Origin of the sequence: uncultured Jatrophihabitans sp., from assembly GCF_964251945.1 — a bacterium.
GTDB lineage: Bacteria > Actinomycetota > Actinomycetes > Mycobacteriales > Jatrophihabitantaceae > Jatrophihabitans.
This window is the reverse complement of record NZ_CAXULP010000008.1, coordinates 1-115,343: the sequence shown is the minus strand read 5'-3', so window position 1 is coordinate 115,343 and position 115,343 is coordinate 1. Positions and strand designations below refer to the sequence as shown.

The window sequence follows — 115,343 nt, the reverse complement described above, 5'->3', positions numbered from 1 at the left end:
TCGTGCGGCGCGAACTTCGCCTGCCAGGCCGCGTAGCGCTCGGCGTGCTTCTCGACGTCTGCGGGCGCGTCGGCGATGGCGGCGAGCAGATCGGCGCGAGTCTCGACGACCGGCCCCGGCGCGTCGGCGAGCAGATCGAAGTAGAAGCCGCGTACGACGTCGCCGTAGTGCGCGAGGTCGGGGGTGTAGAACACCATCGGCTTGCCGGTAGACGCGAAGTCGAACATCACGGACGAGTAGTCGGTGACCAGCACGTCAGCGACGAGCATCAGGTCGGCGACGTCCGGATAGCTCGTCACGTCGATCAACCGCGCACCGTGCAAGTCCTCGCCATACCCCAAGGTACGGGAATGCCCGCGCACGAGTAGCACGTGTCCGTCGGGCAAAGCGTCGGCGAAGGCGCTCAGGTCGAGGTAGTCGACCAGCCCGGTGCGGTCGTCACGCCATGTCGGCGCGTAGAGCACCGCTCGCATACCCTCGGGTATGCCGACGATGGCGCGCACGCCCGCCGCCCGCGTCGGATCGGCGAAGACGTCGTTGCGCGGATAGCCGGTCGTCCAGATCGGCCCGCGGAAGGCATAGGCGCTGCGAAAGATCCGTGCGCTGTAGTCGTTCTGCGCCAGCAGCGCGTTCCATCGCAGGCTCTGTCGCACGGCGGCGAATCGCTGGCGCGGCGTGTGCTCGGCGCGATCGAGCGCCAGCCGCTTGAGCATCGTGCCGTGCCAGGTCTGCAGCACCCGCTGCCGACGCCGCCGCCGATGGGTCCAGCGCAGCCAGTCGTTGATGACGTACACCCGGGCCTCGGCGCGCACCCGCCACCACTCCCGGCTGTACTCGACCAGCGGCACTGCGCCGTGGGGCACCGCGACCGACCGGTCGCCAACGCTCCAGTAACGCCGGACGTCCGGCAATTCGCGCGCCAGGACTCGGTCGACCGCCGCTGGGTTGTCCGAGGCTGAGCGGCCGTAGAAGCTCTCGAAATAGACCGCCCGCTCGCGTCGTCGGCGCGGGCGCAGGGCGGCGAGCCGCAGCGCGCGCTGCGTCGCCGGCTCGCGCTCGTCGTCGGTGAGCGGCGCGGCGATGTGCAGCTCGACGCCGCCGTCGACGGCGTGCGCGCTCGCCCGGAACAGCCGGCGCAACACGGCCGGCAGCGGGTCGAGCGCCACTCGCACGCGGCGCGAGTCGTCGAGGCGCAGCCGGTAGCGGCCGGCCGGCAGCGCCAGGTCCGGGACGCCCCAGCGCGTCACCAACAGTGGGAACCGCAGCACCGTGCCGTTGACGTCCGCGCCGGCTACCTCCGCGGCGACTCGCTGGCGCGGGCCGTCCAGGCTGGCATGTCCGACCGGCCGGTCCAGCTCGACCCGCAGCTCGGTCTCGCCGATCTCGAGGGCGCGGACGACGGGCCGCGGCTGCGGCCCGCTGTCGACACCGCCGACACCGTCGACACCGCCGACACCGTCGACACCGCGCGCCGCATCGCCGGCGGCTCCGAGCCGGCGGCGGATCTCGGCGAGCACCCGTTCGGTCGACCGGCCGTCCAGGTGGTCGAAATGGTCGCCGCGGACCCGGCGGGCGTGCGCGCGCGCCTGCCGGGCGGCGTCCGACGTCGGGTCGACCAGCTCGTCGAGCTGCCGCAGTGCGGCCGGCCAGTCTGGGACGTGCCGGCCGCCGGAGAACTCGCGGTACGGCTCGTAGAGGCCCCGCGACTCGAGGTAGCCGGCGATGTCGGGAGCCAGGTAGACCGTCGTGCCGTCGATCAGCGCGAAATCGAAGGCGGCCGAGGAGTAGTCGGTGACCAGGTGGTCGACGCCGGGCAGCGCCGGCGTGAGGTCGGCGAGGGCAGCCGCCTCGAGCAGCCGCACCCGCTTCGACGTCGCCGGGCCGCCGCCATAGTCGGCCCGGCCCAGCGGGTGGTTGCGCACGATCAGCGTGCCGTCGACGCGGTCCAGCCATGCCGCGATCGCCGCCCAGTCGGCGTCCGACGGCGCGCCCGGATCCGGCGCGCCGTCGCGCCAGGTGGGCGCGTACATCACGACCGGGCCGGCGCCGGGCAACGGCCCGAGCGCGTCGACCAGCAGCCGACGCGCGGCCGTCCGCCGAGTGGCGTCGTCGCCGAGCAGCAGGACGTCGTCGCGTGGGTCGCCAGTCACCGCCACCGCGCCGGGCCGGACGCCGAACGCGCTCACCACCCGGTCGGCGACGGGTTCGGAGGCCACCGGGAAGAGGTCGATCTGCCGGCCGACCGCTCGGTAGCCGCGACGCACCACGAGCCGGCCGAGGCGGGAGCCGGCGGCCTGGGCCACGGGGGCGTCGAGGTGCAGGCGCTTGAGCGGGATCCCGTGCCACAGCTGGACGACGAACCCCCCGCGCGCGCCGTAGCGGTTGACGTCGCCCAGGCCGTGCGTCACGACCAGCACCCGCGCGCGGGTCGTCAGCCACCACCCACGCCAGGAGAGCTTCGCGACGGCGTCGAGACCCAGCTCCCGGGCGCGGACGAGTTCGGCGTCGGTAGTGGCGAGCCAGACATGCCGCACCGCCGGCAGCTGCGCCCGCGCGAGCCGCAGCAACGGCAGGGCGCCCTCGCCTGGGCCGATTCCGCAGCCGTAGACCCACAGCCGCGGGCTGCGCGGCACGAGCAGCGTGGCCAGCGCTCCCAGCAGGTAGAGCGGCAGCCGGCGCAACCCAGCCGCGTTGCCGGATTCGAAGGTGAACGACGGCATTCAGCGTCCCCGCGGTGGTGCCAACAGCATCCGACGAGCGTACGGATCGCCAGTCTTGGCCCCGCGGCGACAAGTCCCGCAGCGAGTCGGCCCGCGGTGAGTCGGCCCGCTACGCGGCCAAGACCAACGCCGACGCCGACGCCGACCTTCTACAGTCGGCACGTGCCGGTGCGGGAGGTGCGGGTCGCCGCCGAGCGGCTCGAGCGCTGGCTGGCCGGCTTCGCCGAGCGGCACGGCCCGGTCGAGCGGACGCAGACGGCCGACGCCGTGACCCTGGTCGGGGCGGACGGCGACCGCGCGGTGCTCGAGGCGCCGTTCCCGCCGCTCGACGGCGACCTTGTCGCGCACACGCTGCGCGAGCGGGCCGTCGGAGTGTTGCTGGTCCGCCGCGGCGGCCACGCGGTCGGCCTGTTCGCCGGCGTCGCGCTGATCGCCTCGAAAGTCGGCTCCAGTTACGTCCAGGGCGGCACGAAGGCCGGCGGGTGGTCGCAGCAGCGCTACGCCCGCCGCCGCGCGAACCAGGCCGACGCCGCGTTCGCCGACGCCGCGGACGCCGCCGTGCGGGTGCTCGGCGGCCGACGGCTCGACGCGCTGGTCGCCGGGGGCGACCGCGAGGCCGTGCGGGCCGTGCTGGCCGATCGCCGGCTCGCGAGCCTGCCGGCGCCGTCCAGGCCGTGGCTGCAGGTGAAGGACCCAAAGCTGCGCGTGCTCGCGGCGACAGTTGAGCAGTTCCGTTCCGTCCGCATCGAGCTCGACCCCTGACGGGTGATCGGAACCCTCGACAGCGTCAGTTGACGGGTACCGCGCCGGTCACCTGGTCAGGGCTGGACGTTCGCGCGGGGACCTGCTCGTCGGCGCGGACCAGGGCGATGCCGGCCAGCACCACGACGCCCCCGAGCGCCTGCAGCAGCGACGGCCGCTGGCCGAGCAGCAGCCACGCGATCAGCACCGCGCACAGCACCTCGGCCAGCCCGACGAACGACGCGAGCCGCGGGCCGAGCCGCCGCGCCGCGCCGATGCCGGCCGCGTAGGCCAGCGCGCCGGCCACCACGGCCAGCCCGGCGACCGGCACGAGCCAGCTGACCCGGGCGCCGGCGAGGTCCACGTCGGCCGTGGACGCGGTGAATCTCAGCACGCCGGTCGCCGCGCAGCCGAGCAGCGCCAGCGCGCCGACGGTCATGCCGGCCCAGGCGGTGACGATCGGCGGCACCGGGTCGTCGGCCCGGCCGCTGACCACGAAGTAGACGGCGAGCCCGGCCGCCGCGGCGAGGCCCCAGAGCACGCCCGCCGCGTCCACGCGCTGGTGGCCGGTGAGGTTGAGGACGAGCATCAGCCCGACGATCGCGAGCACCGTGCCGGCCGCGGTCAGCCGCCGGGGCCGCTGGCGGTGCCGCAACCACATCCAGCCCACCACGAGCACCGTCCCCGAATACTCCAGCAGCAGCGCGACGCCGACGGACAGGTGCTTGACGGCGTTGAAGTAGCACAGCTGGCAGCCGGCGACCGCGACCAGTCCGAACGCCAGGATCGACGGCAGCCCGCTGCGCAGCAGCGCCCACCGCCCGCCCAGCGTCACGAGTGCCGGCCCGGTCAGCAGCAGCGCCGCGACGCCCACTCGGACGGTCACCGCGGCGCCGGTCGACCAGCCGGCGGCCAGCAACGACGACGCGAACGTCCCCGACGTGCCGAAGGTCGCCGCCGACAGCACCGCCAGGCCCAGCCCGGACCGCGTCGCCGGCATCGCGCTCTTCCTCCGTCGTAACTAGCAAAACAACCGTATGCTCATGACACCGTAGCGAGCCGGCCGACAGGGGTCAAAGTGCTTTTCGCCCATGACACCGAAATGGCCCTGGCGGCTGCCGCGGCGTTGGTGAACACCGAGACGAACGGCGGCCTGGACACCGTCGCCGAGCTCGCCGCCTTCGTGGCGGAGTGGAGCTGGACCGGATCGCACCGGCGCACCCGGGCAGAGCTGGCGGCCGTGCAGGCGCTGCGTCCACGGTTGCGCGAGCTGTGGGTGGCCGACGAGGACGGCGTGGTGCGGATCGTCAACACGCTGCTGCGCGAGGGCCGCGCGCTTCCCCAACTCATCCGGCACGACGACTGGCCCTACCACCTGCACGCGACGTCGGCCGATCAATCGCTCGCCGACCGGATGGCCGTCGAGGCGGCGATGGCGGTGGTGGACGTCGTGCGGGCCGGCGAGCTCGACCGGCTGCGCACCTGCGCTGCCGACAACTGCGACGACGTGCTGGTCGACCTGTCGAAGAACCGGTCCCGCCGCTTCTGCGACGCGAGCTGCGGCAACCGGATGAACGTCGCCGCCTACCGCGCGCGCCGCGCCGTCGGCACCGCCTGACGCGTCAGGCCTGACGCACCTGACGCATCGGCCCGGCCTGAGCCTGCGCCCGGTGTGACTCGCGCCGCCCCGATCCTCCGCAAAGTTGTCCGCGTGTCGTCGGCCTACCGGCCGACGAAGCGAGGACAAGTCGCGGGTGCGGGCCTACGAGGTGATGTCCTTGCGGTCGAAGCGCACCCACGCGTACCCGAGGAAGACCGCGGTGTAGATCAGCGACAACCCGGACCCGCGGATCATGTCGTCCCATCGGACCGGCGAGCTCAGCACGTCCACCCACGCGGCGTTGAAATGCGAGGGCAGGTAGTGCCGGTACGGGTCGAGCGCGGTGATCTGGTCGAGGATGCTCGAGATCACCGCGAGCATCACCGCGCCGCCGACGGCGCCGAGCGGGTTGTCGACGCTGACGCTGAGCAGGAACGCGAGCGAGGCGTACGTCGCCAACTGGATGCAGACATAGCCGACGATGACCAGCATCCGCCACCATGACTGGCTGAAGTCGAAGGTGCCGCCGACGGGCGAGCGCGCGGGCGCCCAGCCGAAGAACAGGCCGCCGACGACGAACGACCAGATCGGCAGCAGCAGGTTCGCGGCGACGCACATCAGCCCGGCGACGATGATCTTCTGCCGGAGCAGCCGCGAGCGCGGCACCGGCTGGGCGAGCAGATAGCGCAGCGAGGACCAGCTCGCCTCGCTGGCCACCGTGTCGCCGCAGAACAGCGCGACGACCACGACCAGCAGGAAGCCGACAGCCGCGAACTCGGTGAACACGGCGAAGTTGTAGCCGCCGGCGGTGGCCAGGCTGACCAGTTGCGGCGCGCCGCTGCCCGCGCCGCCGCCGACCTGGAACGCGATCGCGATGATCACCGGCAGCACGATCAGCAGCCCGAAGACGATCTGGGTGCGCCGCCGCCGCAGCTGGCGGGCGAACTCGACCCGCAGCCGCAGCGTGCGGCCCGGGTCGAAGTCCGGCGCGCGGCCCGCGTCGAGCTCGGCCAGGCGCGCGTGCACCCCTCGCCGGGTGGCCGCTGTGCGCGACAACTCGCGGTCGCTCATGGCCGCGCTCCCACGCTGTCATGCCCTGTGCGCGCCATGGCGTCCACAGGGCATGACAGCGGTCCCGAAAGGAATCTCACTCGTCGCCTCCAATCAGGCCGAGGAAGACGTCCTCGAGCGCGCGCCGGGCGGGCACGAGTTCCGGGGTGATGCCGGCCGCGGCCAGCACCAGCACGGCCTGTTCCGCGTCGGGCACGGCGAGCTGCACCCCGCTGCCGCCGGCGATCTCGGCGACCGAGCCGGCCGCGACGAGGCGTCCCTTGTGCATGACGACGACGTGCGTGCAGGTCTGCTCCACCTCGGCGAGCAGGTGGCTGGACACCACGACCGTGCGGCCGGTGCGGGCGTAGTCCTGCAGCATCTCGCGCATCTCGGCGATCTGCGGCGGATCGAGGCCGTTGGTCGGCTCGTCGAGCACCAGCACCTCGGGCAGCCCGAGCATCGCCTGCGCGATGCCCAGCCGCTGCTTCATGCCGTGGCTGTAGGTGCGGACGCGCCGGTCCACCGACGCGCCGAGCCCGGCGATGTCCAGCGCGACCTCGAACTCGGCCGCGCCGACCGGCCGGCCGGTCGCCGCCCAGAACAGCCGCAGATTCTCCCGACCGGTGAGGTGCGGCAGGAAGCCGGGGCCTTCGATGAACGCGCCGATCCGGGCCAGCACCGCCGCGCCTGGATACACCGGCTCGCCGAACACGTGCAGCTCGCCGGCCGTCGGCCGGATCAGCCCGACGAGCACCCGCAGGGCGGTCGTCTTGCCCGCGCCGTTGGGGCCGAGCAGCCCGACGACCTGGCCCTTCTCGACGCGGAAGGAGACGTCGTCGACGGCCCGGTAGCCGCCGCGGTACTCCTTGACCAGCCCGTCGATGCTGACCGGCACGTCGGCGAGCTCAGGGCGACGGCGCAGCACCCGGCGACGGCGCAGGATGACGAGCACGACAGCGCCGGCGATCAACAGCGCGAGCACAGCGCCGACGATCAGCCAGGCGAACGGGTGGCCGGCCCCGACCGGCTTGCCCGAGACCGTCGGAACCGAGACCGCCGCGCCGCCGGCGGCGAGCGCGATGGTGTAGTCGCGGGCGTCCTGCGGCACGGCGTAGGCGAAGTCCGTCGAGCTGAGCGTCAGCACCAGGCGGTGCCCGGCCAGCACGTTGCGGACGAACGACGGCAGCCGGACCTGCACGGTGGTCGGCGTCCCCGGCGTCAGACCGGTGAGCCGGATCGGCGAGACCAGCTGGGACGGCAACGTGTCGGCGCCGTCGGAAGCGAGGTCGCGCAGGCCGGCGAACAGCGTCGCGTCCGTCGACGTCTTGGTCGTGACGACGATTGAGACGCTCGACTGCCCGGCGATCGACAGCCGCTTCGACAGCTTGGCCGACACGAAGGTCGCCGTCTGGCCGGGCGCGGACGGCAGCAGCGTCAGCGCCTGGTCGAACCGATTGGACAGCCCGCCCAGGCCAGGAATGCTGGTGATCACCGCGGGCGATCCGCCGCCGGGCGAGGAGATCGTCTGCGGCGGCCCGGCCAGCCGCACCGCCGTGGTGTGCCGCGGCGTGCCGGCGACGCCCGGGTAGCCGTCGGCCTGCAGCGTCTGCTGCGACGCGTCGCCGGTCTCGGCGGACACCGCGCCGGCCTGCTGGTTGAAGCGGAACGGCTGCGTGCGGGTGACGCCACGGCCGAACACCGCGCCGAACCAGTCCACCGCGGCGGCGGTCGTCAGATTGATCGACGTGCCGCCGGCGTCGTGGCCGCCCGGCCGCCACACCACTTTCACCGGCGTGCCGTGCGCGGCCAGGCCGCGCGCGGTGGCGTCGGCCTCGCTCAGCGGGAACAGCGAGTCCTGCTCGCCCTGGGTCAGCAGGGTGGGCGCGTCGATGCTGCCGAGCACGGCAGCCGGGCTCGCTGCGCGCATGATCGCGGTCATCGCCGCGTTGGGCGTGCCGGCCGCGGCGGACGCCTGGTAGGCGGCGCAGACGTCCGGCGCGAAGCGGCCGCAGCTGCTTGTCGACGGGCCTGCCGGCGCAGCCCGTTGCCGGCCGCCGACCAGCTCACGCAGCACGCCGCCGGCGCCGGCGCCGCTCGGGTAGGCGTTGCCGAACAGCTCGCCGGCCCACAGCTTCTTGAACACCCCGGGCGAGCTGGCGCCGAAGTTCGGGAACAGCGCGTGCGAGAGGTCGTTCCAGGTGATGTCCGCAGCGACGGCCCCGACCCGGTGATCGGCCGCGGCGATCAGCAGCGACAGGCCGCCGCCGTACGAGGCGCCGGCCGTGGCGATAAGCGGCCTGCCGTCCTTGCGTTTCACCTGCGGAAGCGTGCTGAGGTAGTCGAGGAGTTTGACGCCGTCGCGCACCTCGTAGTCCGGCGCCGCGAAGTGGATGTCGCCGCCGGACCGGCCGAACCCGCGGGCGCTGTACGCGAGCACGACGTAGCCGTCGCTGGCGTACAGCTTCGCGGTCGAGGCGAGGCCGGACTTGTCGCCGCCGAACCCCTGGCTGAGCAGCACCGCAGGCGCCGGCGTCGTCTCCGGCAGGTACAGCGACGTGTCGAGGTCGACCGGCCGGCCGTCCTCCGGGGTCGCGGCGATCAGCTGGCTGCGGACCCGCACACCGCCGGCGGAGGAGACGACGCCGGCCACCACGCCGGCGACGACGAGCGCCAGCACCACAAGCAGGGCGACCCGCGACCGCCGGGAGCGGAAGCGCGCCCGTACCGAGGCCAGCGTCATTGCGGCCACTGTACGGATCAGCGCCACCCGCCAAGTTGTCCTCGCTTGCTCGGCGTCCGACACGACGAAGCGAGGACAACTTGCGATTGGGTCAGTCGGCAGGAGTGCGCAGGCGATCCTGGAGCGCGGCGTCCTTCGCCCGGGCGGCGTCGGCGAGCCCGGCCTGGAACTCGACCATCCGCTGCGCCAGCCGCGGGTCGGCCACGGCGAGGATGCGCACCGCGAGCAGGCCGGCGTTGCGCGCGCCGCCGATCGACACGGTGGCCACCGGCACGCCGGCCGGCATCTGCACGATCGAGAGCAGCGAGTCCAGGCCGTCGAGGTGCCGCAGCGGCACCGGCACGCCGATCACCGGCAGCGGCGTGAGCGCGGCGACCATGCCGGGCAGGTGGGCCGCTCCCCCGGCGCCGGCGATGATCACCTGCAGACCGCGGCCGGCCGCCTGCCGCGCGTAGTCGGCCATGTCGAGCGGGGTGCGGTGCGCGGAGACGACGCGGACCTCGTGCGCGACGTCGAACTCGGCCAGCGCGTCGGCGGCCGCGGACAGCACGGTCCAGTCCGAATCGCTGCCCATGATCACGCCGACGCTCATGCGCCGGCGGCGTTCGCGTCGCTGTTCAGGTCGCCGTGCATGAGATAGTCGGCGGCGGCCCGGGCGCGGCCGCGCACCGTCGCGAGGTCGACGCCGAGCGCGGTCACGTGGCCGACCTTGCGGCCCGGCCGGAGCTGCTTGCCGTACAGGTGGATCTTGACGTCCGGCCAGCGGGCCATGCTGTGGTGGACGCGCTCGTCGATGCCCTTCGGCACGACGTCGTCCGCGCCGCCCAGCAGGTTGGCCATCACCGTCACCGGCGCCGTCGGCGTCGGCGCGCCGAGCGGGTAGTCGAGGACCGCGCGCAAATGCTGCTCGAACTGCGAGGTGCGCGCGCCCTCGATCGTCCAGTGCGCGCTGTTGTGGGGGCGCATCGCCAGCTCGTTGACGAGCAGGCCGTCCCGCGTCTCGAACAGCTCGACCGCGAGCACGCCGGTGACCCCGAGTTCGGCGGCGATGCGCAGCGCGAGCGCCTGGGCCTGCTCGGCGACGTCCTCGTCCAGGTCGGGCGCCGGCGCCAGCACCTCGACGCAGATCCCGTCGCGCTGCACCGTCTCGACCACCGGCCAGGCCGCGCCCTGGCCGAACGGCGAGCGGGCGATCACCGCGGCCAGCTCGCGCGCGATCGGCGCCTTCTCCTCGGCCAGCAGCCGGACGCCGGCGGCGAGGACGTCTGCCGCGTCGTCGGCTGTGTCGACCACCCACACGCCCTTGCCGTCATAGCCGCCGGTCGCGGCCTTCAGCACCAACGGCCACCCGACCCGCGCGCCGAACCGTTCGAGGTCGGCGCGGGTCGCCACCGGCGCCCAGCGCGGGCCGGGGACGCCCATTGCGCTCAGCCGTTCGCGCATGGCGAGCTTGTCCTGCGCGTACCGCAGCGCGGCCGAGCCGGGGTGCACGGCGACGCCGTCGGCTTCCAGCGCGGCGATGTGCTCGTTGGGGACGTGCTCGTGATCGAAGGTGACGACGTCGCAGCCGCGGGCGAATCGGCGCAGGTCGGCGAGCTCGCGAAAGTCGCCGACCTCGACGTCTGCGGCCACCAGCGCCGCGCCGTCGTCCGGCGAGTCGGCGAGCAGCCGCAGCGATTGGCCCAGGGGAATCGCGGCCTGGTGGGTCATCCGCGCCAGCTGGCCGGCGCCGATCATGCCGACGACGGGCAGCCCGGTGCGTTCGTCCACGCTGCGAAGCCTAGGCCCGGCTGTGCGGCGTCGGGAGCGCGCGCCGTCACCCGGGTATCGTCCGCCGTGTGGTGACCGACCTGCGTGCGCCGTCGCTGCGCGCGCGGCTGCGCGGCTCGTGGCGGATCCTGGCCAAGGAAATCGCCGCGTTCGGCCTGGTCGGCGCGCTCGCGTTCGCCATGGACATCGGCATCTTCACCTGGCTGACGCACGCCGAGCACTGGGGCGCGCTGAAGTCGAAGGCGCTGTCCACCGTCGTGTCCACGACGTTCGCCTATTTCGGCAACCGAAACCTGTCGTTCTCGCATCGCGCGCGCACCAGCATCGGCCGCGAGACGGCCTTCTTCTTCGGCATCAACGCGATCACGCTCGTCTTCTCCGAGCTGGCGATCGCGCTGTTCGTCTACCCGCTGGGTTTCGACCACGCCAGCACCACCGTGCTGGTGGTCAACCTCGCCACCATCGCGATCGGCACGCTGTTCCGCTTCTGGGCCTACAAGCGGTTCGTGTTCCTGCACCCGGACAAGGTGCATGCCGAGGACGTCGACCTCGACGAGGAACTCGCCGAGTAGGCCTCGGCTCAGAGCACGACGCCATCGATCGCGCGGTAGATGCGCTGCTCGCTCACCGGCCGCGCGGTGCCCAGCTGCTGCGCCCACAGGCTCACCCGCAGCTCCTCGATCAGCCGGGCGATGTCGCGGACGTCCTCGGCCCCGGCCCGCGCCGCCGGCAGGGCGCGGATGAGCTCGTCGTAGGCGTCCTGAACGGTGTGCACGCGCAGCATTCGGGCGCGGTCGGTGTCGACGTCGCGCGGCAGCCGTTCCAGCCGCCGGCTGATCGCGGTGACCCACCGCGCGAGGTCGCGCAGGTGGGCCCGGCCGGTGGCTGCGACGAATCGCGCCGGCAGCAAACGGCGGAACTGACCGCGGATGTCCTCGATGGCCTCGCGCTGGGACGGCGGCGGGTCGGCGGGCAGCGCGAGGCGCGCTTCGTGTGCGGCGCCGAGCACCTGCTCGACGAGTCGCAGCACCGCCGTCGTCTCGCCGACGAGCTGCTCGGCGACCAGGCGGCGCGCCGCGTCGAACTCGGCGGCCGTCCACGGCGGGGCGGGCACGAGCGCGTCCACCGCCGCGTCCGCGCAGTCGTCGATCAGGGCGGCCAGCGAGCCGGCCGGGTTGGCGCCGAGGACGAGCCGCGACCGGGTGCCGACCGACCGCTCGACGGCCTTGACCGGCGAAGGCACGGCCAGCCGCAGCAGCCGGCGCGCGCCGAGGCGCATCGTCGACGCCTGCTCGGCGGCGGTCGGGAACACCCGCACCGCGACCGACCCGCCTTCATCGCGGAGGGCGGGATAGCCGCGGACGAGGTGGTCGCCGCTGCGCCGTTCGACGCTGCGCGGCAGCTCGTCGAGATCGGCCGGCCACGTCGTCAGCCCCGACCGCTCGACACTGGCGGCGATTGGGCCGGCGACCGCGCCGGCGTCCGCGCCGGCGTCCGGGCCGGCGACCGCGCCGGCGTCCGGGCCGGCCATCGCGGCGGCCACCGCGGCACGCACCGGCGCCGCGAGGTTCTCCTGCAGCGCGGGCAGGTCCTTGCCGCGCGCGACCTCGCCGCCGGCCGCGTCCTCGACGGCGAAGGTCACCCGCAGGTGGCTCGGCAGCTTGTCCGGGTCGAAGGCGTCCAGCGGGACGAGCACGCCGGTGCGGCGGTGCAGCTCGCGCTGCAGCGCGGCGAGCAGCGGCTCCTGCCCGGGCGTCAGCTCGGCCAGCAGTGCGCGGGCGGTGTCCGGCACCGGCACGAACGCGCGGCGGAGCTCTTTCGGCAGCGAGCGCAGCAAGGCGATCACGAGTTCTTCGCGCAGCGCCGGCACCTGCCAGGCGAAGTCGTCGCCGCCGAGCCGGGCGAGCACGTCGACCGGGATGTGCACGGTGACGCCGTCGTCGTCGGCGCCCGGCTCGAAGCGATAGGTGACCGGCAGCTCCAGGTCGCCGGCCCGCCAGCTCTGCGGCGCTGCGCCGTCGACAGCGGCGTTCTCCTCGTCGCCGCGCAGCAGGTCGTCGCGGGTCAGGGTGAGCAGGTCCGGGGTCTGATGCCGAGCCTTCTTCCACCAGGCGTCGAAGTGCCGCGCGGACACGACGTCCGCGGGCACCCGCCGGTCGAAGAAGTCGTAGACGTCGTCGTCGGTCGCGAGCAGGTCGCGGCGGCGGGCGCGCTCTCCGATCTCCTCGAGCTCGGCGCGCAACTGTTGGTTGTCGCGGACGAAGTGGTGCCGGGTCTGCCAGTCGCCTTCGACGAGGGCATGCCGGAGGAACAGCTCGCGCGATGTCTCGGGGTCGACGGCCGCATAGCCGACGCGGCGACGGGCGACCACCGGCAGGCCGTACAGCGTCACCCGCTCGTAGGCCATCGCGGCGCCGCGCCGGGCGTCCCAGTGGGGCTCACTGTGCGTCCGCTGTACGAGGTGGGCGGCGAGCCGTTCGATCGCCTCAGGCTCGACTCGAGCTGCGACCCGGCCGAACAGTCGACTCGTCTCGACCAGGTCGGCGACGACCACCCACCGCGGCGGCCGCTTGCTCAGCGCCGAGCCGGGCGCGAGGACGAACCGCGAGTTGCGCGCGCCCGCGTATTCGCGGGCGCCGCGCGACTCGCCGTCCCCCTCCCGCAGGCCGATGTGGCTGAGCAGGCCGGCGAGCAGCGCGTTGTGCACGCGCGCGGCGTTGGCCGGCTCGGCCGGCTCGGCCGGCTCGGCTGGCTCGGCCGGCTCGGCCGGCTCGGCCGCGGAGTTCTCCACGATGCCGAGGTCGCGGGCGATCGAGCGCAGCTGCCCGGTGAGGTCCTGCCATTCGCGCACGCGCAGGTAGTGCAGGAACTCCTCGCGGCACATCCGGCGGAACTGGTTGCCCGAACGCTCCTGACGCTGCTCGCGCAGATGCCGCCAGAGGTTGAGGAAGGACACGAAGTCGGAGTGCTCGTCGTCGAAGCGCGCGTGCTTCTGCCGGGCCGCGTCCCGCTGATCGGCCGGCCACTCGCGCGGGTCGGGGATCGACAGCGCGGCGGCGAGCACCAGCACCTCGCGCACGCAGTCCTCCTCGGCGGACTGCAGGATCATCCGGCCGATGCGCGGATCCACCGGCAGCTGCGCGAGCCGGCGGCCGACGTCGGTCAGCGCGCCGCCCGCGTCGAAGGCGCCGAGCTCCTGCAGCAGCACGACGCCGTCGCGCACGCTGCGCCGGTCCGGCGGGTCGAGGAAGGGGAAGTCGGCGACGTCGCCGAGCTGCAGCGCGGCCATCTGCAAGATCACCGCGGCGAGGTTCGTGCGCAGGATCTCCGGATCGGTGTACGGCGGCCGCGCGGCGAAGTCGGCCTGCGAATAGAGCCGGATGCAGACGCCGTCCGCGACCCGTCCGCACCGGCCGGCGCGCTGCGCGGCGGAGGCCTGCGAGATCGGCTCGATCGGCAAGCGCTGCACCTTCGTCCGCCGGCTGTATCGGGAGATCCGCGCGACGCCCGGATCGACGACGTAGCGGACGCCGGGCACGGTCAGCGAGGTCTCGGCCACGTTGGTGGCGAGCACGACGCGGCGACCGGCGTGGGGTTCGAAGACTCGCTGCTGCTCGGCCGTGGACAGCCGCGCGTAGAGCGGCAGCACCTCGACGTCAGCCAGCTCGGGCTCGGCGCGCAGGGCTTCCGCGGTGTCGCGGATCTCGCGTTCGCCGGACAGGAAGACCAGCACGTCGCCGGGCGGCTGCGCGGCGAGCTCGCGCAGCGCGTCGGCGATCGCCTCGGTCTGATCGCGAACCAGCCCTTCCCGAGTTGTCCGCGTGTCGTCGGCCGATGGAGCGTCCGGGCGAGGACGACTTTCCGGAGCGGACGCGTCCTGCGGCAGGTCGGGGACGAGCGGGCGGTCGGGGACGAGCGGGCGGTAGCGGATCTCGACCGGGTAGGTGCGGCCGGACACCTCGACGATCGGCGCAGGTTCGCCGGCCGCGGTGGCGAAGTGCCGGGCGAAGCGCTCCGGCTCGATGGTGGCCGAGGTGACGATCACCTTGAGGTCCGGGCGGCGCGGCAGCAGCTCGCGCAGGTAGCCGAGCAGGAAGTCGATGTTGAGGCTGCGCTCGTGCGCCTCGTCGAGGATGAGGGTGTCATAACGCAGCAGCCGGCGGTCGCGCTGGATCTCGGCGAGCAGGATGCCATCGGTCATCAGCTTGACGAGCGTGCGCTCGCCCGCCTGATCGGTGAAGCGGACGGTGTAGCCGACGGCGTCCCCGAGCGGCACGGACAGCTCGTCGGCGATGCGTTGCGCGACGGTGCGTGCGGCCAGCCGGCGCGGTTGCGTGTGCCCGATCGTGCCGCGCACGCCGCGGCCGAGCTCGAGGCAGATCTTGGGCAGCTGCGTGGTCTTGCCCGAGCCGGTCTCCCCCGCGACGACGACCACCTGGTGCTCGCGGATCGCCGCGGCGATGTCGTCGCGTTTCGCGCTGACCGGCAGATCGGGGTAGACGATCGCGGGGACGGCCGCGCGGCGCCCGTCGACGAGCGCGGTCGCGGTGTCGAGCTGCCGGGCGATCCGGCCGACCTCGACCGGATCCGGGCGGCGGCGGACGGCGTCGAGCCGGCGCCGCAGCCGGGCGGCGTCGCGCAGCGTCACGTCGTCGAGGCGCGCGCGCAGCTCGGCGAGAGACGGCTCGGACACCGCATCGACGATAGGCGGCGGCCGTGTCTTGGCTGGGGCGTCCTGTTTGATCGACTCGGTGCACGACCCGGTTGGCCGGGTCGCAACCCGAGTTGATCACCGGACGGGTGGGCCGGACTCGCTCAGGTCACCGGGAAGATCCGCGCGGCGGCCAGCTCGCCGTCGATGATCACGAGTTCGCCCATCGTGCCGCGGGGTTGACGGCGCTTGTCCGTCGGCGAGCCGGGATTGAACGCACGCTGGCCGGCCAGCTCGACGTCCCAGGGGATGTGCGAGTGGCCGAACACGACGAGCCGGGCGTCTGGGAACAGCCGGCGCAGCCGCGGGCCGCGGCCCTGCGCCGGCCCGCTGTCGTGGACCATGCCGACCGGCAGGCCGCCGAGCTCGAGCCGCAGCGTGTCCGGCGCGCCCCAGGCGGCGACGTCCGGACCGTCGTTGTTGCCGCGCACGGCGTGCACCGGCGCGAACTGCGCGAGCTCGTCCAGCGTCTCGGCCAGGCAGACGTCGCCGGCGTGCAGGATCGCGTCCACGCCGTCGAGCACGGCGGCGACCGCCGGCGGGCAGCGCTTCCAGAACCTCGGCGAGTGGGTGTCGGACAGCACGGCGACCCGCATCCGACCAGTCTGCCGGCGCGAGCCGCAGCGCGTGGCGGCCCCGTGTCCCAGCGCGGCGCTTGGCACCCCGGCCGACCGGCTAGTGGATCTTGGTAGGCGGTCGGACGGGGTGCCAAGGCGTCGCGGCAGCGCGGCGCCGTCAACCGGGGTGGACCCACAGGTCGACGGCCAAGGCCACGCCGAGGATCGCCGCGGTCCAGCGCACGGCGGCGGCGGGCAGCTGGCGGGCGGCGAGCGGGCCCACGAGGCTGCCGAGGAACAGCCCCGCGGCGAGCGGTCCGACCGCGGACCAGACGACCGGCCGGGCGAACACGAACAGCACCGCAGAGGCGAGCGCCCCCGCGCCGACCAGCATGTTCTTCAGCGCGTTGGCGTGTGGCAGCCGAGGGTCGTGGAAGAGCAGCAGCGCCGCCAGCAGCATGATGCCCGAGCCTGCGCCGAAGTAGCCGCCGTAGACGCACAGCACCGCCACCCAGGCCAACAGCGCGGCATCCCCCGAGCTGTGGCGCGCGCCGCGGCGGGCCGTGATCGCCGGCTGCGCCACCAGGACGGCCGAGCCGATCAACACCAGCCACGGCACCACTTTGCCGAACACCCCGGGTGGCGTGGCCACGAGGAGCAGCGACCCGGCCCCGCTGGCGACGGCAGCGACCGGCACAGCCGTCGCCAGGATGGCCGAGTTGCCCTTCAGCTCCCGCCGGGACGTCAGCGCAGAGCTGGGCCAGCACGCCACCCACGCCACGAGGTTCGCCACGTTCGCCGACAACGGTCCGAGCCCGACCGCGAGCAGCGCCGGGTAGGACACCAGCGACGTGATCCCGCCGGCGGTTCCGATCACGCCGGCGACCGCGCCGGCCGCGAGCAGCAGCAGCGACCCGCTGCCGTCGATAGCCACGGTGCAGATCCTGTCAGCGCGCACTGGATCCGACACGCCGAGCTCGATTGACAGATTTAGAACATCAGTTCGACAATGGCCGCATGCTCGATGTCGCCATCCGCAAGGCAGACGGTAGCTCTGCCGTCGACTGGCGGCACGTCGGCGTCCGGGCAGTTCCGCCGTTGCCGGTCGCCGACGGGTTGCGGGCGGTGCTGCCCGACGGATTGCGCCGCGGCAGCACCGTCAGCGTCCGCGGCTCGACGTCGCTGCTGCTCGCCCTGCTTGGCGCGGCCTCCGCCGGTGGCGGCTGGTGCGCGCTCGTCGGCTTTCCGCGGATCAGCGCCGAGGCCGCGCGCGAGTACGGCGTCGAGCTCCGCCGGTTGGCGTTGATCCCGGCGCCCGGCGAGGGTTGGGCCACCGCCGTCGGCGCGCTGCTGGACGCCGTCGACATCGTCGCCGTCCGGCCGCCGCGCGGGCGCGGGCTGAGCCCGGGCGACGTGCGCCGCCTCGCCGCCCGGGCGCGCAGCAAGGACGCCGTGCTCGTCCCCTACCTCGGCGCCGCCGACAATCTCAGCGCCGCCGACAACGGCGCGCAGTGGCCGGGCGCGGACGTGCGGCTGAGCGCCGAGGACGGCGTGTGGTCCGGCCTCGGCCAGGGCGCCGGACGGCTGCGCGCGCGGCAGGTGCGCGTGAGCGCGGCAGGCCGTGGCCAGGCGGCCCGACCGCGGTCGACGACGCTCTGGCTGCCCGCCGACGGCGGCGGCGTCCTGCCGGCAGCGCCCATCGCCTCTCCAGTAATTGAGCCCGTCATCGACCTCGCCGGCTGAAGCACGCGATGAGCACGCACCCGGCGGATAAAAACCGGCGCATCTGCGTGTGGTGTCCGGACTGGCCGGTCACCACCGCGCGCGTCGACGCTGGGTCCGACGCTGGGTTTGACGGAGACGCGCCGATCGCCGTCGTCACCGCCAACCGGGTCCTCGCCTGCTCGCACGCCGCTCGCGAACACGGGGTGCGGCGCGGCATGCGGCGCCGGGAGGCCCAGGGCTGCTGCCCGCAGCTCGTCGTGCTGCCCCGCGACGAAGCCGCTGAGGCGCGGATCTTCGAGCCGGTCGTCGCCGCCCTCGAGGCGATCGCCCCGGGCGTCGAGATCACCCGGCCGGGGCTGGCGGCGATCGGCGTGCGCGGCCCGACGCGGTATTTCGGCGGCGAGACCGGCGTGCTGCATGCGCTGTCGAAGGGGCTGGCCGAGGTCCCGGCGGTGACCCGAACCGGCCGGACACTGCCGAGCGGCGCCGGCGCCGACGTGCTGATCGGCATCGCCGATGGCGCGTTCGCCGCCGAGCAGGCGGCTCGCCGCGGCTTGGTCGTCGAGCCCGGCGGCTCACCCGCCTTCCTGCGCGACCTGCCGGTCAGCGTGCTGGACCCGTCCGGCGTCGCGCCGTTGATCGACCTGCTGCGCCGGCTGGGCGTGCGCACGCTGGGCGCGTTCGCCGCGCTGCCAGCGCGTGACGTGCTGGCCCGCTTCGGACCGGACGGGCTCTGGGCGCACCGGCAGGCCGGCGGGGTGGACGAGCAGCCGGTGTCCGGGCGCCGTCCGCCGGTCGAGTTCACCGTCACCCTCGATCTCGAGCCGGCGGTGGACCGAGTGGACACCGTCGCGTTCTCCGCTCGCGGCGTCGCCGAGCAGTTCATCACCGACCTCGCCGAGCACGGGCTCGCCTGCACGTGCTTCGAGCTGCAGGCCACGTCGGAGAACGGCGAACAGACCGTGCGCCGGTGGCGGCACGCCGGCGTGCTGTCCACGGTGGACGTGCTGGACCGGGTTCGCTGGCAACTCGAGGGGTGGCTGGCGAGCCCGACGGCGAACCGGCCGACCGGCGGGGTGAGCAGGCTGACCCTCGCGCCGATCGAGGTGGTGCCCACCGGCACGCATCAGCAGGCGCTGTGGGGCGGGTCCGGCGCCGAGGACGAGCGGGCCGGCCGGGCGCTCGCCCGGGTGCAGACGCTGCTCGGGCACGGCTCGGTGCTCACGCCGGTGCTGGACGGCGGCCGCGACCCAGGCGCGCGCACCCGGCTGGTGCCCTGGGGCGACGAGCCGACGCCGCTGCGCTCGCCCGAGCAGCCGTGGCCCGGGCAGCTGCCCGCCCCGGCGCCGTCGGTGCTGCTCGACCCGCCGCGGCCGGCCCAGCTGCTCGACGCGGCCCGCCGGCCGGTGCGGGTCACCGACCGCGGCGCGATGTCGGCGCCGCCCGCGCTGTTCGGCATGGGTGGCTCAAGCGGCGACCCGAACGCCGTCACCGCGGTCACGTCCTGGGCCGGTCCGTGGCCGGTGGACGAGCGGTGGTGGAGCGCGGAGTCCGCGCGCCGAGTGGTGCGCTGCCAGATCGTCGACGTCCGCGGCCGCGCCTATCTCGTCACCGGAACGATGGGGACGGGCGCGACCGCCGACGAACCGCCGCGCTGGCAGGTGGACGCCGTCTACGACTGAGCGCGCGGCTTCCCCGCGTCGAAGCGGCGCTGCTGTCCGGCAAACGATCGAATTGCACGTGGCCCGAGCTGCGGGCGACTCAGACCTGAACTCTGGCGACGGCGCGGGCTACCATTCGAATCGCTGAGAACACAGCCGGTCCGGACCCGGAACTGCTTTCGCTGTTCCGTGAGCGACGTCGTCGCTCATTCGCGGACATAGTCCGGGCTCGTGCGCTGCTGACAGTGCGGCGGAGGCTGTGTTGCATGACAAATCGCGAAATCCCGCGGGCGTCGTCGGCCGATGACGACGTCGCTGGGTTGACGGCGGCTGTCGCCGGTCTCGCCGGCCTGGTCGCCGACAGCGGGACGATAGAGCAGCTGCTCACCGAAGTGGCGTCGTTCGCGATGTCGGCCGTGCCGGGCGCCGACGGCGCCGGCGTGACAGTGGTCGAAGCGGGGCGGCACGACACGATCGTCGCGTCAGAGACCTTTGTCCGCGACGTCGACGCCATCCAGTACCGCCTTGGTGAGGGACCGTGTATTTCTGCCGCGGCGACCGGCAGTACCAATAGTTCGGGCGCGCTGGGCGAGGACGCGTCCTGGCCGACGTTCGGGCCGCTGGCAGCCGAGCTCGGCGTCCACAGCGCGTTGTCGCTGCCGTTGGTTTTCAACGGAGACATCCTCGGCGCCATCAATGTGTACGCGCACGCGCGCGACGCCTTCGACGGCTCGTCGCGCGGCATCGGCGAGAAATTCGCCGCGCCAGCAGCGGTGGCGGTCCACAACGCGCTGGTCCTGAACGAGGCGCAGCAGACGGCCCTTCGGCTCGAGACCGCGCTCAAGACCAGGTCGACGATCGATCATGCGATCGGCATCGTGATGTCGAGGACCGGTGTCTCGGCGAGCGACGCGTTCATCCGGCTGCGGATCATGAGCCAGCACGAGCACGTCAAGTTGGCGGTCGTGGCCCAGAACCTGGTTCAGGAGTCGACGCGCAGAGCGCGGGCGCGCGTGCGGGACGCGCACGCCGACGAAGGAGCGTGACCTCGCTGGCTCCGGCCTGATCGGAGCTCGGCATCGCATCTCGGCATCGGATCTCGGCATCGGAGCTCGGGCACGCGTTGCGGCAGCCTCAGGTTAAGGCCGCGGCGGCCGATGCAGCAGGTGTGGTCGCGTCGACGGGTCTCAGCTCCCCCGAGCCTCTCGTGCGCGACGGTTGGGTTTCCAGAGGGGCGCCGCGCCCCGTCCGGTCGGGTTGGTAAGCCGCTCCGAGACGGCACCAGATCGCAAACCCGCACGGCTGCCAGGACGTTTCCCGGCAGCCCGGCGGGCGCGGCGGCGCTTCAGCGCCATCCTCGCAGTCACCCTGGCCCTGACTTCCTGGCTCGCAGTGACGACGCCAGTGCCCGCCGAGGCCGCGATCACCAGCCCGTTCACGCAGGTCTACTCGGTGAACACCAGCGGCAACATCCAGATCCGCGGCAACACCTCGATGACCTGTCAGACGGCAGCGACCAAGTGCGCGGCCGCCCGCACGAACACCAACACCACCCTCGGTGACAACAACAACAACGCCTACTTCGGGACCTACGTCGACGTCGACGCCGACCCCTCGACCTTCGACTCGTCGAGCTCGACGCTCGCCATCCCGAGCGGCGCGTCGGTCCTGTTCGCCGCACTGACCTGGGGCGGGGACACCACGGCCGGCGCGGCGATCACCGTCAACACCGCCGCGTACGGGTCCGGCACACCGGCCGCGGCGCCGACCCCGGCCAGCGCCGGCCAGGTCAAGTTCCGGGCCGCCGGCGCCGCGTCCTATCAGTCCGTGTCATCGACGCGGACCACGTTCCTGTCCGGGACGAGCGGCCCCTACCAGGGTTACGCCGACGTCACCGGCCTGGTGCAGGCCGCGGGCAACGGCTCCTACACCGTCGCCAACGTGCAGGCCGGCACCGGCGCCAACAAGTACGCAGGCTGGGGGCTGACCGTCGCCTACTCGAATCCGACCGACCCGCCGCGCAACCTGGCCGTGTTCGCCGGTTACGGCTCGGTCGCCGGCGGCAACACCGTGGACATCCCGGTTTCCGGGTTCCAGACCCCGCTCAGCGGGGCGGTGAAAACCACCCTGGGCGCGATCTCCTACGAGGGCGACGCCGGCTCGGTGGGCGACCAGATGCAGCTCGGCAACACGACGTCCGACCTGCAGAACGTGCACGACGCGTTGCACCCGGTGGCCAACACCTTCGCCTCCGTCATCAGCGACAACGGCGCGGACACCTCGACCCGAAGTCCGAACTACCTGAACCAGCTCGGCTACGACCAGGCGACGTTCAACGAGAACGGCGTGCTGTCGAACAACGCGACCAGCGCGCACATCGAACTGACCTCCAACACCGGCGGCGAGACGTACTACCCGGGCCTGGTCACCTTCGCCACCGACCTGTACTCGCCGAGCATCACCGCGACCAAGTCCGTCCAGGTGGTGCGCAAGGCGAGCGGCAACATCCAGTCCGGCGTGCCCGAACCCGGCGACACCTTGCGGTACACGATCAGCAGCGCCAACAACGGGGCCGACGACGCGGTGAACACCATCTTCACCGACACCGTGCCGGCCGGCACCAGCTATGTGGCCGGCTCTTTGACGGCCGGCGGGGGCGCGCTGAGCGACGCCGCCGGGGACGACGTCGGCAGCTACAACGCCGGGACGAACGCCGTCCGGGTCAACCTGGGCACCGGCGCGGGCGCCGGCGCCGGCTCGACCGACGGCGGGACCGTGGCGTTAGGCGCGTCGGCCGCCACGGTCACCTTCGACGTCACGGTGAACAGCGACATCACCGACGGCGCGTCGATCAACAACACCGCCCGGATCACCTACACCGGGCGGCTCAACGGCCTCGCGGTGGCCGGCGCGAGCAACACCGCGATCGCCGCCGCGGCGCGCCATCACAGCGCGCTGTCGATCACCAAGACGGCCGATCTCAGCCTGGTGCAGCGCGGCGCGGCCACGAACGTCACCTACACCCTGACCGCGGTCAACTCCGGGCCGTACGACGACCCGGGCGTCACCGTCACGGACACCCTGCCGGCCGGCGCGACAGTGGTCAGCGCGACGCCGAGCGCGGGCACGTGCACGACCGCGGCGGCCCAGGTGACCTGCCCGATCGGCGCGCTCGCCAACGGCCATTCGGCGAGCGTGCAGATCGTCCTCCGGCTCGACTCGGTCAGCGACCCGGCTGCCGACACGGCCGCCGTGGCCGGCCAGAACGTCGACGACAGCTCCGCGGACAACACCGCGACCGTGCGGACCGCCGTCAACACCGCGCCGGTCGCCGCGGACGACTCGGCCACCACGTCCGCAGGCGCCGCGACGATCAACGTCCGGGCTGATGACAGCGACGCCGACGGCGACCCGCTGACGGTGACCCCCGGGTCGAACGCGCCCGCCAAGGGCAGCGTGGTCGTGAATCCCGACCAGACGATCACCTACACCGCCGCCGCTGGGGCCGTCGGCGCGGACGTGTTCAGCTACAACCTGTCCGACGGGCGTGGCGGGACGGCGACGGCGAGCGTGCACGTGACCATCCCCGACGCGCCGCCGCAGGCCCAGCCGGACTCGGCGAGCACACTGCCGCGCACCGCGGTCACGATCCCGGTGCTCGCCAACGACACCGACCCGAACATCCCGGGCAGCGGCCAGGCCCTGTCGGTGAGCGCGGTCAGCCAGCCGAGCGGGAACAAGGGCGCCGTCACGAGCGACGGGACGACCGTGGCCTTCACGCCCTCGGCCGCCTTCGGCAAGGGGACGGCGACCTTCACCTACTCCGTCAGCGACGGGGCCGGCGGGACGGACGTCGGCACGGTCACGGTCACCATCGCGAACGAGGCGCCGGTGGCGGCCGACGACACCGCGTCCACGGCGTACCTGACCCCGGTCACCGGCGACGTGCTCGCCAACGACACCGACGACAACTCAGACCCCCTCACCGTCACCGCGGTGACCGGCGCCAATCACGGGACAGCGACGATCACCGGCACGCGCGCCTCGACCCGCATCCGCTACACGCCGGCGGCGGGCTGGAGCGGCGACGACACCATGACCTACACGATCAGCGACGGGACAACCACCGCGACCGCCCACCTGACAATCACCACCGCTGACGCGGCGCCCACGGCGGGCGACTTCGCCGCGACCGTCAGCGGCGGATCGCCCACGACTGTCGACGTGGTCAGCCACGCCGCAGATCCGAACGGCGACACGCTGACCGTCCAGGGCACGAGCGGGTCCACCCACGGCACGGTCGCCCTCGACGCGAGCGGCGACGTGGTCTACACCCCCGACCCGTCCTACGCCGGACCGGACAGCTTCACCTACACCGTCTCCGACGGCAACGGCGGCGCCTCGACGGGGCACGTGACGCTGACCGTCGCGAACCAGCCGCCGTCCGCGCAGGACGACATCGCGCTCGTGCCGGTGAACCGCAGCGTGGTGATCGATGTGCTCGCCAACGACACCGACGCGAACCTCGACACCTTGACGGTGGCCGGGACGAGCACGCCCGCGCACGGCAGCACGGTCGTGCACGGCGACGGCACGATCACCTACACGCCGACCCACAATTACCTCGGCGACGACTCGTTCACCTACGACATCAGCGACGGCAACGGCGGAACCGACACCGCCACCGTGACGGTGACGGTGGCCAACCAGCCGCCGGTGGCCATCGACCACCCCGCAGTCGCCTCCGGCGCGGCCGGCTCGCCGATCACCATCGACGCGCTCGCCGGTGACTCCGACCCCAACGACGACCCCCTCACCGTCTCCGCGGTGTCCACGCCGGCGCACGGGACCGCGACCGTCGACGCCTACGGCGACATCGTCTACACGCCGTCGGCTGCCTACGCCGGCCCCGACGTGTTCACCTACACCGTCAGCGACGGCCGCGGCGGCCTGTCGACGGCGACCATCACCGTCGACGTCCAGAACCGCGACCCGGTGGCGAATCCCGACTCGGCGATCGCCGCCACGGGCGTACCGACCACGGTCAACGTGCTGGGCAACGACACCGACCCCGACGGCGAGGCCCTGTCGCTGCTGTCGCTCGACCCTGCCAGCGCCCACGGCGGGACCGTCAGCCTGGACGCCTACGGCGTGCGGTACACCTCGGCTGCCGGCTTCACCGGCGCGGACACCTTCAGTTACGTGGTGACCGACCCGCGTGGCGGCGCCGCCACCGGGACGGTGTGGGTCACGGTCGTGGATCAGGCGCCCTTCGCCGTCGGCGACACGGCGAGCACCCCGTACGCGACGCCGGTGACGGTCGACGTGCTGGCCAACGACAGCGACCCGAACGCCGACCTGTTGACAGTGACCGCGGTGTCGGGCGCCGCGCACGGCACGGCGACGATCGTGGCCGGCGGCACGCAGGTGCGCTACGTCCCGGCCGCGGGATGGAGCGGCACGGACTCGCTGAGCTACACGATCAGCGACGGCCACGGCGAAACCGACAGCGCGCAGCTGACCGTCACCGTCGGCACGGGCCCGGTCGCCGGCCAGGATCACGGCACGACCGAGCAGGGCATTGCCACAGTGCTCGACCCGCTGGCCAACGACGTGCCGGGCGCCGGCACCACCTTCGACCCGACCACGCTCGTGCTGGTGGACCCGGCCGATCCGGCAAGCCCGACGACCCACCTGCTCGTCGCCGGCGTCGGCGCCTACGACGTGGCCGCGGACGGGACCGTGACGTTCACGCCCGTCCACGCCTTCACCGGCGCGAGCTCGGTCGGCTACCGGGTCGCCGACCGCCAGGGCAACACCGCCGCCTCGTCGATCACCGTCAGCGTCGCCACGGTCACCCCGACTGCGACGGACGACACCGTCACCGCGGCGCCCGGCACGACGCTGTCCATCGACGTGCTGGGCAACGACCAGCCGGGCGACCCGGCAGTCCCGCTCGACCCCACCAGCGTCCAACTGGTCGACCCGGCCTCGGGGCACACGGCAACCGAGGTGACCATCGCCGGCCAAGGCACGTTCGCCGTCGTGGCCGACGGATTTGTCGACTTCGCACCCGTCCCGGGATTCGCCGGTCGCAGCGTTGTCAGCTACCGGGTGGCGGACGCGAACGGCACGGTGACGACTGCTGTCGTACGCGTCGAGGAATTCGGCGATCCGCAGGCAGTCGCGCGGCCGGACAGCATGCGGTCCGACGGCAAACCGGTCACGCTGCGTCCACTCGCCGACGACCAGCCGAGCCTTGGCGCCCACTGGGTGACGTCGAGCCTCTGCCTCGTCGAGCCGGGCAGTGGCGCGTGTGTCCAGTCACTCGCCGTCGCCGGTGTCGGGACGTGGCGGGTGTCCGCGGGCACCGTTCGCTTCGTGCCGGCGCGCGGCTACCGGGCGACGGCGTCGGTTGCCTATCAGGCCGCGGACAGCTCCGGGGCAACCGTGCGCTCGACGCTGAGCGTCGAGGTGTCCCCGTCGACGTCGACGTCGACGCCGACGCCGACGCCGACGCCGACAGCAACTCCGACACCGACAGCAACTCCGACGCCGACGTCGCGGCATTCCGCCGCAACGACGCCGGTGGGAAGCCAGCCAGGGGCAGCCGCTGCCGGGCTGTCGGCCACCGGTGTCGCGGTCGTCGAACTCACCGGGGTCGGGCTGGCGCTATTGGTCATCGGCTTGGTGCTGCTTTCGGCCGGGCGACGTAGGCGCCGGCCATGAGAAACGCCCTATCGCAGCAGCTCCGGCACCACCTTTGGAGACGATAGTGCGATGGTCGTGATATTGCGTCCTCGCTAATCAACCGACGGGGGCGCATGCTCGTAGTTGCGGGGCTGTTACAAGCTCTGCGAACCAGTGTCGGGCACGATGCTGGCGCACCACCGAACATCTCGCCTTGACCGGCGAGCTATCCCCCGCAGCTCAACGGTCAAGGCGAGTTCTATTTAAAGGGCGCGGACCGAATGCGCGGGCGCGCGGAGCAGTTCGATGAGTTCCTGTTGGGTGCCGACGGCGAGTTTGCCGAACACCGACGACAGATGATTGCGAATCGTGCCCTCGCTGAGGAAAAGCAGTTTCGCGATCGCGGACACCCGGTCGCCGGCCATCAGCAGCGCGACGATCTCCAATTCGCGGCTGGAGAGTCTGCCCAGGTCGACATCAGAACGCAGGGTCGTGGACGCGACGGCATGAGAGGTCAACGCGCCTCGAATTCCGCGCCCCAAGCGGGTGATCACGTCGGCGATGGCCTGCGCGTCTGCTGAGCCCTCCGCGTCCTCGGTGAGCAGCGCGAATGCGCAACTAGGCGCAGGCGTGAGCGGCAGCAGGACGAGTTGGCTCGTCACGACGCCTCGATCAGCGCTGACGACGCCCACTCGCAGGGTGAGCCCCTCTTTGTGCCTCGCGGCCCCACCCAGGGCCGACAACACATCAGGCAGATCTTCCGGGGCGACCAACGCAAGGAACGAGGAGCCGATGATTTCCTGCGGCCGATAGCCGAAAGAGTCGAACACATCGCTGCTGATCCGATCGATCAATAGCGCGGCGTCAGTCGAACCGATCACCGGTGATGGCGACCCGTCGTCCTCCCACGGCACAAAGGCGCGCCCTGCGGCGTCCTCTTTGAGCAGCACCGCGATCGCGACCGCCCGCGCGGCATCCTGCACCGTCCTTATCCAAAAGCGCCGTCGCTCACCAGTTCGCTTGAGAGTCTGCACGCTTTCGTAGCCGGTGATCCGGCCGGCGCCCAGCAAGGACATCGCGTCCGACGCCTCGGCCTCGGTGAATTCCCTCAGCTCGCGGCCGACCACCGCCTCGCCGTTGTCCGCGAGCAATTCATGCGCGCCGGCACTCGCCGCGACGATCTCCTGTGAAGGCACTTTCAGAATCAATACCGGCGCCTCACTGCTGCGCACGACATCGAATACCTCGCGGATATCAAATGCGCCGTTCGTGACCTCCACTGTCCGCTCCTTGCCTCACCGCAAGTGCACTGACCGCGGTGTGCTCGTCGTCCCCGCAATGCTGTGAAGCACGACGTTTCGACGGGCACACCGCGGGCAGCCCCCGCTGGGTCGGCTCCCCCGGGAACCGACCCGCTCGGTATGTGCTCCCCCGCGGAGCGACACCGAGCGGAAGTCGCAGCCGGCGCAGCGCGCTCGACCACGAGAAGTTGTTGTCGAAGAGGTCAGTGCCGGCGTCTCGACTCGACCTGCACCCGTATGTGCTTGTCTCCTGCGGCGGACACATTCACGTCGGTGCGGATCGTGCGCGACAGTGCTGTCAGCGCTGCGATGATCCGGCTGTTCGCTCCCGAGGAGTCGATGCCTGTCCGGACGTCCCGGCCTGAGCGAATGCTCGGCATCCGCGGCGGGATGCGTTCCGGGGGGCTGCTTTGTCAGCCGAGAGTGACCATACTCGCTTATCACCTCACATGGGCGATACCGCCAGACTTTCGGTCTCAACGTCGTAATCACGACAATCGTCGCGCTGCGCCGACGAGCAACCGCGCCGCATGCCGCCGTTTGAACCCGACCTACCCGGAACCCGACCTACTCGACACTGGTGTTACTGCGCGTGTTATTGCGCGTACGCGGAGTCTCGGCTGGTGTGGCAAGGTTGGGGATGAACAGTGCTCGCAGGTTTTGCTGGTCGACCGCCCGATGGGGTTCCCCCCACGGTGGCACCTCGGGTCGAACAGGGCGCAGAACACCGCGTCCGCTTGAGGCACGCAATGACCTCCGACATGAATTTCACCCGGCACGTCCTTAAGACAGCATCGCCCGAGGCATCGAACGTCGACGTCGAACCGGCGGCCAGCACCTCGAGTGACGACCCGAGCCGCGATCTGATGACGAACGGGTCCGCCCTCGTCCACCTGAGCGTGCGCGCGCGAGTGGACGAGGCGTTCGCCTTCGATCGACGGGCGACCAGGCTGCTGTATCTCGCCGAGAACCAACTGGCGCGGACCGAGGCGGAGCTGGCCCAGTTCGTCGACTCGGGCCACGGTTCGCCTTCTCGCGAGGAGTTGGTTCAGGCGGTCGATGAGGCAACTGACGAGCTTGCCGACGCGGCCGCCTTCCGGGCCCGGTGCCGCGACGCGCTGAGCGAGACCCTGGATGGCTTCACCGTCGACGCGCTGTCCTCCAGGGGGCGAGCTGACGGGTCATCGTTGAGCGCGGCCGCCGCCGCCGTGGTCGCCGAGGCCACCGCAATCGCCGCCACCGCCGAGCAGACGCTGGCCGGCGAGATGCACACCGGGATCATCCAAGCCGCGAAAAAGGCCGCAGAGGCCGTCGCTGCCGCGGCCGTGACGGTCGCGCGCGCCGCGGAGGCTTCTCGGCTGGCGCGGGAAGAGGCGGACGCCCGCGCGGCCGCAGACGTCGCTGATCGGGCAGCTGCCACGGCCGTGAGCGTGCAGGACCAGGCGGACGTGCTCGCCGCCGCCACCGCCGCCGCCGCAGCCGTCCGAATCGCAGTCGAACGACTACTGCACGCCGACGCCGCGGCCGACGCGGACATCGGGGCGGCGACGCTCGAAGCCGAACTCGTCGCGGCGACCGCTCGATCGCAGGCTGGCGAGACGGCCGCCGCAGCCCGGATCGTCGCGTCCGCAGTTGCCGCCGACGCGGACGCGGTCGCCGCGGTCACCTCCTCCGCCGCCGCCGCGACGAAGCGAGACGTGCTGGCGGCGGCGACCGTGGTCCGGGCCGAGGCCGACGCGGCTGCGCGCGAGCTGGCGCTGCCCAAGACGGCCGAGCCGGGCGAATCGCCGGCGCCGGTCAGCGACCAGCAGGCGGTGGATGCCCAGCGTGCCGCCAGCCAAGCCGCCGCCACCGCCGCCGCGGCCGCCCAGTCCGCGCGTGGGGCACGCTCCGCCGCCGCGTCGAAGGCAGCTGCCACCGTGGCCCAGGCGGCCGCCCAGACAGCTGACGCGGTGCAGACGCGGGCCGACGAACTCGCCGCCATCGCCGCTGCCCGCTCCGCCGCGGTCGTCGAAGAATCGCTGTCGCCAGCCACCTCGTCCAACGCGCAGAGCGACCGGGCCGACGCGGCGATGCGAGCCCGCGCCGCGACGGCCGCTGATGCTGCGGCTGTCGCCCAAGCCGAGCAGACAGCGGTGGCGGCGGCCCTGGTCGCGCGCACGGTCGAGGCGACCGCCGAAGCCATCGCGGCACGGAACTCCGCCGAAGAGGTCGTGATCGAGAACCACGTCCGCGACACGGCACTCGCCATGCAGGCCACGACAACCGCCACCGCGGTGCAGCTCGCGGCAACCACCCGGGAGCGCGAGGCCGCCGTCGCGCTGGCGACCCGGGCCGCGGCAGTCGCGGTCGAACGAGTGCGGGAAGCCAACCGGCAGCTGGCCCGGGCGAGCCGCCACGACCGCGCGGTTGCGGTGGCGTTGCAGCAGGCCATGCTCAGCGACCTGCCTGGTGTCGCCGGCATGACGATGGCGGCCCGCTACGTCACCGCCAACGAAGAGCACCAGGTGGGCGGCGACTGGTACGACGCGCTGCTCCTGCCGTCCGGAGCGCTCACCGTGATGGTGGGCGACGTCATGGGACATGACATTGCCGCCGCGGCGATGATGGGGCAGCTTCGCAACCTGCTTCGCGCGCTGGTGTGGGAGAACCGTCAGGGTCCGGCGGAGGTCGTCGGCCGCCTCGACTCGCTGCTGCGCGACTTGAAGCTCAAGACCCTGGTCACCCTGATCCTGGTCAATGTGGAGGACGCCACCGACGGGGAGAGCGTCGCCACCGTTCGCTGGACAAACGCCGGGCACCCCGCCCCGATCCTCATCCACGCCGACGGCACGGCACTCGTCCTCGAGGACGACACCGACATCCTGCTCGGGGTGACCCCCGGCGCCGTGCGACATGACCACGAGCACTCGATACCGGCCGGCGCCACGCTCCTGCTCTACACCGACGGCCTCATCGAAACCCGCAGCGAGTCGATCGACCACGGCCGACAACGGCTGCTCGACGTCGCGCGCGCTCATTACCGACTCGAACCCGGCGAGCTTCTCGACGCTGTGCGCGTCGACATGATCGGCGACCACCCGACAGACGACGTCGCGATGCTGGCCGTCCGCTTCGGCGACTGACGCCCGGGCGACCCCTCAGGCTTGCGCGTTCGCGGCCATCCGTCTCTTCAGCCGTCGCTGCATTTTCGCGTCGTACATGGCGCGGTCGGCAAGGTCGATGGCGTGGTGGACGGTGATTTCGGGGCGCAGCGCTGCCCAGCCGGCCGATGCGGGCACGGCGGCGCGCTCGAGGGCTCGGGTGAGGCGCTCGACCTGGGCCGGGGCGTTGGCCGCCTCGCAGTTGGCGATGATCATGCCGAACTCGTCGCCGCCGATTCGGGCGAGAAAGTCGTTCTCGCGGGTGTGGCGGCGCAGCACCGCGGCGGCGCTGCGCAGCAGTTGATCCCCTGCTCGGTGTCCGCCAGGTCCGTCGTTGACTTCTTTGAGGTTGTCCAGGTCGATGACGACGATGACAGTCGGGTCGGCGAAGGTGGCGAAGTCGAGGTCGAGCGCGGTGATGGCGTCATCCCAGCCTCGCCGGTTGTGGACGCCGGTGAGCGCGTCGGTGGTCGCGTAGGTCAGTGCGGCGTGCGAGGTGCGCTCGGCCTCCTTGAGCGCTCGGTCGCTGGCCAGAGCGATGGTGAGCAGTTCGGAGAGGAGATCGAGGGTGGCTGCGAGCTGATCCAGCTCGGGACGAGGGCTGCGATCCAGCCCGCAGATCGCCCCGAACAGACTGCCGTCCGGCTCGATGATGGGCGCGCCGGCGTACGCGCCGATCTGGATGTCGCGGTTCACCCGGGCCGCCGCGTAGGCGGGCACGGCGGCCGAGTCCGGGGCGATGCGGGGCGCCGTCCCGGCGACCATGTGCACGCAGTAGGAGTCCTGCCAGGCATGGTTGTCGCCGATGCTCAGCCCGTAGTCGTTGTCGCCGAGGTAAATGTGGGTCTGGCGGTCGTTCTCGACGCGGGTGATGGACCAGCTCGCCATCGGCATGGTCGTGTTCAGGTAGTTCAGCACCACCTCGGACGTCGCCCGGAAGCCCACCGCCCCGCGGCAGGCGGCCAGCGTGGCGGCGAGTGCGCTGCCCCCTGTGCCGGGGCTGACCACACCGACGATGTCACCGGCCCCAGGCGATGGCACAGCGACCGGTCGCCCGTCCGCCTCGTCGGCGGGGCCCGGCTGTTCGGCGGGGCCCGGCTGTTCGGCGGCCAGCCGCGGCGCTGTGGCGCGGGCCGGGCCGAGATCCTGGATGAAGGCGCGGGCGGCGTCGACGACGGCCGGTCTGTCGTGGGTGTAGACGAAGTCGAAGCGGCGCTGCCCGTCGGGCCCGGTGTCCCCGCAGTCCCGCGCCGCGAACGCCGCCGCGTAGTGCAGATTGAGCACGATGACCACCCATTCCGCGCCCAGCCGGCTGCCGTCCGGCAGCGGCCCGACGTGGTAGGTCGGCTCGTCCTGATACGGCAGGTCCTTCGCAAGGACGATCGTCAGCGCGTTCGCCTCGGCCAGTTGCCGGTAGCGGGCCTGCTTGCCAGCAGTGAAGTAGCGCGTGTTCTGGAACCCGGCGAGCAGCACCGACGCGTGCGACCCGACGCTGGCTTGTTCCTCCAGGTGGGCGCTGATGTGCAAGAGGTGCTCTTTGGCCGCGCGGTGCGTGCTACGCGTGGTGGAGAGGATCTCGAATGGGGTGCGCCCGTCCAGCGGCAGCAGATGCTGGCGCAGGGGTATGGGGTCGCTCACCGACACTGCGGCGGGCAGCGGTCCGGGCCGCCCGTAGTAGTAGCCCTGCCCGTAGGTCGCGCCGAACACCTTGGCCAGCTGCTCCTGCTCCTGGCTCTCGATGCCCTCGGCGAGGATCACCGCTCCGGAGCGCTCGGCGTAGGCGCGGACGCCAGCTGTGACCGCCGAGGCCTGCGCGTCGGGGAGCGCTCGGACCAACGACATGTCCAGCTTGACCACGTCCGGCCGCAGGAACGGCAACAACGCCAGCGATCCTTCTTCGGCGCCGACGTCATCCACCGCGACCCCCCAGGAATCGCGTCTGGCCTGGTCGGTGGCCTGGATGAGCTCGAGCACGTTGCCCTGCAGGTCACGCTCGACGACCTCCAGGATCACCCGGAGGTCCGCCCGCGCCCGCGCCAGAGCCGGCAGGAGGTGCGCCGGGCAGGGCATCGCCAATCCCGCGGACTCGACGTTGATGAGCCACGACAGCGTCTCCGGCAGGCCGGCGTCGGCGGCGATCTGCATTGCCTGCGTTCGGCACAGCCAGTCCAGTTCGCCCACTCGGCCGGCGACCCGCGCCGCGTCCAACAAAGCCAGCGGCGACTCGAGCGCGGTGCCGGCCGGGCCGCGGGTCAACGCCTCGAACCCGGCCACCGACCCGGACGCCAGATCGACCACCGGTTGGAACACCGTGCGGATCGCCTGTTCGTCGATGATCGCGTCGATCGACCACTCGCGGCGAGCGGGCTCAGCGATCTGCTCGAGCGGTGCGGAGGTCATGCCTGACTCATCGGTCGGCACGCCGCGGTATGTATAGACGAAACGTCCAAGCCGTTGGTTACAGAACGTCCACTTCTTCGGCAACCTGTCCTCGCTTCGTCGTGCCCCCACCCGACGAAGCGCGGGCAAGTTGGCGTATTAGAAACTGTGAGCTAATGTCCACAACGTGGGCTGGAACAACCCGGACATGCCGTGGCGCGAACTCGAGCGACGGCTGTCCGGGCGGCCGCCCCGGCTCGAGCCGGCCGGCGACGGCGGCGACTCCCCGGCCTGGTCGCGCAAGCGCGCCGCGTATGAGCCCGCCGAACGCTGGCCCACATCGGCAGCATCCCCGGCAGCATCGCCAGTGCCGACCCCCTACGGCGAGTTGCACGCGCACTCCTCCTTCAGCTTCCTCGACGGCGCGTCCGCGCCGGAGGAACTCGCCGAAGAGGCGGTCGCACTGGGCCTGCAGACCCTGACGCTCACCGATCACGACGGCGTCTACGGCATCGTCCGCTTCGCCGAGGCCGCCGAGAAGCTCGGGCTGGCCACCGGCTTCGGCGCCGAGCTGTCGCTGGACGTCGCGCTGCCGAGCACCCAGGCGCAGCGGTCGGTCGCGGCGCGGGTCGGCGTCCCGGACCCGCCCGGCACGCACCTGATTGCGCTCGCCCGCGATCCCGAGGGCTACGCGCGGCTGTCGCGGGTGATCGGCCGGGCGCACCTGCGCGGCGGCGCGAAGGGCCGGCCGGTCTATCCGGATCTCGACGCCCTCGCCGACGAGGCGGCCGGCCACTGGCTGGTGCTGACCGGCTGCCGCAAGGGCCACGTCCGCCGGGCGCTCGAGCGCGGCGGCACTGGCGGCGAGGCGGCAGCGCAGGCTGCGCTGGCTGGGCTCGTCGACCGGTTCGGCCGCGACAACGTCGCCGTCGAGCTCACCCACGAGCTCGATCCGCTCGCCGACGAGCGGTACGAGGTGCTGGCCGCGCTCGCCGCCGAGCTGGGGCTGCAGCTGGTCGCCACCACCGCGGCGCACTACCACGGGCCGCCGCGCCGCCCGCTCGCCACCGCGCTCGCCGCCGTGCGGGCGCGAACCAGCCTGGACGAGATCGACGGCTGGCTGCCGGCGTGGTCGGGGCAGCATCTGCGCAGCGGCGCGGAGATGGCGGCCCGGTTCGCCCGCTGGCCCTCGGCGGTGTCCAACGCCGCGCGGCTGGCCGCGGAGATCGCCTTCCCGCTGTCGCTGATCGCGCCCGACCTGCCGCCGTTCCCCTGCCCGGACGGCCTGGACGAGATGGCCTACCTGCGCCGGCTGACCTACCAGGGCGCCGCGCGGATGTTCGCCGGCTTGCCGCACGAGGCGCGCGCGCTCGACATGATCGAGCACGAGCTGGAGATCATCGAGGAACTGCACTTCCCGGGTTACTTCCTGGTGGTCTGGGAGATCGCGACGTTCTGCCGGGACAGCGGCATCCTGTGCCAGGGGCGCGGCTCGGCGGCGAATTCGGCGGTCTGTTACGCGCTGCGGATCACCGCCGTGGACGCGGTGTATTACGGCCTGATGTTCGAGCGCTTCCTGGCGCCCGAACGCGGCGAGCCGCCTGACATCGATCTGGACATCGAGTCCGACCGCCGCGAAGAGGTCATCCAGCACGTCTATGAGATGCACGGCCGCGAGCACGCCGCGCAGGTCGCGAACGTCATCAGCTACCGGCCGAAGTCGGCAGTCCGCGACGTCGCCAAAGCGCTCGGCTACTCCGTCGGCCAACAGGACGCCTGGAGCAAGGAGATCGAGCGCGGCTACTACTGGGCCTACACGCCCAGCCACCCTGCGGCAGGCGAGCTGCCCTCCCCCGATCCGGGCGACCGGAGCACCGCCGAAGAGCTCGCCGACGTCCCCGCACGGGTCGTCGAGCTTGCTGCTGAATTGCAGAACGCGCCGCGGCACCTGGGCATCCACTCCGGCGGCATGGTCATGTGCGACCGGCCGGTGATCGAGGTGTGCCCCGTCGAGTGGGGCCGGATGCCGAACCGCACGGTGCTGCAGTGGGACAAGGACGACTGCGCGCAGATCGGGTTGGTGAAGTTCGACCTGCTCGGGCTCGGCATGCTCTCGGCGATCCAGTACTGCTTCACGCTGATCGCCGGCTGCCACGGCGTCACGTACGAGTTGGCGACGATCCCGAAAGAGGCGCCGTGCGTGTACGACATGCTCTGCGCGGCCGACTCGATCGGCGTCTTCCAGGTCGAATCGCGCGCGCAGATGGCGACGTTGCCGCGCTTGAAGCCACGCAAGTTCTACGACCTCGCCTGCGAGGTGGCGCTGATCCGTCCCGGGCCCATCCAGGGCGACTCGGTGCACCCGTTCATCCGCCGCATGAACGGCGAGGAGGCGATCACCTACGCGCACCCCCGGCTCGAGGCGCCGCTCGAGCGGACGCTCGGCATCCCGCTGTTCCAGGAGCAGCTGATGCAGATCGCCGTCGCCGTCGCCGACTTCACCCCGGCCGAGGCCGACCAGCTGCGCCGGGCGATGGGCTCGAAACGATCCCGCGACCGGATCGACGCGATGCGAATCCGGCTCTTCGACGGGATGGCTGCCAACGGCATCACCGGCGAGGCGGCCGAGACGATCTACGACAAGATCCAGGCCTTCGCCGCGTTCGGCTTCGCCGAGTCGCACTCGATCAGCTTCGCGCTGCTGGTCTACGCGTCGTCCTGGTTGAAGCTGCACTACCCGGCGGCGTTCTGCGCGGCGCTGCTCAACGCGCAGCCGATGGGCTTCTACTCGCCGCAGTCGCTGATCCACGACGCGAAACGGCACGGCATCGAGATCCGCAAGCCGTCGCTGGCGGTGTCGTTGGCGGGCGCGTCGCTTGAAAACGGAGACGGCGCGTCGCAGTGCCCGTGCCTGGACGCGCCGCAGCCGGCGGTGCGGCTGGGGCTGGGGTCGGTGCGCACGATCGGCGCCGAGCTCGCCGAGACGATTGTTGCCGTTCGCGAGGCCGACGGCCCCTACACGTCGATGGCCGATCTCGCCCGCCGGGTCGGGTTGACCGCCGACCAGGTCGAGGCGCTCGCCACGGCCGGCGCGTTCGACTGCTTCCAGATCGAGCGGCGCGACGCGCTCTGGGGCGCCGGCGCGGCGGCCACCGCGCGTCCCGGCCAGCTGGACGTCGTCACCTTCGAGGAGTCCGCGCCGCCGCAGCTGCCGGCGATGACCGAGCCGGAGCAGCTGATCGCCGACATGTGGGCGACGCAGATGACGCCGGACAAGTATCCGACGGCGCTGATCCGGCCGCGGCTCGACGGGCTGGGCGTGGTGACCGCGCGCGGGCTGCGCGCGATACAGAACCGCACGCGGGTCACCGTCGGCGGCGTCGTCACTCATCGGCAGCGGCCGGCCACCGCACGCGGCGTCACGTTCCTCAACCTCGAGGACGAGACCGGGATGGTGAACGTCATCGTCGAAGAGGCGGTGTGGCAGCGACACCGGCGGGTGGCGCGCGAGTCGGGCGGGTTGCTGATCCGCGGCATGCTCGAGCACACCAGCGACGGCGTGCTCAACGTGCTGGCCGAACGCATCGACCGGCTGCATCTGGGCCTGCACGTCCGGTCCCGGGACTTCCGGTGAGCTCGGCGTTCCAGACGTGCGGCGATCGTGCTGCTCTCGACGCGCCATGACGCGTCCCCGGCATCACGATCCGGCGGGGTTCCGATGGAAGACGGCCGACGACGGCGAGCCTGCGCTGTTCGGCGTGGACGAGCTGCTGATCCCCGACCTCGGCACCGGCAGGATGTCCGACCTCGAGTTCCTGCACGTCACGGCCAAGCGCGTCCTCAACCACCTGCCGGCCGGCAGCCGCGCCCCAGCCAATTGGACGATCAACGTCTACCGCGGTTGCAGCCACGCGTGTACCTACTGCGCCAGTGGCGACACGCCCGTGCTCATGGCCGACGGCACGAGCCGGCCCATCGCCGACCTCCGGTCCGGCGACGACATCTATGGGACCGGGCCCGAGGTGGGAGAGCCAGCCGGTGGCGGGACCAGCCGCCGGCTCGTGCCCACTGCGGTCCTGGATCACTGGCGCACCGAGCGGCCGGCGTGGCGGCTCGGGCTCGCCGACGGGACAGCCCTGACCGCCAGTCCCGACCACCGGTTCCGCACCGAAGGCGGCGAGTGGCGGCGGGTTTGCGAACTGCGGCCCGGCACGCGCCTGCTGCGCGCGGATCTTGTGCAGACGCGCCGCGCCGAGCCGCCGCGCGTGCACCAGCTCGGAGCTGTCGCAGTCGCGACGGCGACGGACCTGAAGCGGACGATGCCGATGTACGACATCACCACCGGCACCGGCGACTTCCTCGCGAACGGGGTCGTGAGCCACAACTGCTTCGCCCGGCCGACGCACGCCTACCTCGGCTTCGACATCGGCGAGGACTTCGACCGCAAGATCGTCGTCAAGATCAACGCAGTCGAGAAGCTGCGGGCCGAGCTGGCCGACCCGCGCTGGCGCGGCGAGTCCGTCGCCATGGGCACCAACACCGACCCGTATCAGCGGGCCGAGGCGAAATACCGGCTCACCCGCGGCGTGTTGCAGGCGCTGAGCGAGCGGGGCAATCCCTTCTCGATCCTCACCAAGTCGCCGCTGGTGACTCGAGACCTCGACGTGCTGGCCGAGGCGGCCGACCGCGCAGACGTCTCGGTCGCGTTCTCGGTCGGCACGCTGGACGAGCGGATCTGGCGGCTGACAGAGCCGGGCGCGCCGAACCCGCGCCGCCGGATCGAGGCGATGGCGCGCCTGGCCGACGCCGGCATCCGCACCGGCGCCCTCGTCGCGCCGGTGCTGCCCGGCCTGAGCGACAGCGAGCAGCAGTTGCGAGAGGTGGTTGCGGCGGTCGCGGCCGCGGGCGGCACACTGCTCGGCATCGCGCCGCTGCACCTGCGCCCCGGCGTCCGGGAACACTTTCTCGGCTGGCTGCGGGACGCGGATCCGGCGATGCACGCCGACTACGAGCGCCGATACGCGGCGAGCGACCACGCGCCCGATCGCTACCTCGCCCAGCTGTACGCGCGTGCGGGGATCGGCAGGCAGCCCCGCCGAGTGCCTTGATCTTTGTGCGACGGTTGCCAGAATCGGCTGCTCGTGCGGCCCCGCAGTGCGGCCACCGCCAGTGGTTCGGCGCTCGCGTCAGCGCAGGAACTCGCGCAACGAGCGCTGCCGGACCGTCTCATTGGTGTCGATCACGGCGTCAACCGCGAGCGAGGCGAGCAACGAGCGGTCTCCGCCGTCTGCGGCGTCGAGCCGGCCGCCGCGACTGCGACCGGGACCGCCATCGGCACCGCCGCCGAACCCCGTGCCGCCAAACGCCGTGCCGCCGAATGCCGTGCCGCCGAATGCCGTGCCGCCGAATGCCGTGCCGCCGAACGGGGCTTCGCCGGGCGGGACGGCGCCCGCCACCGCCCACTGGTCCAGATGCGCGCCGAGCTCGCGCAACGTCTGCGCGACGGCCGCGACCGGATTGTCTCCCTCGGCGCCTGCGAGGTTCGGCGGGACCTCGCGGCGGCCGCCGCCGACGCCGCTCACCGCGGCGGCCCGTCCGGGCCGTGGCGGAAGGGCTCGCGATCGCGCAGCTCGCGCAGCAGCGCGGCGTTGCGCTCGGCAGTGTGGTCGATGGCGTCCTGCAGCTCGCGCAGGGCGTGCAGATGGTCGGCCATGATCGTGGCCCAGGGCTCCGGAGCGGCCGCGACGATCCGCCGCAACGGCGCGGCCGGCGGCAAGCCGTAGCGAGCGGCGAGCGCGTCGGTCTCGGTGGCCCTGGCGAGCTCATGCAGTTGCAGGTCGTGCACCAGGGCGCGGACCTCGACGTCGGAGTCGCGCAGCCACTCGGTGCGGCCTGCGGAAATGACCAGCTCCTGCGCGCTCAGCTGATAGAGCAGCCGCTGCAGCAGCGAGCGCTCGCTCCACAGCAGCGAGTCAACCGGCGCGAAGGCCGTCGCTGCATCGTCCGGATCGGGCACCACGGCGATGGTGTCACGAAAGGAACGGATCATGTACCCACCATCGGCCAGCGGGCCGGGGAACGTTAGCTCAAACGAGGCATCGATTCGAGGTTCGCTGAACGGCTAACAACGCCGCTTGACCGACAAAAGCTGCGTCAAAGCGCGAAAATCGGGCGGGACCTTTGTCCTCTGTACGATTCGTGTTGTTACGACTTGCATACAGAGGGAAGTCTTGTTAGGAAGTAACTAACGCCAATGTAACTTGGCGTTCGAAGCGGGGGCTTCAGGACAAGTAGATCCGCGCGTTTCGGGCTGGGGAGCCCGGGGCGCGTCCACCCGCCGCGACTTCGGTCGCACCTTGGAGCGCTTCCCATGACTCGTGCTCTCGACACCGCCGCTGCGCCGTCGTCGCCCGACTCCACCAAGCCAACCAAATCCGCCGAGCCTCTGGCCGCCAGCGCGCCGAACGCCGACGAACTCGTCCGCCAGTGCCTGCCGCTGGTCAACCACCTGGTGCGCGACGTCCACAACCGGGTGCCTGCGCACGTGAACCGAGACGACCTCGCCTCGGCCGCGATGTACGCCCTCGCGGCGGCCGCGCGCGGCTTCGACGCCTCCCTGGGTGTGCCATTTGCCAACTACGCCGCGTTGCGGATTCGCGGCGCGCTGACCGACGAACTGCGTTCGATGGACTGGGCGAGTCGGGACAGCCGGCGCCGGGCGCGCGCGGTCGAGACGGCCAACACCGACCTGACTCAGCGGCTCGGCCGCACGCCGACCAGCGGGGAGATCGCCCAGGAGATGGGCGTGTCGACGACCGAGCTGTCCACGATCCGCGCCAACAGCGAACGCGCGAGCGTCATCAGCCTGCACGCGATGGCGCCGGAGGAGAACGAGGCGTCGTTGCCGTCGCGCCTGGAGGGCCCGGAGGCGCTGCTGCTGCGCCGCGAGGAACTCGGGTATCTGCGCGATGCGATCGCGGAGCTGCCCGAGCGCATGCGCCTCGTCGTGCAGGACTACTTCTTCGGCCAGCGCAAGATGGCCGAGATCGCGGCCGACCTCGGCGTCACCGAGTCGCGGGTGTCGCAGCTTCGCTCCCAAGCGCTGGGCATGCTGCGGGTGGCGATGCAGGCGGCCGACGACGAACGGACGCCCTTCACCACGCCGGCCCGCCGCGGCGACACCGGCGCCCGCATGCGCGCGGCCGTTGCCACGCGCTCGACCATGGCCGAGCGGCTGGCCGCCACGACTTTGCTCGGCGAGAGCCGGGGCGAGCTGGGCCGCTCCACTCTCTACGCCGCGACCTGATCAGCCCTCCACCCCGCACCTGACCAGCGCTCTACGCCGCGCCTGACCGCCGGACCACGTCCGCTTGCCGCCGGATGGGGGTGGCAAGACAGCGACACCTCGACTGCGCGCGAAACTCTCATCTTTGCGATCGCCTGTCCGATAGAAGTCGTGAGGGACTGATTCGCCCGACCTCGTGTCGGGCCCCGCGGCGGCAGGAGGTAATCGCAAGATGGATGCGTCGTACCGGCCGCTGCTGGACGCGCTGTCCGCCCATGGCGCCGACGCCCACGCCCTGCAGGAGGCGGCCGAGGAGGCCGACCGCAGCGGCCGCTCGATCCGCGACGTGCTCATCAACGAACTCGTCGTCACCGAGATGGAGCTGGTCGAGGCATCCGCCGACGCGCACGGCATCAACAGCGTCGACCTCGTCGGCTATCCGCTCGACGCGGCCGCGCTGGCGAAAATCCCGCTGTCGCTCGTCATCCGGCACCGGGTGCTCGGCATCGGGATCGCCGGCGACTCGCTGATCGTCGCGGTGTCCGACCCGTCCGACGTCGTCGCCATGGACGACATCCGCGCCGCCACCGGCATGACTATCGTCCCGGTCGTCGCAGCGCGCAGCGAGCTGCGCAAGCTGATCGACCGGATGAAGCGCGAGCAGACCGACCTCGCCGACATCGGGACGAATTTCCACGAGGAGGCGTCGTCGGACTCCGCCGTCGGGTTCGACAGCGGCGCCGACGCGCCGATCGTGCGCTACGTCAACTCGCTTATCGAGCAGGCGATCCAGAACCGCGCGTCTGACCTCCACCTGGAACCGACCGAGCACGACCTGCGGGTGCGCTTCCGCATCGACGGCGTGCTGCACGAGATCGACCGGGTGCCGTCGTCCGTGCAGTCGCCGCTCATCTCCCGCCTGAAGATCATGGCGAGCGTCGACATCACCGAGAAGCGGGTGCCGCAGAACGGCCGCATCACAGTCCGTCTGGACAAGCACAAGGTCGACCTTCGGCTGGCCACGCTGCCCACCGTGTGGGGCGAGAAGATCGTCCTGCGGGTGCTCGACACCGGCGGCATCGACCTCGAGCTGAAGAAGCTCGGCTTCACCGACGCGACCTACGCCCGGTTCTCGAAGTCCTTTACCAAACCACACGGCATGGTATTGGTGACTGGCCCGACCGGCTCCGGCAAGTCGACGACCCTGTACGCGACGCTTGCCGAGATCAGCAAGCCCGAGGTGAACATCATCACCGTCGAGGACCCGGTCGAATACCGGTTGGCCGGCGTCAACCAGGTGCAGGTGAACCACAAGGCGGGTCTGACGTTCGCCGCAGTGCTGCCGGCCATCCTGCGATCCGACCCCGACGTCGTGCTGATCGGCGAGATCCGCGACCGCGCCACGGCGCAGCTGGCGGTCGAGGCGGCGCTCACCGGCCACCTCGTGCTGTCCACCTTGCACACGAACGACGCGCCCAGCGCCGTCACCCGGCTCGTCGAGATGGGCATCGAGCCCTTCCTCGTCGGCTCGTCGATGGATTGCGTGCTCGCCCAGCGCCTTGCCCGCCGGCTGTGCGAGTGGTGCAAAGAGGCCTACGCGCCGACGGACGAGGAGTTGGCCGGCTTCAACTGGCCGGTCGAGAACGTGCCGATGCCGGACAAGCTGTGGCGCCCGGTCGGCTGCCGATCGTGCGGCCAGACGGGGTATCGCGGCCGGCTCGCCGTCAACGAGGTCATGCCCATCTCCGAGGAGATCGAGCGGATGGCCGTGTCGCACGCCTCGGCCACCGACATCCATCGCGTCGCCGTCGCCGAAGGCATGACGACGCTGCGCGAGGACGGGCTGCTCAAGACGGTGGCCGGTCACACCACGGTGGAGGAAGTCTTCCGTGTCACCGTTTGACGCTCCATTGCGACAACTGCGAGACGAGGTAAGTCCATGCCCGCACTGTCCAGCGTGACGTTCGAGCCGGTGACGAACGAGCACCGGCGACACATGGACGAGCTGCTGCGCCTGACGTTCTCGCGCGGCGGCTCGGACCTGCACCTGACGGCCGGCGTCGCGCCGTGCATTCGGGTGCACGGGTCACTGCGCCCGGTCGAGGGCATGGCCAAGCTCAGGCCGGAGGACACCGAGGCGCTGGTCAGCTCGATCCTGTCCCCGGAGCAATGGCAGCGGTTCCAGCGGGCCAAGGAGCTCGACACCTCCTACGCGCTCGCGGACGTCAGCCGCTTCCGCGTCAACGTCTTCGTCCAGCGCGGCTCGGTGGGCGCGGTGCTGCGCACCATCCCACACAACATCCGCAGCCTCGGCGAGCTCGGACTGCCGCCAGATGTCGAGCGGTTCGCACATCTGCCGCGCGGCCTGGTGCTCGTCACCGGGCCGACCGGCTCGGGCAAGTCGACGACGCTCGCCAGCATGCTGGACGTCGCCAATAAGACCCGCGCGGCGCACATCATGACGATCGAGGACCCGATCGAGTACCTGCACAGCCACCAGCGCAGTGTGGTCAACCAGCGCGAGGTCGGCGAGGACACCGACGACTTCCCGACTGCCCTCAAGCACGTGCTGCGGCAGGACCCGGACATCATCCTGGTCGGCGAGCTGCGCGACCTCGAGACGACCGCGACCGCGATCACCGCGGCCGAGACGGGCCACCTCGTGCTCGCCACATTGCACACGCAGTCGGCGGCGCAGACCATCGACCGGCTGATCGACATCTTCCCGGCGCACCAGCAGGCGCAGATCCGCGCGCAGCTCTCGAATTGCCTGCAGGGCGTCGTCACCCAGGCGCTCGCCCCGACGCGCGACGGCAACGGCCGCACGATCATCTGCGAGATCATGGTGGCGACGCCGGCCATCCGCAACCTGATCCGCGAAGGCAAGGTGCACCAGATCCCGACCTTCCTGCAGAGCTCCGCTGAGGTCGGGATGATCAGCTTCGACCAGCACCTCGCGCAGCGTTATGGCGAGCAGTTGATCAGCAAGCACCAGGCTCTCGAGCTGGCACACGATCCCGGCGAGTTCAAGCGATTGGCAGGTGTGCTGTGACCGCGCTGAAGACCTTCAGCTACGAGGCGATGGACCATGCCGGCGTCATCGTCAAGGGCAAGATCGAATCGGAGTCCTCCGACGCGGCCGCGAAGGCGCTGAGCGGCCAGCGGTTGGTGCCGCTGGAAATCACCGGCCAGGGCACCGGGCTGAACAAGGAACTGTCGATCCCCGGCTTCGGCGGAAAGACGAAGCTGAAGGACCTCGCGGTCTTCGCCCGGCAGTTCGCGTCGATGACGTCGTCCGGCCTCACGCTGCTGCGCTCGCTGGGAATCCTAGAAGAGCAGACCGAGAAGCCGAAGCTCAAAGAGGCGATCGCGAAGGTGCACGCCGACGTGCAGGGCGGCACGACGTTGTCCACGGCGATGTCCGCCCATCCGGACCACTTTCCGCTGCTGATGGTCAATATGGTGCGCGCCGGCGAGACCGGCGGCTTCCTCGACGACGCGCTTGCCCGGATCGCCCTGATGTACGAGTCCGACGCGAACCTGCGCGCGAAGATAAAGTCGGCGATGACCTATCCGGTGATCGTGCTGCTGTTCTCGCTGTTGCTCGGCACCGGCGTGATCATCTTCATCGTCCCCGTGTTCGAGAAGATGTTCAAACAATTGGGCGGGAACCTGCCGCTGCCCACCCAGATCATGGTGACGCTGTCGCACAACATGCTCTGGATAATGCCTATCTTCCTCGGCCTCACCATCGGCGGTTTCAAGGCCTACAAGTGGGCGGTGCAGAACAAGCCGGAATTCCGGCTGAAGATGGACAAGCTCAAGCTGCGACTGCCGGTGTTCGGCCCGCTCTTCACCAAACTCGCGATCAGCCGCTGGGCGCGCAACCTCGGCACACTGCTCGCCGTGGGCGTGCCGATCATCCAGGCGCTCGAAGTGGTTGGCGGCACGTCGGGCAATGCCGTGATCAGCGCGGCGATGGACGACGTCCGCGACACCGTGCGTGTCGGCGGTCAGATGTCGACGACGCTGGAGAAGCACCCGCTGTTCCCCTCGATGGTCACCCAGATGATGCAGGTGGGCGAGGAGACGGGCCAGATCACCGACATGCTCGACAAGCTGGCCGACTACTACGACAAGGAGGTCGAGACGGCGACTGAGTCGTTGACCTCGGCCATGGAGCCGTTGCTCGTGGTGCTGCTCGGCGCTGTCATCGGCGTAATGGTGATCTGCCTCTACCTGCCGATGTTCTCCATCTACAAACACATCCAGAGCTGAACATCGCTTGAGCTTGGACAATACAAGCAAAGCGCCCGCGGCCATTTGGCCGCGGGCGCTGCTTCGTGTCCAGATTTGCAGATGAACGCCCGGTAACGGTTGAAAAAAGTCTGCCAAAGCCCTTATGTGGCCGGCGCTGCCGCCGATGGCACGCGTGAAGGGTCCCCAGTCGGCATTCCTCGCCGAGCCCGTCAAAGCCCAGGAGGCTTCCATGCTGCACAACCGCTTGGCTCAGCTCCGCGAGGAGCGCGCCGAAGGCGACCGCGGATTCACGCTCATCGAGCTGCTGGTCGTCGTCGTGATCATCGGCATTCTGATCGCGATCGCCATCCCGCTCTACCTGAACTACAAGAAGGGTGCTGCCGACAAGTCGACCGCCTCAGATGTGCGCAACGCGATCAACGTGATCGAGCAGTGCAATTCCGACAACGGCAAGTACCCAACGCAGACCTTCGCTGACCAGACCGCGTCGTTCGCTCTCGGCTCGGCAACTGTCGACACGGCGTGCCAAACGCAGACGGTGAACCTCAGCTCGGGCACCAAGATGACCTATGTCCCGAAGGCGGACTACAGCGCCTACTCGATCGAGGCTTACAACACCAACGGCAACACGAGCGCCACCAAGTACTACTGCTACACGAGCGCTAAAGGCGGTCAGGTCAACACCGTCTCTGGCACCTACTCGAACAGCACCTACACGGCCACCTGCTGACCGATCGGACGTCGCGTCGAACGCAATCCGATCGACTTAGTTGTTGCCACTGCGCGCCGGGGGCCTCCTTCCCCGGCGCGCGGTGAGAGCACCTGAGTCCGCCAATTCAGAAAGGAAACGCCATGCCGGTCCTCGTCGCCGCCATGGCGCTGCTCGGCCTCGCGGTCGGCTCGTTCTTGAACGTCGTGATCTATCGGGTGCCGCGCAACGAGTCACTGGTGCGGCCCAGTTCGCATTGCCCCAGCTGCGACACCCACATCCGCGCCCGGCACAACGTGCCGCTCGTCGGCTGGCTCGTCCTGCGCGGCAAGTGCGCCGACTGCGCCGCGCCGATCAGCGCCCGCTACCCGATCGTCGAGCTGATCACCTCGGTGCTCTTCGCCGCGACGACGATCCAACTCGCCGACCTGCACCTGCTGGCCGCGCTGCCGGCCTACCTGTTCTTCGTGTCGGCCGGCGTCGCGCTCGCGGTGATCGACCTCGACGTCCACCGGCTGCCCAACGCCATCGTCTATCCCAGCTACGCCGCGCTCGCCGTCCTGCTCACCGCGGCCGCCGCGGTGGAAGGCAGCTTCGAGCCGCTCGCCCGCGCGGCCGTCGGCGGCGCGGTGCTGTTTTCCTTCTTCCTCGCGCTCGCGTTCGCCAGCCCGAAAGGCATGGGGCTCGGCGACGTGAAGCTCGCCGGCGTGATCGGCGCCGTGCTCGGCTTTCTCTCCTACCCCGCGATCTTCGTGGGCACGTTCGCCGCCTTTCTGCTCGGCGGCGTCGCCGGCGCGGCGCTGATCGTTGCCCGGCGGGCCGGCCGCAAGTCGCTCATCCCCTTCGGCCCGGCGTTGGTCGCCGGCGCCTTCATCGCCCTCTTCGCCAGCGGCCCGCTGGTCGACGCCTACTCCACGCTCGCGCACACGGCCTGACCGGAGACAACCATGAAACATCGCCAAGTGGGCGTCAACCGCGTCGGCATCATCAACCCCGACGGGCACGCCATCGGCCTGGACATCGGCGCCACCGCCGTCCGCGCGGCCATCCTCGCGCCCGGCACCATGGACGGCCGGCCGTCGGTCACTGTGCACGGGATCGGCCAGGTCGAGCTGGCCAGCGGCGTAGTCGTCAAGGGCGAGGTGCGCGAGCCCGACTCGTTGACCGCGGCGCTGAAGCAGCTGTGGGCGACGCACAAGTTCGAGTGCCGCAACGTGATCCTCGGCATGGCGAATCCGCAGGTCCTCGTGCGCGACCTCAGCGTGCCGAACATCGACGCCGAACGGCGCGCGAAGGCGCTGCCGTTCCAGGCCAAAGAGGTCGTGGCGCTGCCCATCGAGGACGTCGTGCTCGATTTCTCGCCGCTCGAGACTTCGGCCGACGGCGAGACCCTGCACGGCCTGCTCGTGGCCACGCCGCGCAGGCCCATCCTCGCCGCCGTCAACGCGGTCGAGCGGGCGAAGCTGCGCGTGGCGCGGGTGGATCTCGCCAGCTTCGGCACGTTGCGGGCAATCGCCGGCGAGCGGCTCAGCGTGGAGGCCGTGATCGACCTCGGCGCGCATCTGACCACGATCGTGATCCACAACCACGGCGTCCCACGGCTGGTTCGCACGCTCGCTCGTGGCGGCGACGACCTGACCGCCAACATCGCCGATCGGCTGAGCATCGAGCCGTCCCAGGCCGAGCTGTTGAAGCGGCAGGGCGGCCTCGACCACGAGGATCCCGAGGTGGCCCGCGCGCTGGTGGACAGCCTGCGCCCGCTGCTTGCCGAGATCCGCACGTCTGTCGGCTACTTCCGATCCTCACGCGGCAGCGCGCCCATCGAGCGGATCTCGCTGACCGGCGGCGGCGCGAATCTGCGCGGCATCGCCACGGCGATGTCCGACCAGATCGGCCTGCCGACGAGCGTGGTCGACCCACTGCAACACGTGCGCAATCGCCTGGCGTCGAAGGAAGTGCGCGGCGCCGAGATGGGCGGCGCCCCGAGCGCCGTCTCCGTCGGACTCGCGATGGGAGCAGCGGCATGACCGCCTTGCTAGCCGATTCGAAGACTGACAACCTCTGGGCGACCATGCCCGGCTGGGGCATCGTCGCGGATCTGACCCCGCCCGAGCTTGTCGCCGCCCGCGCGCTGAAGGTGTTGCGCAAGTACATCGCGCTCGCGCTGGCGGTCGTGGTGTTGCTGTGTGTCGCCGGCTACGTCTGGGCGAGCATGCAGAGCTCCGCGGCCGACGACCGACTCGCCGCATCGCAGGCCGCGACCTCCCAGCTCACCGCCGAGAACGCGAAGTACTCCGGGGTGGTCGCCCTGCAAAACGCGACGCAGAACGTCAACAGCCAGGTCGCGACGCTGCTGGCGACCGACATAGACGTCGCCGCCTTCGTTCAGCGGCTGCACACGGTCGCGCCCGCCGGCACGACGCTCACCACGGTCAATGTCGCCCTGTCCGCGTCCGGCGATCCGACGGCGACATCGGGAGTCACGACGGAACCCATCGTCGGCACGGTCACGCTGTCGGGCACGTCGAGACGGATGGTCGACCTCGCCGCATACGTGACGGCACTGCAGAAGCTGCGCGGTGTCGTCAACGTCATCCCCTCGACCAACTCGGCCACCAAGAACGGGGGCCTGGCGACCTGGGCGGTCACCCTGCAGATCACCGACAAGCTCTACACCCACCGGTACGACGCAACCGCAGCCGCCACGACAACTGGCGGAGGCCACCGATGAAGCTCGAGTCCCTGCAGAGCCGGCGGACCTGGATCGTCGGCGGTCTCGCGGTCGCCATCCTGCTCGTCGCAGCCAGCTGGCTGGTGGTCATCCACCCGAAGCTGAGCTCCGCCAGCGACACGCGTGCCGTGGCCGACAACAATGACGTGCAGAACACCCAGCTCATGGCGAAGAACAGCAAGCTGGCCCAGCAGCAGCGCAACATCGGCAGCCTGCGCAACGGTCTGACGGCCGCGCTGGCCGCGTTGCCGCCGACCAGCGCGCTGCCGGAATTCACCAACGAGGTGACGCGCAGCGCCGTCGCGAAGTCAGTCACTTTGACCAACATCGGCATCGGCGCGCTCGCCCCTGTCGCCGCGGCGGCCCCGGTGACGCCGACACCGGCGGCGACGTCGACCAGCACCGACCCGACGACCAGCGCGGGCGCCGCCTCCGGCGCAGCTGCCACCACAACTCCCGCGGTGTCGCAGTACCAGATCAACGTCACTCTCACGACCAGTGGGCCGCTGACCCGCCAGCTCGGGTTCCTGAGGGCTGTCGAGAACGGTGCGCGCCGCGCATTGATCACGTCGACGTCGTTCAGCGGCGCTGGCGACACGACCACCCTGACCACGCAGCTCAACATCTTCTCTGCGCCGATGTCCGCCGACCAGGTCGCGCAGCTGCGCAAGTTGCTCACGACCGCTGGCTGAGCTCGTACCATCATGAACGGTTTGCTGGACGGCGCACGCCTGAGGGCCCGCCGCGCTGTCGGCCGGGCCCGCCGACGGCTGTCCGGCAACGACGATGGCGGCTTCGTGCTGCTCGAGTCGATCATCGCGATCGCCCTGATCACGGTCATCATGGCCGCCATCGGCGTCGAGTACGTGTCCGGACTCGCGGCGGTGGCTCGGCAGCGCGCCACCCAGACGGCCGCGCAGCTCGCCGACTCGACGTTGGAGCAGATGCGCGCCCTGGAGCCGAGCGACCTGGTCACCGGCCGCGGTTCGAGCAGCGTGTCCACCCAGTTCAACAAGGGCAACGCGATCGCCGCCATCTCGCCGTGGTTGCAAGACATCGACCAGGCCAGCGACCCCGGCGCCGCCGCCACCGCGGGCGCGAACGCCACCATCCCCACATGTGATCCCGCACCGCAGGGCGCCACCGGTCCTGCGTCGTGCACACAGAAGCCCGGCACCGTCGCGTTCACCGTGTCGCAATTCATCGGCGACTGCTGGCTGCTGACGTCGGGTGGGGACTGCAACACCCAGAACCAGAGCAACTCGACAGCGGTCGAGTACCTGCGCGCTGTCGTCGCCGTGAGCTGGAACAGCGGCACCTGCACCGCCGGCTGTTACTACGTCACCGGCACCCTGCTCAACGACGACCCCGACCCGACGTTCAAGGCCAACCAGCCGCCCCCCGCGGCGCCGGCGATCAACGATCCCCCCAACCAGACCACCTCGGTCGGCGCGACCGTCGGCCTGCAACTGTCGCTGGTGACCGGCACTGGCGTGCCCGGATATTCCTGGGACCTGGCGGCCGGCACGTTGCCGACCGGCCTGACGCTCAGCTCCACCGGCTTGATCTCCGGCGTGGTGGGCGGGTCCGCTGGCACGAACTCGCTTACCGTGCGGCTCACCGACGGTTTCGGCCGCACCGACACCGCGACGTTCACCTGGACGGTCAAGCCGGCACCGACCATTATCACGCCAGGCAACCAGACCAGTTCGGTCGGCACGACGGTGAACCTGCCGGTCACGTCCAGCTGCGGCTACGCGCCGTGCACCTACACGATCACCGGCCAACCCGCCGGCCTGACCATCAACAACACCACCGGCGCTATCACCGGCAGCCCGACCACGGCCGCCACCTACAGCAGCGTCAAGGTCACCATCACCGACGCGGCCGGCGCCACCGCGACCACCAGCGCCTTCACCTGGACCGTCAAGGCCGCGCCGACCGTCACCACCCCGGGCAGCCTAACCAGCACCCTCAGCAGGCCGGTCAGCGTCGGCATCGCCTCGACGTGCGCCAACACGCCGTGCACCTACACGATCACCGGCCAACCCGCCGGCCTGACCATCAACAACTCCAGCGGTGTCGTTTCCGGCACCCCGACCACGGCCGCCACCTACAGCAGCGTCAAGGTCACCATCACCGACGCGGCCGGCGTCACCGCGACCACCAGCGCGTTCACCTGGGCGATCAAGGCCGGGCCGACCGTCACCACCCCGAGCAACCAGTCCAGCACGCTCGGCACGCAGGTCAGCCTCGGCATCGGCTCCAGTTGCGGCAACACGCCGTGCTCGTACACCCTGGCCGGCGGGCCCGCCGGCCTGGGGATCAACGCGAGCACCGGGGTCATCTCCGGCAGTCCGACGACCCTCGGCGTCTCCTCGACAGTCACCGTCACGATCACCGACGCCGCCGGCGCCGCCGCCACCACGAGCGCGTTCACCTGGACCATCAAGGCCGCGCCGAGCGTCACCACCCCGAACAACCAGACGAGCTCGATCGGCGCCGCGGTCAACCTCGCGGTCGGCTCGAGCTGCGCCAACACGCCCTGCGGGTACACGCTGACCGGCGCTCCGGCCGGCTTGAGCATCAACGCGAGCACCGGCGTCATCACCGGCAGCCCCACCACCGCCGCCACCTACGGCGCCGTCCAGGTCACCATCACCGACGCGGCCGGCGCCACCGCGACCACCAGCGCCTTCACCTGGACCGTCAAGGCCGCCCCCACGGTCACCACCCCGAACAACCAGACGACCTATGTGGGCAACGCGGTGAGCCTCCCGGTCGCATCGAGCTGCGCGAACAACCCCTGCACGTTCGCGCTGACCGGCGCCCCGGCCGGCCTGACCATCAACAACACCACCGGCGTGATCAGTGGCTCGCCGACGACCCCTGGCACCTCGTCGGTCACCGTCACGATCACCGACGCCGCCGGCGCCACCGCGACCACATCGGCCTTCAGCTGGCGGGTCTACGCGCCGCCGAGCGTCACTTCGCCCGGCAGTGTGGGCAGCACGGTGAACACGGCGCTGATCCAGCCGATCACCTCGACCTGCGCGAACTCCCCGTGCACGTACACGCTCACCGGCGCGCCTGCGGGGCTGAACATCAACCCGAGCACCGGGACGATCAGCGGCACCCCGACGGCCCTCGGCACCTCCTCCTCGGTCACGGTGACCGTCACCGACAACGGCGGCACCGTCGCGAGCACGACGTTCTCGTGGACCGTTTACGCACGCCCGTCGGTGACCGCGCCGGGGAACCAGACCACCGTGAACAACGCGGCGGTGAGCCTGGCGCTGACCAAGTCCTGCCCGGACACGCCCTGCGCCTACGCGCTCAACGGCGGCCCCGCTGGCCTGTCGATCACCAGCGCCGGAGTGGTGACCGGCACCGTCACGAGCCCGCCGCAGGTCTTCTCCGGCGTGACCGTCACGGTCACCGACAGCGCCGGCGCGACGGCGACCAGCAGCGCCTTCAGCTGGACGGTCACGACGCCGCTCGCCGGCCGGTGGACCTTCGACGAGTCGAGCGGCGCCGTCGCGGCGGACTCCTCAACCGGCGGGCACAACGCGACGCTCTCCGGCAGCACCTACGCGCGCACAGCGACGGCCGCGCAAGGCGCGTACGCGGTGACCCTGAACGGATCGAGCGCGGCTGCGACCGCCAGCAACGCGGTGCTGGACGCGAGCACGAGCTTCACGGTCTCCGCGTGGGTCAAGCTGGCCAGCACCAGCACCACGCAGACGTTCGTCAGCCAGGACGGCACACAGGTCAGCTCGTTCGCGCTGCAGTACCGCACCGACACCGGCAAGTTCGCGTTCAGCCGCACTTCGTCGGACTCCAACACCCCGACGACCGCCATCGCCAGCTCGTCCGCGGCGCCGACGACCGGCCAGTGGTACCAACTGACCGGCGTGTACGACGACGCGGCGGACACCCTCGAGCTGTATGTCAACGGCGTGCCGCAGGCCAACCCCGCGTCGTACACCACTGACTGGAACGGCACCGGCAGCTTCGTGATGGGCCGCGGCAAGGCCTCCGGCGCGTCGACGAACTGGGTCAACGGCGCCATCGACGACGTCCGCGTGTACAGCAGCGCGCTGTCCGACGACGCGGTCGCGCAGCTCGCGCAGGCCGGGTACTGGGATCTCGACGACGGCGCCGGCACGAATGCGAACGACGGCTCGCTGAACAACGTCGACGGCACGCTGAGCGGCGGGGTCACCTGGACATCGTCGAGCATCGTTGGGCCGTCGGCCGCCCAGTTCAACGGCAGCAGCGGCATCATCACCAGCAGCTCGTCGGTCGTGGACACCGCCCAGAGTTTCTCGGTGAGCGCCTGGGCGAAGCCGGCCGGCACCACCGGCGCCGGAACGCTCGTAAGCGTCGACGGCACGACGAACAGCGGCTTCTGGCTGCAGCAGAACGGCGGCAAGTGGGCTCTCGTCCGCGACGCGGCAGACGCCGGCTCGTCGCAGGCGACATTGGCCGTGTCGAACGCCAATGTGGTCGCGGGCCAGTGGTATCTGGTGACCGGGGTCTACGACAGCGTGGCGAAGACGCTGAGCCTGTATGTCAACGGCGTGAAGCAGGGCAGCTCGGTCTCGTACACGACCGGCTGGAAGGCCACTGGCAACTTGATCATCGGCCGTGGCAAGTTCAACGGGGGGATAGGCGACTACTTCAACGGCGTCATCGACGACGTGCACGCGTTCCGGTTCGCCCTCGACCAGTCCGGCGTCAACGCCCTCGCGACCATCGCTCCGCCGAGCCCGGCGACGCCGAGCGCGACGCCCGGCGCGACGTCGGCGACGGTGTCGTGGACGGCGCCGACGCCGGTCGCCGGCAGCCCGACCACCGGCTACGTCGTGACCCCCTATCTGGACGGCGCCGCGCAGAGCCCGATCACCTACAACTCGACCGCGACGACGCAGACGCTGACCGGGCTGACCACCGGCGGCTCGTACACCTTCACGGTCGCCGCGACGAACGCGAACGGCGCCTCTGCGCCCAGCGCGCAGTCGGCAGCGGTGATGCCGTCATGACCGCGTTGGCCCTGCGCGTGCGCTTGCGCTTGCGGGCGCGACTCGCTCGGGTAGCCGGGAGTGCGGACCGGGGCACGACCCTCGTCGAACTGCTGGTCGGCATGGCGATCATGACGGTGTTCATGGCGATCTTCCTCACCTCGATCCTGCTGATGAGCAGCACCGCCAACAAGGTCGAGGCGACCACGATCTCGGCGACCCAGACGAACCAAGCCTTCCTGAAGCTCGACAAGATGGTGCGCTACGCGAGCGCCGTCAGCACGCCGGGCGTCTCGACGGCCTCGGGCGACTGGTACGTCGAATTCGACTCGCCGCCCACCGGCGTCAGCACGGCGCAGACCGGCGACACCTGCACGCAGTTGCGCCTCGATTCCCGGCAGCTGCAGCAGCGGACCTGGACGGTCACGAACGGCGTCGCTGCGGCGGCTTCGGCCTGGACGCCGATGGCCAGCTACGTGACCAACGGATCGGCGGCGGCGGGCTCGGCGGACGCGCCGTTCACGACACCGGTCGCGGGCGTGAGCGCCAGCACGTCCTTCCAACGGCTGCAGCTCACCCTCGTCGCGACCGCCGGCAACAGCGTGACGGCGACCAACCGCTCGCAGATGACGTTCACCGCGTTGAACAGCGACGTGTCGCTGGCCAGCAACGCCACCACCTGCCAGCAATGGGGACGACCGTGAAGCTCCGAGTCAGGGGCGTCCTGCGCGGACGCCTGCCGCGTCCCAGCGACGACAGCGGCAACATCGCCATGCTGTTGATGGTGATCCTCGTCGGCGCCACCATCGGCGCACTGCTCCTCACGATGATCATCAATCAGAACAGCTCCACCCGGTTCACTGGGTCGCGGGTGCGCTCGCTCGACGCGGCGCAGGCCGGCATCGACGCCATGCTCGGCCAGATCCGGGGCGCCACGACGACCGGGTCGGACGGCAAGACCTTTGGCAACTCCGACTCGCTACCCTGCGCGACCAGTGCCGCACCGCTGAGCGGGTCGGCCAACGCGAGCGGCACGATGACGTACAACGTGTCTGTCGTTTACTACATGACCGACCCCGCCAAGGGCGGAACGGCGATGACCTGCGCGGCGAACTACGGGCCATACGACGCCGCTACCGGCAGCCATACTCCGCGGTATGCCGTGATCACGTCGTCCGGCGTCGACTCGTCGAACGCCAACTCGGCGAGCAAGGGGCGCACGCTCACCACCACGTACGTCTTCCAGACCGACGACGTGAACATCCCGGGCGGCGAGATCCAGCTCTACTCGAGCGGCAGCGCCAAATGGTGCATGGACGCCGGGTCGGGGACGCCGGCATCGGGCGCGGCCGTTCTGCTGGAGTCCTGCAGCACGTCCCTGCCGCCGGCCGCAAGACAGGTGTTCGCCTACCGGTCGGATCTGAGCATCCAACTCGTGTCGTCGGTGACCACGTCCTACCCTGCCGGCTTGTGCCTGGACACCTCGCCGACCGCGCACGCCGCCGGCCGCGCGATCGTCCTGCAGCCGTGTTACGCCGTGGGCAGCTCGCCCTGGAACCAACAGTGGAGCGTCAACAGCTTCGCGCATCTGGAAGGCGCGAAGACCGACCAGTCGGACACCGACAACACGTGCATCAGCGCTGCCTCGCAGACCGCTGACACCGCCCTGCTGTTGCAGAGCTGCAACACGAACAAGTACAGCTCGGAGGTACTCGACCCGGAACAGACCTGGATCCCGTCGGCGACCACCGGCGACGGCTCGGCGGGCGGGGCCAACGGCAACATCGTCAACTACCGGGATTTCGCGAACTGCGTCGACGTGGCCGGAAAGGATCCGGCAACGCCATATCTTCAGCTGTACACCTGCAAGACGAACCCCTCGCCGGCAAACCTCGACTGGAACCAGCTGTTCGCACCCGGTCTCGGCGCGGCTGGGTCGTCTGGGCTGCCACGAACCGGAACGCTGACGACGAAGCCCAACGGCGTCAACTACTGCATGCAGGACCCCACGGCCGCACCGTGGTACGTCACCGTGTCGAGGGCCTGCACCAGCACGTGGACCTACTACCAGACGAAGGACAGCGCAGGCAAGCCGCTGTCGTATGCGCGGGTCTACACGATCGTGGACAGCCTCGGCAAATGTCTGAGCAGCGGACCCGCCAACGACTTGCGGAACAACCTCTACCTGAAAGTCATCGTCACGGCGTGTGACGGCGGCACCGAGCAGAAGTGGAACGCCGACCCGAGCGTGCTCGCGTCCCGGCTGACGAACAGCGGCGAGAAGTGAGTCCGCGTGCCGGGGCCGGACCAGCTCAGCGCTGCGGGTGGCCGGGCTCCGGCGGGTACTGGCCGGTCGGGTACTGCCCGGTCGGGTACTGGCCGGTCTGATACTGGCCGCCCTGCGGCGGATAACCCTGTTGATAGCCACCGCCGTAGGCCAGTCGGGCGCGGCGCTCGCCGTCCTGCTCGATCAAGCGGTTCAGCAGCTGCTGCTGCTGGTCCGAACGCGGGATGTCAGCCAGCGACTCCTGGCCGTGCTCGCCGGCTGACTCGATGGTGAGCGTGCCGGCGCGCACCATCCGGTCCCACAGCGATTGGCTGAAGCCGACGTCGTTGATGCGCTGCAGCGAGATGTCGCGGCCGGTGTGCTTGAAGACGCCGCGGCGGATCAACACCCGGTGCGTGGTGAAGATGTAGTGGGTCGTCCGCCAGCGGGCCGCCGGCGACAGCGTCAGCCAGATCAGCAGCACCACGCCGACGACCACGATCAGCGCGACGACGACCAGCCGGCCGGTGCCCTTGGCCATGTTGTTGTAGACCTCGGTGAGGCCGAAGGTGCCAAGACCGCAGATCACGAGGAACCAGAAGATCGCCGGCACCAGCGTGATCCAGTGCGGATGCAGCCGCTCGACGACCTCCTCGTCGTCGGCGAGGATCTTCTCGGGATACGCCACCTGGACCTCCTGTGTCCGACTGCCGCAGGCTATCGCGACCGCCCGGAGCCGGTCGGGTCCGTTCGGCCGAGCGCGGCCGACCCGTCACGTCGGCCGCAGGTGCTCGACGTCGCCCGCCGCCAGCGGGCGCGGCGCAGCGGCCGCGTCGTCCGCGTCGTCCGCGTCGTCGGCGGCCGCGACGAGCAGCCGGCCGAACTCGTCGACGTCGACCGCGCGGCCGACCACCGCGGCGCCGCCGAGGTCGACCCGCACCTGCGCGCCCAGTGTGGCGCACCGCTGCCGGTACGCCTGCGCCAATCCGGCCGCGTCCGGGTCGCCGCCGGCGTCCGTCCAGCGGGTCAGCCAGCTGTCCAGCGCGGCGAGCAATGCGCCAAGCAGCGCGGTCCGGTCGACGTCCGGCGAGCCGGCGAGCGCGAGCGACGTCGCCGTGTCGACCGGCAGCTCGTCCCGCGTCGTCGACACGTTCAACCCGACGCCGACGACCACCGCGCCGCCGGCGGTCTGCGCGAGGATGCCGGCGAGCTTTCGGCCGTCGAGGCGGGCGAGCACGTCGTTGGGCCATTTCAGCGCGCACTCGACGCCCGTCTCGGCGCGCACCGCGTCGACCACGGCGACGCCGGCGAGCAGCGGCAGCCAGCCCCACCGGGCGGCCGGAACGGCCGGCCGGACCAGCAGCGACGCCGTGAGGCCGGCGCGGGCGGGCGAGGTCCACACCCGGTCGAGGCGTCCGCGCCCGGCGATCTGGTGCTCGGCCGCCAGCACGACGCGGTCGAGACTGGCGTCAGCGGTCGCGGCGGCGAGCAGATCCGCGTTCGTGGACGTGGTCTCGGCGACCACGTCAACCCGGGCCCAGCGGTCGCCGACGCCCGCGCGCAGCCGGTCGACGTCGAGCGGCGGGCGATCCACGACTGCCCACCCTAGGTCTTGGCCCCGCCGGCGCCGGCGTGTCTCGCCGCTGCGGGGCCAAATCACGACGGCGGGGGCGCCGATTAGGCTCCGCACCATGGCAGCCGACCCGTCCGACCTCACCGGCCCGGACCTCGATCCGCACACGACCGCCGGCAAGCTCGCCGACCTCGAGCGACGCTACGACGAGGCCGTCCACGCGGGGTCCGCCCGAGCCGTCGAGAAGCAGCACGCCAAGGGCAAGATGACCGCCCGCGAACGAATCGACGCCCTGCTCGACGAGGACTCGTTCGTCGAGTTCGACGAGCTCGCCCGGCACCGGTCCAACACGTTCGGGATGGAGAAGAACCGACCGCTCGGCGACGGCGTGGTCACCGGCTGCGGCACGGTCGACGGCCGGCCGGTCTGCGTTTTCAGCCAGGACGTGACGGTGTTCGGCGGCGCGCTCGGCCAGGTGTACGGCGAGAAGATCGTCAAGGTGCTCGACTTCGCGATGAAGACCGGTTGCCCGGTGATCGGCATCAACGAGGGCGGCGGCGCCCGCATCCAGGAAGGCGTCGTCTCGCTCGGGCTCTACGGCGAGATCTTCCACCGCACCGTGAAGGCCTCCGGCGTCATCCCGCAGATTTCGCTGATCATGGGCGCGGCCGCCGGCGGCCACGTCTACTCTCCCGCCCTGACCGACTTCATCGTCATGGTCGACGGCACCTCGCAGATGTTCATCACCGGCCCGGACGTCGTGAAGACGGTGACCGGCGAGGACGTCACCCTCGAGGAGCTCGGCGGCGCCCGCACGCACAACACGAAGAGCGGCAATGCGCACTACCTCGGCTCGGACGAGCAGGACGCGATCGACTACGTGAAGGCGCTGCTGTCCTACCTGCCGTCGAACAACCTCGACCCGCTGCCCGTCTACGACACCGACGTGACCGACGTGGAGGACGAGTCCGACGCGTTCCTCGACACCTTCATCCCGGACTCCGCCAACACGCCGTACGACATGCACGAGGTGATCGCGCACCTGCTCGACGACGGCGAGTTCCTCGAGGTGCACGAGCTGTTCGCGCAGAACATCATCGTCGGCTTCGGCCGGATCGAGGGCGCCCCGATCGGCGTCGTCGCCAACCAGCCGACGCAGTTCGCCGGCTGCCTGGACATCGACGCGTCCGAGAAGGCCGCCCGGTTCGTGCGCACCTGCGACGCCTTCAACGTGCCGGTGCTGACGCTGGTCGACGTCCCCGGCTTCCTGCCCGGCGTCGGCCAGGAGCACGCGGGCATCATCCGACGCGGCGCGAAGTTGATCTACGCCTATTCGGAGGCGACCGTACCCCTGGTTACGGTCATCACGCGCAAGGCGTTCGGCGGCGCGTACGACGTGATGGGCTCGAAGCACCTCGGCGCCGACATCAACGTCGCGTGGCCCACCGCGCAGATCGCGGTGATGGGCGCGCAAGGCGCGGCGAACATCCTGCACCGCAAGCGATTAAGCGCTGCCGACGATCCAGAGGCGCTGCGCGCGCAGCTCGTCCAGGAATACGAGGACACCCTGGTCAACCCCTACGTCGCGGCCGAGCGCGGCTACGTCGACTCGGTGCTCCGGCCGTCGCAGACCCGTTCCTACGTCATTCGCGCGCTGCGGATGCTGCGCAACAAGCGCGAGACGATGCCGCCGAAGAAGCACGGGAACATCCCGCTGTGAATTGGTCGATGATCTCGGCCGAACCGCGCAAATCCGCCGAGTTTGCCCGAGATCATCACCGTCCCGCTCGAGATTGGTAAGGCCGATGCCCGACGAACGCCACGACAGCGCCGCCGCGCGCCCCCTGTTGCGCGTCATCGGCGGCACGCCCACCGCCGAGGAGCTCGCCGTCGTCGCCGCGGTGGTCGCGGCCGCGGCTGGCGGCGGAGCGAGCAGCCGCGTCCAGATTGTGCGTCGCGGCGCGTGGAACGACCCCGCGCACCAGCACCGTCGACCGCTCCCGTCCGGCCCGAACGGTTGGCGCGCAGCCGCGCAATGACCCGCCGTCTGGCCACCCGCGTCCCGCCGCTCGCGTCCCGCCGCCCCTTCGCGATCCAGCCGACTGACTTCGCGTAGTTGCCGACCGGAACTAAAACCAGCACGCGCTCCGGCATGCGGACGCGCCGCACGCCGCCTGCGACCAGCGCCGCGGCCCCGGACAACGCCGCACCCCGGCCGGCGAACATCACGGCAGCGGTCAACCGGTCGTGGTCGACGCACGTGGATACCGTGAGGTATGTCCGAGGCGCGAGCCGTTTCCATCGCCCTCTCGCCACCCGTGCGTCGATCGTGGCGAGCGGAATGCCGCGGCGCGCCGCCTGCGCTCTGCTGATCACCCGGGGCAGTTCGTCCGGGTCGACGAAGGGATGCACACCGTCCAGCATCAGCGCACCGAGCCGCTCGGCGCGGCGACAGACCGATGGCTGTGGACGACTCTGTGGACAACTCCGAGTTCTCGCGATGATCTCGGTCCGGCACGGCAGAAAGGCGTGGTCCGGCCGAGATCATGCGGAAGATGCCCTGACGGGTCAGCGGCCGGTGTAGGTCGCCTTGCCCGGCCCGTCGCGCAGGAATGACGCGACCGCGCCGCGCAGGTCCGACGTGCCGAACAGCGCGCCGCTCAACGCCGGCGTCGCCTCGTCGGCCGCCCGCACGCCGCCGGCCAGCTGCGTGCGGATGATCGCCTTGGTCGCGGCGTGCGCCCGTGTGGGCCCGTTCGCCAACCGCAGCGCGAACGCCCGGGCCGCGTCGGCGAAGCCGTCGTCCGGCAACACCCGGTTGACGACGTTCCACCGCTCGAGCGTCGCCGCGTCGTACAGCTCGCCGCTGAACACCAGCTCGCGGGCCCGCGCCGGGCCGGCGCGTTCGGCCAGCCGCTGCGGGCCGCCCATCGACGGCGTCAACCCGACGACGATCTCGACGAGGCCGAAGCGCGCCGACGACGCGGCGAGCAGCAGATCGCAGGCCAGCGACACCTCGAACGCCGCCGTCAGGCACAGCGCGTGGGCGGCGAAGACGGTCGGGATCGGCAGCGACTCGAGCTCGTGGATCATCGTGAACCAGTCACGCCACAACGCCTCGGCCGAGCGCGGGTCGAGCGGTTCGAACACGTGGACGTCCACGCCAGCGGACACCGCGCGGCCCTCGGCGCGGATCAGCAGCCCGCGCGCCGACGCCGACCGGGCCACCGAGGAGATCGCGGCCCGCAGGTCGGCGACCATCGCCTCGTCGAACAGGTTCAGCGGTGGGGCGTCGAGGGTGATGACCGCTAGCGGCCCGTCCCACGAGAGATCGGCCGAAGGCATGTCCGCAGGCTATCCGGGCGGCGCGCCGCGGCGATCGCGACGGTCAGCAGCAGCGCCACCACCCACACCAGCCGGTCGCTGTGACCGTTGAGCAGGTAGCACAGCATCGGCGCGAGAACCACCGGCAGCCACTCGAGCGAGCCGCTGATCGCCACGAGGGCGAGCAGCATGCCGGCGTACCACCCGTACTCCGGCGTGAAGCAGAGCAACGTCACGCCGGTCACCACCGCGGCGGACCGCGCCGGCGCGTCCACCGGCCCGCGCGACCACGCCCACAGGGCCGCCGCGGCGACGGCCAACGCCCCGACGACGGTGTCCACCGGGTGCGGCAGCACCGCGCCCAGCAGCCGCAACCGGCCGCCGCTGCCGTACTGCTCCTCCTGCAGGTAGCCGGGCAGGTAGCCGAGCACGGCGCTGCGCGCGACCGCGAGGTGCGGCAGGTAGACGAGCACCACCAGACCGAGCGCGGCGACGGCGGTCAACCAGGAGCGGCGCAGCAACGACGGCAGCAGCAGCGCCGGATAGAGCTTCACCGCGATCGCCGCGCCGAGGAGACCGCCCCTCGACCACACGCCACGCGCGGCCAGCGCCGCGACGACGAAGAGCACGCCGAGCCAGTCGATATGGGCGTTGTTCGCGAACTCGATCACGACGACCGGGCACCACGCCCACAGGGCGGCGCGCCAGGGCGGCGCCCGGAACCGACGCAGCAGCAGCCAGCCGATCGCGAGGCAGCCGAGCACCGCCGCGATCTGCAGCGGCAGGTGATTGCCCTGGCCACCGAAGGACAGCACCCGGATCAGCGTGAAGCCGCCCTCCGCGACCGGCGGATAGACGGTGTGGACGGTCGGGCGGTTGATCGAGGTGCACCCGCCGGGGAAAGCGTGCTGGCAGTGGTCCGGCGGGCCGAACAACGACGCGTCCCGCAACGAGGCCAGCGCGGGATCGGCGGGGGTGAGCCGGTAGGGGTCGACGCCGGACAGCTGCACCTTCGCATCCCACATGTAGCGGTAGTCGTCGTCGGACGTCGTCGGCTTGTGCGTCATGGCGAGCGCCTGCAGCACGAGGCCGCCGCCGAGCACGACCAGCGCCGCGCGCCGAGGCGTCAACCGCAGGCGGGACAGCGACCACACCGCGAGCGTCCACAGCGGGATGCTCAGCCAGGCGAGCAGCTCCGCCGGGCCGTAGTCGTCGAGCGACGCCCGCGGCAGCAACGTCACCGTCAGCACCGCCTGGGTCGCGAGCGCCAGCGCCAACAGCCCCGGCCACCGCCGTGACCGCGTTCGCAGCGACCCGACGGCGCGGCTCACGGCAGGACGAACGACGCGGGATACCCCGAGGTATCCCCGCAAGCGCAGTCGCCCTGCGCGCTCGGCAGCCGGCGCAGGGTGTGGACGAGCAGCTCGCGCAACCGAGGCAGATTGGCCGCGAACGCCTCGAGCACCTCGTGATGGGTGACGCCGTCGCCCGCCTCGACGCCGGCGTCGAGGTCCGTCACCAGGGCCAGCGTCGTGTAGCAGAGCGCGAGCTCGCGGGCCAGGCCGGCTTCCGGCATCGCCGTCATGCCGATGATCGACCAGCCGTGCGACTGGAACTCCAGCGACTCGGCTCGGCTGGAGAACCGCGGGCCGTTGACGACCACGAGCACCCCGCCGTCGTGCGCCGCGCCGGCGCCAGTGCCGAGGGCGGCCGCGCGGCCGCGGGGGCAGTACGGGTCGGCAAAGGACGCGTGCCCGACGCCGTCGCCGGCGTCGAAGAAGGTGTGCTGCCGGCCGGCCGTCCGATCAGCGATCTGGTCGGGGACGACGAGCGCGCCGGTCGGCAACGACGTCGTGAGCGAGCCGACCGCGGACAGCGAGACGACCTGCCGCACGCCCAGCGAGCGCAGCGCCCACAGGTTCGCCCGGTAAGGCACCACGTGCGGCGCGAACCGGTGCGCCGCGCCGTGTCGCGGCAGGAACGCGACCGGGCGGCCCGCGAGCGAGCCGAGCGCCACCGGTCCGCTCGGCGGCCCATACGCGGTTTCGACCGGCCGAGCCTCGGCGTCGTCGAGGAGCGAGTAGAAGCCGGAGCCGCCGATGATGCCGACAGGCTCGACGCCAGACGCAGAGGTCACCAGCAGACCCTATTCTGAGCGAATGGACCGCAAGCATTTCGACGACGACCACCGCGCGTTCGGCGAGGCGTTCCGCGCCTTCGCCGACAAGTCGATCGTCCCCGACTACCTCGAGTTCGAGAAGGCGGGCATCACCCCGCGCGAGGTGTTCCTCGAGGCCGGCCGCAGCGGGTTCCTCGGCATGGCGGTGCCCGAGGACCACGGCGGCGGCGGGGTGGACGACTTCCGCTTCAATCAGGCGCTCGACGAGCAGATCGCGGCCGCGGGCATCGGCGGCGCCGGGCTCGGGATGTCGCTGCACAACGACATCTGCCTGCCCTACTTCCTGTCGTACGCGACGCCGGAGCAGAAGCGGCGGTGGCTGCCGGGCATCGCGTCCGGCGAGTTGATCACTGCCATCGCGATGACGGAGCCGGGGGCCGGCTCGGATCTCGCCGGCATGCGCACCAGCGCCCGGCGCGACGGCGACAGCTACGTCGTCAACGGCGCGAAGACGTTCATCACCAACGGCGTCAACGCCGATTTGGTGATCACCGCGGTGAAGACCGGCAGCGATCAGAGCGACCGACGCGGCGGCATGTCGCTGCTCGTGCTCGAGCGCGGCATGGCTGGCTTCGACCGCGGCCGCAACCTCGACAAGCTCGGGATGCACTCGCAGGACACCGCCGAGCTGTCGTTCAGCGACGTCCGGGTGCCAGTGGAAAACCTGCTCGGCGATGAGGGCGCGGGCTTCGGCCAGCTCGCCGCGAAGCTGCCGCAGGAGCGGCTCTCGATCGCGATCGCGGGCGTCGCCGAGGCGAGCGCCGCCTTCGAGGAGACCTTGCGGTATGTGCAGGACAGAACAGCGTTCGGCAAATCGATCGGGAGCTTCCAGAACACCAAGTTCGTCCTCGCCGACATCGGCACCGAGATCGACGTCGCACAGGCCTACGTCGACCGCTGCGTCGATCGGCTCAACGCCGGCGAGCTGAGCGCCGCCGACGCGGCCAAGGCGAAGTACCACTGCACCGAGCTGCAGGGCCGGGTGGTCGACCGTTGCCTGCAGCTGCACGGCGGATACGGTTACATGGCCGAGTACCCGATCTCGCGGCGCTATGCGGACGCGCGCATCACCCGTATCTACGGCGGGACCACCGAGATCATGAAGACGGTCGTCGCCAAGTCCTACGGTCTGTGACGCGGTTCGTCCTCGCCAGTCAGTCGCCGGCGCGGTTGGCGACGCTGCGCCGCGCCGGGGTCGAGCCCGAGGTCGTGGTCAGCGGCGTCGACGAGGACTCGGTGGACCTCGCCGACACCGCCGAGCTGGTCGTCGAGCTCGCCCGTCGCAAAGCGGGCGCGGTCGCCGCGGAGCTCGAGGGCGCGGCGATCGTGCTTGGCTGCGACTCGTTGCTCGAGCTGGACGGCGCGACGCTGGGCAAGCCGGGCTCGGCCGAGGCCGCGGCGCAGCGGTGGCGCGCGATGCGCGGCCGGTCCGGCGTGCTGCACACCGGACACTGCCTCATCGAGACCCCCGACGGCCGATCATTGAGTCGCGGCGTAGCGACGACCGTCCACTTCGCCGACATGTCCGACGCCGAGATCGCCGCCTATTGCGGCACCGGCGAACCGGCTCAGGTGGCCGGCGCGTTCACCGTCGACGGGCTGGGCGGCTGGTTCGTCCAAGGCGTCGAGGGCGATCACCACAACGTGGTCGGCCTGTCGCTGCCCGCGCTGCGCGACATGCTGCGCGAACTGGGCCACGACCTCGCCGACATCGGCTACCCCGCCGCCCCCTGACCCCCGCCGCCTGATCCCTGACCCTGTCTCACCTCCGGTCAGTGGTCACTTGCGGCCGTCAGTGGTCAGTCGGCAGCGACCACTGACCTGCGGAAGTGACCACTGACGGGCCTGTCACGCGGTGCGGTAGGCGCGGGTCGGCGACTCCCGGCCCCGCAGGCGCACCGTCTTGGTGCGCACCCAGTTCTCCTGTTCCGCCTCGACGCTCGCCTCGACAGCGGCCGCGCTGGCGAGCACGCAGCCGTCGACGCGCTTGGCAAGCTCGGTGAGCCGGGCCGCCTCGTTCACCGCGTCGCCGATGACGGTGTACTCGAGCCGGCTGGCCGCGCCGATCTGGCCGGCGATCACCGGCCCGTATGCGACGCCGATGCCGATCGACAGCTCGCCGCTCGCCGCGACCCGGTCGCGGATCGCCCGCGCCGCGCGCAGGCCCGCGGTCGCCGGGTCGGCGAGCTCGGCCGGCGCGCCGAAGACGCAGAGCGCGGCGTCGCCCTCGAACTTGTTCAGCAGCCCGCCGTTGGCGCCCTCGACCTCGTCCACGACCGTCTCGAAGAAGCGGTTCAACATCGCGACGAACTCCGTCGGCGCCCGTTCGCGCGTCAACCGGGTCGAGCCGGTGATGTCGACGAACAGCGCGACCACGTCGCGGGACTCGCCCGTTAGCGTGACGCCGCTGTCGATCGCCTGCGCGGCCACCGCCGAGCCGACGTGCCGGCCGAACAGGTCCTGGATGCGTTCGCGCTCGCGAAGTCCGGACACCATGTCGTTGAAGCCGTTCTGCACCAGCCCGATCTCGCCGGCGTCGTCCACATCGAGGTGGACGTCGAAGTCGCCCTGCTCCACTCGGCGCAGCGCGTCGACGATGCCGCGCAGCGGCACGCCGACCGACCGCGCGGTGAGGGCCGTCGCCAAGCCGCCTACCGCCAGCGCGAGGGCGGCGACGACGATCGCGGTCGCAACCACGTGCTCCCGGGCCTGCGGGGCGGTCAGCACCAGGATGACGCCGAGGATCGGCGCGCCTGTGGTGAGCGCCCAGCTCAGCTGCAGCCGGGCGCGCACGCCGAACACCGGGGTCGTCTTCGGCGGCCGCGCGGCCAGCGCCAGCAGCGCGACGCGCCGGTTCGTCCGGGCGATGAGCAGGTAGGTGACGCCGGCCGCGCCGAGCCCGGCGATCACCGTGCCGCTGCCGAGACCGGCGGCGACCTGCGCCCGCACGCCCAACAGCGCGGCGACGACGCCCACGACCAGCCCGCCCACCGACCAGAGGACCAAGGTGATGACGGCGAGATCGAGCGGCATCCGCAGCGCGCGCCGCGCGTCCTCGGCCGACGGCGGATCGCCACGTAGCAGCCAGCGCAGCGTGCGCCGCTGCACCGCGGTCGCGGCGACGACCCCGACCACGATGGAGACGACCGCGAGCACGACGCCGGTCACCACGAGGTCGATCGTCTGCCGCCCGGTCAGCTGCGCGTTCAGAACAGCGGCGGCGACCGCGACGACGGCGACGCCGACCAGGTCGGCGGTGACCGCGAGCGCGACCATTCCGGCGATCGTGCGCAGGACGAACGGCAGGTTCGACGCCACTTTGGCGACGTCGACCGGCTCACCGCGCGACGGCGGAGCTGGCTGCGGTCCTTCGCTCACGTCGGCGATTGTCTACCAGGAAAGGGAATCGCTGCCATTCGCGGCCGCGAGGCGCATCGCCGGGACGCGCATTGCCGCACGGCGGGTGTCCCGCCAGATCAGGTACGGATCGCGCGGCGGGGTCAGCGCTGTCAGCTGCGTCACCACGGCGAGCAGCACGGCAAGCTCTTCGCTCGTCGCGCCGCCCCGGATCGCGAGGTCGGCACCGGCGAGACCGGCCGCGAGTGCGGGCTCGGACCCAGGCGTTTGCGGCGCGGTCATGTCGGCGGCACGCCGTGCCGCTTGGCGGCGACGTGCCGCGACTTGCCGACCAGGACGGAGTAGCGGTGGATCAGTTCGGCGCGCAGCTCGACTGGTTCGATCACCGCGTCCAGCACGAGATCGGACGCCAGGCGCATCAGGTCGACGTCCTGCTCGTACTCCGTGCGGCGAGCAGCGACGAACTGCGCCCGCTCGTCCGGGTCGGCGAACTCGGCGATCTTGTTCGCATAGACGGCGTTGACCGCGGCCTGTGGGCCCATCACGGCGATCCGCGCCGTGGGCAGCGCGATGCAGGCGTCCGGCATGAACCCTGGGCCGGCCATCGCGTACAGGCCGGCGCCATAGGCCTTGCGCACGATCACCGACACCTGCGGCACGGTCGCCTCGGACACCGCCGTGATCATCTTCGCGCCGTGCCGGATGATGCCCTGGCGCTCGACCTCGCTGCCGATCATGAAGCCGGGCACGTCGGCGAGATAGAGCAGCGGGACGTTGAAGGCGTCGCACAGCCAGATGAACCGCGCGGACTTGTCAGCGGAGTCGACGAACAGCACGCCGCCCTTGACCGCCGAGTTGTTCGCCACGACGCCGACCGGCTGTCCCGCCATCCGACCGAACCCGACGATCACCTCAGGCGCGAACAACGGCTTGATCTCGAAGAACGAGTCGACGTCGAGCAAACCAGCCAGGATGGTATGCATGTCGAAGGGCACCGACTCGTCCGCGGGCACGCTGTCCGCGGCGAGCTCGACGGCCGGCGGCTCGGCATCCACCTCAGGCGCCGGCTCGCGCCAGCAGGTCGGCAGGTAGGAGAAGAAGACCCGCGCTTGCTCGATCGCGTCCGCGTCGTCGACGGCGAGGTTGTCGCCGCAGCCGGACACCGTCGCATGCATCCGGGCGCCGCCCATCTCCTCCAGCGTCACCTTCTCGCCGACGACCATCTCCGCCATCCGCGGCGAGCCGAGATACATCGACGCGTTGCTCTCGACCATGATCACGATGTCGCAGAAGGCCGGGATGTACGCGCCGCCGGCGGCGGAAGGCCCGAACAGGCAGCAGATCTGCGGCACCTTGCCGGACAGCGCGACCTGGTTGTGGAAGATGCGGCCGGCGCCCCGACGGCCGGGGAACAGCGCAACCTGATCGGTGATCCGCGCGCCGGCCGAGTCGATCAACCAGAAGATCGGCAGCTCCTCGGCGAGCGCGCGCTCGGTGATCCGAATGATCTTCTCGACCGTCCGCGCGCCCCACGAGCCGGCCTTCACCGTGGGGTCGTTGGCGACGACGAGCGCGGGCCGGCCGTCCACGAGGCCCTGGCCGGTGACCACTCCGTCGGCCGGCAACCCGACGGCCTGCGCGTTCGCGAGCTGGCCGTCCTCGACGAAGGAGTCCTGGTCGAGCAGCAGCGCGAGCCGGTCGCGGACGAACAGCTTGCCTTGGGCGGCGAGCTTCGCGGCCGCCTTGTCCGACGGGGCGAGCGTGCTGTCCCGAGCCGCGCCGAACTCCTTATTTCGCGGCGTGTCCCGCGGTGTGTCCCGCGGCGCGACAGGCTGCGTCACAGGCTGCGTCATTGGACGGGCAGGCCGAGGCCGCGGGCGATGAGCATCCGCTGCACCTCGGAGGTGCCCTCGCCGATCTCGAGGATCTTCGCGTCCCGGTAGAACCGGGCGACCGGGTACTCCTCCATGAAGCCGTTCCCGCCGAAGACCTGGGTGGCGACCCGGGTGGCGGCGACGGCCGCCTCGGTCGAGTACAGCTTGGCGATGGCCGCGGCCTGCTTGATGGCCGCCGCCGGGCGGCCGGCGTCCTTCAGCCACGCCGCCTTGTACGTGAGCAGCCGGGCGGCCTCGACGGACACCGCGAGGTCGCTCAACGAGAACGCCACGGCCTGCCGGGCGCCGATCGCCAGGCCGAACGTCTGCCGCTCGCCGGCGTAGCGCACCGACAGGTCGAGACAGGCCTGGGCGAGGCCGACCGCGAGTGCGGCGATCGCGATGCGGCCGTCGTCGAGCACGGCGAGGAACTGCCGGAAGCCGTCGCCGCGCCGGCCGAGCAGGTTGGCCTCGGGCACCCGGCAATCGTCGAAGGACAGGCCGTGGGTGTCGGAGATATGCCAGCCGAGCTTCTCGTAGGCAGGCTCGACCGTGAACCCGGGCGTGCCGGCCGGCACGATGATCGAGGAGATCTCCGCCGGCGAGCGCTCGCGCGAGCCGCCATCGGACTCAGCGCCGGTGCGCGCCGTGACGGTGACCAGCGAGGTGATCTCGGTGCCGGAGTTGGTGATGAACGCCTTCGCGCCGTCGATCGACCACATGCCGCCGTCGAGCGTGGCGCGCGTCCTCGTGGCGCCGGCGTCGGAGCCGGCCTCGGCCTCGGTCAACCCGAAGCCGGCGAGCGCGCGGCCGGCGACGAGGTCGGGCAGCCACTGCTGCTTCTGCTCGTCGGTGCCGAACGTCAGGATCGGGTTGATGCCGAGGCCCACGCCGGCCTCGAGGGTGATGCCGATCGACTGGTCGACCCGGCCGAGCTCCTCGATCGCGACGCAGAGCGAGGTGAAATCCCCGCCAGCGGAGTCCGAGCCGGCCGACCCGCCGTACTGCTCCGGCACGACGAGGCCGAACAGCCCGAGATCGCCCATCGCCCGCACCACGTTCACCGGGAAATGGCGCTCGCGGTCCCACCGCGCGACGTGCGGCGCGACCTCGCGCTCGGCGAAGTCGCGCACCACCTTGCGGAATACCTCGTGGTCCTCGGACAGCTCGAAGGTCACAGCTCGCTCCCTTGACGTTAACGTCAACGTCAGGACACATTATCCCGATGAGCGCGTCGGCGACAGAGCGGACCTGGACGGTCGGCGAACTGGCGCAGGAGCTCGGGGTGACGGCCCGGACGCTGCGGCACTACGAGGCCCAGGGTCTGGTGAGCCCGGCGCGGTCGGGTCCGAACCGGGTCTACGGCGTGCGCGACCGCGCTCGGCTGCGGCTCATCCTGCGCGGTCGGCGCTTCGGCATGACCCTGGCCGAATGCCGCGAGATCGTGGACATGTACGACGGCGCGACGTCGTCCGAACGCCGGCAGCTGACCGCGCTGCTCGCCCGGCTCGACGCCATCGGCGCGGAACTGCGGCTGCGGCAGGCCGATCTGCGGCGCACGCTGGCCGAGGTGCGCGACGTCGCGGCGAAGTGCCAGGCTCGGCTGGCCGAACTCGACTGATCCTGCGGACGCCAGCCCGACCACGGCGATGATCTCGGCTCAACCAGGCGAGAACGCACGGTCCGGCCGAGATCATCGCCGTTCTACCAGGTCAGCTCGGCGGGGCCGGGGCGGCGCGGATGGGGACGAAGCGCACCGTCCGGCTCAGCCCCGCGCGCACCGCGCCGACCACGACCGGCGCCCGCAGCGGCACCTGCCACAGCAGCGGCGCCCACGGCGACCACACCCACGCCGTCAGGGCAATGGAGGCCATGGCCATTCGGATGTATTGCCGGCGAAGCGCCCCGGTGCGCCGGCTGACGAAATAGCTCACCGCGGCGACGACGATCAGGTACGCCGCCACCTGGGCGGCCTGGGTGTGCAGCTGCGCCAGCCACCCGCCACGGAAGGCCGAGCGCGGCGGCAGCCCGGCGAGCAGCATTGCCGAAAGCAACACCCAGGACACCGCGCGGGCGGCGACCTGCCGCGCCGGTCGCTTGTCGGGCAGCCGGTAGGACGGCAGGACGGTCAGCGGATGCTCGGCCAACATCAGCGCGCGGTCGCGGTACACCGCGGCGTGCGGGTAGCGCGCCGCGACCTGCGCCGCCAGGCCCGGCCGCACCCGCCCGGACAGCCAGATCGCGTCGATCCTGGCCAACTGCGCGCGCAGACCGCGGGTGCCGGGCGTGACCCGGCCCCAGCAGGAGACGACAGCGGCGACGTTGCGCGCCGCCGGCTGGTCGCGCAACGCCGCCACCGACCCGTATGCCCAGTAGCCGCACTTGCAGCCTGCCGCGCCCGCGACCGGGTGCCGGCCGCAGGTCGCCTCGTTGTCGCCATCGAGCCATGGCTGGTGGGAGATGACGACGGGCCACAGCGTGCCGTCCGAATGCAGGCCGAAGGTCCGGATCGCGGCGATCTCGCCGACGAGCAGATCGGGCCCGTCGAAGGGGGCGCTCACTCAGGCGCGCTCCTTCGAACTGCTCACGCCGGCGCGGGCGCTGGCTGAGGTTGCGGCGCCCGCTGAGGTTGCGGGGCGGGCTGACGTTGCGGCGCGCGCTCCGGCTCCTGGGCCGGACGGGCGGGCAGCACTTCGATCTCTGGCTGCTCTTCGCCGATGTCGCCCATGCCCCGAGCGTAGGACGCCGCCACCGTGGCCCACCACCGAGGCGAGCCAGCTGTGGAGGCCCGGTATTCTGCGGCTATTCTGCGGCCGGTCCGGCAAGCGCCCGCAGCAGCTCGGCGAAACCAGACACGGCCGGGCCCGCGTCGCGAGTCGGCGGCAGATGTGCGGCAGATGTCAGGAGGCTCGAGCGTGCGCAAGGTGCTGATCGCCAACCGGGGCGAGATCGCGGTCCGCGTGATCCGCGCGTGCCGCGACGCCGGTTACACCTCCGTCGCCGTCTACGCCGAGCCGGACCGCGACGCGCTGCACGTCCGGATGGCCGACGAGGCGTACGCCCTCGGCGGCACGACGCCCGGGGACTCCTACCTGGTGATCGACAAGGTGGTCGCCGCGGCGCAGCAGGCCGGCGCGGACGCGGTGCACCCGGGCTACGGCTTCCTGTCCGAGAACGCCGACTTCGCCCAGGCCGTCATCGACGCGGGCCTGACCTGGATCGGGCCGTCCCCGCAGTCGATTCGCGACCTCGGCGACAAGGCGGTGGCCCGGCACATCGCCGCGGCGGCCGGCGCCCCGCTGGTGGCCGGCACCAAGGACCCGGTGTCCGGCGCCGACGAGGTGATCGCCTTCGCCGAGGAGCACGGACTCCCGATCGCGATCAAGGCCGTCTTCGGCGGCGGCGGGCGCGGCATGAAGATCGCCCGCGAGATGGGCGAGGTCGCCGAGCTGTACGACTCGGCGGTGCGCGAGGCGGTGTCGGCGTTCGGCCGCGGCGAGTGCTTCGTCGAGCGCTACCTCGATCGGTCGCGGCACGTCGAGGCGCAGGTGCTCGCCGACCAGCACGGCAACGTGATCGTCGTCGGCACCCGCGACTGCTCGCTGCAGCGGCGCAATCAGAAGCTGGTGGAAGAAGCGCCCGCGCCGTTCCTCACCGACGACCAGCGCGCCCGCATCCACTCCTCGGCCAAGGCGATCTGCCGCGAGGCCAACTACTACGGCGCCGGCACGGTCGAGTACCTGGTCGGCGCGGACGGCGTGATCAGCTTCCTCGAGGTGAACACCCGGCTGCAGGTCGAGCACCCGGTCACCGAGGAGACGAGCGGCATCGACCTCGTCCGCGAGCAGTTCCGGATCGCCGAGGGCGAGGCGCTGCGCTTCGACGCAGACCCGACGCCGCGCGGTCACGCCTTCGAGTTCCGGATCAACGGCGAGGACCCGGGCCGAAACTTCCTGCCCGCGCCCGGCGCCGTCACCACCTACCGCGAACCCGCCGGCCCAGGCGTGCGGGTCGACTCCGGGATCGAGGCGAACTCGGTGATCGGCGGCGCGTTCGACTCGCTGCTCGCGAAGTTGGTCGTGGTCGGCGAGACGCGCACCGAGGCGTTGGAGCGGGCCCGGCGCGCCCTCGACGAGTACGTCGTCGAGGGCATGGCGACCGCGCTGCCGTTCCACCGCGCCGTCGTGCGCGACGAGGCGTTCGCCCCGCTGGATCCGGTCGAGCCGTTCACGATCTTCACGCGCTGGATCGAGACCGAGTTCGACAACCAGATCCCGCCGTTCGCCGGCGCGGTCGACGCGGGCGAGGACGCCGGCCCGCGCGAGACCATCGTCGTCGAGGTCGGCGGCAAGCGGCTCGAGGTGTCCCTGCCGGCGGGCTTCGGCGCAACCGGGGTCGGGGGCGCAGGCGGCGGGGGCGGCGCGCGCAAGGCGGCCCCGAAGCGCTCGGCCGGCAAGAAGGCGGGCGCGGCGGCGTCCGGCGACTCGCTCACCGCCCCGATGCAGGGAACCATCGTCAAGGTCTCGGCGGCCGAGGGCGACACCGTCGAGGCCGGTCAGGCGATCGTCGTGCTCGAGGCGATGAAGATGGAGCAGCCGCTGACCGCGCACAAGGCCGGCACCGTCGCCAACCTCACCGCCGAGGTCGGCGCCGTGGTCACCGCCGGCTCGGTCATCTGCGACATCAAGGACTGAAAATGCGGCGCCAATAGGGGCAGCGTATATATGGATGCGACCTATATATACTCCCCGTTATGGGCAAGCACCTGATCGACCTGGACGAGGCGGCGCTCAGCGCGGCGCGCAGCGAACTCGGCACGGCAACGATCAAAGACACCGTCAATGAAGCGCTGCGCCGCGCCACAGCTGACCGCCATCAGCGTGTCGCCGCCGCACTCGACGTCCTCGGCGCGGCCGATCTGGGCGACCGACGTGACGCGTGGCGCTGACCTTCCTGCTCGACACGAGCGTGCTGAAGCGGCTTCGCAACGACGAGGTGCGTCGCGTCGTGGAGGCGCACGCCGCCGCCGGTGAACTTGGCCGCTGCGACATCACCGACCTCGAGGTCGGGTACTCGGCTCGCAACGCCGACGAATGGGACGAGCTCATCGCCGCACTCGGGGCCTTCGTCGGAGTCCGCACCACGGCCGCACACGTGCGCCGGGCGCTGGAGGTGCAGCGGTTGCTCGTCGCCCGAAGCCAGCGAGGTCGCAAGATCCCCGATCTCTTGATCGCCGCGGCGGCCGAGGAGCTGCACCTGGCCGTCCTGCATTACGACGCGGAATTCGACTTGATCGCCGCCGTCACTGGCCAGCCGTGCTCGTGGGTCGTGCCGCCGGGCACCGTCGACTGACGCCTGAGCGCGCCGCCCGCGAACTCAGTTGCGGCGCGTCTGGATGCGGGTGATCATCTCGGCGCGGCGGCGGGCGAGCGTCGCCATCTCATCCGTTCGCCGGCGCACCGCGGCGGCGTCCGCGCCGGTCGTGAAGACCATCGCCCAGCCCGATCCCTCGAGCAGCGGGACCCGCTCGACGATCTGGTCCTGCGGCACGTGATGGGTGCCGGCGAACTCGTGCCCGTCGTCGACGACCGCGACGAGCACGTGGCCCGCGGGCACGGCGGGCAGCGCGGCCACGATCACCTCGGCGTGCTCGGCGAAGACGCCCGCGGCGTGCGCCTTGCGCTCGGCGGCCGCGCGGGCCTGGGGCGAGTAGTCGCCGTGATTGGTCATGTGGGTCTCCGCTAATCCAGATCGTCGTGCGACATCAGCCGCCGGGCGGCTTCGGACACCGAGCCGGACAGCGCCGGGTACACCCCGATGGTCGAGGCGAGGTCGTTCACGGTCAGCCCGCGCTGCACCGCGAGCGCAAGGGGATACACCAGCTCCGACGCGCCGGGCGCCACCACGACGCCGCCGATCACCGCGCCGGTCGCCGGCCGGCAGTACAGCTTCACGAACCCCTCGCGTAGGCCCTGCATCTTGGCGCGCGGGTTGGTGCCGAGCGGCAGCGTCACCTGCCGGGCCGGCGCCGCGCCCGACGCGACAGCCTGGTAGCCGACGCCGACCGTCGCGATCTCCGGGTGCGTGAAGACGTTCGCGGCGACCGTCTTGAGCCGCAACGGCGCCACCGCCTCGCCGAGCGCGTGCCAGATCGCGATCCGGCCCTGCATGCCGGCCACCGACGCGAGCAGCAGCACGCCCGTGCAGTCGCCGGCGGCGTAGACGGACGGAACAGACGTCCGCGACACCCGGTCGACCTTGAGGTAGCCGGCCTCGTCCAGCTCGACGCCGGCGTGCTCGAGCCCGAGCCCCGTCACGTTCGGCGCCGAACCCACGCACATCAGCGCGTGCGAACCCGAAACGGTCCGGCCGTCGACGAGGTCGACCGACACGCCGTCGCCGACCCGCCGCACACCGGCGGCGCGGGCCTGCTTGACCAGCGTGCCGCCGCGGCTGGTGAACACGTGCTCGATGACCGCCGCGGCGTCCGGGTCCTCGCCGGGCAGCACCCGGTCGCGGCTCGACACGAGCGTCACCGGCACGCCCAGCTCGCTGTAGCCGCTCGCGAACTCCGCGCCGGTGACGCCGGAGCCGACGACCACGAGGTGCTCGGGCAGCTCCTTCAGCTCGTACACGTCGCGCCAGGACAGGATCCGCTCGCCGTCCGGCGTTGCGGTCGGCAGCACCCGCGGCGTGCCGCCGGTGGCGAGCAGCACCACGTCGGCCTGCGCCGTGTCGACCACGGCGCCACTGGCGTCCAGCACCTCGAGCAGGTGCGCGCGGGGCGGCTGACGTTCGGCGAACCGCGCCGCGCCGGCGACGACCGTGACGCCCTCGTGCGCCAGCCGGGCCGCGATGTCCTCGGACTGCTGCCGGGCGAGGTCCTTGATCCGCTCGTTGACGACGGCGAGGTCGACAGCGGCCTCGGCCCGGCCCAGGCCGCTCGCGCCGACGCCCACCCGCGGCGCGTCCCGGAACGCGGTCACTCGGTCGCTGGTGGCGATCAGGGTCTTGCTGGGCACGCAGTCGGTGAGCACGCACGCGCCGCCCACGCCGTCCCGGTCGAAGACGGTGACCTGCGCGCCGAGCTGGGCCGCGACCAGCGCGGACTCGTATCCCGCCGGCCCGCCGCCGACGATCGCTATCCGCGTCGCGCTGCCCACCGCGCCATTGTCCCCCGCGCGATCACCCCCCGCGCCACTGTCTCCCGCGCGACGGTCCGCATCGGTACGCTCCCCCCGATATGACGACGTCGGGCGGGCTCTACGCGGCGTACGGGTCGAACATGGACCCCGAGCAGATGCTGGAGCGCTGCCCGCACTCGCCCGCGGCCGGCACCGGGTGGCTGAGCGGGTGGCGGCTGACCTTCGGCGGCGAGGACATGGGCTGGGACGGCTCGCTGCCGATGGTCGTCCCGGACCCTGGGAGCTCGGTGTTCGTCGCGCTGTACGAGGTGTCGCCGCCGGATCTGGCCACCCTCGACTACTGGGAAAGCGCCGACACCGGCCTGTACAACAAGATCCGGCTGCGCATCTCGACCCTCGAGGAGGACGTGCTGGCCTGGGTGTACATCCTCGACGGGTACGAGGGCGGCCTGCCGTCGGCCCGCACGATCGGGCTCATCTCGGACGCCGCCGAAGCGGCCGGCGCGCCGGACGAGTACGTCACCGATCTGCGCTCGCGACCCTGCCGCTCGCTCGGCGAGTGAGCGGCGGGCCTTCCCACCCGGGAGAGCAGTGCTGGATCGGGTCAGCCGGTCGCGGCTTCCAGCGCGGCGTGCGCCAGCGCGACGGTGTAGCGGACGCCGACGTCCAACGCGTCCTCGTCGATGTCGAAGGTGCCTTGGTGCAGGTCGAACGCCTGCCCGCCCGGGCGGCGCACGCCCAGCCGGGCCAGCGCGCCGGGCGCCGACTCGAGATACCAGGCGAAGTCCTCGCCGCCCATGCTCTGGTTGGTCTCGACGGCCGCGTCGACGCCCAGCGCGTCCACCACGGCGGCCCGCTGCACGTCGACTGCCTCGGCTGCGTTCACGACCGGCGGGACGCCGCGGGTGTAGACCGTCTCGGCCTGCACCTGCAGCGGCGCCACCAGCTCGGCCACCAACGAGCGCACGAGCGGCTCGGCGGCCTCCCAGGCCTCGTGGCCGAACACCCGCAACGTGCCGCGCAGCCGGCCCGAGGTGGGGATCGCGTTGGCCGCCCGGCCGGCCTCGACGGCGCCCCAGACCAGCGACAGCGCGGCGCGCGGGTCGACCCGCCGCGACAGCACGCCGGGCAGGTCGGTGATCAGCCGGCCGAGGGCGAACACGACGTCCTGGGTCAGGTGCGGGCGGGCGGTGTGCCCGCCCGCGCCGTGCAGCCGCACCTCGACGTGGTCGCAGGCCGCGGTGATCGCGCCGACCCGCAGGCCGATTGAGCCCGTCGACAGCCGCGGATCGCAGTGCAGGGCGAAGATCTGCGAAACGCCGTCCAGCACGCCGGCCTCGACCGCGCGCACCGCGCCGCCCGGCACCGTCTCCTCCGCCGGCTGGAACACCAGCCGCACCCGCCCGGTCGTCGGCGGCGACTGCGCCAGCCGGGCCGCGGCGCCGAGCAGGATCGCCGTGTGCGCGTCGTGCCCGCAGCCGTGGCACATGCCGCTCACGGTCGAGCGGTAGGGCACCGCTTTCTCATCCGCCAGCGGCAGCGCGTCGATGTCGGCCCGCAGCGCGACGACCGGCTCGCCGGCGCCCAGCTCGCACACCACGCCGGTGCCGACGGGCAGCACCCGCGGCGCGAGGCCGAACGAGCGCAGCTGCTCGACGATCGCCGCGGTGGTGCGATGCTCCGCGTAGCCGATCTCCGGATGCGCGTGCAGGTCGCGACGCACGGCGACGACGTCGAAGTCGGCGGTCTCGGCGAGTGCGCTCACAGGCTCAGTCCATCACGCATCTCGGCGAGCAGCAGGTCGACCACCGCGACGAGGTCGCCGTCGTGCGCGGCGGCTGCCGCCCGCTGGCGCTGATAGCTGGCGCCGCGGGCGATCAACCGCGGGATCGACTCGAGCTCGGCCTCGCACTCCAGCCGCCGGGCGATCGGCAGCAGGTCCTCGATCAGCTCGGTGATCGCCTCGGTGACCGGCTGCACGCGGCCGGAGTTGTCGACGACGATCTCGGCCGCCAGCCCGTAACGCGCGGCGCGCCACTTGTTCTCCCGCACCAGCCAGGGCCGCGGTTCGGGCAGCGTGTAGCCGTCGTCGAGCTGCCGGTCGAAACGCTCGACCAGGCACTGCGCCAGCGCGGCGACGCAGCCGATCTCGTCCAGCGACGGCAGGCCGTCGCAGATGCGCAGCTCGACGGTGCCGAAGTTGGGGTGCGGGCGGATGTCCCACCACACCTCGCGGATCGACTCGATCGCGTTCGAGGAGATCAGCAGCTCCATGTACGTCTCGAACTCGTCCCAGCCGGACAGCTGATAGGGCAGGCCGGCGGTCGGCAGCGCCTCGAACACCTTCGAGCGGTAGGACGCCAGCCCGGTGTCCGACCCGATCCAGTAGGGCGACGAGGCGGACAGCGCGAGGAAGTGCGGCAGGTAGGACACCAGCGCGTTCACGATCGGGATCGCCTTCGCCGGCGCCCGGACGCCGCAGTGCACGTGCACGCCGAAGATCTGCAGCTGGCGGGCCATCCACTGGTTGCGCTCGATGAGCTGCAGGTAGCGCTCGCTGTCGGTCACCTGCTGGGTGGCCCAGTCGGTGATCGGGTGCGTGCCGCTGCACAGCAGCCCGACGTTGCGCGGCGCCGCGGCGGCCGCGACCTCGGCGACGGTGCCGGCGAGATCGGCCTTGGCCTCCTCGACCGTCTGGCAGATGCCGGTGATCACCTCGACGCAGGACTGCAGCAGCTCGTGCTTGGCCTTGGGGTGCTCGCCGTCGCCGGTCGCCGAGATGTCGGCGAGGATCGCGTCGGAGGCGCCGGTGAGCTGACGGGTGTCGAGATCGACGAGCTCGAGCTCCCACTCGACGCCGAGGCTGGTCCGCTCCGACGGGGTGAAGTCGATGCGCACGCCGTCGAGCCTATTGCGTGCCGACGCCAGCTGGGGTCACGCGCCCTCCTTCGTCGGGCGGTGACGGCGTGCTGGCCACACTGGTGACCTCGCAAGCTCGGTCACGCGCGCGTCACGGGTCCGCCGGCCGCATCGGCACCTTGAACACCCGCGCGAACGTCGGCACGAGGCTGCCCTGCACCAGGACGGAGACCAGGACCACGACGAAGATGACGTCGTAGATCTCCTCGGCGCGGTGCGCGCCCTCGACGAGCACGTAGGTGCCGAGCAGGATCGGCACCGCTCCCTTGAGGCCGGACAGCAGCACGAACCACCGTTCGCCGGCGCGCAGGTCGATCGCCAGCAGCAGGGCGCCGACCAGCGCCGGCCGGGCAACCAAGATCAGCACCGCGGCGAGGCCAAGGCCCGTCCACACCCGGCCGTGCGACAACACCGACGACAGCTGCACCGACAGCCCGAGCACCACGAAGGCGACGATCTCGGCGACGCCGGCCAAAGCGCCGGTGAACCGTTCGATCTCCCGCTTGTGCGGAGCGCGCACGTCGCCGACGACGATTCCGGCGAGGAACACCGCGAGGAATCCCGAGCCCTCGAGCGCGGTCGCGCCGCCGTACAGGGCGAGCGCGAAGGCGATCGTCTGAACCGGGTACAGCGCCTCGTTGGGCAGCGGCGCCCGGCGCATGAGCTGCAGCGACAGCCACCCGCCGATCAGCCCGACGGCGCCGCCGACTGCCAATTGCACAGCGAAGTTCCCGACCCCGCTGCCCACCGCCGACCAGCCGCTGCCGCCAGCGCCGAGCAGGCTGACCATCAACGCGATGCCGACCGGGTCGTTGGCGCCGGACTCCCCTTCCAACACGGTGTCCGACCGGCCGGCGATCTCCCGCCCGCCCAGCACCGAGAACACGACGGCAGGGTCGGTCGGCGCCAGCGCCGCGCCGACCAGCAGGCCGGCGCGCCAGTCGAAGCCGAACAGGTAGTGCGCGGCGACGGCCATCGCAGCCGCGGTCACGAGGGTGCCCGCGAAGCCCACCCACACGACCGCGCCGGCCGCCTCGCGCATGCGCGACCAGCCGATGCTCATGCCGCCGTCGAAGAGGATCACCGCGAGTGCGACGGTGACGATGCGCTGGTCGGCGACGATCGACAGCCCGCTGAGCGAGGGCGCCAGCTCGGCCGCGACCGCTGCGGCGATCAGGAACAGCGCCGGCGCCGGAATCCGCAGCCACTGCGTCAGCCGGTGCGAGCCGATCGCGACCAGCAGCGTGATCGCGACCAGCAGGACGACGATTGCGAAATGGCCGAGATCGCCCATCGGGGGTCCTTCCGGGTTGGCGCGGCGGACGCCGACCAGGCTTCCCGGCACACCGCGCGCCACCCTACCGGGCTCGCCGCGTTCGTTGAGTGGCGCGAAAAACCGTTGGATGGCGCGTTCTGCGCCATCCAACGGTTTCCGCGCCACTCAACGTGGCGGGCGGGTCAGACGGGCGTCTTGGTCGCCTCGACCTCGGACGTTTCGGCCTCAACTTCTGCCTGCGGCGGCGGCCGGCGCAGGCTGAGCACGACGGCGCCGGTGAGCACCGCGACGATGACGCCGAGGCTGACGAGCGACGGGATCTCGGGAATCGACGAGCTGATCACCTTGTGGCTCGCCTGCAGCACCAGCTTGACGCCGATGAAGCCCAAGATGATCGCCAGGCCCTTGGACAGATAGTGGAACCTCGCGAGCAGCCCGGCGAGCAGGAAGTAGAGCGCCCGTAGGCCGAGGATCGCGAACGCGTTGCTCGAGTACACGATGAACGCGTCGTCGCTGACGGCGAGCACGGCCGGCACGCTGTCGACCGCGAACACGAGGTCGGCCGCCTCGATGGCGACGACGACCGCGAGCAGCGGCGTCGCCACCCGCTTGCCGGCTTCCTTGACGAAGAACTTCGCGCCTGCGTATTCGTCGCGCACCGGCACCACCTTGCGCAGCAGCCGAACGGCGACGCTGGTGCCCGGGTCGTAGGTGTCGTCGTCGTCCTTCATCAGCTTCCACGCGCTGTAGAGCAGGACGGCGGCGAAGCCGAACAGGATCGCGCTGAACTGGCTGACCACGGCGACGCCGGCCGCCAGAAAGATCCCGCGGAACAGCAGCGCGCCGATCACGCCGAAGAACAGCACCCGGTGCTGGTGCTCGCGCGGCACCCGGAAGTAGCCGAAGATCAGGGCGAACACGAACAGGTTGTCGACCGACAGGCTCTTCTCCAGCAGCCACGCGGTCGTGAAGTCGACGCCGGCCGTGCCGCCCAGGGTCAGCGCGACCACGCCGGCGAAGACCAACGACGCGCCGACCCAGATCGCGCTCCACCGCGCGGCGTCCTTGAAGCCGATCACCGTCGCCCGTCGATGCGCGAGCAGGTCGATCGCGAGCATGGTGACCACCACGGCGGCGAAGGCCGCCCAGCCCCACAGTGGAACGTGCATGAGAACTCCTCGACGAGATTGTGCGGCGACGCCAACCGTCGCTCTGCTGTCGAGTCTGCTGTAGGGATTCATGCCATGAGAAGGCGTTCTTTGCCGTTTCTGGCCAGACTTCCTTGCCGTTTTCCTGCAAAGAAGGGTCAGACCTCGGAGTGAGCTGTGGGCCAGCCGAGCAGTCGGGCGCCGAGCACCGCGACGTGCAGCGCGAATCGGTCGTCGGGCGCGTCCGGGTCGAGTCCGGTCAGCGCGCGCACCCGGTCCAGCCGGTAGGTGACGGCGCGCACCGACAGGTGCAGCTCGCGCGCGGCCGCCGCGGTGTTGCCGCCGCGCGCGAACCACGCGCCCAGCGTGTCGACCAACGGGCCCGAGCCGCCCCGCGCCTGCCGCAGGGCGCCGAGCGAGCTCTCGACGATGTCGGCGAGCGAGGCGCGGTCGCGGGCCAGCAGCCGGTACACGAGCAGATCCCGCGCGTCGACCACCGCGCCCGACAGCCCCAGCCGCCCGGCGAGCTCGAGCGCGTCGCAGGCCTCGCCGTAGGACGTCGCGACGCCGGCGGCGCCCGCTCCGGGGCGGCCGAGCGCCAGCTGGAACGCGCCCACCGAGCCGCGGCCCGCGGACGCCTTGTCGAGCGTCGCCCGCAATCGGTCGGCGACGTGCGCGACGGCGGCCTGGTCGGGCGCGGCGAACACGACGACGAGCCGGCCTTCCTTGCTCGCCAGCAGCGCGTGCGCGTCACCCTTGCTGCCGGAGACCGCGCGTTCGAGCCTGCCGATCAGCGGGCTGCCGTCGTCGAACGGGCGCTCGGCGGCCACGACGGCGACGGCGTGCGGCCCGGCGAGCTCGAGCCCGAAGCCGCTCGCCCGATGCAGCAGGCCGACGACGTCTGCGGCGCCGGTGAGCAGGTCGTCGATGAACTCCCGCCGGCCCGCCTCCTCCGTGCGCACGAGGCTGCGCCGGGCGAGCTGGTAGCCCTCGGTCAGGGCGGCGACCACGTCGTCCGCGGCATGCAGCATGACCTCGCCGGCCACCACGACACCCTCGGGGCTTCGCGCGTCGGCCACCTCGGGCAGCCGCCGCCACAACCGCCACGCCGCGGACAGGTAGAGGTCGAGCAGCGCGCGCAGGGCGACGCCGCGGCGAGCCGCGCGGTCCCCGACTCCGCGGTAGGCGCGCAGGGTCGCGGCCGGGATCGGGGTGCCGACGGCCACCGCGGCGACGAGCGTCGCCAGGAAGTCGCCGAGCAGTTCGACCGGCACGCCGCCCGAGTCGCGCGCCGCGTCCGCCGCGACTTCCGCCAACACGTCGGCGGGCACTGAGTCCGTCGACGCCGAGGCCGCCGTTGCTGAGTCGGCCGGCGCCGAGTCCGTCGACGTCATCGCCGAATCGTAGGCAGGTGGCGGCACGGCACGGCCGACCCCTCGAAACTTGTCCTCGCTTCCTCGGGCTGCACAGCGACACAGCGAGGACAACTCGCGCGCAACGTGGTGATCCGCAGCCGTCGGTTCAGGCGCCGGATGCGTCCGCGCCGTCAACGGCGGCCAGGATGCGGTTCGCCGCCTGGTCCGGAGTGAGCCGCTCGGCCCGCACGGCCGCCTCCGCCTCAGCCACCGCCTTGCGGACGTCCGGAGTGGCCAGCCGGCCGAGCAGCCGGTCCCGGACGAGGTCGCGCGACCAGGACACCAGCTGGTCGCGGCGCTTGGCCTGCAGGCCGCCGTGGCCGTCCAGCCACGCGCGGTGCCGGCCGACGTGCTTCCACACCCGGTCGAGGTTCAGGTTGTGCAGGCCGCTGCAGGTGATCACCGGCGTCTGCCAGTCGTCCTGCTCGCCGCGCAGCAGCCGCAGCGCCGCGGACAGCTCGCGGCCGGCCCGCTCGGACTCGCTCTCGTGCGCCTCGTCCGCCTTGTTCACCGCGATGACGTCGGCAAGCTCGAGGATGCCGCGCTTCATCCCCTGCAGCTGATCGCCGGTGCGGGCGAGCGTCAGGAACAGGAACGTGTCGACCATGTCGGCGACGACGTACTCGGACTGCCCGACGCCGACCGTCTCGACGAGCACGATGTCGTAACCGGCCGCCTCCATGATCAACATCGTCTCGCGGGTGGCCTTGGCGACGCCGCCGAGCGTGCCGGCCGACGGCGACGGCCGGACGAACGCGTGCTCGTCGACGGCCAGCCGGTTCATCCGGGTCTTGTCGCCGAGGATCGACCCGCCGGTTCGCCCGGACGACGGGTCGACGGCCAGCACCGCGACCTGCCGGCCCTCGGCGATCAGGTTGACGCCGAGTTGATCGATGAACGTGGACTTGCCGACACCGGGCACGCCGCTGACGCCGACGCGCTGCGCGCCGCCGGTGTGCGGCAGCAACCGCGCGAGCAGCTGCTGGGCCTGCTCGGCGTGGTCGGCGCGGCGGGACTCGACGAGGGTGATCGCCCGCGCGATCGCCGCGCGCTGCCCGGCCAGCACACCAGCGGCCAGCTCTGCGGGCCCAGAGTGGTCAGTTGCGACGTCAGTGGTCATCTGCAGCTGACCACTGACACGTGCAAGTGACCACTGTGGGGCGGCCAGCCGCTCACCGCAGCGACGTCGACAGCTTGTCCAGCAGCTCGACCGCGGCCTCGGCGATCACCGTGCCGGGCGGGAAGATCGCGGCCGCCCCGGCCTCGCGCAACGCGTCGAAGTCCTGCTGCGGGATCACCCCGCCGACGACGATCATGATGTCCGGCCGGCCCTGCTCGGCCAGCTCGTCGCGCAGCTCCGGCACCAGCGTGAGGTGTCCGGCGGCGAGGGAGTTGACGCCGACGATGTGCACGTCCGCCTCGACCGCCTGCCGGGCGACCTCCGCCGGGGTCTGGAACAGCGGCCCGACGTCCACGTCGAAGCCGAGGTCGGCGAACGCGGTGGCCAGCACCTTCTGCCCGCGGTCGTGGCCGTCCTGGCCCATCTTCGCCATCAAGATGCGCGGCCGGCGCCCCTGGTGCTCGGCGAAACGGTCGGCGGCGGCGCGGGCCTCGTTGAGAGCGGTCACGTTCGCGCCGGCCTCCTCGCGGTAGACGCCGGAGATCGTCCGGATCGTCGCCGAGTGCCGACCGTAGACCTTCTCGAGGGCGTCGGAGATCTCGCCGACCGTCGCCTTCGCCCGCGCCGCGTCGACGGCGAGCGCGAGCAGGTTGCCGCTGGCCGACGAGCCGCCGGCGGCCGCGTTGGTCAGCGCGGTGAGCGCCGCCTCAACTGCGCCGGGGTCGCGGTCGGCCCGCAGCCGGTCGAGCTTCGCGGCCTGCTCGCGTCGGACGCCTGCGTTGTCGACGCGCAGGACGTCGAGCAGGTCGTCCGATTCCGGCCGGTACTTGTTGACGCCGATCACCGGCTGGCGCCCCGAGTCGATGCGCGCCTGGGTGCGGGCCGCGGCCTCCTCGATGCGCAGCTTCGGCAGGCCGGCGTCGATCGCCTTAGCCATGCCGCCGGCCTGCTCGACCTCCTGAATGTGCGCCCACGCGCGCTTCGCGAGGTCGTAGGTGAGCTTCTCGACGTACGCCGAGCCGCCCCACGGGTCGATCACCCTGGTCGTGCCGGATTCCTGCTGCAGCACCAGCTGGGTGTTGCGGGCGATGCGCGCGGAGAACTCGGACGGCAGCGCGAGCGCCTCGTCCAGCGCGTTGGTATGCAGCGACTGGGTGTGCCCCTGCGTCGCGGCCATCGCCTCGACGCAGGTGCGGATGACGTTGTTGAAGACGTCCTGCGCGGTCAGCGACCAGCCCGACGTCTGCGAGTGCGTGCGCAGCGACAGCGACTTGTCGCTCGTGGGGTCGAATTGCGCGACGAGCTTCGCCCAGAGCAGACGGGCGGCCCGCAGCTTGGCGACCTCCATGAAGAAGTTCATCCCGATCGCCCAGAAGAACGACAGCCGCGGCGCGAACGTGTCGACGTCCAAGCCAGCCGCCATACCCGCGCGGATGTACTCGACGCCGTCGGCCAGCGTGTAGGCGAGCTCGAGGTCGGCCGTCGCCCCCGCTTCCTGGATGTGGTAGCCGGAGATGGAGATCGAGTTGAACCGCGGCATCTTCTGCGAGGTGAACTCGAAGATGTCGCTGATGATCCGCATCGACGGCTGCGGCGGGTAGATGTAGGTGTTGCGGACCATGAACTCTTTGAGGATGTCGTTCTGGATGGTCCCGGTGAGCTTGTCCGGCGCGACGCCCTGCTCCTCCGCCGCGACGATGTAGAGCGCGAGCACCGGCAGCACCGCGCCGTTCATCGTCATCGACACCGACATGCGGTCCAGCGGGATGCCGTCGAACAGCTGCCGCATGTCATAGATCGAGTCGATCGCGACGCCGGCCATCCCGACGTCGCCGACCACCCGGGCGTTGTCGCTGTCGTAGCCGCGGTGCGTCGGCAGGTCGAAGGCGATCGACAGGCCCTTCTGGCCCATCGCGAGGTTGCGGCGGTAGAACGCGTTCGACTCCGCGGCGGTGGAAAAACCGGCGTACTGCCGAATCGTCCACGGCTGGTTCACGTACATCGTCGGATAGGGCCCGCGCAGGTAGGGCTTGATGCCGGGATAGGTGTCGAGGAAGTCGACGCCGTCGAGGTCCGCGGCGGTGTAGAGCGGCGGGACGGCGATGCCCTCGGGCGTCTCCCACGCGGCGACCCCCTCCGGGTCCTGGCCTTCCGGTTCTTGCCCCGCTGGGTCCTGGCCCTGTGGCGGCGGGTCGGCCGGCGTGTCGCGCCGCTGCGGGGACAACACCGCGGTCGAGAAGTCGGGGATCGCCATCACCGCACCGCCAATGCGTCGAAGGTCGCGCGCAGCACGGCGAGCGCGTCGCACCCGGTGAACAGCTGCCCGTCCACGCCGTCGACTTCGGCCTTGCCGGCGAGCCAGACGTGCTCGGCGCCCGCGGCGCGCAGGGCCTTGGCCACCGCCTCGCCATCGTCTGCGTAGCCGGCGTCCGAGCCGCACAGGCAGGCGACGGACGTGCCGGCCGCGCTGAACGCCTCGGCGATCTCCTCGGCGCCGCCGACGGCCACCGCCGACGCGACGCCACCGGCCTGGAACAGGTTCGCGGCGAACCCGACTCGCGCGCTGTGCGCGGCCGCCGGGCCGAGCGCGGCCAGCACGACCGTGGGCCGCGCGCCGGTCGCGGCGAGGTGCGCGTCGGACCGGTCGCGCAGAGCCTCGTAGTCGGCGGCGTGCCGGACGGAGGGCAGCAGCCCCTCACCCGCGGATGCCGGCAGCGGTGCGCGGACCACCGGCGCCTCGTCGAGGAACGCGAACTCGCTGACGCCGGTGATCGGCGCGCGCCGCCGGGCCACGTCCGTTGCGCGGCGCTCGCGGGTCGCGCGGAGCAGGTCGCCGAGGACGCCGCCGTCCAGCGCCGCGAGCGCGCCGCCGGCCCGCTCGATCGAGGTGAAGACGTCCCACGCCTTGTCGGCCAGCTCCTCGGTCAGCGACTCGACGAAGTACGACCCGCCCGCCGGATCGACGACCCGCGCCAGGCTCGACTCGTCATGCAGGACCGCGGAGGTGTTGCGGGCGATGCGCCGCGCGAAGTCGTCCGAGACGCCGATCGCCGAGTCGAACGGCGCGACGGTGATCGCGTCGGCGCCGCCGACCGCCGCTGCGAAGCAGGCGATGGTCGTGCGCAGCATGTTCACCCACGGATCGCGGCGGGTCAGCATCGCCGGCGAGGTCACCGCGTGCTGCAGCTGGCCCGGCCGGTCCGCGCTCGCGCCGGACAGTTCGGCGACCCGGTCCCAGACGCGGCGGGCGGCCCGCAGCTTCGCGATAGACGGGAACTGCTCAGCGTTGACCGTCCAGCGGAATTCCAGCGCGCCGAGCGCGGCGTCGACGTCATAGCGGGAATCGTCGCGGCCCGCGCCGGCCGCGTCGCCAGCGCCCCCGTCGACCAGCGCGCGCAGATACGCGACGCCGACGGCGGTGGCGATGCCGAGCTCTTGCGCGTCGGACGCGCCGGCCTCGGCGTAGACCGACGCGTCGATGGTTGCCACCCGCAGCCCCGGCGCTGATGTGCTCTGCTCAGCCAGAGTAAGCAGAACTCCGAGATCGGCCGGCGCCCCGCTGCGCGCCCGCGCGCCGATCGGATCGGCGCCGAACGAGCCGGTCAACTGCTGCGGGTCCACGCCCCTCTGCTTAGCCAGAGTAAGCAGAGCAAACACGGCGGGCACGGTGTCTCGGCCGGCGTCCAGCACGATCGGCGCGAGGTCGAGGTAGACGCCGTCCAGCGCCGCGGCGAGGTCGTCGACCGCGAGCCCGCCTGCGCCGAGGCCGAGCCAGAGCGAGGTGCCGCCGTGCTCGAGGTCGTCGAGCACCGCGCGGTTGAGCCGGGCCGGGTCGGGATCGACGTGGCGGGTGCGCACGTCCCACCCGATAGCAGCCGATCCGGCGGCGGCACTGCCGTCGCGCCGGGCGCCGCGCACGAACGGCGGGCGCCCCGGCGAACCGGCCGCCGTCAACGGCGGCGCGTCTACGGCGGTGTACAGCGGCGCGATGCGGATGCCGTCGTAGGTGGTGAACGCCAACGCGTCCGTTGGGTCGAAGACAGCATCGACGGCTGCAGCGGCGCCGGACTTGGCGGCGCCGGACTTTGCGAGCACCGCCGACACGAGCGCACCCCACTGCTCGCGGGTGGCCGGCGGGAAGCCGGCCGCGAGCGACAGCGCGGCAGGCTGCGCTGGGTCCGTCGGCATGCTTGAGGATCGTAGGCGTCCGCCGCGCAGGCCGGCCCGCCCAGGTGGCCGATGTCTCGGTCGCCCTTTCGCGGCCGCCCCGCGAGTAAATTCGCCGTGTGACGAGCAGAGATTGTGGGCATCTTCTCCCGGTGGGCTCCGCGGGGGCTGGGCCATCAGGTAACGGGCATGAGGCGGCACAGTGGCGGGGCAGATCGAACGCGACTTTGTGGCGGACGCCCGCGCGCCCGGAGCAGCCCGAGCGTTCGCCCGGGAAGCCCTCGACGACCTGCTCGGGCCGCACGCCTCCGTTGACCTGCGCGACGATCTGCAACTGATCGTCAGCGAGCTCGTCACCAACGCGGTGCGCGCGGGCAGCCCCCGCGTGCAGGTCGCGCTTGGCCTGGAGCGCACCCGGGTCGTCGTCCGGGTCACCGACAGCGCGGTGGGCTGGCCGGAGCAGCGGGCGGCCAGCGACAAGGACCCCGGCGGGCGCGGCTTGCCGCTCGTCAGCGCGCTGAGCGCGACGTGGGGGGTCCGCCTGGTCCAGCAGGGCAAGGTCGTGTGGGCCGAGCTGGCGGTGCCCGCGCAATGACTGGGTGCCCGCGCAATGACTGGCAGTGCCGGCGCAGCGGCCCGGCGCGCACCGGGAGAGACAGCCGGATGGACAGCGAGCGCACAGCTGATCCAGCGCCGGTTCGAGGGCGCGCCGCCAAGAGTGGCTGGTGCGGACGCCCCGTCCCAGCCGTCTCGAAAGGTGTAGGAGCATGACTCGCTCGACGCTCGAACTGCTGACCGCCGCCGACCTGTCGATGCTGCGCGGCATGCTGCTCGAGCAGCGCGACTTCCGACTCGAGCAGCTGGCCGAGTTGCGCCGCCGGCAGTCCTCCGCGGCGATGAGCACGGCGGTTGCCGAGGTGTCGCGCAGCCTCATCGATGGCGCGCAGGCCGCCCTGCGCGACGTCCACGAAGCGTTGGAGCGGATGGCCGACGGAAACTTCGGCGCCTGTGTCGGCTGCGGCGGGCGGCTCGAACGGGAGCGGCTCGAAATTCTGCCCCACGTGGCACGGTGCATGCCGTGCCAGCAGGCCGTCGCGGCGCGGTAGTCCCCCACGCGCGTCGCGACGGCGGCCGGTCACGTCCGCCGCACCGATCAGCCCGGCGTCCCGCGGGGGAACGCCGAGTAGGGTCGGCGGGCGTGACCGCGCTCCCGGCTGAGCCGCCAGCGCCGCGCGATCCCGGCGAACTCGCGCAGGCCGCGGCGGTCGCGCTGGCCGAACGCACCGGCGTCGCCGCGCATGACCTCGCGATCGTGCTCGGGTCCGGCTGGCTGCCCGCCGTCGACGCGCTCGGCGACCCGAGCGCCGAGCTGCCGGTCACCGACCTGCCCGGTTTTCTCGCGCCGGCGGTCGCCGGGCACGCCGGCCGGGTCCGGTCGTTGGAGGTCGCCGGCCGGCACGTGCTCGCGTTCCTCGGCCGGACGCACCTGTACGAGGGACGTGGCGTCGAGCCGGTGGTGCACGCGGTGCGGACGGCTGCCGCGGCGGGCTGCCGGGTCATCGTGCTGACCAACGCGTGCGGCGGGCTGCGGCCGGGATTGGCGGTCGGCGACGCGGTGCTGATCAGCGACCACCTCAACCTCACCGCCCGCACGCCGCTCGTCGGACCGCGCTTCGTCGATCTCACCGACTGCTACTCGGCGCGGCTGCGGGCGTTGGCCCGCCAGGTCGAGCCGTCACTGGCCGAGGGCGTTTACGCGCAGTTCCCCGGCCCGCAGTACGAGACGCCGGCGGAGGTGCGGATGGCCGGCGTCCTCGGCGCCGACCTCGTCGGGATGTCGACGGCGCTCGAGGCCGTCGCGGCGCGGGCGGAGGGCTGCGAGGTGCTCGGCATCTCACTCGTCACCAACCTCGCGGCCGGCCTCGGCGAACCGCTCGACCATCAGGACGTCCTCGCCGTCGGCGCCGCGAGCGCGACCCGGATGGGCGAGCTGTTCGCCAAGATCATCCCGCTGATATGAAGGTGCTGCTCACTGGCGCGGCGGGCCGCATCGGCACGACGCTGCGCGACGCGTTGCCGGAACTGGGCTGGCCGGTGCGCTGCTTCGACCGCGAGCCGATCGAGGACCCCGCGGTCGACAGCGTCGTCGGCGACCTCGCCTCGGCGGCCGACCTCGACGCCGCGCTGGCCGGCGTCGACGCCGTCGTCCACCTCGCCGGCATGCCGACCGAGGCGCCCTGGCCGGCGATCCGGGACGCCAACATCGACGGGCTGGTCAACGTGTTCGAGGCCGCCCGCCGCGCCGGCGTGCGCCGGATCGTATGGGCCTCGTCGAATCACGCCGTGGGTTTCACCCCGGCGGGCTATGCCGGCGGCGACGAACTGCCGGCGGACCTGGCGCCTCGGCCGGACACCCTCTACGGCGTCAGCAAGGCGTTCGGCGAGGCGCTTGGCCGTTACTACGTCGAGCGGTACGGCATGCAGGTCGCGTGCCTGCGGATAGGCACCTTCATCGACCGGCCCCGCGACCTGCGGACGTTGTCGACGTGGTTGTCGCCGGCCGACTGCGCGCGCCTCGTGGCCGCCTGCCTCGGTGCGCCTGACCTCACGTACGCGATCGTCTGGGGCGTCTCGGCGAACACCCGCCGCACCTGGAGCCTGGCCGCCGGCTGCGCGCTCGGCTACGAGCCGCGCGACGACGCCGAGCGGTACGCCGCTGACCTCGAGGCGCCGGCCCCGGACCCGTCCGACGGCTTCGTCGGCGGCGGGTTCACCTCGCCGGGCTTCGGCATCGACGAGGTGCTCGCGCGATCCGATCGCCTCGCGTGACGACCGGCGTGCCGGGCGCCGAGCTCGCCGAGCAGGTCCGGGCCTGGATCGCCGACGACGTCGATCCAGCCGACGGCGCCGAGCTGCAGGCGCTGCTCGACAGTGGGGACAGCGGCGACGACCGCGAGCTGGCCGACCGGTTCGCAGGCACGCTCGAGTTCGGCACCGCGGGGTTGCGCGGCCCGCTGCGCGCCGGGCCGAACGGGATGAACCGGACGGTCGTGCGGCGGGCCGCCGCCGGGCTCGCGGCCTGGCTCGTCGAGCAGGGCAGCGCCGGCCAGGGCGGCGCCGGTGAGCCGGTCCCGGCCTGGCTCGTCGAGCAGGGCAGCGCCGGCCAGGGCGGCGCCGGTGAGCCGGTCGTCGTCGTCGGCTACGACGCCCGGCACGGGTCGGCGCGATTCGCGCGGGACTCCGCGGCGATCTTCGCAGCGGCCGGCTTCGACGCCCGGCTGTTGCCGCGGCCATTGCCGACTCCCGTGCTGGCCTTCGCGGTGCGCCAGCTCGGCGCGGCGGCCGGCGTCATGGTCACCGCCTCGCACAACCCGGCGAGCGACAACGGTTACAAGGTCTACGCCGCCGACGGCGCGCAGATCGTGCCGCCGGCCGACCGCGAGATCGAGGCGGCGATCCGCGCCGTCGGGGCCAGCCGAGCCATCCCGCTCGCCGACGACGCGGTGACGGTGCTCGGCGACCAACTCGTCGACCGCTACGTCGAGCAGGTCGTCGCGTTGGCGGCCGACGGCCCACGCGGGCTGCGCATCGTGCACACCGCGATGCATGGCGTCGGCAGCGAGATCGCCGGCCGGGTGCTCGCCGCGGCCGGCTTCGCCGACGTCTCGCCGGTGCCGCAGCAGGCCACGCCGGACCCTGACTTCCCGACCGTCGCCTTCCCCAATCCCGAGGAGCCCGGCGCGCTGGATCTCGCGATAGCGCTCGCGACCGAACGCTCGGCGGACCTGGTGATCGCGAACGATCCGGACGCGGACCGCTGCGCCGTCGCCGTGCCGGACGCGGACGGCCGCTGGCGGATGCTGCGCGGCGACGAGGTGGGCGTGCTGCTCGCCGACGCGCTGCTGCGGGCGGGTGTGCGCGGCACCTACGCCACCACGATCGTGTCGTCGTCGCTGCTGCGCGTGCTGGCGGCGTACTACGGCGTCGGGTACGCCGAGACGCTCACCGGCTTCAAATGGGTCGCCCGCGCGGCGCCGGATCTCGCGTTCGGCTACGAGGAGGCGCTTGGCTACGCGGTCGCGCCGAAGCTCGTCCTGGACAAGGACGGCATCAGCGCGGCGCTGCGGGTGGCGGAGCTGGCCGCCGAGCTGAAGGCCGCCGGCGCGAGCCTGCTGGACCGGTTGGCCGAGCTCGCCGCACGGCACGGGCGCCACCTCACCGACCAGATCTCGATCCGGGTCGACGACCTGTCGGTGATCGCCGACGCGATGGCCAGCCTGCGCGCCTCGCCGCCGGGGCGGCTGCTCGACGCGGACGTCGCCGCCGAGGACCTGATGCCCGCGGCCGACGTGCTGCGGTGGCGGTGGCCGGGCGGGCGGGTGGTCGTCCGGCCGTCCGGCACCGAGCCGAAGCTCAAGGCGTATCTGGAGGTCGTCGAGCCTGGCGGGTCGGCGGCCGAAGCCGAGCGGCGGATGGCGCGGCTGCGCGAGCAGGTGTCCGCGCTGCTGCCGTGAGGTCGTTCGCTCACCGCTTCGCAAGGATCTTGGCCAGCGCGGCGAGGCCCCGACTCGCGGCGGACTTCACCGACCCGGTCGAGATGCCGAGGGTGTCGGCGATCTCCCGTTCGGACAATCCCGACCAGTACCGCAGCACCAGCACCTCGCGCTGATGTCGCGGCAGCGTCCGGACTGCCTGCAACGCCGCCCGGTGCTCGTCGCGCAGCAGGACGTCGTGGTCGGCTGACGGGCCGGCCTCCGGCTCGGCGACGGTCAGGTGCTTGCGGGCGACCCGGCGTCGGCGCAGCACCGAACGGGACAGGTTGAGCACTGACGTGCGCAGGTAGGCGAGCGCGGCGTCGGGTTCGCGCAGGGCGCCGGCCCGCTTGTGCAGCGCGAGGAACGCGTCCTGCACCACGTCTTCGGCGCTGGCCACGTCGTCGACCAGCAGCGTCGCGAGCCGGACCAGATAGCGCCAGTGCAGCTGGTAGAGGTCGCGCAGGTCAACCGCGTCCGGAGCCGAGACCGCAGGCGGCACGGTGGCCCGTCCCTGCTCGTCTGCGTCCACCGCGGTCAGCGCGGCCCGAACTGCCGGTCGCCGGCGTCGCCGAGCCCGGGCACGATGTAGGCGTTCTCGTTCAGCCGCTCGTCCACGCTGGCCACGAACAGCCGCAACGGCAGCCCGGAGTCCGCCAGCGCGGCGACGCCCTCGGGCGCGGCCAGCGCGCAGAGCACGGTGAGGTCGTCCGCGCCGCGGTCGGTGAGCAGCCGCAAGCAGTGCAGCAGCGAGCCGCCGGTCGCCAGCATCGGGTCCAGCACGAGCACCGGTCGGCCGGCCAGCGAGTCGGGCAGCGACGCCATGTAGGGGTGCGGCTCGTGGCTGCGCTCGTCGCGGGCGATGCCCACGAAGCCCATCTGCGCCTCGGGCAGCAGGTTGAACGCCGCCTCGGCCATCCCGAGGCCGGCGCGCAGCACCGGCACCAGCAGCGGCGGGTTGGCCAGCGCCGAGCCGGTCGTCGGCCCGACCGGGGTGACGATTGGCAGATCTGCCCGCTCGAGCACCCGCGTCGCCTCGTAGACGAGCAGGGTGGCGAGCTCACGCAGCGCTGCCCGGAACTCGGAATTCGTGCTTCGCTCGTCGCGCATCACCGTCAGCCGGGTCTGGACGATCGGGTGGTCGACCACCGTCAGCTGCAGGGATGCCACCGCGAAACTCTATGCCGCTCCTACGATGGAGCGGTGACCACGCTGGAGCTCGACGTCGCCCGCGATGTTGCCCGCGACGACGCGACGCTGCGGCGGTTCCTGCACGGACTGCCCGGCGTCGACCAGGTCGGCGCGCAGGATCGGGCCGCGGCGCTCGCCACCCGCAGCATCAAGACGACCGCGAAGGCGTGGGCGATCGACACCGCGATCTCGATGATCGACCTCACCACGCTCGAGGGCGCGGACACCCCGGGCAAGGTCCGCTCGCTCTGCGCGAAGGCGGCTCGGCCTGACCCGTCGGAGGTCTCGACGCCCGCAGTCGCGGCCGTCTGCGTCTACCCCGACCTGGTCGAGACGGCGGTGCACGCGCTGCGCGGCAGCGGCGTGGCGGTCGCGTCGGTGGCGACGGCGTTTCCGTCCGGCCGCGCGTCGTTGGCGACCAAGCTGCACGACGTGCGCGACGCGGTGGCGGCCGGCGCTGCCGAGATCGACATGGTGATCGACCGCGGCGCGTTCCTCGCCGGCCGCTACCTGCAGGTGTTCGAGGAGATCGTCGCCGTCCGGGCCGAATGCGGCGTCGCGCACCTGAAGGTGATCCTGGAGACCGGCGAGCTCGCGACCCTGGACAACGTGCGCCGCGCGTCCTGGCTGGCGCTGCTCGCCGGCGGCGATTTCATCAAGACCTCGACCGGCAAGGTCAGCCCGGCCGCGCAGCCGCCGGTCGCGCTCGTCATGCTCGAGGCGGTGCGCGACTTCGCCGCCCGCACCGGCGAGTCGCGCGGCGTCAAGCTCGCCGGCGGCATTCGCTCGGCGAAGGACGCGGTGCGCTACCTGGTGCTGGTCAATGAGACGGTCGGCGAGCGGTGGCTGACGCCGGGGCTGTTCCGCTTCGGCGCGTCCAGCCTGCTGAACGACCTGCTGCAGCAGCGGCACAAGCTGGCGACTGGCGCGTACGACGGCGCCGACTACGTGAGCGTCGACTGATGCCCTTCGAGTACGCTCCCGCGCCGGAGTCGCGTGACATCGCCAGGCTGAAGGCCAGCTACCAGATCTTCGTCGACGGGGAGTTCCGCGACGGCGCCGGCGAGGCGGTCAAGACGATCAACCCGGCCGACGAGACGCCGCTCGCCGAGGTCGCGCAGGCTGGCCCGGCCGACGTCGACGACGCGGTGCGCGCTGCCCGCCGGGCGTTCGAGGGCCCCTGGTCGTCGATGTCCGGCGCGGCGCGCGGCAAGTATCTGTTCCGCATCGCCCGGCTGATCCAGGAGCGCGGCCGCGAGCTCGCGGTGCTCGAGTCGCTGGACAACGGCAAGCCGATTCGCGAAGCTCGCGACGTCGACATCCCAACAGCGGCCGCGCATTTCTTCTACCACGCGGGCTGGGCGGACAAGCTCGGGTACGCGGGCTTCGGGCCGGCGCCGCGGCCGCTCGGCGTGGCCGGGCAGGTGATCCCGTGGAACTTCCCGTTGCTGATGGCGGCGTGGAAAATCGCGCCGGCGCTGGCCTGCGGCAACACCGTGGTGCTGAAGCCGGCGGAGACGACGCCGCTGACCGCGCTGGTGCTCGCCGAGATCGTCGCCGAGGCCGACCTGCCGCCCGGCGTCGTGAACATCCTCGCCGGCGGACCGGCGGTCGGGCGGGCCCTCGTCGCCCACCGCGACGTGGACAAGATCGCGTTCACCGGCTCGACGGAGGTCGGCAAGTCGATCCAGCGCGCGCTCGCCGCGACCGACAAGAAACTGACCCTCGAGCTTGGCGGCAAGGCGGCCAACATCGTCTTCGACGACGCGCCGCTCGACCAGGCCGTCGAGGGCATCGTGAACGGCATCTTCTTCAACCAGGGCCAGGTGTGCTGCGCGGGCTCGCGGCTGCTCGTCCAGGAGTCGATCGCCGAGGAGCTCATCGACGCGTTGCGCCGGCGGCTCGCGACGCTGCGGGTCGGCGACCCGCTCGATAAGAACACCGACGTCGGCGCGATCAACTCCGCTGAGCAGCTCGCCCGCATCCGGGCGCTCGTCGACGCCGGCGAGGCCGAGGGCGCCGCCCGCTGGTCGCCGCCGTGCGAACTGCCCGACCGCGGCTTCTGGTTCGCGCCGACGGTGTTCACCGGCGTCTCGCAGACGAGCCGCATCGCGCAGGAGGAGATCTTCGGCCCGGTGCTGTCGGTGCTCACCTTCCGCACGCCTGACGAGGCGGTCGCCAAGGCGAACAACACCCCATACGGCCTGTCGGCCGGCGTGTGGACCGAGAAGGGCTCGCGGATTCTGGCGATGACCGCTCGGCTGCGCGCGGGCGTGGTCTGGGCCAACACGTTCAACCGGTTCGACCCGAGCGCGCCGTTCGGCGGCTACCAGGAGTCCGGCTTCGGCCGGGAGGGCGGCCGGCACGGGCTGGCTGCCTACTTGGATGTGTGAGGCTTCGATGCGTGAGGCTCTCGATGGCTGAATCAGCTGCGTCTGACCGCGTCGCGGTGCGCAAGACCTACAAGCTGTATGTCGGCGGCGCGTTCCCGCGCTCGGAATCCGGCCGCTCGTATCCCGTCCACGCCGCGGACGGGACGCTGCTGGCGCATGCCGCGCAGGCCTCGCGCAAGGACGTCCGAGACGCCGTCGTCGCAGCCCGCGCGGCCTTCGGGACGTGGTCGGGCGCGACCGCGTACAACCGCGGGCAGGTGCTCTACCGAGTCGCTGAGATGCTCGAGGGCCGACGGACGCAATTCGCGGCCGAGGTCGCGCTCGCCGAGGGCCTGACCGCGGACGCCGCCGGCGCTCAGGTGGACGCGGCGATCGACCGGTGGGTGCACTACGCCGGCTGGGCGGACAAACACGCACAGGTGGTCGGCAGCACGAATCCGGTGGCCGGCTCGTACTTCAGCTTCTCGCTGCCCGAGCCGACCGGCGTCGTGGGCGTGCTCGCGCCGCAGGACTCGTCGTTGCTCGGTCTCGTGTCGGTGCTGGCGCCGGTGATCGCGACCGGCAACGCGGCCGTGGTGCTGGCCGCGCAGGACCGGCCGCTGCCGGCGGTGTCGCTGGCCGAGGTCTTGGCGACGTCCGACCTGCCCGGCGGCGTCGTCAATCTGCTGACCGGGTTCACCGCCGAACTCGCGCCCTGGCTGGCATCGCACAAGGACGTCAACGCGCTCGACGTCACCGGCGCCGCGGCCGAGGCGCGCGCCGAGCTGCGCGCCGCCGGCGCCGAGAACGTCAAGCGGGTCTACGCCCCGCGCACGCAGGACTGGGCCGCCGAGCCGGGCCTTGCCCGGCTGAACGCGTTCGTCGAGACGAAGACGGTCTGGCATCCGATCGGCGTGTGACGGCCGGCTACTGGTCGCCCTGCGGGCCGTCGGCGCTTGGCTTGCCCGCGTCCTCCGCGGTCCCCGCGGCGCCCGCAGCATCCGCGGCAGGCGCGGCAGGCGGCCAGACCGGCGTGTGCCAGCGGGTGCGGCGCAGGTACCAGTACGGCGGGATCACCGGGTCGTACGACCAGAAGGCGATGTGGTGCCAGCCCCACCATGTGGTGCTCTCGAACCTGGGGTCGAGCGGCGCCCACCACAGGTGCGCCGGCAGGTGCCGGCCGCCGCGGTCGCGGGCGCGCTCGTAGTCGCGGTCGGCGACCAGCTCGTCGCCGACGTCGTCGACCGCCGTCAGCCGAAAGCCCAGCGCGTCGAGCACCCGGGTCAGGGTGTCCAGCCGTGGCGCAGTCTCGCCGCACTCCAGACGGGCCAGGGTGGTCGCCGGCAGCTGGGCGAGGGCAGCGGTTTCTCGTTGGCTGAGCTGTCGCTTCTTGCGTGCGGCGCGCACACACTGTCCGGCGTCCATGCGTCGACCCTCGCGCTGCGGGCTGACAACAGGACGGTCGCTGCCCAGGCCTGTGGACGACAAATCGAACCCAGCGGCGGCGATTGGTCGCCTGTGGACGGCGGCCGGCGGGGCGTAGAAGGCGGGCGTTGCCGCGGCCCGATCGAGACCCGCGCGGGCCTCACCACCTACCCCTCCAGCGGTGTACGGGTTTGCTCGCACACATGCGCGCAAACCACCGGGTGCCCTTCTCACGGTGTACGGGTTTGCTCGCAGCCGTGCGCGCAGACCACCGCGTGCCTTTCTCACGGTGTACGGGTTTGCTCACACATGTGCGCGCAGACCCGTACACGGCCGAGAGGGCGCCGGTGCCAGCCCTGCGAGCGCACCGTCGGCGCCCGGCGTGGTGTGGGAGATGGCGCGTCGTGACCGGCCGAGCCTCAGCGACCAAACGGCGCGTCACGGAGTCGCGGTGACCGATTCGTTCGATGCCCGCCCCGACGTGATTGGCACGCTGCGCGCGGCTGGTTGTGTGTTCGCCGAAGCCGAGGCCGACCTGTTGACGGAGGCTGCGAGCACGCCCCTGCAACTAGCCGCGCTGGTCCGCCGCCGCACAGCCGGCGAGCCGCTGGAGCACATCCTCGGTTGGGCGGAATTCGCGGCGCTGCGCATCAGCGTGGCGCCTGGCGTGTTCGTGCCCCGGCGCAGAACCGAGTTTCTGGTGCGGACGGCAGCGCGGCTCGCTCCCCCGCAGCCCGTGGCGCTCGACCTCTGTTGCGGCGCCGGCGCGTTGGCCGCTGCCTTCGCCGCGGCGGCGCCGATCGCTGAGCTGCACGCCGCGGACATCGACCCCGTGGCGGCCGAGTGCGCACGCCGCAATCTCGCGTCAGTTGGCGGCCGGGTCTATCTGGGCGATCTGTTCGCGCCGCTGCCTTCGGCCCTGCGCGGGCGGGTGGACGTGTTGCTCGCGAACGTCCCGTACGTGCCCACGTCGGCGATCGCCCTGCTGCCGCCTGAGGCGCGCGAGCACGAGCGCCGCGCCGCGCTCGATGGCGGCGCGGACGGGCTGGACATGGTTCGCCGGGTCGCCGCCGAGACCGCGGCATGGCTCGCGCCGGGCGGCGCGCTGTTCGTCGAGGTCAGCGACGCTCAAGCCGACGCCGCGATCGCGATCGCGCAGCACGCCGGCCTGGCTGCGCGCGTTGTCACCGCTGAAGACGCGGACGACTGCACCGGGGTGCTCGTCGCCCAGACCCGCCCATCGACAGCCCGGTAGGTTCGCCGTCATGACCGTGCTTCCCGTCGCCGCCCTCCGCTCCGCTCCTCGGGTCGCGGGCGGCCCTGCGATGCTCGCGAAGGACAGCTCCTCATGACCAGTTCCGCCGCGGCGTCGATCATCCCGATCACGCTGACCGTCAACGACCGCACCGGGCTCACGCTGTACGCGCCGCCCTGGGAGGACGAGGACGGCGAGGAGTGGCAGGGCTTCCTCGGCGACGGGGCGAAGATCCTGCTTTACCCCAGCACCGCCGAGCTCGCCGCGTTCGTCGCGTCCGGCGAGGAGAACGACCTGTCCGACCATCCCGCGTGGGGGCAGGTGCTGCGCTCGACGCCGGACGACCTGCGACCTGGCAGCGAGGACCACTACGACCTCGACCAGGTGTACGAGTGGGCGTCCGGCGAGCCGGACCCGGTGCACGTGTCGGCGCTTGCCGACGTCGTCGACATGGTCGCCCGGATCGCGGACTGCTGCGACGACGGCGCGTTGCGCCGGCTGGTCGAGGGCACGCCGGAGTACGCCGACCTGGTCGACGAGGACGTCAGCTATCAGGGCCGCGACGGCCGCAAGCGCTGGAACGAGCTCGGCGACGTCATCGCCGAATCGTGGGAGCGCGCGATCGCCCGCGTCGACTCCTGGTTGCGCTGGGAGGGCGACTTCAGCTCCTCGGAGTTCGACGAGGGCGAGCTGCTGTGGGAGCGAGTCGGCGCCGAACCGGTCAAGATCGTGCTGCCGGACGCGGTCTACTACACCGTCCGCGCCGAGCTGCCGATCGACGCCGAGGCCGAGGAGTTCGAGGTCGCGTTCCTCGGCGCCGACGACAACGTCGCCGTGTTCACCGAGGTCGGCGACCTCGCGCGGTTCTGCCGGACGGCCAAGACCCATCGGCTGGTGAAGCTCGAGTGGTGGTCCGAGCTCGCCGACGAGCCGGACGACGAGGCCTTCGCCCCCGCCGAGGACGCGGTGTACGACCTGCGCAAGCCGTCCGAGGACGGCGCCGACCTCGTCCGCGAGCTCGCCGACTTCTGCGACCTCGACGCGGACACCGACGTGTTGGACGAGCCGGACATCGACCGCGACGACTGGCGCGATCTCGTCGCCGAGATCGAGACCTGCCTCGTCCAACAGGACTGATGCCGAGGCCGCCGGTTTCTCTAGTCAGCTGCGTCGCGGCCGTCGCCGCTGCCCTGCTGACGACCGCCGGCTGCACGTCCTCCGGCGGATCGCCCGCGACGTCGTCTGCGACACCGTCTGGGGTGCGGTCGTCCGGCGCGTCAACCGGGTCGTCGTCCGGGTCGTCGTCCAGCGTCGCGTCGAGCGCGCCGTCGACGAGCCGCAGCTCGTCAACCGCGACGCGTGCCGGCTCGGCGGCGCAGCGCGTCCTGAACGGGATGAGCGAGCGGGCCCGGGTCGGCCAGCTGCTGATGGTCGACTGCCCGACCAGCGGCGTCACCGAGGCCACGCGCGTCGCGCTGCGCGACGACCAGGTCGGCGCGGTGATCCTCGACGGCACCAGCCAGGCCGGGCTGACGGCGATCCAGGGCGTCACGCGCCGCCTGCGCGCCGCCGCCCCCGGCCGCGGTCCAGGGCTGTTTATCGCCACCGACCAGGAGGGCGGGATCGTGCAGCGGCTGCAAGGCCCCGGCTTCGCCCCGGTGCCGAGCGCGGTCGTGCAAGGCGGCCTCGCGCCGGCCACGCTGCAGCGCCGCGCGCGGACGTGGGGCGCCGAGCTGCGCAGCGCGGGGGTGAACCTGAACCTCGCGCCGGTGCTCGACACGGTGCCGGCGGGCGGCGGCTCGAACCCGCCGATCGGCGACCTGGACCGCGAGTACGGGCACACCCCGGCCGCCGTGGCCGCGCACGGGCTCGCCTACGCGCGCGGGATGGCCGCGGCGGGCGTCGACGTGACCGTGAAGCACTTCCCCGGCCTGGGTCGAGTTGCGGGCAACACCGACGTCGCGTTCGGCGTCACCGATTCGGTGACGTCCCGCGACGACCCGTACCTCGCGCCGTTCCGGGACGCGGTGCGGGCCGGCGTGCCGTTCGTGATGATGTCGACCGCGATCTACGCACGCCTCGACCCGGGTGTGCCGGCCGCGTTCTCGCACGCGATCGTCACCGGTCTGCTGCGCCGCCAGCTCGGCTTTCGCGGCGTCGTGATCAGCGACGACGTCGGCGCGGCCGAGCAGGTGGCCGGATACTCGCCCGGCCAGCGGGCCATCGATTTCGTCGAGGCGGGCGGGGACATGGTGCTGACCGTGGACGCCTCGCTCGCCGGGCCGATGACGACCGCTCTGCTGCACCAGGCGAAGCAGAGCAAGGCGTTCAAGCGGCTGGTCGACGCCGCCGCGCTGCGGGTGCTGGCGGCCAAGCAGAGCCGCGGCCTGCTCTGACCGCCCTCGGCGAGCTCGCTCACCACCCGCTGACGACGACCACCGCCAGCAGCGCTGCGGAGCCGCGCCGCCGGCCGCGGTCGTCGACCACGTCCCAGTACGCGGCGAACGTGCCGCAATGGGCTGGCGCGCGCATCGTCACGCGGACGTCCACCCGGGCGCCGGGCGGGCATTCCTCGATCGGCACCGACGCTGCGCTGGTCAACATCCGGACTGCGCCGTGCGCCCCCACCCGGCGCACAGCACGGTCCCGCCACGATTCCCTTCCTGTGTTGCGCAACGTCCAGCCCGCCTCGAACGGCGCGCCGGCGGTCACCCGGACGCCATTGGCGAGCAGCTGCCCGTCGACGACCACGTCGGGTGCTGCTGTCGGCGGCGGCGGGTCGGCGGCAAGCGGACCGGACGAGTGCGCCGTCCGCGCCTCGGCGTACATCGACAACAGCAAGCCGTCGCCGCCGAGGTGCGTGTCGTACCACTCGACCAACGAGCGGTTCGGCCGGGACTTGCCGGTCTCGATCTGCGACAGCGTGCCTCGGCCGCGGCCGGTCGCCGCCTCCGTCTGGCGCAGCGACACCCCCGCATTGGTCCGGAGCAGACGCATGCTGGCGCTCAGCTCGGCCCAGATCTCGCGGGTCACCGTGATTCGCGCGCAGCGTGGGCTGCCGCCGGAGCACGCCCGTCGGGCGACGACACCATCCCGCTCCTCCGGCAGCTACCCCGGCGGCCCCTCCCCCGGTGCATCGACTATCGCCGGTCGACGAGCTGCTTAGCGCCGATCCGCACGATCCCGTACGAGTCCGTACGCGGCCCGTTGGTCCCGCGCCCAGCCGGCGCCGCCGTCCTAAGATTGACGAGCAACTCTAGGGACTTGGTGGGGGCCCCGTGTCGTCTGCGTTCGCGCGCGATCCGAACGAGATCGCCAGCCGTGCCGACTTCGCGCAGGCTCTGTCGGAGCTGCGCGAACGCGCGCATCTGAGCGTGCGCCAGCTGGCCCGCCGCATCGGCATCCCGCCCGGCACGCTGGGCGACTACTTCAGCGGGCGACACCTGCCGTCGCCTGCGCAGGTCCCGCAGCTGCGACGCTTGCTCGCCGAGTGCGGGGTCGACACCGAAATCCAACAGGACGCCTGGCTGGACGCGCTGCGCCGGGTGCGCTCCGCCACCGCGCGGCGCGCCGGGAAGGCGGCGAACCCGTACCCGGGATTGCGCCCGTTCGACTCCACCGACGCCGACGTGTTCTTCGGTCGGGATGCCGACACCGCCGAGATCGTGCGACTGCTCGCCGGACTGCTGTCCGAGCCCGGGCTGCCATCCACCGGCCTGCTGGTCGTGGTCGGCGCATCCGGGTCGGGCAAGTCGTCGTTGCTGCGCGCTGGCGTGCTGCCCGCGGTGCGCGCCGGCGCCCTCGGCGCCGAAATGACCGGCGCGGTGATCACCCCGGGCCGAGACCTCGCCGTGCCGACGACGCCGCAGCTGCTCGTCGTCGACCAACTCGAAGAGGTCTTCTCCGCCGAGGTGCCCGAGGAGGACAGAGCGAATTTCTTCCGTCAGATCACCCAGCGGCCGAGCGGCACGCTCACCGTGGTGGCGCTGCGCGCCGACTTCTATCCTGCGGCGATGCGTGAGCCGGCGCTGCTGCCGGCGTTGCAACACGCCCAAGTGCTGCTGGCGCCGCTGACCCCCGCCGATGTCCGCTCGGCCATCGTCGAACCCGCCCGCCGCCGCGACGCCACGGTCGAACCCGGCCTCGTCGACCTGCTGGTCGCGGCGCTGCGTCCCCACGAGCTCCATCCCCAAGAGCAGACACAGCTCGGCCATGACCCAGGCGCCCTGCCGCTGCTCAACCACTGCCTGCACGAGGCGTGGGAACACTGCGACGGCACGACGGTGACCGTCGCGGACTACCAGGCGTCCGGCGGCATCGAGGGCTCGGTGCAACAAGCGGCCGAACAGGCGTACCGGTCCCTTGACGCTGCTCAGCAGGCACTCGCCCGCGGGTTGTTCCTGCGCCTCGTGAACGTCGAGCGCGACATCGTCGCCACCCGACGGCGCCTGCCACGCGCCGAGCTGGACGCGCTCGGCGAGCCGGATCGCGAGCGGCTCGCCGCGGTCCTGGACACGTTCGTCGGCAGCCGGCTCATCGCCGTCGACGCGTCGTCGGCGCAGCTGACGCACGAGGCGTTGATCACCGCCTGGCCGCGGCTGCGGCTGTGGCTCGAGGACAACCACGCCGGCCAGCAGATGCACCGGCAGCTGACCAACGCGGCCAACGAGTGGGCCGACGCCGGCCGCGACGACGGCGCGCTGCTGCGCGGCGGCCGGCTGGCCGGAGTCGCCGAGTGGGCGGCCGACCAGTCACACGCCGACGAGCTCAACCCGCGCGAACGCGATTTCCTGCAGACCAGCCTCGACGCCGAGCTGCGCGAGCGGCAAACCGTGGCCAGCCGGGCCCGCCGACTGCGCCGGCTGCTCGCCGCGTGCGTCGTGCTCGCACTGGTCGCCGCGGGGCTCGCCGCCTACGCGTGGACTGCGCGCTCCAGCGCGGACCGCGCTCGGCTCGCCGCCTCGAACGCCCGCGACGACGCGCTGTCGCGCCAGGTGGCGATCGAGGCGCAGCAGCTCGCCGGGACCGATCCCGCGCTGGCACAGCAGCTCGCGGTCGCCGCCTACCGGATCGCGCCGACCGACGAGGCGCGCGGCACGCTGATCGCGTCCTCCGACGTCGCGCCGATCACCCGCGTGCTGGGTCGACCGGGGCCAACTCCGCTCGCCGTGTCGGCCGCCCGCTCGCTGATCGCGGTCGGCCGCGCCGACGACGGCTCCGTTCACCTGTATCGCGCGCACGCCGGCAGCCGGCCGACCCCCGCGGGCGTGGCGCCGGGACGGCGACCGGCCAAGCAACTCTTCGCGCTGGCGTTCACGCCGAACGGCCGGGTGCTCGTGACGGCCGGCCAGCCGAGCACCGTCGACTTCTGGGACGTGGCGGGCGACCACCCGGCGCTGCTGGCCGCGGCGCCGACCGGCGTCACCGCCGGGACGGCCGTGCAGGCCGTCGCGATCAGCCCCGACGGGCGGCGGCTCGCGGTTGCCGGCGAAGGCGCGCAGCCGTTGCAGCTGTGGGACATCAGCCGACCCGGCTCGCCCAAGCGACTGCCTCCGCCGGTCGGCATTCCCGCGAAGACGATCTTGAAGGCCGTCGAATTCAGCCCGGACGGCCGGCAACTCGCCGCCGGCGCCGACTCCGGCGACGTGCTGCGCTGGCCGGTTCTCGACGACGCGCCGACGGGCCCGCCGGCGGTGGCCAACCGGTCGCGCACGGTGAACGCGCTGGCCTTCACCCCGGACAGCGCGACACTGTTCGCCGGCGACACCGGCGGCGTGATCACCGGCTATCGGCGCGGCACAACGCTCGTCGCCACGCAGACCCTGCGCAACCCCTCCGGGGCGCAGATCAACGTCCTGCTCGCGTCGCCGCGGGGCGGCTTGCTGTTCGCCGGCAGTTCCGACGACACCGTGTCGCAGTGGGACCTGGCCGATGGCACACAGGTCGCGACCACGCCCAACCCCGGCCCGGTCACCGGCCTTGCCACGAGCCGCGGCGGCACGACCCTGCTCGACACCGCCGCAGACGGCGCGCTGCGGCTCACCCGGACGACGCAGCCGGCGCTGCCGGTGGCGGGCACCGTGTTCAGCACCGACTTCGACGCCGACGGCGACCGGCTCGCCGTGGTGCACAACGGGCCGGGCGCGGCTCTGCAGCTATGGGACGTCCGCGCGCCGGAGCAGCCGAAACGACTCGGTCCGCAGGTCGAGATGGCGCGCGGGATCGCGCCGACGGACGGCACCGGCGCGATCTCGCCGGACGGCGAAGTGGTCGCGATCGGCGATGGCGACGGCTACCTCGAGCTGTGCGACGAGACGACGCCCGCGCAACCCCGGCCGCTGGGCCGGCCCTTCCGCGCCGCGGCGGGGCTCGTCGAGTCGGTCGCGTTCAGCCCGGACGGCAAGCTGCTCGCCGTCGGCGCCGACGACCACTCGGCGCATCTGTGGGACGTCGCCGATCCGGCCCACCCGGTGCAACTGGCCTCGTTGCGCGGCGGCGACCTCATGCTGGCTGTCGCGTTCGGCGACCACGGCGACCTGCTTGCCGGGGGAAACGCCGACAAGAGCGTGCGGATCTGGAACATCGCCGACCCGCGGCGCCCGCGCCTGCTGTCGACGCTGCGTGGCCCGGCCAGCTACATCTACGGAGTCGCGTTCAGTCCGAACAGCCGGGTGCTCGCCGCGACCAGCGCCGATCAGCTCACCCGGCTGTGGGATGTGGCGACACCGTCGCGACCGCGCGCGCTCGGGCAGCCGCTGGGCGGGCCGAACGACTACGTCAACGCGCCGTCGTTCTCCCCTGACGGGCGGCTGCTCGCGGTCGGCAGCAACGACCACACGGTGTGGCTGTACGACGTGGCGGACCCGGCGCACGCGACCTCGCTCGCCACGCTGCGCGGCATCGACGGCAACGTCTTCGCGACCGCGTTCAGCCCGGACGGGCGCACGCTCGCCGCCGGCGGGCGGTCCGCCAACGTGCTGCTGTGGACGGTCAACCCGGCGACCGACATCGCGAACGTCTGCCGGGCCGCAGGCGACCCGATCACCCGAGCGGAGTGGCGGCGCTTCGCGCCCGGCGCGCCCTATCGCGACCCGTGCCGCTGAAACGGCCGGCACGTCGTCAGGCGGCCAGCGCGGCGTACCCCGGTTTGATCACTGAGTTGATGATGTCGAGCCGTTCGTCGAAAGGCAGGAACGCGCTCTTCATGGCGTTGATGGTGAACCACTGCAGGTCCGCCCACTGGTAGCCGAACGCCTCGCTCAGCAGCGTCATCTCCCGGGTCATCGAGGTGCCGCTCATCAACCGGTTGTCGGTGTTGACGGTGACTCGGAACTGCAGCCGGCGGAGCAGGCCGATCGGATGCTCGGCGATCGACTTCGCGGCGCCGGTCTGCACATTGGAGGACGGGCACATCTCCAGCGGGATGCGCTTGTCCCGCACGTACTGGGCCAGCCGGCCGAGGCGGCCGCCGGCGGTGATGTCGTCGACAATCCGCACCCCGTGGCCAAGCCGGTCCGTGCCGCACCACTGGATCGCCTCCCAGATCGACGGCAGCCCGAACGCCTCGCCGGCGTGGATCGTGAAGTGCGCGTTCTCCCGGCGCAAGTACTCGAAGGCGTCGAGGTGCCGAGACGGCGGGAAGCCGGCCTCGGCGCCGGCGATGTCGAAGCCGACCACGCCGGCATCGCGGTAGCGCACCGCGAGCTCGGCGATCTCCCGCGACCGCGCGGCGTGTCGCATCGCGGTGACGATCGCGCCGACGCGCACGGTATGGCCGGCAGCCGCGGCGATTGCTTCGCCCTCGCGGAAGCCGGCCACCACCGCCTCGACCACCTGCTCGAGGCTGAGGCCGCCGTCGACGTGCAGCTCGGGCGCCCAGCGCACCTCGGCGTAGACGACGCCGTCCGCGGCGAGGTCCTCGACGCACTCGCGCGCGACCCGCGACACCCCTTCGATCGTCTGCATGACGGCGACGGTGTGCGCGAACGTCTCGAGGTAGCGCTCGAGAGAGCCGGAGTCGCTGGCCTCGCGGAACCAGTGCGCCAGGCCTGCGGCATCGTGTGCCGGCAGCGCGCGATAGCCGATGCGGTCGGCGAGTTCGAGCACGGTTTCTGGGCGCAGGCCGCCGTCGAGGTGGTCGTGCAGCAGCACCTTGGGGGCACGGCGGATCGAGTCGGCATCGAGCGGAGCAGGCATGGACCCAACGTTATCGCCGGCCGCCGACCCCTGCCTTGGTGCCTGCCATGGTCGTGTTCTCGGCCCAGAACCCGACCACCGCAGGCGCCAAGGCGGGTCAGGAGATGCGGTCGAGGATGAGCGGGGTCGGCGCCAGGGCCGCGCCGCCGATGTCCCAGGCGTCGTCGAGGGCGGCGAGCGCGCGGTCGAAGCGCGCCGGGTCGTCGGCGTGCAGCTCCAGCAGCGGCTGGCCGGCGCGCACCGCATCGCCCGGCTTGGCGTGCAGCACCACCCCGGCGCCGGCGGACACCGGGTCCTCCTTGCGCGCCCGCCCGGCGCCCAGCCGCCAGGCCGCGACGCCGACGGCCATCGCGTCCAGCCGGGTCAGCACGCCGGTCTCGGCCGCCGTCACGACGTGCGTCTCGCGCGCCGTCGGCAGCGGCGCGGCCGGGTCGCCGCCCTGCGCGGCGATCATCGCCCGCCACACGTCCATCGCCCGCCCGTCCCGCAGCGCGTCGGCGGGATCGGCGTCCACCCCGGCGCAGCTCAGCATCTCGCGGGCCAGCGCGAGCGTCAGCTCGACGACGTCCGGCGGGCCGCCGCCGGCGAGCACCTCGAGCGACTCGCGCACCTCCAGCGCGTTGCCGGCGCTCAGCCCGAGCGGCGTGGACATGTCGGTCAGCAGCGCGACGGTGCGCACGCCGTGCGCGGCGCCGAGCGCCACCATCGTCTGCGCCAGCTCGCGCGCGGAGTCGGCCGCCTTCATGAACGCGCCGGCGCCGACCTTCACGTCGAGCACCAGCGCGGACGAGCCCTCGGCGATCTTCTTGCTCATGATCGACGACGCGATCAGCGGAATCGACTCGACGGTGCCGGTGACGTCGCGCAGCGCGTACAGCTTGCGGTCGGCCGGCGCGAGCCCGTCGCCGGCCGCGCACACCACCGCGCCGACGTCGGACAGCTGCGCGAGGAACTCCGCGTTGGTCAGCGAGGCCCGCCAGCCGGGGATCGACTCGAGCTTGTCCAGCGTGCCGCCGGTGTGCCCGAGGCCGCGGCCGGACAGCTGCGGCACCGCCGCGCCGCACGCCGCGACGAGCGGGGCCAGCGGCAGGGTGATCTTGTCGCCGACCCCGCCGGTCGAGTGCTTGTCGACGGTCGGCCGGGTCACCGCGGAGAGGTCGAGCCGCTCGCCCGAGGCGATCATCGCCGCCGTCCAGCGGGCGGTCTCCGCGTCGGTCATGCCGTTGAGCAGGATCGCCATCGCGAGGGCGGCCATCTGCTCGTCGGCGACGTCGCCGCGGGTGTACGCGGCGATCACCCAGTCGATCTGCTCGTCGGACAGCGCCGCGCCGTCGCGTTTGGCGATGATGACGTCGACGGCGTCCTGCTCAGGCATCGCGGCCCAGGTTCTCGGGCCCGAACGCCTGCGGGAGCACGTCGGTCATCGGCTTGACGCCCTGCGGGGTGTCCAGCAGCAACTCAGCGCCGCCGTGCTCGTAGAGCAGCTGCCGGCAGCGCCCGCACGGCATCAGCGCCGCGCCGGCGCCGTCGACACAGGCGAAGGCGACGAGCCGGCCGCCGCCGGACGCGTGCAGCGCCGACACCAGTCCGCATTCGGCGCACAGCCCCACGCCGTAGGAGGCGTTCTCGACGTTGCAGCCGGACACCAACCGGCCGTCGTCGACGAGCGCGGCGGCGCCGACCGGGAAGTTCGAGTACGGCGCGTAGGCGTTCCCCATCGCTGCCACGGCCGCCGCGCGCAAGGCGGCCCAGTCGATCTCCCCGACGTCCATCCGCTCGCCCTTCGCTAGACCGTCACGAGCAGCGAGCGGACGCCGCGCAGCACGAACTCCGGCCGCCGGACCGGCGGCCGCGCCAGGGCCAATTTCGGGAAGCGGTTCAGCAGCGTGCCCAGCGACGCCTGCAGCTCGACCCGGGCCAGCGGCGCGCCCACGCAGAAGTGGATGCCCGCGCCGAAGCCGAGGTGCGGGTTGTCGGCGCGGGCGACGTCGAAGCGGTCCGGCTGGGCGAAGACGGCCGGGTCGCGATTGGCGGCGCCCAGCAGCGCCGCGATCTTCATACCCTGGGGTACGGTGACGCCGCCGATCACGGTGTCCGCGACCGCGGTGCGCTCGAACAGCTGCAGCGGCGCGTCGAAGCGGATCAGCTCCTCGACGGCCGTCGGCACGAGTCCGGGATCTGCGCGCACCGCCGCGAGCTGGTCCGGGTGCTGCAGCAGGGCGGCGACGCCGTTGCCGACGACGTTGACCGTCGCCTCGTGTCCGGCGTTCAGCAACAGCGTGCAGGTGGTGACGAGCTCGTCCTCGCTCAGCCGGCCGCCCTCGGCGTCGGTCTCGGCGATCAGCGAGGACACCAGGTCGTCGGCCGGCGCCCGACGGCGCACGGCGACCAGTTCGCGCAGGTAGTCGACGAACTCCTGCGACGCCGTCTCGGCCGCGGCGCGCTGCTGGTCGGTCACGGCGTACTCGTACATCTTGACGATCGCGTTCGACCAGGGCCGCAGCAGCGGCCAGTCCGACTCCGGCACGCCGAGCAGCTCGGCGATCACCTGCACCGGCAGCGGCTCGGCGTAATACGCCATCAGGTCCACCGGCGAGCCGTCGGCGCCGGCAGCCGCCACGTCGTCGGCGAGCCGGCCGGCCAGCTCGGCGATGCGCGGACGGAGCCGCTCGACGTGCCCGCGCGCGAACGCGCCGGCGACGAGCCTCCGCAGCCGGGTGTGCGTCGGCGGCTCGCTCTCGAGCAACGAGTTGACGTGGATGAGCTCGAAGGACGGCATCGGCTCGGACGGCCAGCGCGGCGCCCAGAGGCGGCCCAACGTGCGGACGCGCAGCACCGCGTTGGCGGCGGCGTGCGAGAACGTCAGCCACATGCCCGTGCGCTCATGCCATTGCACGGGCGCCACCGCGCGGGCGGCGGCAAAGCGCGGGTAGGGATCGGCGACGACGTCGGGCGAAGTCAGGTCGAGGTCGAGCGCGGGGTGCGCGCTCATGAGCCCTGCCCGCGGCGCCACGGCAAGCCGTCGGCGGCGGGCATGCGCAATCGTTGAGAGGCGAGCGCGAGCACGAACAGCGTGATGATCTGCGGGCTGTAGGTGGCGAACTCGTCCGGGATGCTGTCGGTCGTCAGATACCAGATCAACACCAGCGCGGCGAAGACGAGCGCGACGACGCCCTGCTTGACCCTGCGCCGGAACAGCGCGTAGGCCGCGACGAGGAACAGCACGATCGCGACGAGCAGCAGCAGCGCGTGCACCGTGGCGTCGGACGACTGCTGCTGCAGGCCGTCGGTGTAGCCGAACAGGGTCGAGCCGGCCGCCAGGCCGCCCGGGCGCCAGTTGCCGAAGATCATCGCGGCGAGGCCGATATAGCCGCGGCCGGCGGTCTGGCTCTCGTGGTAAACGCCGGTGTAGTCGACGAGGAACGCGCCGCCGAGCCCTGCCAGCAGGCCGGAGATGACCACGGCCGTCGTCTTCATCGTGTAGACCTTCACGCCGAGCGTCTCGGCCGCGGTGGGGTTCTCGCCGCACGAGCGCAGCCGCAGGCCGAACGGCGTCCGCCACAGCACGAACCACGTCACCGGGATCAACAGGATGGCGATGATCGTGAAGAGGTTCAGCGAGGTGACGACGCCGGCGAGCAGGCCGAAGAGGTCGGACACGAAGAACCAGTGGTGTCCCTCGATCTTCTGGAACTGCGAACCCGCGGAATGCCAGTTCAGCGTGCTGAAGGCGTCCACCTTCGGCGACTGCGTCGGGCCGCCGCCGGAGGACAGCGCCTTCTGGCTGGTGAAGACGATGCCCGACAGGTACTTGGTGACGCCGGGGGCGAGGATGTTCAGCGCCACGCCCGAGATGATCTGGTCGACGCCGAACCCGACGGTCGCGATCGCGTGCAGCACGCCGCCGATCAGGCCGCCGGTCAGCCCGCCGACGATCAGCATCCAAGGGCTGTGCGTCTGGTAGGCGAAGTCGGCGGCGAACCAGGTGCCCAGGATCATCTGGCCCTCGAGTCCGATGTTCACCACCCCGGCGCGCTCGGCCCAGAGGCCGCCGAGGCCGGCCAGCATGATCGGCACCGCGCTGTTGATCGCGGCGCCGAGCGCGCCGTCGGAGGTCAGGTCGTTCTTGCCGCTGATGACGCGGGTCAGGCTCAGCACGGCCAGCCCGAGCACCGCAGCCAGCACCAGCCGGGTGACCGTGCGGTTGGCGGTCGCGCGCCGCCGGTCGGCGCACAGCGGCGAGCCCGGCACTACCTCGGCGGAGGCGTCGCGCACCGTCATGTCGCGGAGTCCACGCGGAATCGTGCAGCGTTCTTTGCGCAGCGATTTCGTGGGGTGCTCATGCCGCGGCCTCCGTACCAGCAGGTATGGCACCGAGCTGGCGGCCGACCCGGTTCTGCTGGCGGCGCAGAGCATACCGGCGCACCAGCTCGTACGCGACGACGGCCGACAACACCACGACCCCCTCGGTGATCGACACGACGGACGTCGGGATGTTGCTGATCTGCAAGATGTTCGACGAGGTGTCCAGGAACGACCAGAGCAGCGCGGCGAACACGATGCCGAGCGGGTTGTTGCGTCCGAGCAGCGCGATCGCGATGCCGGTGAAGCCGATGCCGGACGGCGTGCTGAGCGAGTAGTTGTGCGCATCGCCCAGCAGCACCGGCATGTTCACCAGGCCGGCGACCGCGCCGGACAGCAGCATCGCGATCACCACCATGCGCTTGACGTTCACGCCGCTGGCCTGCGCCGCCGACGCCGAGCGCCCGGTCGCGCGCAGGTCGAATCCGAACCGGGTGCGCGTCACGAGCAGTTGGAACCCGACGCCGACGACGACCGCGAGGAACACGAGGCCGAAGACCTTGGTGTCCGCGCCCGGGATCAGCGGCAGGCCGCGCACCTGGCCCGAGCCGTCGATCGGCTTCGTGGTCAGGTCGTTGCCGTTGAGGACGCCGAGCCGTTTCGCGTTCAGCAGATACGCGATGACGCCCGTCGCCACGAAGTTCAACATGATGCTCGAGATGACCTCGCTGACGCCGCGGGTCACCTTCAGCACGCCGACGAGCCCGGCCCAGAACGAGCCGACGAGCATGGCGACGACGACGATCGCGAGCTGGTGGAGGCCATTGGGCAGCGCGACTTCGCCGCCGAAGGCCGCGGCGAGGATGGCGGCGAGTTGATACTGCCCGTCCACCCCGATGTTGAACAGGTTCATCCGGAACCCGATGGCCACCGCGATCGCCGACAGGTAGTACGTCGTCGCTTGGTTGATCGTCGCCGCGATCTGGTTCGCCTGGGTGCCGTAGTCGACCATCGTCGTCAGCGTCTTCCACGGCCCGTGGCCGGTGATCAGCAGCACGACAGACGTCACGAGGCCGGCGAAGACCAGCGCCACCAGGGCGGCGACGACGGCCAGGGCGAGGCGGTTCAGCCGCTCTCTCACGAGCCGTCCTCCTGCCCGCGGTCCGCGCCGGTCATCGCCGCGCCGAGCTCGGCCGGCGTCACATGCCGCGGATCCAGTTCGGCGACGAGCCGGCCGCGCAGGATCACCCGCAGCGTGTCCGACATGCCGACGAGCTCGTCCAGGTCGGCCGAGATCAGCAGCACCGCCAGGCCCTCGGCGCGCGCCGTGCGCAGCAGGTCCCAGATCGCCGCCTGCGCGCCGACGTCCACGCCGCGGGTGGGGTGCGAGGCGATCAGCACGGTGGGGTGCGAGCTCATCTCGCGTCCGACGATCAGCTTCTGCTGGTTGCCGCCGGACAGTGACGCGGCGGTGACGTCGATGCCGGGTGTCCGGACGTCGTACTCGTCGACGATCCGCTCGGTGTCGCGCTTGGCCGCCCGAATGTCGATCAGCGGGCCGCGGGCGTTCGGCTTCTCGGTCTGGTGGCCGAGGATGCGGTTCTCCCACAGCGGCGCCTCGAGCAGCAGGCCCTGCCGGTGCCGGTCCTCGGGGATGTAGCCGACGCCCGCCTCGCGTCGGCGGCGGGTGCCCCAGCCGGTGATGTCCTTCCCGCCGAGCAGGATCGAGCCGGCCGCGACGGGCCGCAGCGCGAGGATCGCCTCGACGAGCTCGGCCTGCCCGTTGCCCTCGACGCCGGCGATGCCGACGATCTCGCCACGCCGCAGCTCCAGGTCGATGTCGGCCAGCAGCGGGCGGCCGTCCGCGTCGCGCACCGTCAGACCGCGCACAGCGAGCTGCACGGTGTCGGTGACCGTCGACTCGCGCAGCTCCGGCACCGGCAGCGACGAGCCGACCATCAGCTCGGCCAGCTGGCGGGCGGTGGTCTGCTCCGGGTCGACGGTGCGCACGGTCGTCCCGCGCCGGATGACGGTGATGGCGTCGGCGACGGCGAGCACCTCGTCGAGCTTGTGCGAGATGAACAGCACGGTCAGGCCCTCGGACTTCAGCTCGCGCAGGTTGCCGAACAGCTCGTCGACCTCCTGCGGCACGAGCACCGCGGTCGGCTCGTCCAGGATGAGGATCTTGGCCCCGCGGTAGAGCACCTTGCAGATCTCGACGCGCTGCCGGTCGCCGACGCCGAGCGCCTCGACGAGGACGTCCGGCCGAAGGCCGAGACCGTAGGAGTCGGAGATCTCCATGATCCGGCGACGGGCGGCGCGCTTGTTCAGGATGCCGCCGCGGCTGGGCTCGGCGCCGAGCACGATGTTCTCGAGCACGCTGAGGTTGTCGGCGAGCATGAAGTGCTGGTGCACCATGCCGATGCCTGCGGCGATCGCGTCGGCCGGCGAGGAGAACGTCATCTGCCGGCCGTCGACCTCGATCGAACCCTCGTCCGGCCGGTGCATGCCGTAGAGCGTCTTCATCAGCGTCGATTTGCCGGCGCCGTTCTCGCCGACGATCGCGTGGACAGTGCCGCGGGCGACGGTGATGTCGATGTCGGAGTTCGCGACGACGCCCGGGTAGCGCTTCGTGATGCCCCGCAGGGCGACGGCCGGCGCGGGCCCCCCGACGTCGGCCGGCGCACCGCTGTCGGGCGCCGGTGCGGGCTGCGCTGCGACCATGCGGTGTGCACCCCTTCACCGGAACGAGCAGCGGGCCGGGACGACGCTACCGCGCCGTCCCGGACCGCCTCGAGCAGTCGGCTCAGATGGTGGTCGGCACCGTGATCTGGCCGCTGATGATCTCCTTCTTGTACTTTTCGATCGTCGCCTCGTACGGCTTGAGCTTCGGGTTCGACGTCGCGTAGCCGACGCCGTTGTCCTTCAGGCTGAACCGCGTGGAGCCAGCCTTGAACTGGCCCTTCACGTCTTGGCTGATGAAGTCGTACACCGCGGTGTCGACGCCTTTCAGCGCAGAGGTGAGGATCAGGCTCTTCTCGTCCGCGGGCGCGGTCTGGTACTGGTCGGAGTCGACGCCGATCGCCAGCTTGTCGACCTGCTTGGCGGCGTCGAACAGACCGGCCCCGGAGCCGCCCGCCGCGTGGTACACGACGTCGGCGCCGTTCTGGTACATGCCCAGCGCGGTCGTCTTGCCCTTGGCCGGGTCGCCGAAGCCGCCGAAGTCCGGCGGCTGGGTCAGGTACTTGACCTGGATCTTGATCGACTTGTTGACGGCGTGCACACCCGCCTGGAAGCCCGCCTGGAACTTCTGGATCAGCGGCTCGTTGACGCCGCCGATGAAGCCGACGTTCTTCGTCTTGGTGGCCAGCGCCGCGGCCACTCCGACGAGGAAGGAGCTCTCGTTCTCGGTGAACAGCAGGCATTCGACGTTCGGCTGCGCCGTGCTGCCGGTGCAGTTCGCGTCGTCGTCGATGATCGCGAAGTGCACCTTCGGGAACTTCGGCACGACCTTGCCGACCGCGGTCGAGTACGCGAAGCCGACGGCGACCACCGGGTTGTATCCCGATGTCGCCAGCAGCGTCAGCCTGTCCTCCTTGGACTGCTCGCTCTCGCCCTGAGTCGCCGCGAGCTCCTTGGTCTGCACGCCGAGGGTGGTCTTCGCCTTGTCGAGCCCGGCTGCGGCGAGGTCGTTGAACGACTTGTCGCCGCGGCCGCCGACGTCGTAGGCCATGCCCACCTTGACGCTGGCGGCGCTGCTGGACGACGAACCGCCGCTGGACGACGAGCTGCCGCCCCCGGCCGGCGCCGAGCTGCTCGAGCCGCCGCCCCCGCCGCTGCTGCCACAGGCCGCGAGCGCGAATGCCGCGCTCACCGCAAGGGCGCCCAACTTCATCCCACGCAGTGCGCGCAAGACATTCCCCTCTCGCTTCGGTCATGGTTCGCGGACGCGCCGGACGCGATGCCGCGTCGGCGGGGTTCGCCCGTGATGGGAGCACCGTAATACCTCGCCGTGGGCCGCCCCGCCCGGTCACCTGGTCGACACCAGATCGTTGCCGGCCGCGGCAGGCCGTTGGGATGTGATGTCCGCTGCCTCACACCTCGGTCGATGTCGCGCAGATGTGCGCACGACTAACATTCGATTACGCGCACCCGCCCGCCAGACCACCGGCTCCTCGAGGCGCGAAACCTGGAGGTAGTTGCCGCGTGACCGAGCTTGCGAGGTCACCAATGTGGCCAGCACGCCGTCACCGCCCGACGAAGGAGGGCGCGTGACCGCCGCGCCAAGCCTGCCCAATACGAAGCCGGCCCAGCACAAGACCCGGCTGACCGGCTCGTTGTACCGCGGCCGCGAAGGCATGTGGTCGTGGGTCGCGCATCGCATCACCGGCGTGCTGACGTTCTTCTTCCTGTTCGCGCACGTGCTGGACACCGCGCTGGTGCGGGTGTCGCCGGAGTCCTACGACAAAGTCATCGACACGTACAAGAACCCCTTCGTCAACCTGATGGAAATCGGGCTGGTCGGCGCGGTGCTGTTCCACGCGCTGAACGGGCTGCGGATCATCGCGTTGGACTTCTGGTGGAAGGGCACGCGCTACCAGCGCCCGATGCTCTGGGCGATCGTGCTCGTCTGGGTCGTGGTGATGGTGCCGGGCGCCTACTTCATGTTCCAGCACTCCTTCGAGCAGCTGTTCGGGAGCAAGTGATGAGCTCGATGAACTCGCCGATCCCGCCGGTGATCGAAGCGCCGAGATCGGCGCCGCTGCAGCCGCGGCGCGGGCGCACCAACACCGAGATGTACGCGTGGCTGTTCATGCGGATCTCCGGCGTCGTGCTGGTGTTCCTGGTGCTCGGGCACCTGTTCATCATGAACATCCTCGACGGCGGCGTGCAGCGGTTGAACTGGGGCTTCGTGGCCGGCCGGTGGGCGTCACCGTTCTGGCAGGTATGGGACCTGCTGATGCTCTGGCTCGCCATGCTGCACGGGACGAACGGGCTGCGGACGATCATCAACGACTACACCCGGCGCGACGGCACCCGCGTCGCGCTCAAGGGCGTCCTCTACACGGCCACGACGGTCACCGTGCTGCTCGGCACGCTGGTGATCTTCACCTTCGACCCGAACCTCGGCGCCGGCTCATGACCATTCCACCCGCGGCGTCCCTCCGCTCCGCTCCTCGGGCCCTGGGGGGCCCTGCGATGCTCGCGGAGGACCGCCGCTCATGACAATCCACCGGCATTCCTACGACGTCGTCATCGTCGGCGCGGGCGGCGCCGGCATGCGCGCGGCGCTCGAGTCCTCGGCGCGGGTGCGCACCGCCGTCCTCACCAAGCTCTACCCCACCCGGTCGCACACCGGCGCGGCGCAGGGCGGCATGTGCGCCGCCCTCGCCAACGTCGAGGAGGACAACTGGGAGTGGCACACCTTCGACACCGTCAAGGGCGGCGACTACCTCGTCGACCAGGACGCCGCCGAGGTGATGTGCAAGGAGGCCATCGACGCGGTC

At 71.8% G+C, this 115,343-nt stretch carries 92 protein-coding genes (1 of these 92 running past the window's edge); 46 read left to right on the top strand and 46 right to left on the bottom strand.

What is annotated here, in order from left to right; all coding sequences use genetic code 11:
* Nucleotides 1-2,720 carry the 5' portion of a CDP-glycerol glycerophosphotransferase family protein gene (locus ACFFBG_RS15375; RefSeq protein WP_375480248.1) on the bottom strand. The gene continues 61 nt to the left of window position 1, outside the view, so 2,720 of the gene's 2,781 nt are visible here — the first part of the coding sequence; its start codon is at nt 2,718-2,720; its stop codon lies beyond the left edge, outside the window.
* A gap of 162 nt (nt 2,721-2,882) precedes the next feature.
* Between ACFFBG_RS15375 and ACFFBG_RS15370 the strand changes: the two genes are divergently transcribed.
* On the top strand, nt 2,883-3,482 hold the full coding sequence (locus tag ACFFBG_RS15370; protein WP_375480246.1) for an acVLRF1 family peptidyl-tRNA hydrolase: 600 nt from the start codon (nt 2,883-2,885) through the stop codon (nt 3,480-3,482).
* 25 nt (nt 3,483-3,507) lie between these two features.
* Here ACFFBG_RS15370 and ACFFBG_RS15365 read toward each other — a convergent pair whose 3' ends face one another.
* Nucleotides 3,508-4,461 carry a DMT family transporter gene (locus ACFFBG_RS15365; protein ID WP_375480244.1) on the bottom strand — a complete coding sequence of 318 codons (954 nt, stop codon included), beginning with the start codon at nt 4,459-4,461 and terminating at the stop codon, nt 3,508-3,510.
* 78 nt (nt 4,462-4,539) lie between these two features.
* On the opposite strand from ACFFBG_RS15365, the gene ACFFBG_RS15360 reads away from it, so the two are divergent.
* Nucleotides 4,540-5,079: a CGNR zinc finger domain-containing protein gene (locus ACFFBG_RS15360; RefSeq protein ID WP_375480242.1), complete on the top strand. Its 540-nt coding sequence runs from the start codon at nt 4,540-4,542 to the stop codon at nt 5,077-5,079.
* A gap of 144 nt (nt 5,080-5,223) precedes the next feature.
* Here ACFFBG_RS15360 and ACFFBG_RS15355 read toward each other — a convergent pair whose 3' ends face one another.
* The 4 genes from ACFFBG_RS15355 to ACFFBG_RS15340 form a co-directional block, all read right to left on the bottom strand.
* Nucleotides 5,224-6,132 (bottom strand): ABC transporter permease, encoded by a 909-nt coding sequence (locus ACFFBG_RS15355; RefSeq protein ID WP_375480240.1) that lies wholly within the window; start codon nt 6,130-6,132, stop codon nt 5,224-5,226.
* Nucleotides 6,133-6,208: 76 nt separating this feature from the next.
* Complete coding sequence (locus tag ACFFBG_RS15350; RefSeq protein ID WP_375480238.1) at nt 6,209-8,854, bottom strand: ATP-binding cassette domain-containing protein; 2,646 nt, start codon at nt 8,852-8,854, stop codon at nt 6,209-6,211.
* 91 nt (nt 8,855-8,945) lie between these two features.
* Nucleotides 8,946-9,446, bottom strand: a complete 501-nt coding sequence (gene purE, locus ACFFBG_RS15345) for a 5-(carboxyamino)imidazole ribonucleotide mutase (RefSeq protein WP_375480235.1) — start codon at nt 9,444-9,446, stop codon at nt 8,946-8,948.
* Nucleotides 9,443-10,624: a 5-(carboxyamino)imidazole ribonucleotide synthase gene (locus ACFFBG_RS15340; protein ID WP_375480233.1), complete on the bottom strand. Its 1,182-nt coding sequence runs from the start codon at nt 10,622-10,624 to the stop codon at nt 9,443-9,445. Before ACFFBG_RS15340 ends, purE begins: the two co-directional genes overlap by 4 nt.
* Before the next feature lie 68 nt (nt 10,625-10,692).
* Here ACFFBG_RS15340 and ACFFBG_RS15335 point away from each other — a divergent pair, with 68 nt between their 5' ends.
* Nucleotides 10,693-11,196: a GtrA family protein gene (locus tag ACFFBG_RS15335; RefSeq protein WP_375480231.1), complete on the top strand. Its 504-nt coding sequence runs from the start codon at nt 10,693-10,695 to the stop codon at nt 11,194-11,196.
* 8 nt (nt 11,197-11,204) lie between these two features.
* On the opposite strand, the gene hrpA is transcribed toward ACFFBG_RS15335, so the two are convergent.
* The 3 genes from hrpA to ACFFBG_RS15320 all read right to left on the bottom strand — a co-directional run bounded on the left by hrpA (nt 11,205) and on the right by ACFFBG_RS15320 (nt 16,826).
* The gene (gene hrpA / locus ACFFBG_RS15330) at nt 11,205-15,317 is read right to left on the bottom strand and encodes an ATP-dependent RNA helicase HrpA (RefSeq protein ID WP_375480229.1); all 4,113 of its coding nucleotides are present in this window, start codon (nt 15,315-15,317) and stop codon (nt 11,205-11,207) included.
* Nucleotides 15,318-15,439: 122 nt separating this feature from the next.
* Complete coding sequence (locus ACFFBG_RS15325) at nt 15,440-15,931, bottom strand: metallophosphoesterase family protein (RefSeq protein WP_375480227.1); 492 nt, start codon at nt 15,929-15,931, stop codon at nt 15,440-15,442.
* 139 nt (nt 15,932-16,070) lie between these two features.
* Entirely contained in the window at nt 16,071-16,826 is a 756-nt protein-coding gene (locus ACFFBG_RS15320) for a sulfite exporter TauE/SafE family protein (protein WP_375480225.1), read from the bottom strand.
* Between the two features lie 83 nt (nt 16,827-16,909).
* Between ACFFBG_RS15320 and ACFFBG_RS15315 the strand changes: the two genes are divergently transcribed.
* The 4 genes from ACFFBG_RS15315 (at nt 16,910) to ACFFBG_RS15300 (ending at nt 26,007) form a co-directional block, all read left to right on the top strand.
* Entirely contained in the window at nt 16,910-17,635 is a 726-nt protein-coding gene (locus ACFFBG_RS15315; protein ID WP_375480223.1) for a hypothetical protein, read from the top strand.
* An 8-nt stretch (nt 17,636-17,643) separates the two neighbouring features.
* Entirely contained in the window at nt 17,644-19,299 is a 1,656-nt protein-coding gene (locus ACFFBG_RS15310; protein WP_375480221.1) for a DNA polymerase Y family protein, read from the top strand.
* A gap of 245 nt (nt 19,300-19,544) precedes the next feature.
* Complete coding sequence (locus tag ACFFBG_RS15305; RefSeq protein ID WP_375480219.1) at nt 19,545-20,324, top strand: GAF and ANTAR domain-containing protein; 780 nt, start codon at nt 19,545-19,547, stop codon at nt 20,322-20,324.
* Nucleotides 20,325-20,682: 358 nt separating this feature from the next.
* Nucleotides 20,683-26,007, top strand: coding sequence for a beta strand repeat-containing protein (locus ACFFBG_RS15300; RefSeq protein ID WP_375480217.1), 5,325 nt, complete (start codon nt 20,683-20,685; stop codon nt 26,005-26,007).
* A 224-nt stretch (nt 26,008-26,231) separates the two neighbouring features.
* Here ACFFBG_RS15300 and ACFFBG_RS15295 read toward each other — a convergent pair whose 3' ends face one another.
* Nucleotides 26,232-27,248: a LuxR C-terminal-related transcriptional regulator gene (locus tag ACFFBG_RS15295; RefSeq protein WP_375480215.1), complete on the bottom strand. Its 1,017-nt coding sequence runs from the start codon at nt 27,246-27,248 to the stop codon at nt 26,232-26,234.
* 782 nt (nt 27,249-28,030) lie between these two features.
* Here ACFFBG_RS15295 and ACFFBG_RS15290 point away from each other — a divergent pair.
* Nucleotides 28,031-30,394 (top strand): PP2C family protein-serine/threonine phosphatase, encoded by a 2,364-nt coding sequence (locus ACFFBG_RS15290; protein WP_375480213.1) that lies wholly within the window; start codon nt 28,031-28,033, stop codon nt 30,392-30,394.
* A 15-nt stretch (nt 30,395-30,409) separates the two neighbouring features.
* Here the strand turns inward: ACFFBG_RS15290 and ACFFBG_RS15285 are convergent, their stop codons facing one another.
* A complete protein-coding gene (locus ACFFBG_RS15285; protein WP_375480211.1) occupies nt 30,410-32,812 on the bottom strand; it encodes an EAL domain-containing protein in 2,403 nt (800 codons plus the stop codon).
* Between the two features lie 166 nt (nt 32,813-32,978).
* Here ACFFBG_RS15285 and ACFFBG_RS15280 point away from each other — a divergent pair, with 166 nt between their 5' ends.
* Together ACFFBG_RS15280 and ACFFBG_RS15275 are read left to right on the top strand one after the other, a co-directional pair.
* Nucleotides 32,979-36,425: an error-prone DNA polymerase gene (locus tag ACFFBG_RS15280; RefSeq protein WP_375480209.1), complete on the top strand. Its 3,447-nt coding sequence runs from the start codon at nt 32,979-32,981 to the stop codon at nt 36,423-36,425.
* Nucleotides 36,426-36,471: 46 nt separating this feature from the next.
* The gene (locus tag ACFFBG_RS15275) at nt 36,472-37,899 is read left to right on the top strand and encodes a radical SAM protein (protein WP_375480207.1); all 1,428 of its coding nucleotides are present in this window, start codon (nt 36,472-36,474) and stop codon (nt 37,897-37,899) included.
* A gap of 78 nt (nt 37,900-37,977) precedes the next feature.
* On the opposite strand, the gene ACFFBG_RS15270 is transcribed toward ACFFBG_RS15275, so the two are convergent.
* Nucleotides 37,978-38,373 carry a hypothetical protein gene (locus ACFFBG_RS15270; RefSeq protein ID WP_375480205.1) on the bottom strand — a complete coding sequence of 132 codons (396 nt, stop codon included), beginning with the start codon at nt 38,371-38,373 and terminating at the stop codon, nt 37,978-37,980.
* Nucleotides 38,370-38,840, bottom strand: a complete 471-nt coding sequence (gene flgN / locus ACFFBG_RS15265; protein ID WP_375480203.1) for a flagellar export chaperone FlgN — start codon at nt 38,838-38,840, stop codon at nt 38,370-38,372. The genes ACFFBG_RS15270 and flgN overlap by 4 nt, the downstream gene beginning before the upstream one ends.
* Nucleotides 38,841-39,161: 321 nt before the next feature.
* On the opposite strand from flgN, the gene ACFFBG_RS15260 reads away from it, so the two are divergent.
* From ACFFBG_RS15260 to ACFFBG_RS15205, 12 genes are all read left to right on the top strand, one after another.
* Nucleotides 39,162-40,097 (top strand): sigma-70 family RNA polymerase sigma factor, encoded by a 936-nt coding sequence (locus tag ACFFBG_RS15260; protein WP_375480201.1) that lies wholly within the window; start codon nt 39,162-39,164, stop codon nt 40,095-40,097.
* Between the two features lie 211 nt (nt 40,098-40,308).
* Entirely contained in the window at nt 40,309-41,979 is a 1,671-nt protein-coding gene (locus ACFFBG_RS15255; protein ID WP_375480199.1) for a GspE/PulE family protein, read from the top strand.
* Nucleotides 41,980-42,015: 36 nt separating this feature from the next.
* Nucleotides 42,016-43,128, top strand: coding sequence for a type IV pilus twitching motility protein PilT (locus ACFFBG_RS15250; RefSeq protein ID WP_375480197.1), 1,113 nt, complete (start codon nt 42,016-42,018; stop codon nt 43,126-43,128).
* Nucleotides 43,125-44,354 (top strand): type II secretion system F family protein, encoded by a 1,230-nt coding sequence (locus ACFFBG_RS15245; protein WP_375480195.1) that lies wholly within the window; start codon nt 43,125-43,127, stop codon nt 44,352-44,354. The genes ACFFBG_RS15250 and ACFFBG_RS15245 overlap by 4 nt, the downstream gene beginning before the upstream one ends.
* A 145-nt stretch (nt 44,355-44,499) precedes the next feature.
* Nucleotides 44,500-45,066 (top strand): prepilin-type N-terminal cleavage/methylation domain-containing protein, encoded by a 567-nt coding sequence (locus ACFFBG_RS15240; protein ID WP_375480193.1) that lies wholly within the window; start codon nt 44,500-44,502, stop codon nt 45,064-45,066.
* Nucleotides 45,067-45,188: 122 nt separating this feature from the next.
* Nucleotides 45,189-45,980, top strand: a complete 792-nt coding sequence (locus ACFFBG_RS15235) for a prepilin peptidase (RefSeq protein ID WP_375480191.1) — start codon at nt 45,189-45,191, stop codon at nt 45,978-45,980.
* Nucleotides 45,981-45,992: 12 nt separating this feature from the next.
* Nucleotides 45,993-47,072, top strand: a complete 1,080-nt coding sequence (gene pilM / locus ACFFBG_RS15230; RefSeq protein WP_375480189.1) for a type IV pilus assembly protein PilM — start codon at nt 45,993-45,995, stop codon at nt 47,070-47,072.
* The gene (locus tag ACFFBG_RS15225; protein WP_375480187.1) at nt 47,069-47,776 is read left to right on the top strand and encodes a hypothetical protein; all 708 of its coding nucleotides are present in this window, start codon (nt 47,069-47,071) and stop codon (nt 47,774-47,776) included. The genes pilM and ACFFBG_RS15225 overlap by 4 nt, the downstream gene beginning before the upstream one ends.
* Nucleotides 47,773-48,468 (top strand): hypothetical protein, encoded by a 696-nt coding sequence (locus tag ACFFBG_RS15220; RefSeq protein WP_375480185.1) that lies wholly within the window; start codon nt 47,773-47,775, stop codon nt 48,466-48,468. The genes ACFFBG_RS15225 and ACFFBG_RS15220 overlap by 4 nt, the downstream gene beginning before the upstream one ends.
* 12 nt (nt 48,469-48,480) lie before the next feature.
* On the top strand, nt 48,481-52,821 hold the full coding sequence (locus tag ACFFBG_RS15215) for a putative Ig domain-containing protein (RefSeq protein ID WP_375480183.1): 4,341 nt from the start codon (nt 48,481-48,483) through the stop codon (nt 52,819-52,821).
* Complete coding sequence (locus ACFFBG_RS15210; protein WP_375480181.1) at nt 52,818-53,504, top strand: type II secretion system protein; 687 nt, start codon at nt 52,818-52,820, stop codon at nt 53,502-53,504. Before ACFFBG_RS15215 ends, ACFFBG_RS15210 begins: the two co-directional genes overlap by 4 nt.
* Nucleotides 53,501-55,087 carry a ricin-type beta-trefoil lectin domain protein gene (locus ACFFBG_RS15205; RefSeq protein ID WP_375480179.1) on the top strand — a complete coding sequence of 529 codons (1,587 nt, stop codon included), beginning with the start codon at nt 53,501-53,503 and terminating at the stop codon, nt 55,085-55,087. Before ACFFBG_RS15210 ends, ACFFBG_RS15205 begins: the two co-directional genes overlap by 4 nt.
* A gap of 25 nt (nt 55,088-55,112) precedes the next feature.
* Here ACFFBG_RS15205 and ACFFBG_RS15200 read toward each other — a convergent pair whose 3' ends face one another.
* Both ACFFBG_RS15200 and ACFFBG_RS15195 read right to left on the bottom strand, forming a co-directional pair.
* Nucleotides 55,113-55,754, bottom strand: a complete 642-nt coding sequence (locus ACFFBG_RS15200; RefSeq protein ID WP_375480177.1) for a PH domain-containing protein — start codon at nt 55,752-55,754, stop codon at nt 55,113-55,115.
* An 84-nt stretch (nt 55,755-55,838) separates the two neighbouring features.
* Entirely contained in the window at nt 55,839-56,660 is an 822-nt protein-coding gene (locus tag ACFFBG_RS15195) for a biotin--[acetyl-CoA-carboxylase] ligase (protein ID WP_375480175.1), read from the bottom strand.
* Nucleotides 56,661-56,757: 97 nt separating this feature from the next.
* Here ACFFBG_RS15195 and ACFFBG_RS15190 point away from each other — a divergent pair, with 97 nt between their 5' ends.
* Together ACFFBG_RS15190 and ACFFBG_RS15185 are read left to right on the top strand one after the other, a co-directional pair.
* Nucleotides 56,758-58,359, top strand: a complete 1,602-nt coding sequence (locus ACFFBG_RS15190) for an acyl-CoA carboxylase subunit beta (RefSeq protein ID WP_375480173.1) — start codon at nt 56,758-56,760, stop codon at nt 58,357-58,359.
* 85 nt (nt 58,360-58,444) lie between these two features.
* Nucleotides 58,445-58,678: an acyl-CoA carboxylase epsilon subunit gene (locus ACFFBG_RS15185; RefSeq protein WP_375480171.1), complete on the top strand. Its 234-nt coding sequence runs from the start codon at nt 58,445-58,447 to the stop codon at nt 58,676-58,678.
* Between the two features lie 529 nt (nt 58,679-59,207).
* Here ACFFBG_RS15185 and ACFFBG_RS15180 read toward each other — a convergent pair.
* Genes ACFFBG_RS15180 through ACFFBG_RS15170 form a run of 3 tightly spaced genes read right to left on the bottom strand, consistent with a single transcriptional unit; the run spans nt 59,208 to nt 62,103 of the window.
* Entirely contained in the window at nt 59,208-59,984 is a 777-nt protein-coding gene (locus ACFFBG_RS15180; protein ID WP_375480169.1) for an enoyl-CoA hydratase/isomerase family protein, read from the bottom strand.
* A complete protein-coding gene (locus ACFFBG_RS15175) occupies nt 59,948-61,294 on the bottom strand; it encodes a glycosyltransferase 87 family protein (RefSeq protein ID WP_375480167.1) in 1,347 nt (448 codons plus the stop codon). The genes ACFFBG_RS15180 and ACFFBG_RS15175 overlap by 37 nt, the downstream gene beginning before the upstream one ends.
* A complete protein-coding gene (locus ACFFBG_RS15170; RefSeq protein WP_375480320.1) occupies nt 61,291-62,103 on the bottom strand; it encodes an S-methyl-5'-thioadenosine phosphorylase in 813 nt (270 codons plus the stop codon). Before ACFFBG_RS15170 ends, ACFFBG_RS15175 begins: the two co-directional genes overlap by 4 nt.
* 19 nt (nt 62,104-62,122) lie before the next feature.
* Between ACFFBG_RS15170 and ACFFBG_RS15165 the strand changes: the two genes are divergently transcribed.
* Entirely contained in the window at nt 62,123-63,277 is a 1,155-nt protein-coding gene (locus tag ACFFBG_RS15165; RefSeq protein ID WP_375480165.1) for an acyl-CoA dehydrogenase family protein, read from the top strand.
* Complete coding sequence (locus ACFFBG_RS15160) at nt 63,274-63,876, top strand: Maf family protein (protein ID WP_375480163.1); 603 nt, start codon at nt 63,274-63,276, stop codon at nt 63,874-63,876. Before ACFFBG_RS15165 ends, ACFFBG_RS15160 begins: the two co-directional genes overlap by 4 nt.
* 114 nt (nt 63,877-63,990) lie before the next feature.
* Here the strand turns inward: ACFFBG_RS15160 and ACFFBG_RS15155 are convergent, their stop codons facing one another.
* The 4 genes from ACFFBG_RS15155 to ACFFBG_RS15140 are packed head-to-tail and all read right to left on the bottom strand — an operon-like array spanning nt 63,991 to nt 68,551.
* Nucleotides 63,991-65,520: an adenylate/guanylate cyclase domain-containing protein gene (locus ACFFBG_RS15155; protein ID WP_375480161.1), complete on the bottom strand. Its 1,530-nt coding sequence runs from the start codon at nt 65,518-65,520 to the stop codon at nt 63,991-63,993.
* Between the two features lie 12 nt (nt 65,521-65,532).
* A complete protein-coding gene (locus ACFFBG_RS15150; protein WP_375480159.1) occupies nt 65,533-65,781 on the bottom strand; it encodes a hypothetical protein in 249 nt (82 codons plus the stop codon).
* Entirely contained in the window at nt 65,778-67,352 is a 1,575-nt protein-coding gene (locus ACFFBG_RS15145) for an acyl-CoA carboxylase subunit beta (RefSeq protein ID WP_375480157.1), read from the bottom strand. Before ACFFBG_RS15145 ends, ACFFBG_RS15150 begins: the two co-directional genes overlap by 4 nt.
* Entirely contained in the window at nt 67,349-68,551 is a 1,203-nt protein-coding gene (locus ACFFBG_RS15140; RefSeq protein ID WP_375480155.1) for an acyl-CoA dehydrogenase family protein, read from the bottom strand. Before ACFFBG_RS15140 ends, ACFFBG_RS15145 begins: the two co-directional genes overlap by 4 nt.
* Nucleotides 68,552-68,598: 47 nt before the next feature.
* On the opposite strand from ACFFBG_RS15140, the gene ACFFBG_RS15135 reads away from it, so the two are divergent.
* On the top strand, nt 68,599-68,994 hold the full coding sequence (locus ACFFBG_RS15135) for a MerR family transcriptional regulator (protein ID WP_375480153.1): 396 nt from the start codon (nt 68,599-68,601) through the stop codon (nt 68,992-68,994).
* 91 nt (nt 68,995-69,085) lie between these two features.
* On the opposite strand, the gene ACFFBG_RS15130 is transcribed toward ACFFBG_RS15135, so the two are convergent.
* A complete protein-coding gene (locus tag ACFFBG_RS15130) occupies nt 69,086-69,934 on the bottom strand; it encodes a hypothetical protein (protein WP_375480151.1) in 849 nt (282 codons plus the stop codon).
* Between the two features lie 23 nt (nt 69,935-69,957).
* Complete coding sequence (locus ACFFBG_RS15125; protein ID WP_375480149.1) at nt 69,958-70,101, bottom strand: hypothetical protein; 144 nt, start codon at nt 70,099-70,101, stop codon at nt 69,958-69,960.
* A gap of 187 nt (nt 70,102-70,288) precedes the next feature.
* Between ACFFBG_RS15125 and ACFFBG_RS15120 the strand changes: the two genes are divergently transcribed.
* The 3 genes from ACFFBG_RS15120 to ACFFBG_RS15110 are packed head-to-tail and all read left to right on the top strand — an operon-like array spanning nt 70,289 to nt 72,725.
* Nucleotides 70,289-72,067, top strand: a complete 1,779-nt coding sequence (locus ACFFBG_RS15120) for an acetyl/propionyl/methylcrotonyl-CoA carboxylase subunit alpha (protein WP_375480318.1) — start codon at nt 70,289-70,291, stop codon at nt 72,065-72,067.
* Nucleotides 72,068-72,126: 59 nt separating this feature from the next.
* Nucleotides 72,127-72,321 (top strand): hypothetical protein, encoded by a 195-nt coding sequence (locus ACFFBG_RS15115; RefSeq protein ID WP_375480147.1) that lies wholly within the window; start codon nt 72,127-72,129, stop codon nt 72,319-72,321.
* A complete protein-coding gene (locus ACFFBG_RS15110; RefSeq protein WP_375480145.1) occupies nt 72,312-72,725 on the top strand; it encodes a PIN domain-containing protein in 414 nt (137 codons plus the stop codon). The genes ACFFBG_RS15115 and ACFFBG_RS15110 overlap by 10 nt, the downstream gene beginning before the upstream one ends.
* A 24-nt stretch (nt 72,726-72,749) precedes the next feature.
* On the opposite strand, the gene ACFFBG_RS15105 is transcribed toward ACFFBG_RS15110, so the two are convergent.
* Both ACFFBG_RS15105 and ACFFBG_RS15100 read right to left on the bottom strand, forming a co-directional pair.
* The gene (locus ACFFBG_RS15105; RefSeq protein ID WP_375480143.1) at nt 72,750-73,103 is read right to left on the bottom strand and encodes a hypothetical protein; all 354 of its coding nucleotides are present in this window, start codon (nt 73,101-73,103) and stop codon (nt 72,750-72,752) included.
* A gap of 11 nt (nt 73,104-73,114) precedes the next feature.
* Nucleotides 73,115-74,536, bottom strand: a complete 1,422-nt coding sequence (locus tag ACFFBG_RS15100) for an NAD(P)H-quinone dehydrogenase (protein ID WP_375480141.1) — start codon at nt 74,534-74,536, stop codon at nt 73,115-73,117.
* A gap of 80 nt (nt 74,537-74,616) precedes the next feature.
* On the opposite strand from ACFFBG_RS15100, the gene ACFFBG_RS15095 reads away from it, so the two are divergent.
* On the top strand, nt 74,617-75,081 hold the full coding sequence (locus ACFFBG_RS15095; RefSeq protein WP_375480139.1) for a gamma-glutamylcyclotransferase family protein: 465 nt from the start codon (nt 74,617-74,619) through the stop codon (nt 75,079-75,081).
* A 41-nt stretch (nt 75,082-75,122) separates the two neighbouring features.
* Here the strand turns inward: ACFFBG_RS15095 and ACFFBG_RS15090 are convergent, their stop codons facing one another.
* The 8 genes from ACFFBG_RS15090 to ACFFBG_RS15055 form a co-directional block, all read right to left on the bottom strand.
* The gene (locus ACFFBG_RS15090; protein WP_375480137.1) at nt 75,123-76,283 is read right to left on the bottom strand and encodes an amidohydrolase; all 1,161 of its coding nucleotides are present in this window, start codon (nt 76,281-76,283) and stop codon (nt 75,123-75,125) included.
* Nucleotides 76,280-77,416, bottom strand: a complete 1,137-nt coding sequence (locus ACFFBG_RS15085) for a glutamate--cysteine ligase (protein ID WP_375480135.1) — start codon at nt 77,414-77,416, stop codon at nt 76,280-76,282. Before ACFFBG_RS15085 ends, ACFFBG_RS15090 begins: the two co-directional genes overlap by 4 nt.
* Before the next feature lie 112 nt (nt 77,417-77,528).
* On the bottom strand, nt 77,529-78,731 hold the full coding sequence (locus tag ACFFBG_RS15080; protein ID WP_375480133.1) for a cation:proton antiporter: 1,203 nt from the start codon (nt 78,729-78,731) through the stop codon (nt 77,529-77,531).
* A 164-nt stretch (nt 78,732-78,895) separates the two neighbouring features.
* Nucleotides 78,896-79,882 carry a TerC family protein gene (locus ACFFBG_RS15075; RefSeq protein WP_375480131.1) on the bottom strand — a complete coding sequence of 329 codons (987 nt, stop codon included), beginning with the start codon at nt 79,880-79,882 and terminating at the stop codon, nt 78,896-78,898.
* A 137-nt stretch (nt 79,883-80,019) separates the two neighbouring features.
* On the bottom strand, nt 80,020-81,255 hold the full coding sequence (locus tag ACFFBG_RS15070) for a PucR family transcriptional regulator (RefSeq protein ID WP_375480129.1): 1,236 nt from the start codon (nt 81,253-81,255) through the stop codon (nt 80,020-80,022).
* 127 nt (nt 81,256-81,382) lie between these two features.
* Entirely contained in the window at nt 81,383-82,396 is a 1,014-nt protein-coding gene (gene meaB, locus ACFFBG_RS15065) for a methylmalonyl Co-A mutase-associated GTPase MeaB (RefSeq protein ID WP_375480127.1), read from the bottom strand.
* Between the two features lie 52 nt (nt 82,397-82,448).
* Complete coding sequence (gene scpA / locus ACFFBG_RS15060; protein WP_375480125.1) at nt 82,449-84,650, bottom strand: methylmalonyl-CoA mutase; 2,202 nt, start codon at nt 84,648-84,650, stop codon at nt 82,449-82,451.
* Nucleotides 84,650-86,584, bottom strand: a complete 1,935-nt coding sequence (locus ACFFBG_RS15055; protein WP_375480123.1) for a methylmalonyl-CoA mutase family protein — start codon at nt 86,582-86,584, stop codon at nt 84,650-84,652. The genes scpA and ACFFBG_RS15055 overlap by 1 nt, the downstream gene beginning before the upstream one ends.
* 181 nt (nt 86,585-86,765) lie before the next feature.
* Between ACFFBG_RS15055 and ACFFBG_RS15050 the strand changes: the two genes are divergently transcribed.
* The 5 genes from ACFFBG_RS15050 (at nt 86,766) to ACFFBG_RS15030 (ending at nt 91,077) form a co-directional block, all read left to right on the top strand.
* Nucleotides 86,766-87,158, top strand: coding sequence for an ATP-binding protein (locus ACFFBG_RS15050; RefSeq protein ID WP_375480121.1), 393 nt, complete (start codon nt 86,766-86,768; stop codon nt 87,156-87,158).
* Nucleotides 87,159-87,330: 172 nt separating this feature from the next.
* Nucleotides 87,331-87,669 (top strand): TraR/DksA family transcriptional regulator, encoded by a 339-nt coding sequence (locus tag ACFFBG_RS15045; RefSeq protein WP_375480119.1) that lies wholly within the window; start codon nt 87,331-87,333, stop codon nt 87,667-87,669.
* A 92-nt stretch (nt 87,670-87,761) separates the two neighbouring features.
* Nucleotides 87,762-88,583, top strand: a complete 822-nt coding sequence (locus ACFFBG_RS15040; protein WP_375480117.1) for a purine-nucleoside phosphorylase — start codon at nt 87,762-87,764, stop codon at nt 88,581-88,583.
* A complete protein-coding gene (locus ACFFBG_RS15035; protein ID WP_375480115.1) occupies nt 88,580-89,392 on the top strand; it encodes an NAD-dependent epimerase/dehydratase family protein in 813 nt (270 codons plus the stop codon). The genes ACFFBG_RS15040 and ACFFBG_RS15035 overlap by 4 nt, the downstream gene beginning before the upstream one ends.
* Nucleotides 89,389-91,077 carry a phospho-sugar mutase gene (locus tag ACFFBG_RS15030; RefSeq protein ID WP_375480113.1) on the top strand — a complete coding sequence of 563 codons (1,689 nt, stop codon included), beginning with the start codon at nt 89,389-89,391 and terminating at the stop codon, nt 91,075-91,077. The genes ACFFBG_RS15035 and ACFFBG_RS15030 overlap by 4 nt, the downstream gene beginning before the upstream one ends.
* 10 nt (nt 91,078-91,087) lie before the next feature.
* Here the strand turns inward: ACFFBG_RS15030 and ACFFBG_RS15025 are convergent, their stop codons facing one another.
* Both ACFFBG_RS15025 and upp read right to left on the bottom strand, forming a co-directional pair.
* A complete protein-coding gene (locus ACFFBG_RS15025; protein WP_375480111.1) occupies nt 91,088-91,627 on the bottom strand; it encodes an RNA polymerase sigma factor in 540 nt (179 codons plus the stop codon).
* Nucleotides 91,628-91,632: 5 nt separating this feature from the next.
* Nucleotides 91,633-92,256: a uracil phosphoribosyltransferase gene (gene upp / locus ACFFBG_RS15020; protein WP_375480316.1), complete on the bottom strand. Its 624-nt coding sequence runs from the start codon at nt 92,254-92,256 to the stop codon at nt 91,633-91,635.
* Between the two features lie 42 nt (nt 92,257-92,298).
* Here upp and deoC point away from each other — a divergent pair, with 42 nt between their 5' ends.
* From deoC to ACFFBG_RS15005, 3 genes are read left to right on the top strand one after another with little or no spacing between them, the layout of a single operon-like run.
* Entirely contained in the window at nt 92,299-93,249 is a 951-nt protein-coding gene (deoC, locus tag ACFFBG_RS15015) for a deoxyribose-phosphate aldolase (protein ID WP_375480109.1), read from the top strand.
* Nucleotides 93,249-94,679, top strand: coding sequence for an aldehyde dehydrogenase family protein (locus tag ACFFBG_RS15010; RefSeq protein ID WP_375480107.1), 1,431 nt, complete (start codon nt 93,249-93,251; stop codon nt 94,677-94,679). Before deoC ends, ACFFBG_RS15010 begins: the two co-directional genes overlap by 1 nt.
* A 23-nt stretch (nt 94,680-94,702) precedes the next feature.
* Nucleotides 94,703-95,578, top strand: coding sequence for an aldehyde dehydrogenase family protein (locus tag ACFFBG_RS15005; RefSeq protein WP_375480105.1), 876 nt, complete (start codon nt 94,703-94,705; stop codon nt 95,576-95,578).
* 7 nt (nt 95,579-95,585) lie between these two features.
* On the opposite strand, the gene ACFFBG_RS15000 is transcribed toward ACFFBG_RS15005, so the two are convergent.
* Nucleotides 95,586-96,083 carry a helix-turn-helix domain-containing protein gene (locus ACFFBG_RS15000; RefSeq protein WP_375480103.1) on the bottom strand — a complete coding sequence of 166 codons (498 nt, stop codon included), beginning with the start codon at nt 96,081-96,083 and terminating at the stop codon, nt 95,586-95,588.
* Nucleotides 96,084-96,534: 451 nt separating this feature from the next.
* On the opposite strand from ACFFBG_RS15000, the gene ACFFBG_RS14995 reads away from it, so the two are divergent.
* The 3 genes from ACFFBG_RS14995 to ACFFBG_RS14985 all read left to right on the top strand — a co-directional run bounded on the left by ACFFBG_RS14995 (nt 96,535) and on the right by ACFFBG_RS14985 (nt 99,734).
* Entirely contained in the window at nt 96,535-97,338 is an 804-nt protein-coding gene (locus tag ACFFBG_RS14995; RefSeq protein ID WP_375480101.1) for a putative protein N(5)-glutamine methyltransferase, read from the top strand.
* 93 nt (nt 97,339-97,431) lie between these two features.
* Nucleotides 97,432-98,475 (top strand): hypothetical protein, encoded by a 1,044-nt coding sequence (locus tag ACFFBG_RS14990; protein WP_375480099.1) that lies wholly within the window; start codon nt 97,432-97,434, stop codon nt 98,473-98,475.
* On the top strand, nt 98,475-99,734 hold the full coding sequence (locus tag ACFFBG_RS14985) for a glycoside hydrolase family 3 N-terminal domain-containing protein (RefSeq protein WP_375480097.1): 1,260 nt from the start codon (nt 98,475-98,477) through the stop codon (nt 99,732-99,734). The genes ACFFBG_RS14990 and ACFFBG_RS14985 overlap by 1 nt, the downstream gene beginning before the upstream one ends.
* 19 nt (nt 99,735-99,753) lie before the next feature.
* Here the strand turns inward: ACFFBG_RS14985 and ACFFBG_RS14980 are convergent, their stop codons facing one another.
* On the bottom strand, nt 99,754-100,371 hold the full coding sequence (locus ACFFBG_RS14980; protein WP_375480095.1) for an NBR1-Ig-like domain-containing protein: 618 nt from the start codon (nt 100,369-100,371) through the stop codon (nt 99,754-99,756).
* Between the two features lie 245 nt (nt 100,372-100,616).
* Between ACFFBG_RS14980 and ACFFBG_RS14975 the strand changes: the two genes are divergently transcribed.
* Nucleotides 100,617-104,441: a helix-turn-helix domain-containing protein gene (locus ACFFBG_RS14975; RefSeq protein ID WP_375480093.1), complete on the top strand. Its 3,825-nt coding sequence runs from the start codon at nt 100,617-100,619 to the stop codon at nt 104,439-104,441.
* Nucleotides 104,442-104,457: 16 nt separating this feature from the next.
* Here ACFFBG_RS14975 and ACFFBG_RS14970 read toward each other — a convergent pair whose 3' ends face one another.
* From ACFFBG_RS14970 to ACFFBG_RS14935, 8 genes are all read right to left on the bottom strand, one after another.
* Nucleotides 104,458-105,534: an adenosine deaminase gene (locus ACFFBG_RS14970; protein WP_375480091.1), complete on the bottom strand. Its 1,077-nt coding sequence runs from the start codon at nt 105,532-105,534 to the stop codon at nt 104,458-104,460.
* Between the two features lie 97 nt (nt 105,535-105,631).
* A complete protein-coding gene (locus ACFFBG_RS14965) occupies nt 105,632-106,909 on the bottom strand; it encodes a thymidine phosphorylase (RefSeq protein ID WP_375480089.1) in 1,278 nt (425 codons plus the stop codon).
* On the bottom strand, nt 106,902-107,306 hold the full coding sequence (locus ACFFBG_RS14960; protein ID WP_375480087.1) for a cytidine deaminase: 405 nt from the start codon (nt 107,304-107,306) through the stop codon (nt 106,902-106,904). The genes ACFFBG_RS14965 and ACFFBG_RS14960 overlap by 8 nt, the downstream gene beginning before the upstream one ends.
* Nucleotides 107,307-107,320: 14 nt before the next feature.
* Entirely contained in the window at nt 107,321-108,526 is a 1,206-nt protein-coding gene (locus tag ACFFBG_RS14955) for a cytochrome P450 (RefSeq protein WP_375480085.1), read from the bottom strand.
* Nucleotides 108,523-109,815 carry an ABC transporter permease gene (locus ACFFBG_RS14950; RefSeq protein ID WP_375480083.1) on the bottom strand — a complete coding sequence of 431 codons (1,293 nt, stop codon included), beginning with the start codon at nt 109,813-109,815 and terminating at the stop codon, nt 108,523-108,525. Before ACFFBG_RS14950 ends, ACFFBG_RS14955 begins: the two co-directional genes overlap by 4 nt.
* Nucleotides 109,816-109,873: 58 nt before the next feature.
* Nucleotides 109,874-110,977 (bottom strand): ABC transporter permease, encoded by a 1,104-nt coding sequence (locus ACFFBG_RS14945; RefSeq protein ID WP_375480081.1) that lies wholly within the window; start codon nt 110,975-110,977, stop codon nt 109,874-109,876.
* Nucleotides 110,974-112,560: an ABC transporter ATP-binding protein gene (locus ACFFBG_RS14940; RefSeq protein ID WP_375480079.1), complete on the bottom strand. Its 1,587-nt coding sequence runs from the start codon at nt 112,558-112,560 to the stop codon at nt 110,974-110,976. Before ACFFBG_RS14940 ends, ACFFBG_RS14945 begins: the two co-directional genes overlap by 4 nt.
* A gap of 82 nt (nt 112,561-112,642) precedes the next feature.
* Nucleotides 112,643-113,731 (bottom strand): BMP family protein, encoded by a 1,089-nt coding sequence (locus ACFFBG_RS14935; RefSeq protein ID WP_375480077.1) that lies wholly within the window; start codon nt 113,729-113,731, stop codon nt 112,643-112,645.
* A 376-nt stretch (nt 113,732-114,107) separates the two neighbouring features.
* Between ACFFBG_RS14935 and sdhC the strand changes: the two genes are divergently transcribed.
* The 3 genes from sdhC to ACFFBG_RS14920 form a co-directional block, all read left to right on the top strand.
* Nucleotides 114,108-114,542, top strand: a complete 435-nt coding sequence (sdhC, locus tag ACFFBG_RS14930) for a succinate dehydrogenase, cytochrome b556 subunit (protein WP_375480075.1) — start codon at nt 114,108-114,110, stop codon at nt 114,540-114,542.
* Nucleotides 114,542-114,979 (top strand): succinate dehydrogenase hydrophobic membrane anchor subunit, encoded by a 438-nt coding sequence (locus tag ACFFBG_RS14925; RefSeq protein ID WP_375480073.1) that lies wholly within the window; start codon nt 114,542-114,544, stop codon nt 114,977-114,979. Before sdhC ends, ACFFBG_RS14925 begins: the two co-directional genes overlap by 1 nt.
* 79 nt (nt 114,980-115,058) lie before the next feature.
* Nucleotides 115,059-115,343, top strand: a 285-nt coding sequence (locus tag ACFFBG_RS14920; protein ID WP_375480071.1) for an FAD-binding protein, incomplete at its 3' end; no start/stop codon positions are given.

Bases quoted from the DNA above. Each gene is read 5' to 3' on its own strand.
- ACFFBG_RS15005 (WP_375480105.1), top strand. From the start codon at position 94,703: ATGGCTGAATCAGCTGCGTCTGACCGCGTCGCGGTGCGCAAGACCTAC.
- ACFFBG_RS14940 (WP_375480079.1), bottom strand. From the start codon at position 112,560: ATGGTCGCAGCGCAGCCCGCACCGGCGCCCGACAGCGGTGCGCCGGCC.
- ACFFBG_RS15145 (WP_375480157.1), bottom strand. From the start codon at position 67,352: ATGACGCAGCCTGTGACGCAGCCTGTCGCGCCGCGGGACACACCGCGG.
- scpA (WP_375480125.1), bottom strand. From the start codon at position 84,650: ATGGCGATCCCCGACTTCTCGACCGCGGTGTTGTCCCCGCAGCGGCGC.
- ACFFBG_RS14965 (WP_375480089.1), bottom strand. From the start codon at position 106,909: ATGCCTGAGCAGGACGCCGTCGACGTCATCATCGCCAAACGCGACGGC.
- ACFFBG_RS15350 (WP_375480238.1), bottom strand. From the start codon at position 8,854: ATGACGCTGGCCTCGGTACGGGCGCGCTTCCGCTCCCGGCGGTCGCGG.
- ACFFBG_RS14985 (WP_375480097.1), top strand. From the start codon at position 98,475: ATGCCGAGGCCGCCGGTTTCTCTAGTCAGCTGCGTCGCGGCCGTCGCC.
- ACFFBG_RS15215 (WP_375480183.1), top strand. From the start codon at position 48,481: ATGAACGGTTTGCTGGACGGCGCACGCCTGAGGGCCCGCCGCGCTGTC.
- flgN (WP_375480203.1), bottom strand. From the start codon at position 38,840: ATGATCCGTTCCTTTCGTGACACCATCGCCGTGGTGCCCGATCCGGAC.
- ACFFBG_RS15305 (WP_375480219.1), top strand. From the start codon at position 19,545: ATGACAAATCGCGAAATCCCGCGGGCGTCGTCGGCCGATGACGACGTC.
- ACFFBG_RS15275 (WP_375480207.1), top strand. From the start codon at position 36,472: ATGACGCGTCCCCGGCATCACGATCCGGCGGGGTTCCGATGGAAGACG.
- ACFFBG_RS15235 (WP_375480191.1), top strand. From the start codon at position 45,189: ATGCCGGTCCTCGTCGCCGCCATGGCGCTGCTCGGCCTCGCGGTCGGC.
- ACFFBG_RS15255 (WP_375480199.1), top strand. From the start codon at position 40,309: ATGGATGCGTCGTACCGGCCGCTGCTGGACGCGCTGTCCGCCCATGGC.
- purE (WP_375480235.1), bottom strand. From the start codon at position 9,446: ATGAGCGTCGGCGTGATCATGGGCAGCGATTCGGACTGGACCGTGCTG.
- ACFFBG_RS15000 (WP_375480103.1), bottom strand. From the start codon at position 96,083: ATGGACGCCGGACAGTGTGTGCGCGCCGCACGCAAGAAGCGACAGCTC.
- ACFFBG_RS15240 (WP_375480193.1), top strand. From the start codon at position 44,500: ATGGCACGCGTGAAGGGTCCCCAGTCGGCATTCCTCGCCGAGCCCGTC.
- ACFFBG_RS15315 (WP_375480223.1), top strand. From the start codon at position 16,910: ATGCTCGATGTCGCCATCCGCAAGGCAGACGGTAGCTCTGCCGTCGAC.
- ACFFBG_RS15260 (WP_375480201.1), top strand. From the start codon at position 39,162: ATGACTCGTGCTCTCGACACCGCCGCTGCGCCGTCGTCGCCCGACTCC.
- ACFFBG_RS15080 (WP_375480133.1), bottom strand. From the start codon at position 78,731: ATGGGCGATCTCGGCCATTTCGCAATCGTCGTCCTGCTGGTCGCGATC.
- ACFFBG_RS15035 (WP_375480115.1), top strand. From the start codon at position 88,580: ATGAAGGTGCTGCTCACTGGCGCGGCGGGCCGCATCGGCACGACGCTG.
- ACFFBG_RS15290 (WP_375480213.1), top strand. From the start codon at position 28,031: ATGAATTTCACCCGGCACGTCCTTAAGACAGCATCGCCCGAGGCATCG.
- ACFFBG_RS15010 (WP_375480107.1), top strand. From the start codon at position 93,249: ATGCCCTTCGAGTACGCTCCCGCGCCGGAGTCGCGTGACATCGCCAGG.
- ACFFBG_RS15070 (WP_375480129.1), bottom strand. From the start codon at position 81,255: ATGACGTCGACGGACTCGGCGCCGGCCGACTCAGCAACGGCGGCCTCG.
- ACFFBG_RS14925 (WP_375480073.1), top strand. From the start codon at position 114,542: ATGAGCTCGATGAACTCGCCGATCCCGCCGGTGATCGAAGCGCCGAGA.
- ACFFBG_RS15165 (WP_375480165.1), top strand. From the start codon at position 62,123: ATGGACCGCAAGCATTTCGACGACGACCACCGCGCGTTCGGCGAGGCG.
- ACFFBG_RS14990 (WP_375480099.1), top strand. From the start codon at position 97,432: ATGACCAGTTCCGCCGCGGCGTCGATCATCCCGATCACGCTGACCGTC.
- ACFFBG_RS15075 (WP_375480131.1), bottom strand. From the start codon at position 79,882: ATGCACGTTCCACTGTGGGGCTGGGCGGCCTTCGCCGCCGTGGTGGTC.
- ACFFBG_RS15220 (WP_375480185.1), top strand. From the start codon at position 47,773: ATGAAGCTCGAGTCCCTGCAGAGCCGGCGGACCTGGATCGTCGGCGGT.
- ACFFBG_RS15310 (WP_375480221.1), top strand. From the start codon at position 17,644: ATGAGCACGCACCCGGCGGATAAAAACCGGCGCATCTGCGTGTGGTGT.
- ACFFBG_RS15095 (WP_375480139.1), top strand. From the start codon at position 74,617: ATGACGACGTCGGGCGGGCTCTACGCGGCGTACGGGTCGAACATGGAC.
- ACFFBG_RS15185 (WP_375480171.1), top strand. From the start codon at position 58,445: ATGCCCGACGAACGCCACGACAGCGCCGCCGCGCGCCCCCTGTTGCGC.
- ACFFBG_RS14935 (WP_375480077.1), bottom strand. From the start codon at position 113,731: ATGAAGTTGGGCGCCCTTGCGGTGAGCGCGGCATTCGCGCTCGCGGCC.
- meaB (WP_375480127.1), bottom strand. From the start codon at position 82,396: ATGACCACTGACGTCGCAACTGACCACTCTGGGCCCGCAGAGCTGGCC.
- ACFFBG_RS14970 (WP_375480091.1), bottom strand. From the start codon at position 105,534: ATGCCTGCTCCGCTCGATGCCGACTCGATCCGCCGTGCCCCCAAGGTG.
- ACFFBG_RS15250 (WP_375480197.1), top strand. From the start codon at position 42,016: ATGCCCGCACTGTCCAGCGTGACGTTCGAGCCGGTGACGAACGAGCAC.
- ACFFBG_RS14955 (WP_375480085.1), bottom strand. From the start codon at position 108,526: ATGAGCGCGCACCCCGCGCTCGACCTCGACCTGACTTCGCCCGACGTC.
- ACFFBG_RS14960 (WP_375480087.1), bottom strand. From the start codon at position 107,306: ATGGACGTCGGGGAGATCGACTGGGCCGCCTTGCGCGCGGCGGCCGTG.
- ACFFBG_RS15285 (WP_375480211.1), bottom strand. From the start codon at position 32,812: ATGACCTCCGCACCGCTCGAGCAGATCGCTGAGCCCGCTCGCCGCGAG.
- ACFFBG_RS15055 (WP_375480123.1), bottom strand. From the start codon at position 86,584: ATGCCGACGGACCCAGCGCAGCCTGCCGCGCTGTCGCTCGCGGCCGGC.
- ACFFBG_RS15045 (WP_375480119.1), top strand. From the start codon at position 87,331: ATGACTCGCTCGACGCTCGAACTGCTGACCGCCGCCGACCTGTCGATG.
- ACFFBG_RS15210 (WP_375480181.1), top strand. From the start codon at position 52,818: ATGACCGCGTTGGCCCTGCGCGTGCGCTTGCGCTTGCGGGCGCGACTC.
- ACFFBG_RS15125 (WP_375480149.1), bottom strand. From the start codon at position 70,101: ATGGGCGACATCGGCGAAGAGCAGCCAGAGATCGAAGTGCTGCCCGCC.
- ACFFBG_RS15325 (WP_375480227.1), bottom strand. From the start codon at position 15,931: ATGCGGGTCGCCGTGCTGTCCGACACCCACTCGCCGAGGTTCTGGAAG.
- ACFFBG_RS14950 (WP_375480083.1), bottom strand. From the start codon at position 109,815: ATGACGGTGCGCGACGCCTCCGCCGAGGTAGTGCCGGGCTCGCCGCTG.
- ACFFBG_RS15180 (WP_375480169.1), bottom strand. From the start codon at position 59,984: ATGCCTTCGGCCGATCTCTCGTGGGACGGGCCGCTAGCGGTCATCACC.
- pilM (WP_375480189.1), top strand. From the start codon at position 45,993: ATGAAACATCGCCAAGTGGGCGTCAACCGCGTCGGCATCATCAACCCC.
- ACFFBG_RS15105 (WP_375480143.1), bottom strand. From the start codon at position 73,103: ATGACCAATCACGGCGACTACTCGCCCCAGGCCCGCGCGGCCGCCGAG.
- ACFFBG_RS15365 (WP_375480244.1), bottom strand. From the start codon at position 4,461: ATGCCGGCGACGCGGTCCGGGCTGGGCCTGGCGGTGCTGTCGGCGGCG.
- ACFFBG_RS15355 (WP_375480240.1), bottom strand. From the start codon at position 6,132: ATGAGCGACCGCGAGTTGTCGCGCACAGCGGCCACCCGGCGAGGGGTG.
- ACFFBG_RS15150 (WP_375480159.1), bottom strand. From the start codon at position 65,781: ATGACCGCGCCGCAAACGCCTGGGTCCGAGCCCGCACTCGCGGCCGGT.
- ACFFBG_RS15115 (WP_375480147.1), top strand. From the start codon at position 72,127: ATGGGCAAGCACCTGATCGACCTGGACGAGGCGGCGCTCAGCGCGGCG.
- ACFFBG_RS15135 (WP_375480153.1), top strand. From the start codon at position 68,599: ATGAGCGCGTCGGCGACAGAGCGGACCTGGACGGTCGGCGAACTGGCG.
- ACFFBG_RS15190 (WP_375480173.1), top strand. From the start codon at position 56,758: ATGGCAGCCGACCCGTCCGACCTCACCGGCCCGGACCTCGATCCGCAC.
- ACFFBG_RS15225 (WP_375480187.1), top strand. From the start codon at position 47,069: ATGACCGCCTTGCTAGCCGATTCGAAGACTGACAACCTCTGGGCGACC.